A 115,343-nucleotide genomic window follows, 5' to 3' on the forward strand; every position below is an offset into this window, starting at 1 on the left:
GTGAGCCGTTACCCCACCAACTAGCTAATGCGCCGCAGGCCCATCTGACACCGACAGCTTGCGCCGTCTTTCCTCATCTCCTCATGCGAAGAAACGATGTATCCGGTATTAGCATCCGTTTCCGGAAGTTATCCCAGGTTGTCAGGCAGGTTGCCTACGTGTTACTCACCCGTCCGCCGCTAAGTATCCGAGAAGCAAGCTTCTCATCCACTCCGCTCGACTTGCATGTATTAGGCATGCCGCCAGCGTTCGTCCTGAGCCAGGATCAAACTCTCCATTAAGGTGGTGACCAAAGTCACCGTTTAAAAGAAAGCACCATGTGCTCGTTAAAACGTGGCGATTCTTGATTGCTCAAGAACCTTTATTCTCACGATGATCTGCATCATCTATTCTCACGATGATCTGCATCATCGCGACTCACTTACTGTTCAGTTTTCAAGGAACAAACTCGTAATTCTCGTTTCTGCCGTTTGTGTTTCTCTCGCAGCAGCAACTCTTATATATTAGCACGTTCGTTTTCGTTTTACAAGTCTTTTTTTGAAATCTTTTTGTCAGCTTCTTGCGAAGTTGAATTATCAATTTCATGTAAGACGTGCTTCCCGAACTCAAACGCCCGGTCAAGCCTCAACTCGACTGGACTTTTAGTATACCATCGCTCCGTTCACTTTTCAAGCCTATTGCCAATTCTTTTTACATCGGGCAACTTTCATGCCTTAAGGGAATAGATTTGCCACCCTGCTTCAACACAACAAAAAGGAGCGCCTGGCGCTCCTTCCCCCACGTGTAATTTTGGATACTCACAATACGAAGGTATTCTGCCTATACTGGCGTTTGCATGCACTTCCTTGTTTCTGCAAGCACTCTAGACTTCGGTCTCTCCCGACTCGTAGGGGTAACAGGAATACGAGCCGAGAATCCGGACCTGACAGCCGAGCGCTTCGATTTCTTCGACGGCTGCCTGAAACAGGATCGAATCTCCCGCCACCAGCACATCGATATAGAAGTAATAATTGCCAAGCTTCTTTTTGGTTGGACGGGATTCGATACGCGACAGGTTCAGCCTTCTCCAGGCAAAAGCCGACAGCACTTGATGCAGGGCGCCCGCGTAATCTTCCGGCAAAATGACCTGCACGCTTGTTTTTTCATGTTCACTTTCCTTGGACAAATGCAGCGGTGCCGGGCCGATCAGCACGAAGCGGGTATAGTTATTATTGTGATCGGTTACCCGCTGCGCCAAAAGATCCAGACCGTAACGTTCCGCACCGAGCCGGGTAGAAAAAGCCGCCCAGCCGCTGCCCGGATGAGCCGCTGCCTGGGCTGCTCCTTCCGCGGTACTGCTGGCATTCTCCAATTCGGCATGAGGCAGATACTCGGAGATGAATGCCCGGCACTGCGCAATGGCGACAGGGTGGGAAAGTACTTTGCGTATTTTCGAAAAATCGAGTTCCCCGTCTGCATCCGTAAATTCTTCCCGCCGTCCCACCAGATTCTGGATCGACGGGTATACCCATTCGGCCCGCATCGGAATATCGACTTCGTTAACGAGCCAATCCATGTGCAGACTGACGGAACCCTCGATTGTATTTTCGACCGGAATCACCGCGTAATCGGCTTCACCGTTCACCACGGCCATAAACACATCGGAAATGACTTTGTAATGAAGAAGTTGAACCGGTTCATTTGCCAGCAAATAATCGACCGCTTCGTGAGAGACCGAACCGGCAGGAAGAAGAGCAATACGTTTCATGATGAAAGATCTCCTTTGACCCTAGGCAAAAAGGATTCCGAAGAAATTCCGCTTTCGCAAACGGCACCTTCCAGATCGGGTTCAAGCCACAGGGTACGCGCCTCGATGCCGTTTTCCCGCATGACATTCTTCATAAAGGATTCAAGTTCGCTTTGACGTGTACTCTCACGGTCGACGAGCGCGAGCAAAGTGGGTCCCGCTCCGCTCAAAGCCGCTCCGAGTGCGCCGTTCAGTGAAGCTTCGGCCAATATCTTTTCCATTCCGGGAACCAAAGCGGCCCGGTAAGGCTGGTGGATCCGGTCGCGCATGGCGAATTCCAGCAAGTCGAGTCTTCCCGATGCCAAAGCGGCGGTAAGCAGCGAAGAGCGGCTGATGTTATAAACGGCATCCTGCAGGCTCAAGTGATCGGGAAGTACCGCGCGCGCCGCCGAAGTGGCCAATTCGAATTCCGGAATAAGCGCCAGCACCCGAAGGTTCCGCGGCGGCTCGATCCGGACATAATCCGCGTGCTCGCCATCCCACGCCGCCGCAATAATACCGCCGAACAGTGAAGCACCGACATTATCCGGATGACGCTCCAGTCCCGTAGCCAGGTCAAACAGACGGCTTTTGGAAAGAGGAGACTCCACGAGGGCATTCGCCGCTACCATTCCCGCAATAATTGCGGAAGCGCTGCTGCCCAAACCGCGCGTCAGCGGAATATCCGAACGCATTGCGATCGCAAGCTCCGGCACTTCTTCTCCCGCCGCTTCAAACACGAGACGGGCGACTTTGTAAATCAGGTTTTCTTTGTCGGTCGGAATCCCTTCGAATCCTTCTCCTTCAAAGCGGACGCTTGTTTGCTCCGCCCGGCTCATTTCGATCCAAATATACAGGGACAGCGACATTCCGAGCGTATCGAAACCGGGTCCCAGGTTAGCCGTACTGGCCGGCACTCTTACACGTACCGACCCGGCGCTTGCATTCTTCATCTTTCCGCTCCTTCCGACGACCGCGTGTTATCCTTCTACCCGATAGACGCTGACCACTCTGCGAACCACTTCAAGTTCTTCAAAGCGTCTCAACACTTTATCGATACTTTCCTTGCTCGCCTTATGCGTGACGATGACGATTTCCGCATTCGGGTTAAGCTCATTGGGCTGCTGCACCACGGACGCCAGACTAACCTCGTACTCGGTGAAAATCTGCGTAATCCGTGCCAAAACTCCCGCTTTATCGTCTACATGGAGCAAAATGAAGTTTTTGAACGAGATTTCCGTATCATTCTTGAGCCTTTTCGGTTTGTGCGGCGCAATATGCTTCAGTCCGTTGACGCCCAGCCGCAGATTTTTGATCACGGACACCAGGTCGGCGACAACCGAAGTGGCAGTCGGCATCTCGCCTGCGCCCGCTCCGTAGAACATCGTTTCCCCTACCGCTTCTCCATGCACATAAACCGCGTTGAAAACACCGTTGACGGATGCGATCGGATGCGAGGCTTTGACCATGGTCGGCTGGACGCTGATCGAGATCGCATCGTCTTCGCGGTCGGCAATGCCGAGCAGCTTGATGACGTAACCGAGATTTTTGGCATAAGCGATGTCCGATTGACTGACGCCCGTGATGCCTTTGACGCTCACATCGGCCAATTCCACGTTCGTACGGAAACCGAGTGTTCCAAGAATCGTCATCTTGCGGGCCGCGTCGAGTCCTTCGACATCGGATGTCGGATCGGACTCCGCATAGCCGAGCTGCTGCGCTTCAGTCAGCACATCCTCGTACGATACGCCTTCTTTGCTCATTTTGGTCAGCATGTAATTGGTCGTTCCGTTCACAATGCCCATAATCTTCGTGATCCGATCCGACGAGAATCCTTCGATCAGGGTACGGATAATCGGAATCCCGCCGGCTACACTTGCTTCATAAAAGACATCACATTTCATTTCCTGCGCTTTGGCCAGAATCTCCGTGCCGTACAGCGCCATCAAATCCTTATTCGCCGTTACGATATGTTTCCCGCGGGCCAACGCTTCGAGAATATAGGTACGGGTCTGCTCGACGCCGCCCATCACTTCCACAATCACGTCGATCTCCGGGTCGTGGATGACTTCCCAAGGATCGTCGGTCAATTTGGACGGATCGATTGGAATGTTGCGCACCTTTTCCCGGTCCTTGACCGAAATCTTTTCGATGATGATCGGCGAGCCCACTTGTCCGCTCAAGTCTTCCTGATGCATATCCACGATCCGGACGACACCTGTGCCTACCGTGCCGAGACCGAGCAGTCCTACCTTTATCGGTTTGTTACTCACGTACATTTTCCTCCCCGTCCCTGTGCAGTTTCTGATTCGGTTCCTGTTTCGCCGTATCTGCTGCCTGTTCCGATTTCCAAACGATTGCCTGCCGGCTTATCCCTGCCCGATCACGACGACCCGGCTGACGCCCGCCAACGATTCCAGCGATGCCGTCAGTCCGCTCAGTTCATCGTGGAGCCGGGACGTTTCTACCGATAATACCACATTTGCCGTTCCCTGCAGGGGAATGCTCTGATTGATGGTCAGTACGTTCCCTCCGCTTTCCGCAATCAATCCCAATACTTTGAACAATACGCCCGCCCGGTGTTCCAGCAGCAGAGACAAGGTTACCAGTCTTTCCCGATCCAGCTGATTGACCTGATGAATCCCGTCTTTGTATTTGTAAAAAGCGCTTCGGCTGATGCCTGCGATCGCTACCGCTTCGTTAACCGTCTTCGCCTGGCCTCCTGCAAGCAGCTCTTTGACATGCAGGGTTTTCAAAATCGCTTCGGGCAAAATGTCTTCTCTAGCCAAATAATAACGCTCTTTCATATAACGTCCTCTCCTTAAAGACTGATGTTTTCATATAGCGGACATTATATCGAAGAAACCAACTCAGCGTCAACCCTTTACAGCAAAAAAGTTACACGGCACGTTATCCTTGCAGAAAAACATCAGCCTTTTTCAATAAAAAAGCGGAAGCCAGTTCTCCGGGAGGGAGAAGGCTTCCGCTTTATTTTTTGTTTGTTTTTGATACATCCCGATCGCACAGCAGCCATATTGGGCTGCGCCTGCGATCTTCAGGTTTTCATCGCACAGCGGCCGAGTTAGTTGGGCCACGCCTGCGATCTTCCGAGGTTTTCATCGCATAGCGGCCGAGTTGGGCCGCGCCTGTGATCCCCTTACGCTCCCCCACCCTAACAGCTGTGGACAAAAAAAGCCGCCCGAATCTCTCCCCGAGCCGTATAGGAAGGCGAGGGAACTTCTTCCCTCTCCCCACCCCGGCGAGCGGTTTGCGATTGGAGCGACTTTTGGCTTTCCCCTTACTGCCGGACTGGATTAGAGTCCGCAGCGGAAAACAACCCGGAGCGACAAGCGCAAACCGCTCGCCTGCTCAATAGTAACTGCTGCCCTCAACGAACTCGAACTCGAAGTCCGCGATCCGAACGATCGTGCCGTCCTTTGCACCGCGCTTGCGCAGCTCTTCGTCCACGCCCATGTGGCGCAGGGTACGTGCCAATTTAAGAATCGCATCGTGCGTAGTCAACTGCATCCGCTTCATCATACGCTCGATTTGGACACTTTCCACGACGAACATTTCGTTCTCGCGTCGAACCGTGAAGCCTTCTTCTTTGGCCTCTTCGGCCCGGTAGACTTTGCGTTCGGTCTGATCGGTGGCTTCTTCAATAGCCGGAACATCCGAAATCGAATCCAGGACATCGACTGCGCGATACATCAATTCCTTCACGCCTTTACGGGTCAGCGAAGAGATCGACATGATCTCAAGATCCGGATTGATTTCCGCCACTTTTTCTTTGAAGATGCGCAGGTTTTCTTCCGAATCCGGCATATCCATTTTGTTGGCTGCGACAATCTGCGGACGCTTCACGAGTTCCGCATTGTACAGCTTGATTTCTTCGTTAATCTTCAGCCAGTCGTCAAACGGATCCCGTCCTTCGGAACCGGACATATCCACGACGTGGATAATGACGCGGGTCCGCTCGACATGGCGCAGGAACTCGTGCCCCAGGCCTACGCCTTCGTGAGCGCCTTCGATCAGACCCGGCAGATCGGCCATCACGAAACTCCGGCCTTCGTCGATCTCGACGACCCCGAGGTTTGGCGTAATAGTTGTAAAGTGGTAAGCGCCGATCTTCGGCGTTGCTGCCGATACGACGGACAGCAGGGTCGATTTGCCCACGCTCGGGAATCCGACCAGACCGACATCGGCCATGACTTTAAGCTCAAGCACGATATAGCGCTCTTTGCCTTCTTCACCGTTCTCCGCAAGTTCCGGAGCCGTATTGTTCTGCGTGGCCAATTTAACATTGCCGCGCCCTCCGCGTCCTCCGCGAGCGACGACGATTTCCTGACCGTTACGGGTCATATCCGCCAGAACTTCCTGGGTATCGTCATCGATAATCAGAGTACCGGGAGGAATCCGGACAACCAAATGTTCGGCGTTCGCTCCGTACTGATTCTTGTTGCGTCCTTTTTCTCCGCGCTTGGCTTTGAAATGGCGCTGGTACCGGAAGTCCATAAGGGTACGCAGACCTTCGTCAACGCGGAAGATAACGTCTCCGCCTCTACCCCCGTCGCCGCCGGCAGGTCCGCCGTTCGGCACATATTTCTCACGCCGGAACGCCACGACACCGTCTCCGCCGTCGCCGGCTTTTACATAAATCTTCGCTTTATCTACAAACATGAATGTCACCTCTTTTAAGTTTGAACAGGAAGCTTCCAACGGATCAGTGTGCCACCTTCGGCAGATACCGTCAGCAGCGAGTAGGACTCGAGTGCCTCCTGAACCGCACGATGCAGTACGGGCACAGCCTGCGGATCATTTTCCGGTTCGATGAACAAAGTCGCTTCCCCGCTCTCTTCGCCGAACACGATCCGCAGCGCCGGTTCCGAAGCTTTGGCTGCCAGCCCCGAATAACGGTAAGCCGACAACCCCGCGCGCACGGCGCGAATCAATCCTTCTTCCTCTTCCGGCGTCAGACTTCCGGCATAACACAGTTCTTCGTCCGCTTTGACATGCAGGGCCACTTCCCGATTCTCTCCCTTGACGGTCATCAAATAGAAAACAAACTCGGGCAGACCCAGCTTTGCAATCCGGCTTTCTTTATGCATTTCTCCGCTGACCCGCGTAATAATCTCTTCGATCCGGTCGGTTTTACCCATCCGGGAATAGCCAAAAATCAGTTGAAGATCATTCATCCAATCATGCCGCTGATGACTCAAAACATTCAGGAAAAAGTTCTGCAGCGATTGTCTTAAACGGTGAAGCTCGTTTTCCCTGCGGCGTTTCTCCTGTCTAGGCAGCAGGAAAAATACAGCAGCGAGCCAAAGCCCAAGCAGGACAAAGGTGAACGTTCCCGGAAAAACCCAAGCCAGAATCCAAGGAATTACAGCAGACAGCGGCATCAATACGGATAAGTCTCTCCACCTTCTCATCGGCTCTCTCCGTTTCTGATCGTAGTAAAAATGACTTTGGGCCCAGCGATTTCGGCGGAAACGGCTCAGTTTGAGTATACCCAGAATCCGAAAAAAAATCCAAGGTACCGGATCTTCGTTCCGTTCACCTCAAACCTGCGCCTCTTCTACCTTTGAACAAAAAAAGACCTTCGGTACGAATACCGAAGGCTTCTTGATTACCGGTTAGGTCTTAGGCCTCTACGGAAGCTGCTACTTCAGCAACTTGCACCGGGTAGACGCTGACTTTTTTGCGGTCGCGGCCGAGACGTTCGAATTTCACAACGCCGTCGATCAGAGCAAACAAAGTGTCGTCTTTGCCAATACCTACGTTCGTTCCTGGGTGAATCTTCGTTCCGCGCTGACGGAAGATGATTCCGCCGCCGCGTACGGCTTGACCGTCCGCACGTTTAGCGCCGAGGCGCTTCGAGTGGCTGTCCCGTCCGTTTTTCGTCGAACCTACACCTTTTTTGGAAGCGAATAACTGGAGATCCAATTTCAACATGATGGTCTACCTCCTTCTTTGCTTATTTTGTAACCTTATCGATCCGAATATATTCACTGTAAGAAGTCACGATTGTTTCCAGCATGACCACCATCGATTCGAGAATCAACTCGGCTTGGGCCTTGGGTTCGTCCGATTTGAACGGCGGAAGGGTTCCGCTGAGAAAACCGTTCTTCATCCGTGTCTTCATCACCGCTCCGGTAAGGACTTCGACTGCATTCACCGTACCGACCGTAATGGCCGAAATGGCGGAGCAGACGATGTCTTCGCCGCGATTGGCGTAACCCGCATGACCTTCGACTTTAAAACCAGTAATTTTCCCGTCCGGCGATCTTACAATTTGGACGATAACCAAGTTATCAACCTCAATTATGCTTGGATTTTTTCGATCGTTACTTTAGTATACGGTTGACGATGGCCTTGTTTCTTGTGGTAGTTCTTTTTAGGCTTGTACTTGTATACAACAACCTTTTGGCCTTTACCGTGCTTCTCGACTTTTGCCGTTACGGTTGCTCCCGATACAATCGGTGCGCCGATTGTCAGTCCGTTTTCTTGGGAAACGGCCAGAACACGGTCAAACGTCACGCTTTCGCCGTCTACGGCTTCAAGCTTCTCGATGAACAATACGTCGCCCTCTTGGACTTTGTACTGCTTACCGCCTGTTTCGATAATTGCGTACATCTTCTTGCACCTCCTCATGTCTCAGACTCGCCTGGTTCGGGTGGATCTTTCGCAAAGCGAAGATCGCTTTGACCCGGCCTGTGCGGTTACAGCATGTTGTGCAATGTGAAATACACCGGCACACATACCAACGTATCTTAGCATGCTTTACGATCGAAGTCAACGATTATCAGCGAATCATAATTCGCCCCGTTCCTTCGCAAGTCGAACAGGGTTCATAAAACAGCCCGGCCCCGCTTTCCCGTACCTTTTTGCGCGTCATTTCCAGCAGCCCCAGCTTGGTCCAGCCGACGATATGGGACTGGGTCCGGTCTTTCGACAGCTTTTCTTCGAGCCGGCCAAGTACGCGCTGACGGTTGCTCTCTTCCTGCATATCGATAAAATCGACGATCACGATGCCGCCGACATCCCGCAGGCGCAGCAGGCGCGCAATTTCTTCGGCCGCTTCCAAATTCGTATCGGTTACCGTCGTCTCCAAGCTGCCGTCCGCTCCCGTAAATTTCCCCGTGTTGACATCCACCACCGTAAGCGCTTCGGTCTGATCCCAGATAAGCGTACCGCCACCCGGCAGCCAGATCTTGCGGCCGAAGTCCCGGTGCAGCTGACGCTCGACCGGATAAGTCTCGAATAACGGCGTCGGATCGCGATGCAGCCGCACCCGCGGCTGCACGCCCGGCATCATCCGCTGCATATAGAGACCTGCGCGTTCGCGGGCCTCGGCATCGTCCAAGATCAATTCGTCCGCGTTCGGATTAAATACATCGCGGATCATCCGCTGCGCAAGATCCAGATCCCGGAACAGCTCATGCGGCGCTTCGGCCGACTCGGCCAAGCTGCGGATGGAGTCCCACTGACTCCGCAGTCTTTTCAGTTCCTCGCCCAGCCTGTCGTCGTTTCCGTCTCCCGCCGCCGTACGCAGGATCATGCCTTCGCCGGAACGGCGCAAATACTCGCCAAGCGACTTCAATCGAACGCGTTCCGGCTCGGGTTCGATCTTCCTGGAAACGGCCACGTAATCCGCTTCCGGCATATAGACGATATACCGTCCCGGCAGCGAATAATGCATAGTGACCCGTGCGCCTTTGCCTCCAAGCGGCTCTTTCGTGATCTGCACCAGCACCTGCTGGCCTTTGCGGGCAATTTGTTCGATCGAAGGCTTGGTATCGGACTGTTTGTCCAGATGCGCGGGCAGCATATCGTCGATATATAGAAAAGCGTTCTTTTTCAACCCGATATCCACAAAAGCGGCCTGCATGCCGGGCAGCACATTGACGATGCGTCCTTTGTAAAAACTGCCGGCCATGCCGTATTCCCGCACGCGTTCCGCCGCAAATTCGATCAGCCGTCCGTCTTCCAGCAGTGCCGTCTCGGTCCACTCCGCTTCGTTATGCACAACCAATTGTTTCATGCTTCACCTCTTGCCCGGCATGCCGCCGGTAATCGGCGCAGTACGCGTATTGCGTCCGCCTCTACAGCACTAGACGCGCTTCCTCGTCGAAAAGTTTCGCCTTTGCCCCTCAGATGTAAAAAAGACCCTCCGCTTGAAAGCGGAAGGTCTTGTTGGTTAAGCCGGTTCATTATCTGCCGACACCAAAAATTTTCTTGAACAAATTGAAACGCCCCTTCTTCTCGTCAAGCTGCATCAGGGGGACGGTGTCTCCCTGTATACGGCGGGCGATATTCCGGTAAGCGATCGAAGCTTTGGAATCGGGATTCATGACGGTCGGCTCGCCGGTATTGGCCGCCTTGATGACCATCTCGTCATCCGGCACAATCCCAAGCAGATCGATATTGAGTACCTGCAGCACTTCATCCACATCCAGCATCTCGCCGGCTCTGACCATATTCGGCCGAATCCGGTTAACGATGAGTTTGGGCGAACCGATATGCGAACTTTCCAGCAGACCGATAACCCGGTCGGCGTCGCGCACAGCCGCATTCTCCGGCGTGGTGACCACGATCGCCTGATCGGCGCCCGCAATGGCATTCTTGAAACCCTGCTCGATGCCGGCCGGGCAGTCGATCAGTACGTATTGAAATTCGTTCTTCAATTCGAGAATGATATCGCGGATCTGCTCCGGCGACACGGCGTTTTTGTCCTTGGTCTGCGCGGCCGGAAGCATGTAAAGCTCTTCGAAGCGTTTATCCTTAACCAGCGCTTGGTGCAAACGGCATCGGCCGTCGGCCACGTCGCAAATATCGTAAATGATCCGGTTCTCCAGCCCCATCACGACATCCAGGTTGCGCAGGCCGATATCCGTATCGACCAGACAAACCTTTTTGCCAAGCAGCGCCAGCGCCGTTCCGATATTGGCCGTGGTCGTCGTTTTGCCGACGCCGCCTTTTCCCGAAGTGACGACTATAGCCTCTCCCATTCTCTACACTCCTTTGAACACATTCAGATCCCGGCGCAGCCGGGCAATATTCGCCATCTTGTCGATCTGCATCTGCCCGTCCAGGAGATAGGCGAATTCCATCTGCGTCTCGTGCGGATGGGAACTCTCCTCTTCGCCGCTGTCGGGCGGACGGCTGATCACTTCCGCAATCCGCAGCTGTGTCGGCGCAAGGTAGGAAGCGCCGACAATCGCATGTTCGCTGCCTTCCGAACCGGCATGAGCCATTCCGCGCAGTGCTCCGAGAATATAGATATCTCCGGTACAGACGATCGATCCACCCGGATTGACATCGCCCAGAAACAGCAGATTGCCGTCGTGTGTGAGCACCTGCCCGGAACGAACCATGCCGCTGATGGTCGTTACGGGTGTACGAAGCGCCGCCGTCTCGCGGACTTCGACCGACTTGAAACCTTCAATCGAACGGACAAGCAGATTGCGTTTGGTTCGCAGTATATCCAAAATTTGCAGCTTTTGTTCGTCCGCAAGCTGGCGTCTGCCGAACTGTACATCGATCGCGACGAGCGGGCCGCTCAAGATCGCCTGATGGCTGTTCTCCAGCATGTCCTGCAGTTCAGCCAACAGTTCATCGAAATCGCACTGTTCGTCCAGACGGAATACGAGGCCGTCCTTGATTCCCTTGATTGTAATGAGACTGCGTTTGATGGACATCTCCCCCGCTCCCCCTTCGACTGAATCTTTTCGAGACGAAGGTCCCTTTCTCCTGCACGAATCGTATAAAAGTTGCCGCCGCGCCTATTTGTTGTCTTCTTTTTTGACCCGCAGCGGCATCTTGTCGAACTGCCGGCGGATCGGCACATAGACGATCAGCGCAAATACCAGTCGGAACAGCAGATCGGGAATAATGTACTGGATAAGCGCCCAATCGTACGTCTGCTCGTTGAAATCAAATACCGTATAAATACCGAACAGCATGCTGTCCAAAATGAAGCTGCCGAGCATGACTACGCTGAGCATTACCGGCAGTGGAGCTTTTGGAAGAGAAAAAACCAAGCCGAGCAAATAGGCGGTAAAGCCCATCGTAAACGCATAAGGTCCCAGCATGGCTCCGTAATACACGACATCGTGCAGCATCCCGAAGACGACACCGAGAGCCATCGCCGCATAGCGGTGACGGTATACGGTCACAAACAAGATACAGACGAACACCAGATTCGGCATAAGATGCGGAATCCAGGACTGCGGCATGAACCAGGGGAGGACGCTGCCTTCGATCAGAAACAGAACGAATAACAGCAAGGCGAGAATCTGCTTGCGCCAGGTCATGGCGTATCGTCTCCCTCCGCAGGCTCCGGTCCCGGAACAACGACGAACAGGTCTTTCCATTCTACAAAGCTTGCTGTAGGGAGGATTTTGGCCGTCTTCGTCAAACCAAACTCGCTCGATTCGATCGCTCTGACTTTACCCAGCACGATCCCGGCCGGGAATACGCCGCCGCTGCCCGAAGTCACGATGACATCGTTAACGTCAATGACCTTCTTCGGATCGTCGTTTTTGATACCGGTCATGACCAGACGTTTTTCTTTGACATCGTAACTTTCGACAATGCCGAATGTTCCGGGCTTGCCGGTTGCGGTGGCTGAAATGGCGTAGCTGTCGGGCGACGTTAAGCTTAGGGAAGTAATTAGCTGAATAGTCGACGTGTAATCGGTCGTAGTGCTGATAATGCCGACCATACCTTCGATGCTCGTTACCGCCATGCCCACAGCGACGCCGTCTTTGGCTCCGACATCAATATTGACGGTTGGATTGTTGACATCTTCGTTTACCGAGATGACTTGGGCAAACCGGTAATGCTTGCTCGAGTTCAATTTCTGCTTTTCGGTAAATTTAAGATCTTTCTTCAAACTTTCGTTAACTGTCTTTAAATTGTCATAATCGATCAGTGCCCGATCAAGCTCGGCTACCTTAATTCTCAATCTCTCATTCTCTTCGTAAACGCCGCCCAGTTCCGAAATATCTTCGAAGAATCCGGACAGCGCCGACGCCGGTTTGTTGACAAGTTTCTGCGTATAGCCAACCGTGTCCTTGACGAATTTCTCCGGCCAGGTCAAACCGATCCGATCGCCGAGCGTTACGCCCATCAGGGCGATAAACAGCACCAGCACGATCAGCAGGACAAACAATTTCCGACTTCCAAGCATTCTAAACAGTTCGAACACCTTCTAACATCCATGAATTGTCCGTAAGCATGGTTCGCCTCCGGGTTAGCCGCGCTTGGAGCGCGAGTTGCTCGTTCCGCGGGATTTGAACAGGTGAATATTGTCGAGTGCGCGGCCCGTGCCGATCGCGACGCAGTCCAGCGGATTCTCGGCCACGATGACCGGCATTCCGGTCTCGCCGGCCAGCAGCTTGTCCAGGTTGCGCAGCAGGGCACCGCCGCCTGTCAGGACGATACCGCGGTCCATAATGTCGGCCGCAAGTTCCGGCGGACATTTCTCCAGCGTGACTTTGACCGCTTCGACGATTGCGCTCACCGTATCGGCCAAAGCCTCGGTGATTTCGTGCGAGGTGATCGAGATAGTCTTCGGCAGGCCGCTGACCAGATCGCGTCCGCGGATTTCGATCGTTTCCGGCGTTTCCAGTTGAATAGCGGAACCGATTTCCATTTTGAGCATTTCCGATGTGCGTTCGCCGATCATCAGATTATACTGCCGCTTCACGTATTGAATAATGGACTCGTCCATTTCGTCGCCGGCTACGCGCACCGAACGTGCCGTTACGATCCCGCCGAGCGAGATTACAGCCACTTCCGTTGTGCCTCCGCCGATATCGACGACCATGCTGCCTGTCGGTTCCCAGACCGGAAGATCCGCTCCGATTGCCGCTGCAAAAGGTTCTTCGATCGTGTAAGCTTCACGCGCTCCCGCCTGTTTGGTCGCATCTTCGACCGCACGCTGTTCGACAGCCGTAATACCGGAAGGCACGCAGACCATAACGTTCGGATGGCGCTGGAAGAACGAACGTTTCTTCTGAGCTTGGTTGATGAAGTATTTGATCATCGTCGCCGTCGTATCGAAGTCGGCGATTACGCCGTCTTTCATCGGACGGATGGCGCGGATATTGCCGGGAGTACGGCCGATCATTTTCTTCGCGTCTTCGCCGACCGCTTCAATCGTTTTGGTGTCGGTGCGGATGGCCACCACGGAAGGTTCTCTGACCACAATTCCTTTTCCTCGTACATATACCAGCGTGTTTGCCGTTCCCAAATCGATACCCAGATCTTTATTGCCCATCATTCTCTTAAACTCCCTCTCTCGTTCATATTCGGATGTATTTTCAAACGTATTTCATTGGCGGACAGCCGATTTCGCGGAAGCCGCTTCTGTTTCAGGCGCATAAATAAAACCCGTCCGTATAGGGACGGAATGCTCACATCAAACCCTGCTCTTTCAAACTTACATAGGTTCCGTCTCCGACCACGATATGGTCCAGCACATCGATCCCGACAATGCGTCCCGCTTCCACCAGCCTCCGGGTCAGGGAAATATCTTCCGGACTCGGAGCGGGGTCGCCGCTCGGATGATTGTGCGCGCACACGATCGAAGCGCTGCTGCACTTGATCGCCGCACGAAAGACTTCCCGCGGATGCACGATCGAAGCATTCAAACTTCCGACCGACAGCGTTTCGGTGCCGATCACATGATTTTTCGTATTCAAAAACAGACAGACGAAATGTTCTTTGCGCAAATCGCGAAGTTCGTCGGCTACCGCTTCATAAGCGTCATGCGGACTGCGCACGACGACTTTATCGGCGGAACTTCTGCGCGACAAACGAAGACCAAGCTCGATTCCGGCCTTGATCTGCACTGCTTTCGCAGGTCCGACTCCCTTGATCTGCATCAATTCGGACAGGTTCAAATCAGCTAGGCCTTTGAGCGTGCCCGCTTCGTTCAGCACACGCTGGGCCAGATGCACCGCCGATTCTCCCTGTCTCCCGGTCCGAATCAAAATGGCCAGCAGTTCGGAATGGCTCAGCGCTCCCGCGCCGTACTGAAGCATACGCTCTCTCGGCCGTTCTTCGCCCGGCAGATCGCGCAGCAGATGGACAGCTTGCGAATCCATGACGTTCCTCTTTTCGCAGGTTTCCGAAACCGGGTCCCATGCGTGGTTCAAGCGGCGTTCCAATTATGTATGTCTACCGCAGGGCAGCCGAAAATACGGAACCTTATGGATTGGACGACAGCAGATCGATCCCGAAGCCTTCGAGCATTTCGCCCAGCAGAGACAGGGGAAGACCCACTACCGTAAAATAATCGCCTTCGATCGATTCGACGAGCAGCGCTCCAAGACCCTGTATCGCATAAGCGCCCGCCTTGTCCATCGGCTCTCCGCTTTTCACATAATCTTCTATTCGCTGTTCGGTTAAGTCTTTCATGCGCACGCGCGTAAAGCGGTGACGAACATCCCTTCGTCCGCTTGCCTGATGCAGACAGGCGACACCCGTATAAACGAGATGTTCGCGTCCCTGCAGCATGCCGAGCATCCGAATCGCGTCCTGTTCATCCTCCGGTTTGCCAAGCACCGAGCCGCCCAGTACGACGATCGTATCGCTGCCGACCACTACCCCTTCGCCGGGACACCTGTCCAGTACCGATTGGGCTTTGCGCAGTGCCAGTTCTTCGACGATCCGCTCCGGCGTCCAATCTGCCGGAACCTCCTCTGAAGCTTCACTGGGCTCGACAATAAAGTCTGCTCCAAGTGAAGCCAGCAGCTCCCGTCTCCGCGGAGAAGCGGAAGCCAGTATAATTTGACGGGCGTGTCTGTTGTACGAGTGATTGGTCAAAATGAAAAAAGCTCCTTTGAGCCGGCCGGTACGCTGCCGCAGCACTCCGCTTCGCGTTCAACCGGTACTTCCGGGACGGCTTGGACGTCCGCGCGACGAACCGTTGGCGGTCCGCTCCACAACCGGAATACAGCTGCGGCAAGCCTTCGGCACAGCCGAAGCGCAGCTCCGTTGATCTGTTCGGCGCCCTTAAGGGTTCAGAACAAACATTATTATACGTGCTATCGGGCGGCAATACAAACTTAAATCGCTTAAGCAGCGCGGCGGGAAACAAAACAGCCGTTCCGAAAACGCCTGAGGCGATCCCGGAACGGCTGCGGCCGTCAGGCTTGTCTATGGACACCCGGCCTTTTTGAAAGTCAGGCGTTCTTGCGATTCCAGTCTTCCGCGAACGCGTGCGAGACTTTCCAGATATCGCCGGCTCCCATCGTAATCACGAGGTCCCCGTCTCCGATACGGCCGGTCAGATCTTCCAGCACTTCTTCCTTCGTCGCCAGATAACGGGCATTCGGGTTGCTGTTCTGGCGGATCAACTCGGTCAGCGAAGAAGAATGCACGCCTTCGATCGGCTCTTCGCCGGCCGGGGAGTAGATATCGACGATAATCGCTTCGTCCGCGTCGGCAAAAGCACGGCTGAACGCGTCGAGCAGGAAAAAGGTCCGTGTATACCGCTGCGGCTGGAACACGGCAACAATCCGTTTGCCTGTAGATTTGGCGGCGCGCAGCGTCGCTTCAATCTCGGTCGGATGATGCGCGTAATCGTCTACGACCAGGGCACCGGCCGTATCGGCCAGCACCTGGAAACGCCGCTTGGCGCCGTTGAATTTGGACAGCCCTTCCGCCGCTTCCTCGAAAGGAATACCCGACTTGATGCAGGCGATCAGCGCGGCTGTCGCATTGTAGACGTTATACTTGCCCGGTACGAACAGGTTCACCCGGCCAAGTTCCCGGCCTTCGGTGCTCACCGTAAACGAAGAACGGCGATCGCCCAGCTCGATTTCCGAGATCCGGTAATCGGCATCTTCGCCCATCCCGTACGTGACGAGTTTGCAGCTGAGCTGCGGCATCAATTCGCGCAGGTTCTCGTCATCTCCGCAGACAATCGCGCAGCCTTCTTCGCGCGTCTGGTTCAGAAACTGGACGTAGGCTTCCTTGATTTTCTCGAAGCTGCCTTCGTAATTCTCCAGATGGTCGGCTTCGATATTGGTCACGATGCTGATGTACGGATGATACTGCAGGAATGTACCGTCGCTTTCGTCGGCTTCCGCCACGACGTATTCGCTTTTGCCGGCTTTGGCATTGGTGCCGAAACCTACAATCTCGCCGCCGATGATGTAAGTCGGATCGGTTCCGCATTCTTCCATCGCAAGCGCGGTCATCGACGATGTCGTCGTTTTGCCATGGGCTCCCGCCACCGCGATGCCTTTGCGTTCGTTGAGCAGGCGGGCCAGCATCTGGGAACGATGCAGGGTCGGAATACCGAGACGCTGCGCTTCGACCCGTTCCACATTGTCTTCCGGCAGTGCGGTCGAATAAACGACCGTATCGGCGCCCTGTACATATTCGGCTTGGTGGCCGTAATGGATTTCGGCGCCTCCATCAACCAGTTTTTTGGTGAGGCTTTGTTCCGCCACATCGGATCCCGTAATCTTGTATCCCATTTCCAGCAGTACCCGGGCGATCGCGCTCATACCGTAACCGCCGATGCCGATGAAATGGATGTGTTCTGTCTTTTTCATAATACGTTTCACCAACCTTTCTCAGAATCGGCCTGGTGCAGCAGCTGCGCACGCACGTCGGAGATCAAATACAGCGTTCCGGACACAACCCCGAGGTCTTCCGGTCCGATTGAAGCTTCGAACTGTGTTAAAGCCGTTTTCCATTCGGGCTGAACGACGATGCGAAGGTCCGGCTTGGCGTAATCCGCCCGCAGTCCCTCCGCAATCTCGGCCAGCGCCGAAGCCTTCATTTTTTTGCGAAAATCCGGTTCGGTCAAGATCAATTCGTCGACCAAAGGCAGGATTGATTTGAAATAGTCCTCGTGGCTTTTGGTGGACAGCATCCCCATCATCAGCACCAATCGGCCGTAGGTCCAGCCGCTCTGCAGACTTTGTGCCAGCGCCGCCGCCCCTTCGGGGTTGTGCGCGCCGTCCATCAGAATCCGAGGCTCCTTGCGAACCAGCTCCATACGTCCGGCCCAGAATGTCTCTTTGAATCCGGCCGCCGTTTTCTCGTCGTCCAATTGGAACGCCATGTATTGGCGGAGCATTTCGAGCGCCATGAAAGCGCCCGCCGCATTCTCCAACTGATATTCTCCCCGCAGGGAAAGGGACAGATCGAACTCCCGGAACGGTCCTTTGAAATGCAGGCTTTGCCCGTTTTCACCGCTCTGCGTTTGTTCGTAGGAGAACTGCTCGCCCGCCACGTAACAGCTGCTTCGGCGTTCATGGGCCGTCCGTTTGATGACTTCCAGCGCTTCAGGCTGGCTGACGCTTGTAACGACGGGGACGCCGGGCTTGATAATACCCGCTTTCTCCGTCGCAATCTTCTCCAAGGTGTCGCCAAGAATATCCATATGGTCGTGGCCCACATTCGTAATGATCGAGAGAACCGGATTGACCAGGTTCGTCACATCCATGCGGCCGCCGAGCCCCGTCTCCCAAATAACGACATCCGGGAAACACACTTCGGCGTAATACAAAATCGCAAGCGCCGTCGAGACTTCGAACATGGTCGGCGAACCGAGTTCGGTCTCCGCCAGGTTTTCCACGACGGGACGCAGCTTATTCGACAGCTTAAGCAGCACGTCGTCCGGAATATCCGCGCCGTTATATTGAAAACGGTTCGTGAACTTCGTGATATACGGCGATGTGAACGTGCCGACATCATAACCGTTGGCAATCAACGCACGGGTCAGAAAAGCGCAGGTCGATCCTTTGCCGTTCGTACCGGCGACATGAACGAACTTCAGGCGCCGGTGCGGATGCCCGAAATGTTCCATCAGCGCTTCGATCCGTTCAAGACCCGGACGGATCCCGAACGGGATAAGCCCATTGATCCAGTCTACCGCTTCCGCGTAGGAAGTCAGGGACGCCGAAGCGCCCCGGTCGTTGTTGTCCATGGCTGACCCACCTTACCCTTTCAATTCGGCAATACGGGCCAGTACCTTGTCGCGCTTGTCGGAATAATCGGCCTGCTTGGCGCGTTCTTCTTCGATGACATGCACCGGAGCTTTCGACGTGAAGCCCGGATTCGAGAGCTTCTTGTCGACGCGCTCCACTTCGGACGTCAGCGTTTTGACTTCTTTTTCAAGCCGGACAATCTCTTGGGCGATATCGATCAGGCCCGCAAGCGGCAGATACAGCTCGGCTCCCGTGATCACCGACGTCATCGCTTTGTCCGGCGCCTGCAGATCCAGCCCGCTGGCATATTCGGACGTGTTGCAGAAGCGGCGGATATACCCTTCGTTGGCGCTCAGGATATCCAGCATCTCCGGCGAAGTGGCTTTGATGTTCAGCTCGATCTTTTTGCTCATCGGCACGTTCACTTCGGCGCGGATGTTGCGGACCGAACGGATGACTTCCATCAGCAGTTCCATTTCGCGCGCGGACGCCGGATTCTCGAACGACTCGTCGTAATTCGGCCACTGGGCCAGCGTAATGGTCTCGCCTTCGTGCGGCAGATGCTGCCAGATTTCTTCGGAGATAAACGGCATGAACGGGTGGATCATGCGCATCGTGCGGTCGAGCACGTAAGCGAGCACGGACTGCGTTTTCTTCTTTGCCGCTTCGTCTTCGCCGTACAGCGACAGCTTGGCGAATTCGATGTACCAATCGCACAGATCGTCCCAGATAAAGTTATACAGCAGGCGCCCGGTTTCCCCGAATTCGTACGAATCGATCAGACGCGTAATATCGCGGGACGTCTCGTTCATCCGGTGCAGGATCCAGCGGTCGGCCGTCGTCAGGTCGCCGGTGATATCGATCTGGTCGTAGGTGAAGCCTTCGAGATTCATCAGCGCGAACCGCGAAGCGTTCCAGATCTTGTTCGCGAAATTGCGGATCTGTTCGACGCGTTCCCAGCGGAAGCGCAGATCCTGTCCCGGCGTGATGCCGGTGGACAGCATGAAGCGCATGGCGTCCGCGCCGTATTTCTCGATCACTTCGAGCGGATCGACGCCGTTGCCGAGCGATTTGGACATTTTGCGTCCTTCGCTGTCGCGCACCAAACCGTGGATGAGCGTATCTTTGAACGGCATTTTGCCGGTAAATTCATAGCCTTGGAAAATCATGCGCGATACCCAGAACGGAATGATGTCGTAACCCGTAACGAGGACATCCACCGGATAGTAGCGCTTGAAGTCCGCGCTGTCTTCGTCCGGCCAACCCATCGTCGAGAACGGCCAGAGCGCCGAGCTGAACCAGGTATCGAGGACATCGTTATCCTGCACCAGATCGTCGCGGCCGAGTTTCTCGCGCGCTTCTTCTTCGGTCTTGGCTACGACCATCTCGCCCGTTTCCTGCGAATACCAGGCCGGAATCCGGTGACCCCACCACAGCTGACGGGAGATACACCAATCGCGTACGTTTTCCATCCAGTGCAGATAGGTCCGCTCGAAGCGGTCCGGTACGAACTTCACGCCTTCGCCGGATTTCTGTGCGTTTACGACCGGTTCCGCGAGCGGCTGCATTTTGACAAACCACTGCGTGGACAAATAAGGCTCGACAACGGCGTCGGTACGCTCGCTGTGTCCCACCTGATGCAGATGGTCTTCGATCTTGATCAGGACGCCCTGTTCCTTGAGGTCGGCGACGATTTTCTTGCGGCAGTCCGCGCGGTCCATTCCTTCGTACGGACCGGCTTCGCCATTCATAATGCCGCCTTCGTCCATGACGATGATCTGCGGCAGGTCGTGGCGCTGGCCCACTTCAAAATCGTTCGGATCGTGCGCCGGCGTAATCTTGACCGCGCCGCTGCCGAAGTCTTTCTCGACATACTCATCGGCGATGACCGGAATCTCGCGGCCGATGATCGGCAGAACAAGCGTCTTCCCGATCATGCCCTGGTACCGCTCGTCTTCCGGGTGAACGGCCACGGCCGTATCGCCCAGCATCGTCTCCGGACGTGTCGTGGCGACCGTGATCGACCCACTGCCATCTTTGAGCGGATATGCCAGGTGATACAGATGGCCCTGCGTTTCCTTGTATTCCACTTCGATATCCGACAGCGCGGTACGTGCGGCCGGGTCCCAGTTGATAATGCGTTTGCCGCGGTAGATCAGGCCTTTGTCATACAGCTTGACGAATACTTCCTTGACCGCTTCGGACAATCCTTCGTCGAGCGTGAAGCGTTCGCGCGAATAGTCGAGCGACAGACCGATCTTCGCCCATTGGGCTTTGATGTTGGCGGCATAGGTCTCTTTCCATTCCCACGTCTGCTCCAGGAATTTCTCGCGGCCCAGATCGTGGCGGGTTACGCCCTGTTCGCGCAGTTTCTGTTCGACTTTGGCCTGCGTGGCGATACCGGCATGGTCGGAGCCCGGCAGCCAGAGCGCATCGTATCCCTGCATCCGCTTGGTGCGAACCAGGATATCCTGCAAAGTAAAGTCCAGCGCGTGGCCGATATGCAGCACGCCCGTTACGTTCGGCGGCGGAATAACGATCGTATACGGCTTCGCTTCCGGCACGCGGCCCGCTTTGAAGAAGTCATTCTCCATCCAATACGTGTACCATTTTTGCTCCGCGGACTTCGGATCGTAAGTCGTCGGCAGCGACGTTTGGTTTTCGTTACTTTGAATATCCGACATCGGACAGCCCTCCCGTTATTCGTTCATTGGATTTTGTCTGAAAAACGATTAAAAAACAATAAAAAAAGCCCTTCGTCGCAAAGGACGAAAGGACTTGCTTTCGCGGTACCACCTTTGTTCCGCAGCCCACCGTTTTTCGAAGAAAAATCGGTTACCGTAATAAGACACCTAACCGTTTCCCAAAAGGAAAAGGTGATCTTCCCGGATCTCTCCGAGAAGCAGGCATGCTTGTTTGGCATGTTGGCTGCGGCACTCGTACGGATAACGGCCGTAAACCGGTCTTTCCTAGCTTTTGGCAATCAAGCAATCGAAGGACAAAAGGTTCAGAAAAACGACTCCCGGGCGACTTCGGCCAGCTTCGGTCCTGCGGAATCTTCCAGCCTGATGGATTCCGCTCTCTGAAGGGTCTGCTGCCTACTCTTCCCGTTCCCCGTCTTTGATTTAAAAGTTCATGAATATCCTTTATCATACCGTGAGCTTCCCCGCTCGTCAATGATTCTTCGCGAAAGCTGTCACGTCATGACAGACGATCGAGCAGATCTTCCATATCGCCCGGCAGCGGAGCGGAAATTTCGATCTGTTCACCGCCAAAAGGATGTCTGAACCCCAACTTTTCCCCGTGCAGAGCCTGACGGTTCAGCCGGTCGGCGGGGCCGCCATACAGCGTGTCGCCGATCAGCGGATGGCCGGCATGGGCCATATGCACCCGAATCTGATGCGTCCGGCCGGTCTCCAGCACGAGCCGGACCAGGCTGGCGCGGCCGCCGGCCAGCGTCTCTACGCCTTCGACGCGAGTAAGCGCGTCCTGTCCGCCGGGAGAAATCCGCCGGCGGCTGTTATGATGGCGATCGCGGCCAATCGGCGCGTCGATTACCCGCAGGGACGGCGCGACCCTGCCCTGCACGATCGCCAGGTAGACGCGGCCGATTTCTTTGCCGCGCATCTGCTCGTCGAGCGCCTGCCGCGCGAGCTCGCCCTTGGCGTACAGCACCGGCCCGGACGTATGCTCGTCCAGCCGATGCACATGATGCACGGCGCAGGCTTCGCCGTGCATTTGGTAATGCGCGGCGACGGCGTTCGCCAGCGTCAGGCGCTGCGCGCCTCCGTCGGGATGCACCGGCATCCCGGCAGGCTTGTGGACGACGAGGCAGAAGTCGTCCTCATACAGCGCTTCGATCCCGTCTTCCGTCCAGACGGGCTCGAAGCCAAGGTCTTCGTCCGGGCGCAGCCGCAGCCGCACGCGGCCGCCCCGGACCTGCATTTCGCCCGCGTGCAGCAGCCGGCGGGCCAGCTTCTCCGGCACGCCCAGCGCAGCGGCGGCCGAGATTTCCAGGCCGGCAGCCGTTACCGCGCCCAGGTCTTCCGCTTCCCGTCTTCCTTCATCTTCTTCGCTCCGGGGAGTCTTGGCCGGCAGCGCCGTCTCGACCCACTCGCCGCGGCGCGTCCAGGAACGCGCCATCAGAGCGACCGCAGCGCGCTGCGGTGCGCGTCGATCGTGGCATCGATATCGGCGTCGCTGTGCACGCCCGATACGAACATGCCTTCAAACTGCGAAGGCGCCACGCTGACACCGCGGTCGATCATGGCGGCGAAATAACGGCGGAACAGGTCCAGATCGCTGGCTTTGGCCGTATCGTAATCGACGACGGGGCCTTCGTTAAAGAACGGGCAGACCATCGAACCGACCCGGTTGATCGTCACGGGGATGCCCGCTTCCCGGGCGTTGTTCTCGAAGCCCGCCTGCAGACGCGCCCCCGCTTCTTCGAGACGTTCGTAAACGGCCGGCGTCAGCAGGTTCAGCGTCGTATACCCCGCGGCCATCGCCAGCGGATTGCCGCTGAGCGTACCCGCCTGGTAGATCGGACCGCTCGGAGCGATCTGTTCCATGATCTCCCGCTTGCCGCCGTAAGCGCCGACCGGCAGGCCGCCGCCGATCACTTTGCCGAAGCAGGTCAGATCGGGCGTGACGCCGAAGCGCCCCTGCGCCGAATTCAAGCCGACGCGGAAGCCGGTCATCACTTCGTCAAAAATCAGCAGGCTGCCGTAACGCTCCGTCACTTCGCGCAGCCCTTCCAGGAAGCCCGCTTTTGGAGGAACGACGCCCATATTCCCGGCAACCGGTTCAACGATGACGCAGGCGATCTGTTCGCCGAACTTGTCAAAAGCCACCCGGAACGAATCCAGGTCGTTGTAAGGAACCGTAATCGTATTCGAAGCTACGGATTCCGGTACGCCCGGACTGTCCGGCAGTCCCAATGTGGCGACTCCGGAACCCGCTTTGATCAGCAGGCTGTCGCCGTGCCCGTGATAGGAACCTTCGAACTTCAGGATCTTGTCCCGCTTGGTGACTCCCCGCGCAAGGCGGATCGCGCTCATCGTCGCTTCGGTGCCGGAGTTGACCATACGCACAATATCGACCGACGGGACCCGTTCGGCGACAAGCTTGGCCATTTCGGTTTCGAGCAGCGTCGGCGCACCGAAGCTCGTGCCTTTGGCAGCCGTTTCCTGCAGCGCGCGTACAACCTCGGGATGCGCATGCCCCATAATCAGCGGTCCCCAGGAACCGACGTAATCGATAAAGGTATTGCCGTCGATATCGTAGACCCGGCAGCCTTCTCCGCGCTCGATATAAACCGGTGTCAGGCCGACCGATTTGAATGCCCGGACCGGACTGTTGACGCCGCCGGGAATATATTTTTTGGCTTCTTCAAAAGCGGCACTTGAACGGGTGTCGATGCGTTTGGATACGGATTCGCTCATGAAATCACTCCTTGGAAAATGGATCGTCCGGCAGCTTCGCGCCAGAATACGGCGAAAGGCCGGACGTTGAACCGATCCGTTCGGGAATCGGTGTGGAAACGCCGTTTGGCCTGGCTCAGTTCCGGGCTTCGCGCAGCCAGCGGGCCGCGTCTTTGGAATGATACGTGATAATGATATCGGCGCCGGCGCGTTTGAGGCCGGTCAGCAGCTCGAGTACGATCGCTTTTTCGCTAATCCAGCCGTTGGCCGAAGCCGCTTTGACCATCGAATACTCGCCGCTGACGTTGTAAGCGACCAGCGGCAGATCGAATTCGTTCTTGATGGTGCGGATAATATCCATGTAAGCCAAGGCCGGTTTGACCATCAGCATATCCGCGCCTTCCTGCACATCGCTCTCCGCTTCGCGGATCGCTTCCAAGGCATTGGCCGGGTCCATTTGATACGTTTTGCGGTCGCCGAACTGCGGTGCGGACTCGGCTGCTTCGCGAAACGGCCCGTAGAAAGCCGACGCATACTTGACGGAATAGGCCATAATCGGAATTTGGTCGTAACCCGCCTCGTCCAATCCTGTACGGATCGCCAGCACGTAACCGTCCATCATATTCGAAGGGGCGATGATGTCCGCTCCCGCTTCCGCCTGCGAGACGGCCGTCCGTACGAGCAGTTTGAGCGACTCGTCGTTCAGTACATCGCCGTGTACATGACCGTCCCGCTCGAAAGTATGCACCATTCCGCAGTGACCGTGATCCGTAAACTCGCACAAGCACGTATCGGCTACGACAAGCAGATCCGGATGCCACTCTTTGACTTTGCGCGTCGCCTGCTGGATAATGCCATCCTGCGCATAAGCTTCCGTTCCCAGGCTGTCTTTCGTTTCGGGAATCCCGAACAAGATGACCGCTTTGATGCCCAGTTCCGCAATTTCGTCCACTTCGCCGCGGAGCGTATCCAGCGAGAATTGGTACACGCCCGGCATCGATCCGATTTCTTTTTTTACGCCTTCGCCGTACGTGACGAAGATCGGCATGATAAAGTCGTCCGCGCTGATCGCCGTTTCGCGCACCATGCTGCGAAGTGCCGCAGTGCGGCGCAGACGGCGATGTCTGACTGTAGGAAATGCCATGATAAAAAACTCCTTTATTTATAAATTGAGCGAAGAATCCGCAGATCGAGGCCCAGTTCCGCTTCGATCCGGCTTCGCCTGATTTCGACCCTGTTTCTTATTTAACCGTTCCAAGCCGATTTATTCCCGCAGCAAACCGGCCGGATCTTCCCCAGGAGGAATCCGGCCTTCATGATCCGCTTCACAAATCCATTTTGTTCGTGCTTGCTTTCCAGACGCAAAGCGCGGTCAACAGTCCTTCGATGGTCGCTTCTTCCGCCAGCAGATCGACGTTCAATCCGGATTCCTTGGCCGTTTTGGCCGTTTGAGGGCCGATGCAGGCGATCGTAGAGCGATTCAGAAGAGCCGCCGGGTCCGTTTCCCCCATCCGTTTCAGTACCGCAATCAGATTGCGTACGGTGGACGAACTGGTGAACGTCACCGCGTGAACTTTGTCTTCCTGCAGCAGATCCAGCAGTTCTTCGTCGTCTTCTCCCGTCAGCACGGTCTCATACGTATCGAGTTCCGTCACGTTCAGTCCGCGTGCGCGCAGCGTCTCGGACATCCAGGTACGGGCCAGATCGCCGCGGGGCAGAAGCACGCACTGCCCCGGCAGCATCCGCTCTCCGTAAGAGGCGATCATGCCTTCGGCGTCGAACGTCTCCGGAGGAGCTTCGCAGCGAATACCGCGGCTGCGAAGCGCTTCGATCGTAGCTGGTCCAACGGCCGCAATCTTGGCCCGGTGGAACGCCCGGACATCCAGTCCTTCTCTGTCCAAATGCTCGAAGAAATACTCCACGCCGTTTACGCTGGTAAAAAAGACCCAGTCGTAACTCTCGGCTGCCGCAAACGCTTCGCGAATCGCCGCAAGCTTGTCTTCCCCTTCGGGCATGACGGTCTCGATCACGGGGAACTCATACGGCTCGCCGCCGAGTTCTTCGATCCGGTCGACCAATTCGCTGGCCTGGCTGCGCGATCGGGTGACGAGGATGCGGCGTCCGAACAGAGGCATCTGTTCCGCCCATTGGAGGCGATCCCGCTGTCCGACAACATCGCCTACTACGATAACCGCGGGAGGCCTGAATTCGCGTTCGGCTACCTTCTCCGCAATATCCGCAAGCGTGCCGACAAGCGTCTCCTGTTCGGCGCGGGTTCCCCAGCGGACCAGAGCGACCGGCGTCGAAGCCGGGCGGCCGTGTTTCAACAGCTGCGCCGTAATATGTCCGATCTGGGCTACGCCCATCATGAACACCAGCGTGCCGGTCGCATTCGTTACTTTGTCCCATTTGATCATCTTGTCGAGTTTCTCGGGATTCTCGTGTCCCGTGATGACCGAGAACGAAGAAGCCAGATTCCGGTGTGTAACCGGGATGCCGGCATAAGCGGGAACAGCGATCGAAGACGTAATCCCCGGTACGATCTCGTAGACAATATCGTGCTTGCGCAGTTCTTCCGCTTCTTCGCCCACCCGGCCGAACACGGTCGGATCGCCGCCTTTGAGACGCACGACGACAAGGCCTTCAAGCGCCAGATCGACCAGCAGCTTGTTGATATCTTCCTGCTTCATCGTATGGCGTTCCGTCCGTTTGCCGACATAGATCTTTCGGGCTCCCGGTTTCATCTGACGCAGCAATCTCGGACTGGCCAACCGGTCGTATACGACCGCATCGGCTTTTTTGATACATTCCAGTCCTTTGATCGTAATCAGTTTGGCATCGCCGGGGCCTGCACCGACCAGATATACTTTTCCCTTGCTCATCCGTTCAACCCCTCGCCTGTTCAAGAATCTCGTCCGCGCCTTTATCCGCCAGCATCCGGGCCACTTCGCGTCCCAATACTTCCGGATCGGTTCCCGACGCGGACTCTTTCAGCAGGATGCTGCCGTCAGGCCGGCCGACAAGACCCGTTAGATGCACCGTAGCGCCGTCTTCGCCCAATACCGCATACGCGCCGATCGGAACCTGGCAGCCGCCGTTCAGCGACAGCAGCAGCGAGCGTTCAGCCGATACCGTAAGCGCTGTATCGGCATCTTGATAACGCGCCAACAGTTCCCGCAGTTCCGCGTCGTTCTCCCGGCATTCGATGCCAAGCGCACCCTGGCCGACGGCCGGCAGGCAGATCTCTACAGGAATGTAGGAGGTAATGCGATCTTCCCATCCCATGCGCTTAAGACCGGCTGCCGCCAGCAGAATCGCATCGAATCCTTCGCTCTCCAGCTTGCGCAGACGCGAATCGATATTGCCGCGAATCCATTCCAGCTTCAGGTCCGGCCGGTAGGCCAGCAGCTGGCTGGAACGCCGCAAACTGCTCGTTCCTACTTTGGCTCCGTGAGGCAGGCCGTCGAGGTCGACTCCTTCTCGGGAGATCAGACAGTCCCGGGCATCCTGGCGCAGAGGTACGGCTCCGTTGACCAGTCTTTCCGGCAGCACCGCAGGCATATCCTTCATGCTGTGTACGGCCATATCGATTTCGCCGTCAAGCAGCGCCTGTTCGATTTCTTTGACGAACAATCCTTTGCCGCCAACTTTCGACAGGGTCACATCCAGGATCCGGTCGCCTTTGGTAATGATTTTTTTCACTTCAAAACCGACGGCGAGGCCCAGATCGCCGGCCAGGCGTTCCAATTCCCCGATCACCTGGTTCGTCTGCGTCAGCGCCAGCGCGCTTTGTCTCGTTCCCACTACGATTGTACGCATTTCCTTTATTCCTCCCGCTCTTTCGCTATCCATGCGGCGGCTGCGGCTTCGCTCCACGGCACGAATGTCTCTTTTCTGATCTGGTCCAGTATATCCTTTTCCGACAGTTTTCGCATCAGCCGATGCCGGATTTCGGGTTCTTTCACAAGCTCCCTGACCTGTCTGCGCATAAAAAAAAGAAACTCGGCATACGTTTCGTATTCATCGCCGAAACGTTCGTCGAGTTCCCGAATCAGCGCGGACGCCGCGGCCGGACCGGCACCGGACGTCGACGCCGCTACCACGAGCCTGCCCCGGCGCATGACCGCCGGATGGATAAAGTTCCCTGCCTCTGCGCGGCTGGATACATTGACAAGCACCCCGCAGCGGCGGGCCGCTTCGGCCAACCGTTCGTTGAACGCTTCATCGCCGCTGGCCGCATAAACCAAACGGAAGCCTTCAACGTCTTCTTCGGAAGCTTCACGGGCGACCCAGCGCAGCTTACCTGCCTTTTCCAGCTTCCGGATCTCTTCACCCGCTTCGGGACTGACTACGGTAATCACGGCGCCGGCCGCGGCCAGCTGCCCCGCTTTCCGGCCCGCTATTTTCCCGCCGCCGATCACCAGCACCTTCGTACCGCTTACGTCGAGCATAATCGGCATATATTCCGTCATGCGATCAGCCCCCGTTCCATTTGTGGTACTCGGAAAAAGCGTTGCTCAGCAGGTTGATAATCACCAGCGCATAGCCCACCAGCGTCCACTTGGCGATCGAAAAACCGGAGTATTTGCGTGTGCGCTTCAGCAGGAAATAGAGCCCGTATACCGCAAGCGCGGCAAAGGTCGTAATGCCTTTGACATCAAGCAGCATCTCCCAGCGCTTCTGGGCGACAATCAGCAGAAAAGCGACCAACAGCGAGACGATCAGCAGCGGCGTACCGGTCAGCACCGACAGATGCGCCCAGCGTTCCGTCTGCTCCAGGCTGGGCAGCCGGCGGATCGTATCGTTCCATTTCTTTTTTTTGAGCATGGCGTACAAAAACAGATACAAGATGCCGAACACGGCGGCGATCGTCAGCGCCACCAGGCTCAGATTCGCCAGCACCACATGCAGAATCAGCAGCAGCTGCTGGGTGTATCCGATATGATCCGCATGCTCGCCTACCGGGAACCAGAATTCGTTCAGCACGCTGGCCGTAAATCCGACGATGCCGAACAGCAGCACGACAAATTCGGCTTTTTGGGTCAAGGCCAATCCGAACCCTGTCAAAGTCAGTACAAAGATAAACAAAAACAAGAAATCGTATACGGAAAACAGCGGTACCCGGCCTTCGATGACAATGCGTACAACAATGACCGCAAACTGCAGCAGCGCCGTAATGCCAAGAAGCCCTGCGCCGATCCGCCGCGATCTCACGCTGCGGCTTACGCAATCGGAGAAATAGAACAGAAGGCTCAGGGCATAGATGTAAATCATAAGCTCGATCAAACTCGCAAGCAGCAGCATGCCGTTCACCTGCCTAGAAGACTGCCGGACGCAGGGTAAAAGCCGAACTGTCCGCAGTCGATTTAACCGATTGTCGTTCAACGGCCGGTTCGGCCTCTTCAAGTCTCGACTCCAAAGCAAAAATTTTCGTGAACATGTCGACCGCTTCGGCGCCGTTTTTGTCCGCCGCCATCTCTTTGACCCGATTGATCGGATCGTGCATCATCTGGTTCGCTACACTTTTCATCAGTCGGCCGATCACTTTGCGCTGGCGCTCGTCCAGTTCAGGCAGCTTGTTGAACAGACTTTCGAGCGTCTCTTGATGAATATCGGCCGCTTTGTCCTGCAGGGCGCGAATGACGGGACGAACGCCCAGCGTCTTCAGCCAGCCGTAGAAATTGTCCGATTCCTGCTCGATCATGCGCTGGATCTTGACGGCTTCCGCGCGGCGAAGTTCCATATTGCTCTCCACAATGCCTTCGAGGTCGTCAATATCGTACAGGAACACGCCCGGCAGTTCGGCGATCGTCGGGTCGATGTTGCGCGGTACCGCGATGTCGATCATGAACAGCGGCCGCGAACGGCGCGCTGCCGACAATTCCTTGACCTGCTCGCGGGTCAGCACATAATCCGACGAGCCGGTCGAACTGATCACGATGTCGACTTCCCCAAGCATGGCGACGCCTTCGTTCAGCGTGCAGGGCACGCCGTTAAACTTGCCGGCCAGCTCGCGTGCTTTCTCCAGTGTGCGGTTGGCTACGATGACCTGGGCTGCGCCGCTCGCATACAAATGTTTTACGGTCAGTTCGCTCATTTTGCCCGCACCGAGGATCAGCACTTTTTTGTCGGTAAACATCCCGAAAATGCGTTTGCCGAGTTCGATCGCCGCATAGCTGACCGAGACTGCGTTTTCGCCGATCGACGTTTCGGAATGGGCGCGTTTGCCAAGGGTAACCGCCTGTTTGAACAGCATGTTGAACCAGGTTCCGGTCGCTTTTTCCGTCTGGGCCATCAGAAAGGCCTGTTTGACCTGACCCAGAATCTGCGTCTCGCCGAGTACCATCGAATCAAGCCCGCAGACGACGTTCATCAAATGTTCGACGGCCCGTTCGTCTTCGTACATATACAGGTGCTGGGTGAATTCGGCTTTGGGAATCCCGAACCACTGCTCCATAAAATTATGAATATAAAAAGCGCACATATGCAACCGGTCCACCACGACGTACAGTTCGGTGCGGTTGCAGGTGCCTACGATTACGCCTTCCAGAACGCTTTTGGTTTCTTTCAGTCGATCGAGCGCCTCCGGAAGGTCTTGTTCCGCAATCGCGAACCGTTCTCTGATGTCGACTGGAGCCGTACGGTAATTCAATCCGACTACCATAATGTGCATAACAAGTTCACCGCCTGGTCTAAGAATTGGTGCCAACAAATCCGTACGAAACAAACTATATAAAGTATATCACAACGTTTTTGTTTATTAGGACAAATTAAATGAAATGTTTATGAATGTTTAGCGAAGCTGGTCCCTTGACAAGGGGCTCGGCGGCTTTTAGGCTTCCAACTGAAATAATCGCCGGGCGGCTTCGCGCAGCTCCCCGTCGATCCAGTCGATTTCCGCAACGTCAGTCGCAATCCGTCTTTTGTCGAGCAGCCGATCCGCCCGGGCCCGGATTCGTTCGATCTCTTGTTCAATATCGGTCGAAGCAAAGAGATATTCAAGCTCGGGCAGATGATCGCGATGTTCAAACACCAGACGGCTTGCACTGCCGGTCAGTTCGATGATTCGGCGCACCAGCCCGTCTGCATAGAAATCGATCATCACGAAGTCCGGATAGATCCGGCGGATCATCCCATCCCCCTTGAATGCGACAAACAATCTGCGGATAAGATGGGTCAGACGCGGATTGACGAGTCGAAACGAAAGTTCGCATACGAACAAGTTTCGATGACGGTCGAATGGAAGGCTGACTTCTTCTCCGCTTTCGTCCTCGAGAAGAATCTCCCGGCTTCCGCCGTCGAGCACCCTGACCCGGTATTGGACACGCGGATCTTGAAGGTGACGGATAAAGTTCGACATCTGGCTTTCCGGCAGCAGTAAACGGGCTTTCACGAATTCCGTAGCTAATCGCTGCGCCATAACGGATCTCCTCGATTCCTCAGTGGATGGGATATATCCTTATTATACCCGTTTTACACAAAAAAACGGTCCCCTTATAGGGACCGTCCGTTCGATTATTCTTCCGTTTCTTCTTCGCTTGGCAGCTCTTCGTGCTCGGCTTCCAAATCCAACTCCGCCTGGGCTTCCGCCGCGCGTTGATCGAGTGTTTTGAGCTCTCCGAGATAGCTTTCGACAATCGTCCACAGCTCTTCTTTGCCCATATCGTTCTCCGCGGAAAACAGAACGAACGGATCTTCCGGACGCATGCCGAGATCCTGCTTGATCACTTTGGCATGCTTTGGCCAGCGCGTCTTCGGAACTTTGTCCGCTTTGGTCGTCACGACGCAGATCGGCCGGTTATAATGGGTCAGCCACTCGTACATCATAATATCGTCTTTGCTCGGCGGATGACGCAAGTCGACGACCATGATTACGAGTTTCAATGTTTCGCGGCCCAGCATGTAGCGCTCGATCATCTGTCCCCATACTTCACGCTGCTGCTTCGATACTTTCGCGAAGCCGTAACCCGGGAAATCGACAAAAAAGAACGACTGGTTGATCAGATAATAGTTCATATGCTGCGTCTTGCCTGGGACAGAACTCGTCCGGGCCAGGTTCTTGCGGCGCAGCAGACGGTTGATCAGCGACGACTTGCCGACATTGGAGCGTCCGGCGAGCGCAATCTCCGGCAGGCCGTCCTCCGGATACTGATCGGGTCCGACCGCACTGATTTTGAATTCGGAACTTGTTACATTCATCGTTAAAAAATCCTCTCCGGAACCGGATCAACCGCTTGACCTGCAGGCGGCCGTCCTTGTTGTCCGTTACTTCTTCAAACAGGAGCGATTCTATTCAAAAGCGCTCTGCCCAATCAATGCGCCTGTGCACCTTCCGCAACCGGCGGCTGGACCGCTTTGGCCAGCAGCGCGTGCTCCAGGACCTGATCCATATGCGATACCGGGATGAAGCGAATCGCTTCTTTGACACTGTCCGGGATATCGCGCAGATCCCGCTCGTTATCGGCCGGCAGCAGAACTTTCGTATAGCCGGCCCGATGAGCCGCAAGCGACTTTTCTTTCAACCCGCCGATAGGCAGTACACGTCCGCGCAGCGTCACTTCGCCGGTCATCGCTACCTCTTTGGATACGGCACGGCCGGTCAGGGCCGAGATCAGCGCTGTCGCAAGCGTAATGCCCGCAGACGGACCGTCTTTGGGTACCGCGCCTTCGGGAATATGGATATGCACATCGTTTTTCTCATAAAACTGGCTGTCGATCCCAAGCTGATTCGCCCGCGAACGGGTATAGCTGAACGCGGCCTGCGCCGATTCTTTCATGACATCGCCAAGTTTGCCGGTCAGGGTCAGCTTGCCGCTGCCCGGCAGCACGCTGACTTCGATTGTCAGCGTCTCGCCGCCGACTTCGGTCCAGGCCAGCCCCGTAGCGCTCCCGACCTGGTCTTCGGCTTCCGCCAACCCGTAACGGAATTTCGCATTGCCGAGGTATTCCTTGAGGGAATCGGCAGTGACTTCGATCCGTTCTACGCTGCCCGAGACCAGCCGTTTGGCCGATTTGCGGCAGATAGCCGCAATCTGCTGTTCGAGGTTCCGCACACCGGATTCCCGGGTATACTCGCGAATGATCTGCAGCAGACCTTCCTGCGGAAGATCAAGCTGCTCTTCGGCGAGTCCGTGCTCCTTTTTTTGCTTGGGCAGCAGATAACGCTTGGCGATCTCAAGTTTCTCCAGCTCCGTGTATCCCGGAATATTCAGCACTTCCATACGGTCGAGCAGCGGACGGGGAATGCCCTGCAGCATATTGGCCGTCGTCACAAACATGACTTTGGACAAATCGTACGGAATCTCGACAAAATGATCGCTGAACGTATTGTTCTGTTCGGGGTCGAGCACTTCCAGCAGCGCCGAAGAAGGATCGCCGCGGAAATCCGAAGCCATCTTGTCGATCTCGTCGAGCAGGAATACGGGATTGGAGCTGCCCGCCGTACGCATCCCCTGCAGAATCCGGCCCGGCATGGCGCCTACATACGTCCGCCGGTGACCGCGGATTTCCGCTTCGTCGCGTACGCCGCCCAACGAGATCCGTACAAACTCGCGGCCTAGCGAGCGTGCGATCGAACGGGCCAGCGACGTCTTACCGACGCCGGGAGGTCCGACGAGACAAAGAATCGGCCCTTTCAGCTTTTTGACAAGCTGCTGTACGGCCAGATATTCGAGCACGCGCTCTTTCGGTTTCTCCAGTCCGTAGTGGTCTTCGTTCAGGATGTCTTCGGCGCGAACGATATCGAGGACATCTTCCGTTTCTTTGTTCCACGGCAGCGCCAGCAGCCAATCGACGTATCCGCGGATGATTCCGCCTTCCGCCGCACTGGTCGGCATACGTTCCAGACGGTCGATCTCTTTCTTGATCCGCTCGTGGACCTTTTCCGGAAAAGCCCCGTCTTCCAGCTGCTCGCGCAGTTCTTCGACCTCGCCGGCGCGTCCTTCTTTTTCCCCGAGCTCTTTTTGAATCGCCTTCATTTGTTCGCGCAGGTAATACTCCTTCTGCGTTTTTTCCATCTGCTTTTTGACGCGCTGGCCGATTTTGCGTTCCAGCTCCAGCACTTCCCGCTCGTTATTGAGCAGTTCAAGCAGCTTCTCCAGACGCAGACGAAAATCCACCGTTTCCAGGATCGCCTGTTTGTCTTTGATCTTGAGCGGAAGATGGCTCGTAATCACATCGGCCAAACGGCCGGGCTCATCGATATCCGATACGGCGGCAAGCGTTTCCGGCGTCACTTTTTTCGATAAGTTGATGTAACTTTCGAACTGCGTCAGTACCGTGCGCATAAGCGCATCCACTTCCGGATCTTCCGTTCCCGGTTCCGGCAGTTCCCGGGCATACACCTCGTAAAACTCCGTATTTTCTTCGATGTATTCGAGTACTTCCGCACGCTCCAGCCCTTCGACCAGCACGCGAATCGTGCCGTTCGGCAGCTTGAGCATTTGTCTGACTTTTGCAACCGTTCCGATTCGGAATATATCATCCTGCGCCGGTTCCTCGATATTCACCTCGGACTGCGAGCAGAGAAGAATCAAATGATCGTCGACCATTGCCTTTTCCAGTGCCTTGACCGAGCGTTCCCGTCCGACATCCAAATGGAGAACCATACTCGGATAGACGAGAAGTCCGCGCAAAGGCAGCAACGGAAAACGGCGGTTTTTCTGTTTGTTCAATCCCATCGTTTTCACACCCCTAAAAAGGCTTATCGCGCATGTGCAGCATGCGGCGCTTACGCGTGTGTTAAGTGTAGCATACCGCCGCTTCAACCCGCAAAAAAGAAAGGTTGTTTTCGGACAAAAAAGACGGCACGCCGGGTCTTCCGGCTGCCGTCCCTGCTGCTTGGGCCGCATCTGATTACTGCGAGGCCTATGCTTCGATCTTCGATGCTTTCGGCTGATGCCGCTCTTCGCGTCCCGGAATTTGTCCGGTGGCTTCGTAGGCGACTACAATCGCATCGATTTCTTTTTTCAGTTCTTGTACCATATCGGCTTCCGGGACTTTGCGGATCATTTTTCCGTAACGGAACAACAATCCTTCTCCCCGCGCGCCGGCAATCCCGATATCCGCTTCGCGAGCTTCTCCGGGGCCATTAACCGCACAGCCCAGCACCGACACTTTAATCGGTACCTTGATCTTCGAAATATACTCTTCGACTTCGTTGGCAATCGAGAACAGATCGATATCGAGGCGTCCGCAGGTCGGGCAGGAGACAAGAGTCGCCGCATTGGTGATCAAGCCGAATGTCTTGAGCAGTTCGCGCGCCACCTTGACTTCCTCCACCGGGTCCGCACTAAGAGAGATCCGTACCGTGGAGCCGATTCCCATAGCCAGCAGGGCACCGATTCCGGCCGAACTTTTAATGGTTCCCGCATGCAGCGTACCTGCTTCGGTAATCCCGAGATGCAGCGGATAAGGAATGACCTCCGCCGCTTTGCTGTAAGCTTCGATTGCCATCGGAACATCGGATGCTTTGAGCGACACGATAATATCGTGGAAATCCAGCTCTTCCAAAATACCGATATGGAACAGGGCGCTTTCGACCATGGCGTCTGCAGTCGGATAACCGTATTTCTCAAGCAGGTGATTCTCGAGCGAACCGGCGTTGACGCCAATCCGGATCGGAATTCCTTTTTCTTTGCAGGCTTTGACGACCGCCTCGACCTTTTCCCGTTTACCGATATTGCCCGGATTGATCCGGACTTTGTCGATGCCGTTCTCGATCGATTTCAGAGCCAGCTTGTAATTGAAATGGATATCGGCCACAAGCGGAATGTGGATCCGTTTTTTGATTTCTTTAATGGCATCGGCCGCTTCGTCGTTGTTGACCGTAACGCGTACGACCTGACAGCCGGCTTCTTCCAAACGGAGAATTTCGGCGACTGTCGCTTCGACATCGGCCGTTTTGGTGGTGCACATACTTTGAATGATGACTTCGTCGCTGCCACCAATCACCAAGTTACCGACCTTTACAGGCCGTGTTTGATGTCTTAAGTACATTTCGTTCGACCTCCATATCGGAACAAGCAAGATAGCGCCGCATAACGACGCAAAACTACAGTTTTCAGGGAATCCCGGCTTCTCATGGCAAACCGGCCAAACCCTCTAAGGTTGACCGGCTCGGCACGAGACTATTTGATGGAAGAAAGCGTCTTAGGCGCTTTCTTCCCGCTTTTTATCTTTACCTTCGCCAAGCTCGGGCACTGTCTTTTCCCGGACGACTTTCTCGGTAATGACGCATTCCGTCACATCGTCGCGCGAAGGCACTTCGTACATGACATCAAGCATCAAGCCTTCGATGATCGCTCTCAGACCGCGGGCACCCGTCTTGCGCTTGATCGCTTCTTCGGCGATTGCCACCAGAGCGGCATCTTCGAATACGAGATTAACGTTATCCATCTCAAGCAGTTTCTTGTACTGCTTGGTCAGGGCGTTTTTCGGCTCGGACAAGATGCGTACCAGTGTTTCTTCGTCCAGCGGAGCCAGAGTCGAAATAACCGGCAGACGTCCGACAAACTCCGGAATCAGACCAAACTTGAGCAGATCTTCCGGCAGCGCCATCATCAGGTATTCGCCGGCTTTCAATTCGCGTTGGCCTTCGCCGTCCGCATTGAAACCGATGACTTTTTTGCCGATACGGCGTTTGATCATCTGCTCGAGGCCGTCAAAGGCACCGCCGCAGATAAACAGGATGTTCGTCGTATCGATTTGAATGAACTCTTGATGCGGGTGCTTGCGTCCGCCCTGCGGAGGAACGGAGGCAACCGTACCTTCGAGGATTTTCAGCAGCGCCTGCTGTACGCCTTCGCCGGATACGTCGCGCGTAATCGAAGGATTCTCCGATTTGCGGGCCACTTTATCGATTTCATCGATATAGATAATGCCGCGTTCGGCTTTCTCTACATCGTAATCGGCAGCCTGGATCAGCTTGAGCAGAATGTTCTCGACATCTTCGCCGACATAACCGGCTTCCGTCAAGGATGTGGCATCCGCAATCGCGAACGGTACATTCAGAATACGGGCCATCGTCTGCGCAAGCAGCGTTTTACCCGAACCCGTAGGACCGATCAGCATGATGTTGCTCTTCTGGAGCTCCACATCTTCCGATTTGCTCTGCGCATTCACGCGTTTGTAGTGATTGTATACGGCTACGGACAGCGATTTCTTCGCTTGATCCTGGCCGATTACGTATTGATCGAGAATCGCACGGATTTCCTGTGGTTTCGGAATGTCTTTGAGATCGACTTCTTCTTCGTGTCCCAGTTCCTCTTCCACGATCTCTGTGCACAGTTCAATGCACTCGTCGCAAATATATACGCCGGGTCCGGCTACGAGCTTCCGTACCTGCTCCTGCGTTTTACCGCAGAAGGAGCACTTCAGCTGACCCTTTTCTTCGTTGAATTTAAACATCTAACCACCCCTTCGAGGATTAAGAATTAATCGGTCGCTCAAGAACTTTATCGATCAGTCCATAAGACTTGGCTTCTTCTGCACTCATGAAAAAGTCACGGTCTGTGTCCCGCTCGATTTTCTCAAGGGGCTGACCGGTCGTATCCACATAAATGTTATTCAGCTTGCGCTTCGTCTTAATGATCCAATCCGTATGAATCAGAATGTCCGAAGCTTGGCCGCTGACACCGCCAAGCGGCTGGTGAATCATGACTTCGCTGTTCGGCAGCGCAAAACGCTTGCCCGGCGCTCCGGCCGTCAGCAGAAGCGATCCCATACTCGCCGCCATCCCGACGCAAATCGTGGATACATCCGGCTTAATGTATTGCATTGTATCATATATACCCATGCCCGCAGTTACAGAACCACCGGGGGAATTAATGTACAAGTAGATGTCTTTCTCGGGATCTTCCGCTGCCAAAAACAGCAGCTGCGCAACAATCAGGTTCGCTACATGATCGTCGATCGCATCGCCAAGCAGAATGATCCGGTCTTTGAGAAGCCTCGAATAAATATCGTAGGAGCGCTCTCCGCGGCTTGTTTGTTCAATAACTGTAGGGACTAAACTCATACGATCAACCTCTCTTTCGTAAGGGAATATCTTAGGGAGCAAGCAGCCGAATCCGGCCGTTTGTTCAGCCTGTATTGTTAGTTTACCATTTTCAAATGCCGATGTCATTTTTCGATAAAAGAAATGCGGATCAAGGCCGAAAACCGGTCCATCTTCCTCCGCAAAACAAAAGGACAAGGCACGCATAGAATCATACGTGCCTTGCCCAGGCAAGTCAAACTATTCGATTGCCGTTCGAAGCAAAAGCTTACTCAGCCGACTCTTCGGCAGGAGCTGCGACTTCTTTGCTATTTTCCAGCAGGAATTCGATTGTCTTGCGCAGAGTGATCTCATCGTTCAGGCTGGCCAGCGAACCATTGGCGCCCAGGATGCCGCGAATCTCGTCCAGGCTGCGCTTGTACATGTCAGCCATCGTTTGCAGTTCTTTTTCGATATCCTCTTCGGATGCCGAAATGTTCTCCTGCTTCGCGATTGCTTCCAGCACGAGGTTGTTCATGACGCGCTTCTCGGCATCTGTTTTCATTTGCGTACGCAGGTCTTCAGCCGTTTGACCGGAGAAGCTTGTGTACATTTCCAGGTTCATTCCTTGTTGGCGCAGACGGTTGTCGAAATCGCGCATCATGTTCTCGACTTCGCTTTCCACCATGGCTTCCGGAATTTCGACTTCCGCAGCTGCGGCTACAGCTTCGACAACCGCGTTTTCACGGGCTGCGTTGCTTTCGCTTTTCTTGCGGTCTTCGATTTGTTTCTTCAGATCTTCCTTGTACTCGTCCAGCGTTTCGAATTCGCTAACGTCTTTGGCGAACTCGTCGTCCAGCTCAGGAAGCTGTTTGCGTTTGATTTCGTGCAGTTTCACTTTGAAGACGGCTTCTTTGCCGGCCAGTTCGGCTGCATGGTAAGCTTCCGGGAACGTTACGGTAACGTCTTTGGAATCGCCTGTCGACATGCCTACAACCTGCTCTTCAAAGCCCGGAATGAACGAACCCGATCCGAGTTCGAGCGAGTAGTTCTCGGCTTTGCCGCCTTCGAAAGCTTCGTCGCCTACGTATCCGTCGAAATCGATCGATACGGTGTCTCCGTCGGCTGCCGCTTCTTCGTCAACGACGATTAGCTCGGCATGACGGGTCTGCAGACGCTCAAGCTCGGATGCGATTTCTTCTTCCGTTACGCTGATTTCGGATACAGGCACTTCCACGCCTTTGTATTCGCCCAGTTTCACTTCAGGTTTTACGGTAACTTTCGCTTTGAACTTCAGCGTCTGGCCTTTGCCGAATTGTTCGATGTCGATTTCCGGACGGTCTACCGGGAAGATACCGGCTTCTTCGACCGCTTCGCCGTAGGCTTCAGGCAGCAGAATGTCGATCGCGTCGTTGTACAGGCTTTCGACGCCAAAACGGGCTTCGAAGATCGACCGCGGCACTTTGCCTTTGCGGAAACCTGGAACATTCGCTTTCTTCACGACTTTTTGGAAAGCTTTATCAAGCGCGGATTCAACGCGTTCCGCTGCAACTTCGACTTCAAGAACACCAAGGTTCTTCTCGGTTTTTTCCCAACTTGCTGTCATATTAAGTATTCCCCTCCAACAATTAGCTATCAATTAAGTTAATTTAGCATACTACATCCACGTTCGCAATAACCATTCTATCATAAACAAATTTCCGGCGGATTTCAAGCGCAAACGCCAACGCTGCGCCAAAACGCAGGGGTTTCGGCCTGAAAAGTAACCGTTTCCCCTTCCGCCTACCTTCTCAGACTTCCTTTGGCAAATGCACGGAGCGAGCGTTCGGCACGTTCGCAGCGAAAACGAAGTTCTCCCGTAATCCCGTAGGCATCGCGGATTTGTTCGCTTTTCCCGCCTCCTTCAAGCGTCTCCGACGTTTGCGCGTGCAGAGCGGCGGCCCAGGCATCGATCTCTTCTTCGCCTCCGCGGATCAGCCCTTCGTAATCGGCGGTTCCGTACGCCGCCATCACGAACTGCATCCACATCTCGCGCGCGAAATAGAACAGGGAAGGATCGCCGCTCTCCGTCTGGTTCGCCACCCTTGTCAGCACTTCGGCGACCGCAATCGGAAATTCATGCGGCAGCAGCGGCGTCCGTTCGATCTCCGGTTCGATCGTGATTCCGTCCCGGCCAAGACGGACGACTCCTGACGCGCCCCGCCGCTTCAGCGTCTGCAGGGTGCGGAACTGGAGCAGCGGATGAAGTTCTTCCGACTCCAGCCATCCGATCAGCTCGCGGTCCGTCTCCGGACCTTCCAGGTAAGCGAGCTGCTCCAGTGCGATCTGTCCCCGTTCCGTCAGCGGCTCCTGAGTCACGCGGCGAAGCAGTTCCCGCTCGTAGCCGGAATCTTCGCGCTGCTTCTCCAGCGTACGCCGTTTGAGCGCCTGCGCCGCGTCTTCCGGCTCTTCGCCTGCCAGCACCGCTTCATTGCCGTAGGCATCCTGCGCTCCCCCGGGAAAAGCGACCCGCAGCCATTCGAGCAGCGTGCTCCATTCCTGGCGCCGCTGTTCATCCTGGCCTTCGCAGCCCAACAGAAATTCCAGCGTCTCGATCGCTTCCCCGTAGCGTTCGCTCTCCAGCATCCGGGTCACTTGTTCCTGGTAATAGTCGAGCGTCTTGGGAAGCAGCACTACTCCCGCCTTGTCCGTTCTTCGTGTGGAATCGATAAGTCAACCCTCCTGCTTCCGTAAGCCGGCTTCCGCTCACGGCATCTTTGTGAGGCTACAGTATATCACAAGCCGCAAGCCCGCGTCTGCCGCGGCGATTGTCGAAACAGCCTTCCGACGGTTTCTCCGGATCCCTACTTCGACAAGAGCTAATAAGATGTAGGGAAAAATTAATCCGCTTCTTGTTCCGGTTTTTTTCACAATTCGGCTTGCGGGAATAATGCTTATATGGTATATTAATTTCTGTTCTGTTTTTCACTTGTCCCAGTAGCTCAGTTGGATAGAGCATGCGCCTTCTAAGCGCACGGTCGGGGGTTCGAATCCCTCCTGGGACGTACAAGTCAGGCCCCCTATATAGGGGGCCTTTTGTTATTTGTCAAAAACGATAGCTCAATTCTCCCCTTCTCTGAGGGATTCTCTTATATCTATTACCCTCGAATCAGTCTTTATACGTTTCTGAATCTTAGATACCGATCTCTACGAATCGCCCAGTGTCGTTGCTAGTCGGACAGCAATAGGACAGCCGAACAATAAAACAATAGACTACGTATTTTGAAGCCGTCTCCGAAATTGGAGGCGGCTTTTTTGCGTTTAACCACGTTCACATTTTGGACACAATCAGAAAATAAACTACCCTTTATCTATTGCGTTCATAGCAGCTATGTGTTGAATTAGCTGCTACAAAATAAGGTTCCCTGAAAGGATGATTTTCCAATGTTCAAATCGCCCAAAACTCTGTACACGATCCGTATCACACTCCTACCGTCAAATATTCTCTATAAAGAATACCAAACTCATAGACCTGACTTTTATTTGCTAAAACAACAACTCCAGCGCTTGAACAAAGGAAAGACTCTTAAAATCCAAGCCAAAATTTCTGGCACGATAGAAATCCTGGGCAAAGAATATGACATTGCGCAAAAACCCGGGGATAAGATGATCGCTTGTCTGCTGATGGAAGCCTCGTACAAGGCCTATACCAGTTTCTGTCGAACGTTCGAGAATTCTAAGCTACTGGATTCTTCCCCATTCGAGATGACGTTGGAGGGTGAGCTTTAACCGACATCAAGAAGCGCACCTTCACTCAAAGGTATCTCAAGATCAATTGTGCAATAAAAACCGGACTGTTAAAATCTGGATAAATTTGAGAGGAGGAACGAATATGCAGATCGCAGGTGTCATGCGAATGTCTGTATTTCTCGGTATTCCCGATACGACGCTCTACAGCATTATGAAAAGAAACGAAGATTTCCCAGCAAAAAAGACAGCTCAAGGGGAATGGTTGTTTGATACGCAGGCTGTTCAGAAGTGGTGGAACGATCAATACGGGGTTATGAACAAGCTTCGTCAAGGTGAAGCTTTAAGCGCTGCCAAGCTAGCACGCTTAGCTAAGGTGCGTAGCAGCCTCGTCACACGATGGGTCATTGAGGGCATGCCCCATGAGCGAACCCGTTCAAATATGCTTGCAATCGATCCACAATTGGCTGCCGATTGGCTCATCGCATCTGGAGATAAAAGAGAGCTATATGGAATGAAAATTTTAGAAAACCTCTCTTTTGAAAGTACCCCCTCTTGAGGAGAGCCCACAGAGCGACTCCCCCCAGCCTGTTGCCTGGTGACCTTAACTGACGGTAGAATATGCGGGCTGAATTTTAAAGGAGGTGATGCTCTATGTAGACATAAGAAAAAGGAGCAGTCTTTAACTGCTCCAGAAGGTCGATAGTCGGCTGCAACCGACTATCGACAAGTACCAAGGAGGCGATCCTTGACTTGAATGGGACGCCTCCATTTTATCAGTCGTCGTTTTTAGGCGCAATATTTGAAGGGAGGCTCCCCACGCATGTTTACTCAAAATGAAATCGACCTCGTTCGAGAACTTTTTATCCATAGAGATAATGCTTATTTTGAATTCAAATCCAGTTGGGCTCGCGCACAAAATCTAGACAAGACGGACAAGACGGTAAGTGATGATGTGTTGCGAAATCATCTCAAAGGGCAGTTCCGAATCGGCACCCTTCCTACTAAACCTGAACCCGATAACAACTGCAAGTTCATCGCAGCTGACTTTGATGATAACAAGCTTGCTCAAGAGCAAGCTTGGCAACTCCATGATTTCCTTAAACAGAGCGGGCTTCATCCTCTTGTCGAGCTTTCCCATTCAGGTAAAGGCTATCACGTGTGGCTGTTCTTTGAAGCCCCTGTACTCGCGTCAAAAGCTCGTACACTGATGTTGAACGCGCTGGTTGGAGCTGGCATCCCGATCTCAGGAGACACCGGTAAAGGCAAAAACACAAAACGAGCTTTGGATAGGCTATTCCCTGCGCAAGATGCAGTTGCTTCTACTGGATACGGAAACCAGATTGCTCTGCCACTCTACGGGAACAAATGCCAATTCGTTGATCGGTACAACAATCCTTTCTCAGACCAATGGGCCGTTCTCGAGGAAGCACTGGAAAAACGTACGCCAGCAACCCATCTGCTTCTTGAAGAAGAACGCAAAAAGGCAGAAGGAGTTCCGGCAATTCAAAACTTCTCTGCTCCGTCTCCGACCATACCAGGCGCTAATAACTGGTATCGGCAAATGAAGCTCCCAGACAATGTACAAAAGGTCGAACGTCTGCGAGGATGCGAAATGATTAAAGCGGGTATTCAAAATGCTAATCAGTTGGAGGAACCCGCATGGTACGCCGTGATGAGTAACCTTGCTGCTTACGGTGAAGCAGGACTTGAGCTAGCTCACGAGTTTAGCAAAGGCTACGATAAGACTGCTACAAAAGGCGACGCTTCTTATGTCTATGATCCTAAAGAAACTGAAAAGAAGTTTTATAGGGGCATAGATGCAATACAACGCGACATGATACCTGTCTCTTGTAAAAAGATAGCAGAGCACGGGTGGACCTGCCCTAACTTGGACTCCTGCGAGTACAAATTCATCGCTCACTACGGCCAACCACTTAGCACCACACTCTGGGATAAAGACAAAGCCAACCGTATTACTAACGAAGAACGCGATGCACTAATGGCCTGGGAGCAGAAAGTCGGCTATGATCAGTACCGGTCTTGGTTCCCAGAAACAGCCTCAAAAAGAATCAGCGACTACCGAATCGCGATGCACTTGCTTGGCAGAAAGCCTTTGACGATTACTTATCCAGGCGAGAAAAACCAAGTACGTTCTTTTCATCATACTTGGGAAAATGTGCTCTTAGCGGAAGCTTTTATTGATCACTTCGTTTTGAAAGGGTATCAAGGCGACCGTTCGGGCCATTCTACTTGGTTTCTACAAAATGAATACGATACTACTTGGGAGATAGCCACAGAATGGCGAGCACAAAAAGCCAAAGGCTTTTTTCCCGAAAGTACAAAAGAAGATTTTATATGGACTGTAGACTTTTCAGCATTAGACCATCCACAAGCACCCTATTACGGACTACTTATCATACCCAAAACTCTTTAGGAGGGATATAACAATGGCCAAAAATCCACTTGTAGATGATATCAAAGAAATCGTTAATGAAAAGCCTGAACTGACAGTAATTCACAACGCAAAAACAAAAGGTAACGCTTCTGTTATGACAAGCCCTATTATCGAAAAAGCAGATGAATATTACAGTGTCTCTGAAAAAAAAGGCGCCAAACAGGAAGAACGCTTGACCAACTTCGTATTTACTAATGTAAGAAAAGTTCGTTCGCTTGGAAAAGAAGAAGCGCTTTTGGTAGACATTATTGAAGGCAAGCAAAACAGAAAAAATGTGTTGCTCCCTGCCGAGATCGTATGTGAACGTCGAAAACTTCTTCCGTATCTGAAAAAAATAAATACTAATATTCAGATTTATGCGCAACACAACAAAGATATTGACTTGATCATGGAACATGTGGCGCAACAAACTCAAGATATACGTTCGGTAGTCGATTATACGGGGCTTTTCAAACACGAAAAAAGCAAACTCTACTACTATGTGGCTCTTGATCATAAAAACGAAGTTATTTATATTCAACAACAACATGCTAACGAGGATACCACTACTTACATTACAGGACCTCGTCATCTTAACACCCAAATGAGAATCACCAAAAGTAATAAAAAGACTTGGGAGGAGTCTGGAAGCGAAATGCTAGATCTCATTCCTAAAACTCTAAAAAACAACAAATCATTGATGATTCTCGCTTGGCATTTCGCATCGCTAATCAGCGACTGGATTCATAATGAACTGGGGCATCGATTGCCTATCTTGTTTGTCTACGGTGAAAAGGGCAGCGGGAAGTCAACTACACTGGATGTTGTATCCGCGTACTTTGGAAATAACGGTAAAACCCTAAGTATGGGTTCTACGCCACAACCTATCCGAGATGCTATGTCAGCAACAAACGCCTTCCCCATTCTGACTACTGAAACTGAGGATAAAGCACGAAATATGCAAACTATTGTTCCTATGCTAAAAGAACTATTTGACCGCTCCACAATATCAAAGGGGCATTTGGGAGGAAATGAAACTTTTCATCTACAAGCTCCATGGATTATGCAGGGAAATACTCAAGTAAGCAACGAAGCTGTACAAGACCGCATGTTGCAAATTCTTGTCCAAAAGTCGGATCGGAACGACTGTGCAGACGCTATCCGCAATAGTTGGCTGAACAAAAACCAAAACAAAGCATTTATCACAGGCTACTTGCAGCACCTGATTGATAATCAACACCAATGGCCTTTCTGGTTTGAACAAGCTAAAGCATATACTGGCAACGTACACGGCCGTCATCTGAGCATCCAAATTTCTATGCTTATTGGGATGATTATGATTCAAAACCTTCAGAAACATCTTGGAGTACAGCCATTCTCCGAAACAGAAATTCAAGGTTTTGTGAAAGCCATAGAGACGAGTCAGGCTCAAAACCAAAAACAAGAACAGCATATTCAATTCCTTGAGTTCTTGCAAGAATACCACACAGCAGACGAATATATAAAAAAGCAAATCCATCAAGAAGAAAAGGGCAGTCATAAATTCCATAAAAAACCTTGGGAAGATGAATTCGAAGAATACATGAAAAATAGTAAACAAGACATCAATATGAACATCATTATGCAAAGCTTGAAAGAAATCGGCAAAGACGGCTCGATTGAATTTGTAAAGTCTCTCAAGGTTTGTAGAAAAACAGTGAGTGGCATTCGAATCAACCCGGAAGCTCTTGAAAAAGCAACTGAAGGTTATATCAAAAAGGAAAATTGGAACAATACAATCAATTGGGACTAGCCCACTCTCTTAAACACTGGTCCGGCCTAGCAGAGGAATTTCTTTTGCTAGGCCGGTTTCTTTATATAAAAACACAAAACAACGGTAGGCAGAGGGAGTCCAGAGCGACTACCGTTTTTCGCCTTTTCTATAAAGCTATTATAAGATATCGGTAGTTGACGGTAGGCGAAGTCGTCTACCGCTGTGGGGATCGTGTACAAGAACCTTCTTTCACTTTTGCGTGTATATCGGTAGTTTTAAAAAAACAAAATACATAAAAAGCAATTCAGGGCGTCCATGTTTAAGTTTATTCTTGATGCAGCAGTGTTCGTGTTGTCTACCGTTTACCATCCCACTCGTCTCCTCGCTTCAAGCTCCTTATCCACGTTGCTCTTGACGGTAGACGACTTCGCCTACCGTCAACTACCGATACTCTCCCTACTTTTTTCGTAAAGGAGAACTGTATGTTTTTTTACCGCCTACCGTTGTTCTTCTGTAGTTTACAAGTGAGTTCCACAAATACTAACCTGCTTCTTTCGTCTTCTCTTGCCTTTGGAACCCCGGCAAGCTGTTAGCATATTCCCGAATTTCTCAAAGCCAAGGGAGATACCTTTCGTTGTCTCCCCGTGGCTTCTAACACCTCAAACAGTTCAAGCACAAAGCAAAGCCCGCCCTAGTTCTGTGGGCGGGCTTGTTTTTCGCTGTTGTTCAGGTCAACAGTGGCATGCCGTTTAGAACTTCGACGATGCCTTCCTCCATACGCGGGGTCACATGTGCGTAGGTTCCTAAAGTGACTTGGGTTGTAGAGTGACCTAACCGCGTCGAAACGGCTTTTACGTTTATGCCACTTTGTAGGAGCAGCGTAGCATGCGTGTGTCGCAGGTCTTGAAAACGGATCTTGGGTAGTCCGCTTTCTTTAAGCAGCTTCTTCCACTCTCGATCAAAGTTCCTTGGACCGACGAAGTTTCCTTCGTGTGTGTGAACAAGATAGTCGCTTGGTCTGTTGAAAGTCCGGGCGTCTTGTGGGTGTTGTTGATCCCTTAAAAGGGTTAAACTGTTTAAAAGTTTAGCTGGTACGGACATCTGTCGCATGCTTTGATCCGTTTTGGTTCTGCCCACTTCAAATCCCTTCCTAGCCTTGCTGATAGCTTGGACGATTGAGATCATGCCTCTTTCAAAGTCGATATCCTTCCATCTTAAAGCCAACACTTCTCCCCGCCTTGCTCCTGTATAGATCGCAACGAGAAACGCCACGTACCAGCGACTCTTTTTAGCTACTTTTAAGAAGATTTCGAGTTCATCAGCTGTCCAAGTTTCGTTGTGGCGCACCGGCTGCAATTTTGGTGCTTTTGCTTGGCTGATAGGATTGGTTAAGAGCTTTCCTCTCCGAGTCATTTCACCAAACGCCTTGGACATCATGTTGTGGATGTGCCGGATTGTTTGTGCCGAAAGTCCATTGTTTTGCAATACATAATAGAAGCTCTCCAAATGATCCACATCCAGATCGCCTACCTTTACTGCCCCGATTGCTGGTTTAACATGATTTTCAAGGTAACCTCTAAAATGATCAATTGAGCTGACGCTGTAGTCGTTTTGTGACTTATCGATCCAGGCTTGCAGGTAATCATAGACCAAAGTAGCACCCGTTTGTTTGGTAAGGTGTTGTCCTGTCACTCGCATGGCATCGATCAGCGCATCCTCAGCTTCTTTCTTTGTCGCAAAGCCACTGCCCGTCTTTCTTCTTTTCGTTCCGTTCAAGTTCTTGCCCAGCGGAAGAGAAAATTCCCACTTTCCGTTTTTGCGCTGCCTGACATGTCCTTTTATCTCCACCTGCTCAGCCCCTTTCCCGATTTGCGCATCGATTTTAACAGTGCGCTTTTAAGGGCACAAGATAGGGAAAGTCCACTTTTGGTAAAGCTGAAATCCGGTTCTAGCGTTGCTGTCCTACTAGAGAGATTTTCAGCATTGGAATGCAAGTGGCGGGCCAAAGAAAGAAGCTTTTAAACGAAAGTTTATTTCCTATAGGTAAACGAACATTATCTTAGTTCCGTGGGGATCTAGGTCAATTCGACTTCAAGTTCTCGAAGCTTCTTAACCTATTTTGAAATCTTCATTACCTAAAGTTGTTTCTGGTTCACTTCAAGCTATCTAGCCTACTAGCCTTTTCCGCAAACCATACTCCTTTCAAAAGCGATTCGCCTTTTCTCCAAGTTCAACTGACCCAACTTGCGATTTCCGGGGGTTCCCGCTGTAGGAATTCTTAAGCCATACAAACAAGCCATTCAAAAGTGAACGGCTTGTTGCTTACTTTGTGGTTTGCGACACAGAGATTCTCTGCTAACTTAGGTATCATATTTGTGTTGGGAGTGCCAGCGACGTGTTTCGGTAGGCTCTGCTTCTCCGCCTGCTTGCTTGCGCAAACGTTCCAGATCCAAAACGACGATCTTTCGGGCTTCTGTTCGGATCAAGCCTTCTTGACGAAGCTCAAGTAGCGCACGAGTTACTGCTTCTCTACCGGTTCCGATCATTTGCGAGAAATATTGATGCGTGATTCTCCATTCGATCTTGATGCCGTCTTCTACAGGGATGCCGAAGTTGGCTAAAAGATCCAAGAGCAAGTTAGAAACACGAACACGGGAGTCCAGAAACGCTAAGTACTCGATCTTACGATCTGCTTGGCTTAAGCGATCACTGACCACGTAGAACATGCGTCTCAACAAGACTGGATAAAGATCAAGCAGTTTGTCTAAGTCTTTCTGTTCGATCTTCCATAGCACCGTCTTTTCTAAAGCAGACACAGAAGCTAGTCTTTCTTTGTTTTCATGAACAGCTTCAAGCTCTCCGATCATCTGTCCCGGGAACTGATGTCCAAGCACAATGACTCTTCCTTCATCTTCTCGATAGATTTGCAGAGAACCGGACTTTACAATGTACATTTCGGCAGCAAGATCTCCTTGATCAAAAAGCACCTGCTCTTTACGAAGACGTTTCTCTTTAAACATAGGCAGCACAAAATCCTCGTTTACGTCTTTGATCCCCTCAAAGAAAGGCGTATCGAGTATACTTGAAAACATATGATTTCTCCTCACGGCTAGCTTTGGATACTTCTATTATAAGCGTGCAGAGAATCTCTATCAATTACTTTCTTTTGTTGGGTACTTGTGGAAAATGCATGGCTGGTGTTAAAATTTCGAAGTTTGAGAAAAAGATTAGACACGGGGCTGAAAGCCTCGTCACTTAAAAAGGAGAGGTGATCGCAATGAAGAAGAATAAAATCAAAATCTTGACCACGCTGATGTTGGCAGCTTCCCTTACAGTATCGGCGGTCGCCAGTGCAGCGACTTTCAAAGACGTTAAATCCACGCATTGGGCATATAGCGCAGTAGAATGGGGTACTAAGGACGGTATCGTGAAAGGTTACCCAGATGGTACGTACAAACCGGATAAGACAGTAACAGAGGAAGAGTTCCTCTCGATGCTTATCCGCTCGTATAACGATCTGCCGGACACGCAAAATCCACCGTACTGGTCTTACAAATACTACGCTAAGGCTAAAGCGCTGAACTACCCGCTGTCCAGCAATCGTGTGGCTCCAATCAACCGGACAAAGGTAGCTGAAATTGTTTCTGGTACCCAAGGCAAAAACTACACTGGAACAAATGCAATCAAGTACATGCTGGCAGAGGGTTTGGCCGCTGGTAAGACTGGCGACAAGAGCGTTTCTGGCTACCGTGGTACTGATGTCCTGACTCGTGCTGAGGCAGTAGCGTTCATCAAGAACGTCATCAACAACCGCGATAGTGATCAACTGTTGCCACGTCCTACTAAACCAAGCACTCCAGTAACCGGCGTACCTGATGGCGGTTCCACTACAGCCCCTAACAAAGGACTGGAAGTTATTGGTGCAGATAAAGCTGATTCGACTCTCATGAATCGGGGTAATGCTGTAAACAAGGCTTTGGCTGGTACTGGTCTTGTGACTACTATTAACACTGAACAAGGTGTTGTAGTCATTACCGATCCTAAGACGAACAACAACATCTTCGTATTCAAGGATGACTCGTACAAGGACCCTGCTTTTGGGGTAGTTATCAAGTACGATTACCTGGTAGATACCACTGCCAAAGAATGGCGCACTGATTACGTTAATGCCATGGCAAAAGCTATGACAGCTCTGGGCGTAAACAGTGGTTCTACTTTCGTGAACTCGTTTAAGGATCCTATCTATAAGGGTACTAATGCGACTTACAAAGTGGGCAGCAAGACATTCCACATTACTCCGGTTAACGTTGGACAAGGCGTCATTTCGGAATAATCTGAGCTCCTGGTCTCTTCAAAGAGGCTGGGAGTTCTTTATTTTCAAGAAAAGGAGGACGTTTTTATGTCTTGGTTCTGGCGCAGAAAGAAAATGACTATTGAGCAAATGCATAAAGATAATAGACTCAAAATGGTTTTTGCGAATCCCCCGAGTGCTGAGCAACTAAGAGAAGGTGTTCGGAGACAGGTAGAGGATTTCGAAAACCCCCATGTAAGAACTGCTAAACAACTTGAACGATTTACTGCTTGGGCAGAAAAAAGATCCTGAACCCTTTGGGGAAAGTCTTAAGCAATAGGATTGTGCGCTACGTATCGGTGTGAACAAAAGACTCACCTATAAGGTGAGTCTCTTTATCCCCCTATCCTATTGTAACAACGTCACAAGCCCCATTTCCTTCATTTATACTTAACTTCACTTCATCGAATATTCTTTTCCATAGCAAATCAGTTTTTATTCCGTTTTTTATTGGGGATTGTGTTGCATCATGCACTAACAAGTAGTTCTTTGGTGGTTTGCCAAACGCGCTCGCGGCTCCAAGTTTTCCAACCATCCGCTCCCAGTATGAAGCTGCCACTAAAAAAGCATCCCAGAAATGCTTTTCCCCATTGGTGACAGTTTGATATCCAGTAGTTGGTATTAGTGTGTGTGGGAGTTTATGTGCAGTCGGGAAGAACCCTTCAAAAAGAAGAATTTTATGTGGAGATTCCTTTTGATCACGCCATTCTTCAAGCTCGACAGTTCCTTCAATAGCGACGGCCTTGCTTGTTTTTGCTTTCAGATGAGAAAACAGTTCCAACCCTATGCTAAAAGCCATTGTATTTACAGATGCACCTGCAGAAGAATACCAAGGTGTTGTTTTTTCTAGTGTGAATCTTTCTACAAAAACATCAGAAGATTTCCTCGTTCTTGCCAAAATATCGTATTTATACGTCCACATAGGAGCCTCGAATCCGAGAGCCACTTTCTTGTTAGTAGGTTTTCCTTTAACATATAATTCTTCAAAAATTGCATCGGCTAAACTCTTCATATCCCGTCCACTCGTGTAATCTAGCGTAGCACTATTTCGGTTAGTAAAGGATATGTTGTCCAGGAATCGTTTGTCTGGTCTATTTAATATGTAACTGTCCAAGCTATGTTTTGTAGGATCTTCGTTTACTTTCACCCAAGCGGGAATATCTTTGCCTATATCAACCCCAAAAACGACTATTTCCTCACCAACTACTCCCATGCTCTCAACCAAGTAAATCATCTCCTTTTTATACAAAAATGTTACATATATTCCTCTTTGGTGTCTGTGTCGTAGAACACAAAACTTGAGTAGGCTATAGCACTGACTTCTCCCCTTCTCAAATAGTAAGCTTAGAATATTTGCTGTCATTCCCTATCGCTAAGCCGTTCCCACAAAGTTCACCCCAACATATAATTGTCAAAATATGGTATTATATGTTATAATAAAGAAGTAAACTCGAAAGGAGGCACAGAGGAGTGAACCGCAAAGAACTTGCTTCCTGGCTTGATATCTCTGGACGCACAGTCACTCGTTGGGTCAGTGAACGCGAACTCCCCCACTCCTTCGGACCGAACAAAGAATTAGTGTTTGAAGAAGAAGCAGTCAGAGAGTGGTTGGATCGCGGAGGATTACCCAAACCTAAAAACAGGAGGAAAATCACATGCAAAAAAAATTGATCTCGCTAGCTATTGCAGTCGCGCTCACTTCAACAACATCGGCGTTCGCAGCCGCAAAAAGCTTCACTGACGTTCCAGCCAACAGCTGGTCTTACAGTGTCATCAACTGGTCCACACAACAAGCTATCGCTAAAGGCTACCCTAATGGTACGTTCAAACCAGATAAGACCGTTTCCGAAGAGGAATTCCTCTCAATGCTCATCCGAGCTTACGGCGATGTTCCAGATACGACCAACCCGCCTTACTGGAGCAGCAAGTACTACACGAAAGCAAAGTCCCTCAATTATCCCGTTTCCACTCAGCGCACTGCCGTTATCACTCGTACCAAGGTGGCCGAGATCGTTGCAGGTACGCAAGGAAAGAACTACAGCGGCACGAACGCGATCAAGTACATGCTGGCAAACGGACTCGCTAGCGGAAAGTCCGGTTCTACTGTGGCTGGATACCAAGGAAGTGATTCGTTGACCCGCGCAGAAGCAGTTGCTTTCATTAAACGTGTAATCGACAACCGCGCCAGCGATGAGCTTCTGCCCCGTCCAAGTAAACCAAGTAGCGAAGAAGGCTTGGGATTGGTGCCAGAAGGAAACGCACCTAGCGGATTCAACAAAGATGTTTTAGTCATTAGCGATGGTGCCAAACCGGATGCAACTTTGGTGAAGCGTGGTAATGCCGTTAGCAAAGCACTCGCTGGTACGGGTCTGACTACGTTAGTGAACGTTGAACAGAATGCGCTCGGCATCAAAGACCCTAAGACGGGTAACGTCATCTTTGTCTTTGCTGATAACTCTTATAAAGATGCTGCCTATGGTGTGGTCATCAAGTACGATTATCTGGTAGATACCGGAGCAAAAGACATGCGCGCTGACTATGTGAGCGCTATGACAAAGGCTATGAAGGCACTGGGCATTGACGGTGGCACGACGTTCACTAAAACACTGGATGCGGCAGACTACGATGGCAAATCACGCACCTTCACTGCTGGAGGCAAGACGTACCATATCAATCCAGTAAACGCGGGGCAAGGCGTCATTTCCGAATAAAACAGTTAGGCCAAGCTTAATAAGGGAGGCTACTTAAGTGAAAAATTTCACCTTTAAAGTTTTAGCTATTGCCCTTCTTGCAGCTACTGTAAGCACGCCTGTTCCAAACAAAGCTGACGCTGAACCGCTTAGTTCCAGCACTGCCGCTTGCGCTTTACCCGTATTTGATAACGTTGCTGATGAAATGAATATTAATGGTATCTATGACAAGATTGCTATTGGTCCTCGGGGTTCTAGTGAGGAATACGCGCTTAATTTCCCCCTGTGGCAGTCAAAAGGTTTGGCTGTCTATGGCGGACCAAGCGATATCACGTCAGCGCAAGGACAGTCCAAAGATAGCAGCTCTGCTCAGTGGCGATATCTCGGTTTTGGCTCAGGCAAAAACCCGTACTTCAACATTGACTATCCACCAGACGCAGTAGAAACCAATAACGTAAGCACTCGAAAATGGGTAGCTTATCCCGAGGACAAATGGAAAGCTGGAGCCTTGAACTCCAGTCATGAAGCTAAGCAACCAACTTGGTATCTGGAATCCAAGCCTAGTGAACGTTCTGAGTGGCTCAAGAACATCGTAGACAAGTATCAAGGAACGGATGCTAATCCAGCAGGCAACTGGGCAAAGTTCACTTCCTCCTGGTACTCTACTATCGACAAGTACTTTGTCTGGGAGCAGAAGCCAGGGCAGTCTTATCCGGGTATGGTAACAGGCTGGCACACAGGCTCTAGTGGTAAGGATTGGTACGATACCTTCTCGATCTCCCCTCTTGGACAAGGCCCGAACAGCGGTGACTTTGGGATCGACCTGTTCGAGATGCAAACAGACCTGACCGCCAAGAAAGCGACTATTAACGTGTGGAGCTCCTTTGCGCAAGCAAGCTCGCAGACCCTCTCCTACAAGTTTGCAACGAATGCCGATGGCAGTGGACAGATCGGTGCCGTCCAGCAGTCTAACCAAAGTATTAAAGGCTATAAAACAAGCGGCGCGAGCGTCACACCCCCTGCATCCCGGGATGATGTTTTCAAAGATGCTACGCAGGCAGAGATCAGCGCCATGTGTAAAGACATTAAGCGCCTTAACCAGAACGTAGTCAACGAGTCCTCCGAGGGAGACTTGGCCAAGTTTGTAGAAGCAGCCACAAGACCCCTTTATATCGGGATGTTCGGCTCTTACGCCACGAACAAGGTTGCTTTAACGATCCCAGATGAGGTTGTTGCTAAAATGAACGCTGGCGAGAAAATGTACCTCATCGCCAACATCAATCCGAACAAGTCTACGGAAGAGATCCTTTGGAGTAACAACCGGGGAGCATGGGCTGTAGAGGGAGAAGAAGTTCCGTTCAAGACACCACCTATCAAACCGAAAGACATTACCAAAACAACGGCTACTGTTTACTGGCCGACCATCCCTGGTGATACACTCGAACACTTTGATGTCACCTGCTCTAATGACAATAAGACAGTAAACCGGTTCAAAAACCTGACTCAACCGTTGACAGGACTTACTCCAGCCACAAAATACAACTGTGAGTTAGAAGCTTTCAACAAGGATGGCGACAGCGGCGGCAAGACAACAACAGAGTTTACGACACTGCCCAACGAACCGGCTATTCCAAACACCGACCCGGAAAACGAAACTCCGGGTGCTCCGACTTCTCCGGGTGGTAACGGTGGTGGCTGGAAAGAGATTGGCTTGATCCGTGAAGTCAAAAGCGAGAAGCAGCAAAATATTCCGGTAGCTTATCCAAAGACCTCTGACCAATACAAAGCACTAAAAGATAACGGCGGTGCGACAGCTAATACCTACTCCCCTTACTTTGGCGAGAAACTTGGTGTGTACGCCATTCCGGAGATTGGTCAGTCTACGTACTCGTGGGACTTCACTTATCAAGAAGATGTTTGGGACGATACGCACCACAAAGACTCAAAAGGTAACTGGGTTGGTGATTGGGTGAGCGTTACGAAGGTTGGAACGGAAACTTGCGAAGTCGAATACCCTAAAGCAGGACCAGCTGGACTTTCCAGTACAACCAGCGATCCGAAAGGCAGATCTTCGGCTGTAACGTCCAAGTGGGGAAAGAACGGTACGATCAAAGTTACAGCTTCCAGAAAAGACGATTGTGTAGCAAGCGATCCCAAGAACCCAGCCAAAGGACAGGTGAAGTTCACCTACTACGTGCCGACGATGCTGGAGCTTTCGCCAAGCCTGTTGTTGGACAAAGGCTTCAAGTCCACAACACAAACAATCGATACGGCTAACAAGACGCAGTGGATTGAATTCAATGGAGAAAGTTATTCTCTGGGTTCGGATGCACGAACCCTTTCCAGCAATAAACTGAACAGCCGAATCGACTTCAAAATGTACTGGTCCAAATACGGCAACGTAAGCACAGGCGGATAAGAAAATTTCTCACTAAACCAAGGGGAGACTCAAACGAGTCTCCCCTTCTCGCTGTTCCTAGAAGCTTCTCGAACACTGAAAAGTATATGTTCGACGCCTTTTATAGAAGACTGGCTTGAAAGGAAAGGCATTTGGTGTTTAAAGGTGCCAGGGCTACTTTCCCAAAGCCTTCTGATTTCTTAAGCGATGGAGACCCACGTGTAAAGCGATACTTTACAAAATAAAAAGAGAATGAACAAGAACCGATTTGGTCACTTGTTGAATCTTGGTGTGTTGCTGGTAGTCGTTTGCGTGCGCTATGGTCCTTGAAGATGGTGTTTGTGGCTGCTAGCGAGTACATGTTACAGAGATCGTGCAAGGCCAAGGAAGTACGTATAGAAAATGCCTAAGAGGTTTTGGAGAATGGGTTGTCGCACGGTTAGGTTTTGAAGAATGGGTGGGTTGCTTAGGCGTTTGAGAATGGGTGGTGTAGTTGAGTTTAGCAGAATGGGTGAAGCGCGATGGATTATGTTTTGGGCCAGTGGCCAGATTGTTTTAGACTTAGATATTTGGAATGGGTAAGGATTACATGGTCAAGTAGTTCGACGCCAACGATATCGGCAGCTTGGTCAAGACGATGAGTAAAGAGAATATCAGCTTGGCTTGGCTGGAGAGAACCGCTTGGATGGTTGTGGGCACAGATGATGCTGGCCGCAGAATGTAGAATAGCTGGACGTAGGATGTCGCGTGGTTGAAGACTGATCGAATTTAAGGAACCTAGAGCAACACGTTCGCAGAGAATAAGTCGGCTGGCAGAGTTAAGATACAGGCAGTAAAATTGTTCGTTGTTGGAAAGAGCAAGTTTGGAACGGAGAATGTCGAAGACATGCTGCGGGCTTTGTACTAGAGAATGGGTTGCAGGTGAAAGACAGGTAAGCGACACGGCGCTGCGGAGCGACTTTACCTGAGCAAGTGTAAGGCCGGAAGCTGTGGCGAGTATGGACGGTTTGGCATGAAGAACGTCTTCGGCCGTTGGGAACGTGTCAAAGAGACGGTCTAACGGAGCAATGTCTAAGGAAAGGACTTGAGAAAGTTGTTGGACAAGTTTAGGTTGGCTGCGGAAGTTTAGCATGTTCACGACTCCTTTAAGAATGATCCACGGAGTCTAACACGTGTATTTTCAGCTCAACAAGACAACCAGACTAGAGCATAACGAAAAGGTAAAACAGACATAGTGAGGAGTAGAGTTTTGCGAAAAGAGAAGTACCTTCTAGCAGGAAAAGTTTAGAGGTGGCTGGAGATATCAGGACAGCAATAGGACAGCAGAAGAAACACCGAGCAACCCAGCTTATTTCTTCCGAGCATACCCCCTACTTCAACCAGCCATGTGCTAGGCTTTCGCAGCCCCCTACCCTATCTCAGATCCGAGACCCCCCTTTGAGCAACGTTGCGCCTTCTAAGCGCACGGTCGGGGGTTCGAATCCCTCCTGGGACGTCCAAAGCAAAAGCCCGAGTTCTCGCTACCCAGAGAATTCGGGCTTTTTTGATGCGCGGAGATCACCTCACCGAAGGCGGAGTCGGCGGCTTGGGAACCGTAGGACCGGAAGGTCCGGGCGGCGATACGGGAGGACGGGACGGACGGGTTGGGGAAGTCTGGGAATTCCCCGAGTCCGTATTTTTCGTCAGCATCACGCGGCCGCTGTTTTGATCCCAGACCAGGTCGGCATCGAACAGTTCGGCCGCTACGCGAACAGGGATCATCGTCTTGTTCTCGTAGGACAGCGGAGCGGCGGCAAGCGTAATCGACGTTCCATTGCGCCGGGCTTCGCGGCTGCCGAGTGTCAGCACGTAACGGTCTCCGCCGCTGCCTCCGGTGATCGTAATCGTCCGCCAGGTCTTGCTGTAGCGGAACGTATAATTGCCCAGGCCCTGCAGATCGGTCAGCGTCAGATACGTCAGGCCTTTACGCACAAGCACTTCGCCGGAAGCCAGTCTTCCGTTCACGTACACGGTCGCAGCGGCCGCCGAGGCGGTCTCCGCATACGGCAGCATAGACAGCGGCGCGATCAGCGCCGCCGCGGTTCCCGCCAGCAGAATCTTCTTCATTTTTCCCCCGAATCGTCTGTTCATGCTTCCGCCCCCTTTGATTGGATAATCCCTTTTAACCTCGCGTCCGGATCTTCAACCCCGGGTATGCAGTTTGCTGCGGTATTCGTGCGGCGAGATGCCTTCAAGTTCTTTGAATACGCGCGCAAACTGCTTGGCATTCTCCAACCCGACCGCTTCGCCGACTTCGGAAAGTTTCAGTTCCCGGCCCTCCAGCAGTTTTTTGGCCTGCTCGATTCGGACTTTTTTGAGATACACGACGAAACTTTCTCCCGTGTAGGCTTTGAACGCTTCGCTGAAATACGAATAATTGAGCGAGACATGGTTGCTGACCGTCGCCATATTGAGCGGACGGGCATAGTTCGCTTCGATAAAGGCGACCGCTTCTTTGAGATTTTCATTCTCCGTATAGGCCAGACGAACCTGCTTGATATAGTCGTTCAGACTGGATAGGAGATTCTCCAGGCTGCGGAAATAATCGTGAAAATACCGGAAGTTGTTCCAGTCTCCTACCCTGCGATACAGTTTCAGCACTTCCATCGAAGCTTCCCCGTAGCGCCGGAATACTTCGTCCAGCACCTTTTCGTTGATCAGGCGCACGGTCTGCTGAATATAGGCGATATCGATACGGGCCAACTGGTCGATCCGGAAAATGCGATACAGCCGCTCGTTCATCTCCTTCTGCCTGTCGGTTCCCAGCAAATTCCCCAGCATCCGGACCTCTTCTTCGGGCGGCGGGAACATCTCCCGTCCTCCTTCGACGACCCGGGCATCGACCAGATGGACACCGGGGTGCAAAAACGTATACTGCAAAGCGCGGCACGCGGAGCGGTAGCAGCGGGGCAGGTCGTCCAATCCGCTTCCGGCCAGGCCCAGACCGATCAGCAGTCCGCCCAATTCCCGCTTCTCCGCAAGCTGAGCCAATCTGACAACGCGTTCGGCCGACGAATCGATCAGCACCAAGCGCCCTTCGCGATCCCATAACGCCGCCTGGCAGCCGGACGCCAGCGGACCGTCCAGCCGTTCGATCAGCGCCGCGAGCTCTTCCCGGTCCATGCTGCCCCCCTGTTCATGCCGATAGGAAACGACCGCAAGCGAGAACGGCGTGCACAGCTCCGCCCCTTCCGCCGCAAGTTCGCCCCGCACGCGCTCAAGCTCCGCCCCTTCGGCTTCCAGAAGCTGTCCAAGGCCGGCGAGTCTCAGCCTTTTTTTATAATCCTGCACGGCATCGACCCGCTGGGCATCCGACGTACGGCTGTCCAATTCCTCCTGGGCGCGGGCAAGCGCTTCGAACAGATCTTCGCGGCGGATCGGTTTGAGCAAATAATCCCGGACCTGAAAACGGATCGCCGTCTTGGCATATTCGAATTCGTCATACCCGCTCAGCACGAGCACAATCGGACCTTCCGCCGCACGCTGTTCCAGCCGAAGCTGGGCCAGCATCTCCATTCCGTTCATGACGGGCATCCGAATATCGGTAATGACAATCTCAGCCGGCTGCAGCCGATGCATCTCCAGCGCTTCGCGCCCGTTTGCCGCCAGGCGAATCTCGCAGGCTCCTCCCCATTCCCGTTCAATCATGACTTTCAGTCCCAGACGGATGTTTTTCTCGTCGTCCACGATCAGAAGCTGTCTCATTCGTCCCATCCCCCTCCGGTAAGCAGCACTTTCGGAATCGTCAGTACAACGCGCGTATACACGCCTTTTTCGCTCTCCAGAAACAGTCCGTATTCCGCCCCGTAGAACAGCCGGATACGCTGATGTACGTTGCGCAGGCCGATCCCGCCGAGCTTGACCCCCGTATAGGCCGAACCGGGCCCGTCGTCTCCGGTCTTTCGAATCTCTTCGTTCAGTTGGGCCAGCCGCTGCGGGTCCAGCCCGTCCCCGTTGTCCGTCATCCGGATCTCGATCCTGGAAGCTTCCGCTTCATATGCTTCGATCCGAAACGTCCGCCGTTCGCCTTCTCCGAGTTCCTGCCAGGCATGCTTCACGGCATTCTCCACAATCGGCTGCAGCGACATTTTGAGAATCTCCAGTTCCATAAAAGGTTTGGGAATCTCGCAGCTCAGTTCGACCGGCTCGTCGAAACGGATATTGGTCACTTCGATATAATTTTCGATATGGCGCATCTCGTCTTTTAGCTTGACGTATTCCCCGGTCCATTTGAAGTTGTAGCGCATCATGCCTCCGAGCGAGGTCAGGGCGTCCGAAATTTTGCGTTGATCTTCGATTTCGGCCAGCATCTTGATATTTTCAAGCGTATTGTACAGGAAATGCGAATCGATCTGATTGTACAAGGTGCGCAGCTCGGCTTCTTTCATCAGGGCCTGCTTGCGCACCGCTTCGGCAATCAGCTCGTTGATCGTCTGGGTCATCTTGTTGAAATGATGCGCCAGTGCGCCGATCTCGCCTCCTCCCCGGATCGGAAGCGAAGGCTGAAGCTCTCCTTTTCGCACTTTTTTCATGGCGTCGGCCAGATGTTTGAGATTTTTGAGAATAAACGAGTTCATGATATAAGTCAGCAGCGCCAGCACAAGGACGAACCCGATATTGGCGTAGATCAGCATGCCCCGCGTGCGATTCACGTCTTTGAGCACCTTTTCCAGCGATACGGCGTTCAACAGATAGGCATCCATCCGCTCTACCGGCGTATAGATCATCAGATAGGATTTGCCCCCTTGTTCATAACGGAAAAATCCGTCGGCGATATTCGGGACTTCTCCGGGATCGCCGAGCGCACGCAGCCTGGACACCGAATCTTGGATGACCGGCGATTCCGGAGGCAGCGCTTCTTCGGATTCCCGGGTGTATACGCCGCTTCGAGTGACCAGCAGCATTTGCGATCCGTCTTCCTGCAGTTCCCCGAACGTTCTCGGGGAAAACTGGTCCAGCTGCATATCCACCTGCACGACGCCGATATGCTGGTCTTTGGGCAGATTGACTTCCCGCAGCAAAGACAGTTTCGGCGGATCTTCCTCCGTCGCGCTTACATCCTGCAGAGCTTCTTCCGATTGGAAATACCAGATCTGCCTTTCGCCAAGACCCTGTGTCAGTTTAAACCAGGGCTGCTTGCGGACACGGCTCTCCCGGAAAATAATCGGCCAAATCTCGTAATTGCGTTCATTGGCCGTATACAATCGAAGATGAAGCAGCGCGGGGTTGTTGATCTGGATCCGGGCCAGATTGGCGTAGGCCGTATTGTTGAAATCGACCAGTTCGGCCGCCGTCGGATCGACCTGCTCGGTGAGATAACGCCTCACGTCCTGGTCGGACAAAGGCAGCTGGGCCGCCCGTTCCATCGTTTCGATCTGGTTGACGATCACCTGCTTCTCGCTCTGCATCAAGTATTCGCTTTTGAGCCGGGCATCTTCGACATAACTCTCCTGGATATCTTCGTACAAATACGTCGACAGCAGCGTACTCGGAATCAAAATGAGCAGCGCGTAAGCAGTTACCAACCGGCTCTGCAGCGACCTCGTTTGCAGCCAGCGAAGAACCGCGGCGCCCGCGTCCCTGCCTTTTCGTCGCATCGGTTCCCCTCCCGCCTTGGTTCGCGCGGCATACGCCGCGGTCAAGCCTTTCTATCATATAAAGACGCGCAGCCAGCGACAAGACCCAAACCCGCAAAACGGACCTCAAGCCCCGGGATCTTGCTCCGGGGCTTGGGACCGTTTGAACTGCTGCGGCTGCGATCAGTCGCGGCCTTATTGAGGCGAATACCGGTTACTGGGTTCCGCCCAGCTTCTTGATATTTTTCTCGTATTCCGTTTGTTGGTACGCTTGAACTTCCGCAAGTCCCGTCGATTTGCGTTTTTCCTGATAATCGTTCCACAGCTGGTCGAACTCCGCTTCGGAAGAAGCGAGCAGCAGCTTAGGCAGGGTCTTGCCCCACAGCTGTCCAAGTTTCGTATTGGCGATGCCTTCCTTGGAGTTGCCCGTCGGGTTGATCTGATCGAATTCGGAAGCGCTGACCGTCTTGCCGCGCGTCCAGTCCATCATCTGTTTGAAAGGCTCGACCGGCGCCGGTGCCCACTGGTCAGTTACGTTGGTGTCCATCATCATCCAGTATTTGTGCGAAGCTCCGTATTTCGTATCGAATGCCGCACGGTCGGTATTGAGCATTTTCAGCACTTCCGGTTTGAATACCGGCTTGTCGCCTTCCATTTCGTACGATACGCCTTCTTCGCCCATATACAAGTCGCGCTGGCCTTCTTCGCTTGTCAGGTATTCCAGGAAGGAGATTGCGCGCGCTTTATCTTTGACGTCTTTGGAGATCAGGGTCAGCGTCCAACCGGAGATGCCGGGACCCGACAGCGTCGGTTCGTCGGAAGCCGCGTTCGAAGGACCTTCTACCGCCATGTACACGGAGTTCGGATCATTTGCAAACAGCGCGTTCTGCGGATTCGTAAAATCGCTGCGCTGATACATCATGGCGAAGTAGCGGCCCTGCGCGATTTTTTCTTCCATTTGAGCCCGTTTGTCGATGAAAATGTCTTTGGCAAGCAGTCCGTTCTCGTTCGCCTGACGGAATGTCTTGAGCCAGCGCACATATTCCGGGTCGGTCTGGCGGTCATACAGCTTGCCGTCTTTTTGCTGCGGAATCGCCAGGAAGTTCTGCAGATAACCTTCGAGCGAATAGTTGCCGTTGTCGGTGAACTCGTGCAGACCGATCGGGATCATCGGCTGCCCGTTGACGTCCGGGAACTTTTCTTTGGCAGCCTGGAGTCCGGCCAGAAAGCCTTCCGGCGTGCTCATGTCCGGTTTGCCGATCGCTTCGTACATGTCTTTGCGAACGACGAAGACCTGGTTGGACACATAGTTCTCGCCGTATTTCTCAAAGTCGGCCGGCGAAGACGAAGCGTTCGGATACCCGTACACATTGCCGTCTTCCTGGGTGTACCAGGACAGTTTGGCCGGATCGGCCACGTTCGAGACGAAAAACGGATCGTACTTGTCCGCCAGTTCGTTCAGCGGCAGTACCAGCTTGCCTTCGATCATTTTTTTGACCGCGTCGTCGCTCCAGGCGATCGTGACGAAGTCGGGCAGCTTGCCGGAAGCGATCATGGTGTTCATCTTCTCGGCTTCGTTGCCGGCCGGAACGATAAAGTTGATGTTGGCTCCGGTTTTTTTGGTCACATATTGGCTGGTCAGGTCTTTGCCCCAGTCCGTCCCCGTGTACCAGGCGAAGTTGATGTACCAATCGAACGTGATCGGCGACGTATCGTTTTTCCAGGCCGGCTGGCTCGGATCGACCGCGGCCTGGGCGGCTTCTTCTTTTTTCTCCGCTTCTTTGCTGCTTCCTCCGGACGAGCAGGCTGTGCTGAAGATCATCAGCATCGCCGCGAGCAGGATCGAGAACTTTTTCCCTCTTTTTTTCATGTGTGTACCCCTTTTCTGTGTGATGGAAGAACGATGTACCCCTGCTGCCCTGCGCCTTATGGCGGCTGTATGTCAAATGATACGTGAAACCTCTGCCGGTAAACCGAGGCGGACCGTCCAAACCTTTCGGCCGCAGGCCTCAGCCTTTGATCGAGCCGATCATCATGCCTTTGACAAAATATTTCTGCAGGAACGGATAAACGAATACGATCGGCGCGGTGGTGACGACCATCGTCGCCAGCTTGATCGACTGCGAAGTGACGGAACGCGTGACGCCTCCCGGTACCGCCGCCATCATCTGATTCGAACTGGATTCCGCCACGACCCGGTACAGATACGTCTGGATCGGCTGCAAATCCGTATTGTTGATATAGATCATGCCGGTAAAATAATCGTTCCATTGATAAACGCCGTGGAACAGCGCGATCGTCGCAAGTACCGGCATCGAGACCGGCAGCACGATTCGCAGGAAGATCGACCAGTCGTTCGCTCCGTCGATTCTCGCCGCCTCCTCGAGTCCTTCGGGAATTTCCCGGAAGAACGTCATGAAGATGATGAGGTCGAAGAAACTGAACAGTACGGGAATGATATAGACCAGGAAATTATCGAGCAGATGCAGATCCCGGATCAGCAGGTAGGTCGGAATGAGCCCGCCTCCGAAGAACAGCGTCACCGTGCCGATCAGGATATAAATCTTGCCGCCGATCAGCCCTCTGCGGGAGAAGGCGTACGCGACCATCGCGGTGAAAAAAACGTGGGCGACCGTGCCGACCAGCGTCTTCGCGACCGTCACGCCCATCGCCATCATAATGCCTTCACTGCGAAAAACGGCGGCGAAATTATCCAGACTGAACTGTCTCGGCCACCAGTAGATGCCGCCGCGCATCGCGTCCGTACCGTCGTTGAACGAATTGACCAGTACGTACCAGATCGGGTAGATCGTAACGAAGCAGATGAGCGCCATGCCCAAAGCATTCACAAAATCGAATATCGCTTCGCCTCTCGTTTTGCGTTTTAACATCAACATGCACAGGTTCCTCCTTCCATTTGGCTAGAAAAGCGAAGTATTGTTCAGTTTCTTGGTTACGCCGTTGGCAACCAGCAGCAGAACCAGCGCGATAACCGATTTGAGCAGGCCGACCGCCGTCGAATAGGAGAAGCGTCCCTGCTGAATCCCTGTTTGGTAGACATAAATATCGATCACGTTGCTGGCGCTCTCGTTCAGGGAGTTGCGCAGCACGAGAATCTGGTCGAAGTTGGAGTTCAGGACACCGCTGACCGCCAGAATGAACAGAATCGCGATCGTTGGGCGAATATTCGGCAGCGTGACGTAGAACATTTTCTGGAACCGTCCGGCTCCGTCCATGGTCGCCGCTTCGTACTGCTCCGGCGATACGCTCGCCATGGCCGCCAGGTAAATGATCGCCGACCAGCCGAGCTCTTTCCAGATATCCGAGGTGATGACGATCCCCCAGAAGTATTTCGGTTCCGCCAGATACGAGATCGGTTCGCTGATCAGCCCGAGGGCCATCAGTATATTGTTGATGATGCCGACATCCGCAAGCCAGGTTGCGAGTATGCCTCCGAGAATGACCCAGGACAGAAAGTGCGGCAGATACGAAATCGTCTGTACCGTTTTCTTGAAGCGGACCGAACGAAGTTCATTCAGAAACAAAGCGAACACGATCGGCAGCGGAAAACCGATCAACAGCTTGATGAAGCTGATTCCCAGCGTGTTGCGGATCACTCCGCCAAGTTCGTCGTCCTGCAAAAATTCCCTGAAATGATCCAGTCCGACCCAAGGCGAATTGGCAATGCTGTCGACGATGTTGTATTCCTTGAACGCAATGATGATGCCGTACATGGGAATATAATTGAAGATGAACATCCAGGCGACGCCAAGCAGTGCCATCGTCTGCAGATGCCGCTGCTGCAGCAATCTTCTCCACCATCTGCGCGATCTTCCTTCCCGGTCGGACGGCAGCTCCGAAGCGCCCGCCGCTATTTTTCTCTCCATCTTTCCGCCCCTTTCAACCCTGCGGTTCCTGTATTTGCAATCGCTTACATCTCTAAATTTATTATAGCTCCCCTTCTTCGTTCCGGTAAGGCTCCATATTTTGGATTAGAGTCTCAAATTTTCGGATAAGTACTAATCCGGAAATTTAAGACCCAGTCTCAAAGTTTCGGATAGCCGTTAATTCGAAACTTTGATACCCAGTCTCAAATTTTCGGATACCCCCAAACTTCATTCCTGGCTCTCTTTCTTGGTATAATCGAAAAGAGCCTTTCGCCTTCTTCCTGATACTCCAACTCTCAACAACCGGTTTTGCGAAGCCGGGAAAGGAAGTGCACGATGCCGGAACCTTTGATCTGGAAAAAAAGAATCCGGACGATTCGCGATTTCAACTACAGCGACATCATGCAGGCCGGCGTGCTGCGGGAACGCCTGCTGCACAGTTCCTACTCGCTGACGGAGTCGCGGATCATTCTGGAAATTTCGCGCCGAACCTCATTGACCGCCACGGACTTGAGCCGTGACCTGGGGCTGGATCCCGGTTATCTGAGCCGCCTGCTCGGCAGGCTGGAAACGGGAGGCGTCATTGAACGTCCGCGCAGCAAGAGGGACGGACGAAGACGCGTGCTGAAGCTCACCCCTGGCGGTAAACGGATTGCCGGGCTGCTGAACCGCAGAGTCGACGACGATATTGCCGAGTATCTGGCCGGACTGACTGAATGCGATCAGTCCCGATTGATGGACGCGATCCAGACCATCAACGAGATCAACGACTCGCGCGGGAGCCGCATCGCGGACAGCCGCTACTTTTTGCGGGAAGCCGAATCGTCCGACGCGGAACGGATTGCACACGGATATGAAGCGCTGTTCGAACAAACCTTCGGTTCGGCAGACGAATTCCGCCAAGCTTTGACCGATACGACCGCTCTTCTGTTCGAAATTACCGGTTCACGGCCTGCGCACTGCTGGATCGCGGAAATGAACGGGGAAAGCGCCGGTTCGATCGTGCTGGAACAGTTGGATCCAGACCGGCTTCATATCAAACTGCTTATGGTCGAACCCAAGCGAAGAGGGCTCAGCATCGGAAGCAGCCTGCTGGATCAAGCAATGCGCTTTGCCAGAGGGACGCCCAGCAAACAGATATTGATCTGGACGATTCGGGATCAACGCCGCCTGCAGGGGATGCTGGCCAAACGGGGCTTCAAGCAGACCGACCGCCCGACTGTTTCTTATTACGGCATGAGTTTTGAAGTCGAAAGCTGGACATTGGACCTGCGGGAATAAATGAGCCGCTCTGTTTATATTGGATATTTATACTTAAGATTGAATAATTATTCATATACGAGTTTGATTGTTTTAACTTATTGCGACTATTTTCGTATTGAGTCATATTATCTGACATTCATAAAGGTTTTTTATCGGTTTTACTGAATAAAAATAAACTGAAATTAAATAATTCACTCTGTTAAAGCGAGTTAAAAGACGATAATAAACGAATGAAGTCGAATAAAGCGTTTTATTCGCCAAATATCGACTTTGTTAAATAACATTACATGAACTTATATTTATAGACATCGGGAAGCAAGTTGGGTCATCTTTTCTTCCTTCCCACCATACGCCCACGAGGAGGAGTTCTATGTCCACGATGTCCACGATGTCCATGAAGGTTATGAAAGCCGTTCTTGCCCTTGGTGTTACCGCTGCAGCCGCAGCGCCGATCGTTCGCCTTCCCGGCGCCTCCGCGGCGGAAGTGACGGGCACGGTCATCTCCAGCACACCGGCTCCGGCGGGAGCAGCTGCCGCGCCGACCGCCAAAGCCCTGCCCAAAGTCGAAGTCATCGCCACGGGCGGCACGATTGCCGGCCAATCCGCAGATGCCACAAGCTTCGCCAATTATCGGGCCGGCACGCTGCTGATCGCGGACATGGTGGCCGAACTTCCCAACAAAGAGAAAATCGCGCAGGTCAGTACATACCAGTTCGGCAATTCGGGCTCCAGTGCCTACAGCATCGCCGACCTGTACGATTTGTCTCTGCGTGTCGATCAAGCGCTGAAGACGCAGGACGCGGTAGTCGTGACCAGCGGTACGGACACCATGGAAGAGATCGCCTATTTCCTCGATCTGACCGTGCGCAGTTCGAAGCCGGTCGTGGTCACCGGATCGATGCGTCCCTGGACCGTAATCGGCAGCGACGCGCAGGCGAACCTGTATAACGCCATCAAGCTGGCGGCAAGCGGCAAGACCAAATATTTCGGCACGGTACTGATGCTGAACGACGAATTCCACGCCGCACGCGAAGTCACCAAATCCAATGCCTACCGCACCGATACGTTCGTCACTCCCGAATTGGGCGCTCTCGGTTATATCGACGAAGCCGGCGTTCGTATCTACCGGGCACCGTCCCGCGCTCTGCTGGGCGCAGCGGATTGGAACACGCCGTTCGATCTGTCGAAGATCGCCAAGCCCAATCTTGCCAAAGTCGAAATTGCCTACTCATACCAGGATGCGGGCGCAGGTGCCATCGCGGCCTTTGTCGCCAACGGAGCGGACGGCATCGTAACGGCAGGAACCGGAGCGGGCGGCATTTCCCGGGCGATGGGCGCCGAACGTACAGCGGCCATCAAGGATCACGATACGATCTTCGTATCCACGACCCGCACGGGCTCGGGCAGCAGCTATTCCGGCGGCGAAAATATCATTGCCGGCGATAACCTGAACGCGGCTCACGCGCGGCTCATGCTGCTGCTCTCGCTCTCGTTCTCGGAAGATTTCGATACGATCAAAGGCTGGTTCGAAACCTACGGTTCCGCACAGGTCAGCGTACCCGAGAAATAAAGCCGGCTGCTTCTACCACAAGAAAAGCAGAATCGATTGCCAACAAACAGGTTCGGGACCACATGGTCCCGAACCTGTTTGTTTTCCGTCCCGAAAAGGCTTTTCCGTTCGTTGGCAATGCTCGTATTCTGCTGTGTAAGCAGGTCGGCGGAAGTCCCTTTTTCGTATAAAAAACCGATTTGTCAGCTTTATCTTACCAAAACTCGGGTAATAGTAAAAAGTAAAGCTTGGTTGTAAGCTGCCAAGCCCAAAATTCATAAAGCGGAAAGGAGAAGCCGTTTGTCCCTACTCCATCTCTTGACGCTGTCGCCGTTCCTGCTTGCCGCTTTGATCCCGCTGCTTGGGAAAGCGGTCCCCCGTCTGCACACAGGATGGTTTGCCGCGGCCCTCTCAGCGCTGTTGTTCGCGGCTTTGCTCGGCTATTTGCCCGAGGTACGCGCCGGTTTACCGATTACCGAATCTTTTGCCTGGATCCCGTCTCTCGGCATTTCGTTCACCTTGTATCTGGACGGATTGTCTCTGCTGTTCGCCCTCATGATTACCGGAATGGGTGCTTTGGTCGCCGTCTACTCCGTCGCCTATATGGATTCTTCCAAAGAATCGCTGACCTCGTTTTATGTCTGTCTTCTGACCTTTATGGGTGCCATGCTCGGCCTCGTATTGTCCGACAATCTACTGACCCTTTACGGATTCTGGGAACTCACCAGCATCACCTCGTTCCTGCTGATCGGTTACAGGCATGAAAATTACCGGGCACGCTACGGCGCGCTCAAATCGCTGCTGATTACGATGACGGGCGGACTGGGACTGCTCAGCGGATTCGTGCTGCTCTATGTGATGAGCGGCACATACCGGATTCGCGAACTGTTCGAAGTCGGCGCCCCGCTGGCTTCGCATCCGCTGTTCCTGCCGGCCATGATTCTGATTCTTGTCGGCGCGTTCACGAAATCGGCCCAGTATCCGTTCCATATCTGGCTGCCCGACGCGATGGAAGCTCCGACCCCGGTCAGCGCTTATCTGCATTCGGCTACCATGGTCAAAGCGGGCCTTTACCTGGTCGCCCGGCTCAGCCCCGTCTTTTCCGGCACGCCGGAATGGTTCTGGCTGGTGTCGCTCGGAGGTCTCGCCACCCTGCTGTACGGATCGGTTGCGGCGGTCAAACAAACCGATCTCAAAGGCATTCTTGCCTATTCGACGATCAGTCAGTTAGGCCTGATCATGTGCCTGCTCGGTCTGTCTTCGCTGTCGGGCATCTTCGACGGCGAAGAACAGCTGCTGTATGCCGCCGCCGGGACGGCCGCCTTGTTCCATCTGCTGAATCACGCCGTATTCAAAGGCGCTTTGTTTATGGTCGCCGGCATCGTCGATCATGAAACCGGCACACGCGATATCCGCAAACTCGGCGGTCTGGCCCAGGTTATGCCGATCGCCTTTACCATCTCGCTGTTCGGCGCTTTCTCAATGGCGGGTCTGCCTCCGTTCGGCGGTTTTCTCAGCAAGGAAATGTTTCTTGAAGCCGTTGTCGAGACGCTGCATGCGGGCGTGTTCGATCTGCACACCTGGGCCGCCTTGTTTCCGGTCGTTGCCTGGATCGCCAGCGTCTTCACCTTCATCTATTCCGCGTTATTTGTTACCCGAACCTTCCTGGGCCCGCGCAAGAAAGCGATGCACGGTCTAAAGGTCCACGATGCGCCGGCACTCATGACGATTCCTCCGGCACTGCTTGCCGCGTTGGCTCTTGTTCTGGGGTTGTTTCCCGGTCTGGTCGCTTATTCGCTGATCCAGCCCGCGGCGGAAGCCATGATGCCGATCGCCACGGCGGACGGCGGAAGAATCCCGGTCGAGATCAAATTCTGGCACGGCTGGACGCCTGCGCTGTGGATGACGATCGGCATCGTTGCCTTCGGGGCCCTTTTGGCCTGGAGCGCGCGGCGCTGGACCAAACTGTATACCTTTTTCCCGCGCAGACTGTCGATCAACCGTTTCTACGATGCCAGCCTTCGGTTCTTCGAACGGATTACCGTCTGGGTAACCGCGTTCTATATGAACGGATCGTCGCGCAGTTACGTCAAATACATTCTGGGCTTCATGATGCTCGTGCTCGGTTTTATTCTGTTCAATTCGACGGACGTCACGTTCCGCGTCGGCGCCTATGCGCAAATCGCTCCCTATGAGTGGGTTATTCTGCTGGGACTCGCTGCCGGCGGCATCGCCGTTCCGTTTGCGAAATCCCGCCCTGTCGCGATCATTCTGACGGGTACGGTCGGTTATATGATGACGCTGATGTTCGTCTTCCTGCGGGCGCCGGATCTTGCGCTGACGCAGATGGTCGTCGAATCGATCTCCGTCACGCTGTATCTGCTCTGCTTCTATCATCTGCCGAAGCTGCGGACCGAGCAGCGGGCCGTCCGCTTCCGTCTGCCTAATTTCCTGGTGGCCATTGCGGTAGGCGTGCTGATGACACTCGTTGCGCTTGCCGTACTGGGCACCAATCCGTTTGATCCGATCTCGGATTATTACGTTCGAGAAAGCTATGAATCGGCCGGCGGAAAAAACATCGTCAATGTAATTCTGGTCGATTTCCGGGGCTTCGATACGATGCTGGAAATCATGGTGCTTGCCGTCGCTTCGATTGGCATTTACAACATGATCAAGCTGCGCAGAAAAGCGACCGATGTCGGTTCCCGCCATGTTTCGCACGACGGTGACGAATCGGAAGAAGACGCCGCGGCGTTCCGGAATGCCCAATACGGACATGACGGCCCGATCGAAGAAGCTCCCGATGAACGGGGAAGCGCGGAAAATGAACAGCTCGAACCTCTCGAAACGGAAACTTCCGAATCCGAGGGAGGCAAGTTGTCCGAACTCGGAGAACCGGACGACCGGGACTCCGTTTCGCCCGAAACCGAAATTCCCCGCACGAAAGGAGGAGATTCGGATGCCTAAAGGCAGTGATATTTTCCTGCAAAACGTATCCAAAATCGTGGTCTTCCTGGTACTCGCCTTCGCTTTGTACCTGTTTTTCACCGGCCACAGCAGCCCCGGCGGCGGATTTATCGCCGGGCTGATGAGCGCCGGAGCCCTGCTTCTGCTGGCCCTCGCCTATGATATCGAAACGGTGCGCAAAGTCGTGCCGTTCGACTTTAAACTTATCACCGCGATCGGACTGCTGATTGCGCTGGGTACGGGAACGGGCGCCCTCTTGTTCGGGCAGCCGTTTCTGAAGCACGCTTTCGGCCATTTCGATCTTCCGCTGCTCGGCGATACCGAGCTGCATACCGCCCTGATCTTCGACCTGGGCGTTTACCTGGCAGTCGTGGGAGTTACCATGACGATTCTGCTGACGATCGGAGAGGACCGCTGATGGAAGTCATTGTAGCCGTCATCGTAGGCATTCTGTTCGCTGTCGGCATCTATCTTATCTTGACGCAGGATCTGCTGCGGATCGTGCTGGGCACCTCGCTGCTGACACATGCCGTGCATCTGCTGCTGATGACGATGGCGATGCTGAAGACCGGTTCGGCTCCGCTGCTGGGCCGGGGAGCCGAAGACATCGTCGACCCGCTGCCGCAGGCGTTGATCCTGACGTCGATCGTCATCAACTTCGGCATTACCGCTTTCTTCCTTGTCTTGTCTTACCGGGCTTATCAGAAACTCGATACGACGGATATGGAACGGATGCGAAGTGAATCTTCCAGACATAGGGGGCGCAGCCAATGAACAACTGGGTAGTCGCGCCCATGCTGATTCCGCTGTTTACGGCGGTTATCTTGATCTTCCTGCACAACAAGCTGAAGCTTCAGCGCTGGATCAGCCTGATAAGCGCTCTGCTGAACGTTTGTGCAGCCGTGTTTCTGCTGTATCAAGTCCAGCATAACGGGATCCAGACGCTCAACATGAGCGGCTGGGCCCCGCCGTACGGCATCGTGCTCGTTGCCGATATGTTCGCCGTTCTGCTGGTGCTGGCCGCTTCGATCGTCAGCTCCTGCTGCCTGCTGTATTCCTTCCGGGGCATCGACGAACAGCGGGAACGGCATTATTTTTACTCGCTGGTCCACTTCATGCTCGCCGGAGTCAGCGGCTCTTTCCTGACCGGCGACTTGTTCAACCTGTTCGTCTGCTTCGAACTGATGCTGATGTCTTCCTATGCCCTGATCGTTCTTGGAGGAACCAAGCGGCAGTTTCGGGAAACGCTTCATTACATTCTGATCAACGTGCTGTCCTCGACGCTGTTCGTCGCTTCGATCGCCTATCTCTACGGGGCGACCGGCACGCTAAATCTGGCGCATTTGTCTATGCGGATTGCCGAGAGCGGCCAGAGCGGACCGATTACGGCGGTCTCCGCCCTGCTGCTCGTCGTGTTCAGTGTCAAAGCGGGACTGTTCCTGTTCTTCTGGCTGCCCGGTTCTTACGGCGCGCCTCCGGCCGCAATCTCGGCCCTGTTCGGGGCTCTGCTGACCAAAGTCGGCATGTACGCCCTTATCCGGACCTTTACGCTGATCTTCTACCACCAAGCCGAAGTGACGCATATGCTGATCGGCACCATGGCTATTGCCACTATTGTGCTCGGCGGATTCGGCGCCGTTTCGCAGACGAACGTCAACCGGATTCTGGGTTATAACGTGATTGCCAGTATCGGCTTTATCTCGCTCGCGCTCGCCGTGTCCAACGAAGATGCTTTGACGGGCGCCGTCTTCTATCTGGTTCATGACATGATCGTCAAAGCCCTGCTGTTCCTGCTCGCCGGAATTCTTGTCGCCGAAACAGGGACGGAGCGCATCAACCGGATGGGAGGCGTACTGACCCATTCTCCGCTGCTCGGCTGGATGTTCCTGATCGCCTCGCTGGCCGTCGTCGGGATCCCGCCGCTGAGCGGATTCCCCGGCAAACTGCTGATTATTCAGGGCAGTCTCGAGAGCGGGCAGTATCTGATTGCGGCGGCAGGCGTTCTGCTGACCTTGATGCTGCTGTACTCGCTGATCAAGATTTTCATCCTCGCTTTCTGGGGCAAGCCCCGCCGACTGCGCGAATCGAAGTGGAAGCAGACGCCCAAGCTCCTGCTCAGTTCCGCTCCGCTGATGCTGATTATCGTGCTGCTCGGCGTGTTCGCCGAAGCGTTCATGCCCTATGTCGAGACTGCTTCGAGTGTATTGATCGATCCGACGATCTATATTCAAGCCGTATTTAAGGAGTAGATGCCCTTGGCTTTTCAACTGCTGCTCAATCTCGTGATCGCTTTTGTATGGATGCTGCTTATGCGGGATTTGACCGTATCCGGGTCTCTGGTCGGTCTGCTGATCGGCCTGCTGCTGATGACGCTGATGCGGCGATTTTTCCCCAAACCTTTTTATCCGAGAAAAGTTTGGGCCTGTGTCAAACTGTTTGCCTTGCTGCTAAAAGAACTGGTCGTGTCTTCGTTCTCGGTGATCGGCCAGATTATCAAGCCCAAGCTCACGTTTACCCCGGGCATATTCGCTTATGAAACGGAATTGAATTCCGGCTGGGAAGTGACCCTGCTGTGCGGGCTGCTCAATCTGACTCCGGGGACGCTGCTGCTCGAAGTCAGTCCCGACGAGAAGACGCTGTATATTCACGCCATGCATATCCAGGAAGCCCACGGCGTAGAGAAGCATATCCGCGAAACGTTCGAAAAAGCGATCATGGAGGTGACCCGAAGCTGATGCAAACCGTACTGCTGCTCTCGATGATTCTGTTGGCGCTTGCGATTGCAGGCTGCCTGTACCGGGTGCTCAAAGGCCCTTCGATTGCCGACCGGATCGCGGCGCTCGACACGATCGGGGTCAATGTAGCCGCCGAAGTCGCCGTTGCCGGTGCCTATACGCAGTCCACCGCCTATTTCGAACTGGTGCTGCTGATCGGCATTCTCGCTTTTCTCGGCACCGTGGCGCTCGCCCGTTATATGGAAAGGGGGAAGGTCCTCGATGCTCCAGACGATTCAACCGGTGATTGAATGGATCGCCGTGCTGCTGATCCTGTGCGGCGCGCTGCTCAGCGTATTGAGCGCTTTCGGTCTGATCCGGCTGCCCGATGTGTATCTGCGCTCGCACGCGGCCACCAAAAGCTCCACGCTGGGCGTTCTGTGCGTGCTGAGCGGCGTATTTCTGTATTTCGCTTCCGCCATGCAGACGGCCAGTATGAACATTCTGCTCGGTATCGTGTTCTTTTTTATCACGGCGCCGCTCGCGGGACATTTGAACGGCCGTGCGGCCTACCGAAGCGGCGTACCGCTGTGGAACGGCAGTATCCAGGACGAATTGGCCGATGCCGGACTCTCCGGTCCTTCTGTCTCTTTCGGAGCGGAGGAACGCCGGAACGATCGCGCCGAACCTCCGGGACCCGAAGAAAATTGATCTCCCGATACCTTTTGGATCCGCAAACGTCAAAAAGCGCTTTTCGGCGCGAAACGTTCTTTCTCCGGAAAGAAGGTCTCGTGATCGAAAAGCGCTTTTTTAAATAGGTGACTTGCAGCTAGCTGTAAAGCTAGAGGGATTCCACATAGTCCTTGGCGTCTTTGAGCGACATATTGTACATTTCGCGCGCTTCCTTGATTGCCTCGATCTTTCTTCCACGGGCCACAAGTTCGCGCAGCTTCTCTTCGCCTCCGGCTGCACCGCGGGGAGCGTGGGGCTCCGAATCCGTCATCCCCGAAGCCGGAGACCGGTGAAACCTCGGTCCCGCCGCGATCCGGTCGATTTCTTCCCGCAGCTGGCGTACATCGAAGCGCAGACGGATCACCATCAGCATCAGCGAAAATACGATAAGCGCCAAAACGGCGGTCGTGTAATTGAACTCCAACCACTCCGCCTCCTTTCCAGGATAATATGCAGTCTAACGCACACGGGCGCGCCGCTTATTTGGAAACGGGCCGCGCCATTTTTTCGCTCAAAATGTCGTGGAAGCTTTTTTCTTTCTCATCGTTTATGCCTTTTTGAGGAGATACCGCAGGCTGCGGTCTGAAATAGTGAGAGTTGAAAGCCATTAGATTATGTACGCTCAAGTTCATGTTCTTCATTCCCCTTCCTGTCCTGCCGATTATCGGTCGCTCGCTTCTTCATTAACGACTATATAACCCGGGGTACTCAAAAATAAACCTATTTTGAGCTTTTCAGGGATAAAGGTCCACGGTTTACGGGCAAAACGTAACTGAAGCCGCAGCTTCTGTGTCCCTGTGACTATACCGCTGTAAACCTATCTTTTTTTGTAAAAAAAGCTATATACAAGTGTAAAACAAGCCTATCGACTGTCCAAAATCAAAAAAAGCCCGGTCTATGGGATCAGTTTGTAAAAATACCCGCGGCTTGATCTTTTGAAACGTAAACTTCTGGTAAACACTCAAAGCAGCGTGTATAATCAGCATAGCCAATTCACACCGTGCGTTAGGTTATAGAAAGGAATGGAAACCCGTTTATGAAATCAACCGAGAAATGGGGCGCCTTCGTACTGAGTGCCGCCGTGCTGCTCAGCGCCCCCGGTTATGCAAATGCTGTCGGAACCCAGGCGGGAAGCACTCTCCCCCGGCCAAGCTGGACGTCCGCTTCCGTCTACGACACCTCGTCCGCTTCCGCGCACGAGATCCGTTTCGTCAAATCGCGGGGGCTCGTGTATGTCCACACCGTACAGAACGTCAAGAAGAATTCGTCGAAGACTTCGTACGATTGGCATCTGGAAACCGTGACCGCCTTCGATGCCGCGACCGGAGCCCAGAAATGGTCCCGTACGTTCCATGAGAAAGCCGGCCCTTACACGATTGCAAGTTCGATTCTGTATGCCGGGGACGGAACCGTTTATTTTACCGGAACCTTCTCCGACAAAACCCAGCAGGTCTACGCGCTGAAACCGGACGGCAAGTCGGCCTGGACCCGGTCCGTCGCTTACGGAAGCGACGTCTACCTGCTCGGCGACGAAAGCCTGCTGGTCGCTTCCCGGCAGGGGCCGGATAAAACGGGAGGAGTCAAAACTTCTCTCGTCCGTTTTGATGCCGCCGGAAAAACGCTCGCTTCCAAGAACCTTGCAGGCAGCGTCCTCACCGCCGAAGGCGGACGGATCGTGATCGACGCAAGCCGCCTCGTCAAACACGGCACAGCTTGGGACCGTTCTCCGAGCCCTTCCATCGAAGTCTATACCCCGGAACTCAAGCGGGTATACGGCTACAAGTTCCCGGCAAGCGTCAATCTGCTTGGAGACGGCGGCGGACCTTCGATTCTGGTACAAAAAGACAATACGGTCATTTTCCGCGGATCGGTGGCCGGTACGGTCAACAAACTGTTTGCTTTGTCTCCGCAGGGCAGACTGCTCTGGGGACGGACCATTCCGGCCGATTCCGTGATCGCTTCGACGGGCAGCGGATACGTTACGTATTCCAAACGCCAGCTGACCGCTTTCGATCTCGAAGGCAAACGGGCGGAATGTACGCTAAGCGACAAACCGGGTCAAATCGTGATCCTGGAACATTCCGACGACGGAGAGCTCCAGATCGATATGGCCGACACGCTGTATGTACTCGATCCGGACAAACTGGATATCCTGCAGGCGGTATCGAACCGCCCGCTGCACGCGGAATACGCGTTCTCCTACGCCGGTGGAATCCTCTATGCCGCCGAGAATGGATCATTGGTCAAATACGCGTTGAACGGATCGGACGCGACAACCGAATAACCCAGAATTCAGAAGACGGGTTCCTCGCTATTAATGAGGAAACCCGTTTTTTCTTAGGGTCCGATTCAGTCTTTATCTATGAAAAATCCCCTGAAAATACATTGAAAAATAATTGTAGCTAAGCTGTTTCAAAAATAAAATTTGCAACTTATTATTCAAATGCTTGCTAGAAGGTTAAGTTGTAGTTGAGCAAACAAAAACATAAGCGGAGGCGATACAAAATGGGTATCATTTGGTCGTTAATTATTGGCGGCATCATCGGTTGGTTGGCCGGACTCATCGTGGGCAGAGATATTCCTGGCGGGATTATCGGGAACATTATCGCCGGATTCATCGGTGGTTGGCTCGGTGGAGTAATCCTGGGTAAACTTGGTCCGGAAATCGGCGGATTCTACATTATCCCGGCATTGATCGGTGCGATCGTACTCGTTGCGGTTGTCAGCCTGATCATGCGTTCGATGGGTCGTAGAAACCGGGCTTAAGTCCTTGGTTTGACTCCGAGTCGGGTACGTCCCCGCGATTTGTCTCATTAGAAGATAAATGCATGCGTACCCATAAAAAAGAGCACATCCCGTTTTTACGGACATGTGCTCTTTTTTTGTTGTTCTTTTTTATCGAATCGGCTGCTGCTCACGGAAATGTTCAACCGCCTGCTTCACCGCACCGGTCAGTTCGCCCAGCCCGGTGATCGTCTCGGAAAGCTGCTGCATACTGGCCAGCTGTTCTTCGGCTGCGCCGCGTACAGTCGCGACTTCCTCCGAAGTGCTGGCGATCATCTCTTCGGCATGGCCGATCGTATCGCTCACCTGTTCGGTATGGGCCGCGATTTCTTCCACGGCAGCCGATACGTCCTGCATCTGCATATTGACTTCGTCGACCGCAGCCTGGATAAACTGGAACGACCGGCCGACTTCTTCAAGCGAACCGATGCCCTGTTTCATATCCTGGGCAACCTGCGAGGAAGTGCCGACGACTTCACCCGTATCCTGCTGAATACTGGCATTGATCGTCGATACCCGCTTGGCCGATTCCGAAGACTGTTCGGCCAGCTTGCGCACTTCCGAAGCGATGACGGAAAAGCCTTGTCCGTACTCGCCGGCGCGCGCCGCTTCGATCGCGGCATTCAGCGCAAGCAGATGGGTCTGGGACGCGATCTCGGTAATGATACTGACAAAATACTCGATTTCGCCCGACTTCTCGTCAAGACGGTGGACCTGCTGAAGCAGCGTCTGGATCGAAACGTCGGTTTTGCGAACCTCTCCCATCGCGCTCACCAGCTGTTTGTATCCCGTAGCGGCCTGCTCCGACGTAATCAGCGTCGCACTGGCCACTTCGTCCGTGCTTCCGGCAACCTGCTGTACGGCAGCGGACATTTCCCCCGCGGTACGGGCGATTTCTTTCATTTTCTCCGTTTGTTCTTCCGAACGCGAAGCCGCGCTGCGCGCAGACTCGGCGATCAGATCGGAGACGAGCAGCCCGACTTCGGCACTCGATTTGACCTGTTCGACGTTCTGATCGATATCCAGCAGATGGTTCTGCATCCGTTCCATCGCTTGATGCGAAGCATGGCCCGGCTCGTCGGACGCCGGATCGGCAGAAGCGCCTTGATGTCCGGTGTCGGCCAAATCGGATGCTGCAAAATGCTTGTTAATCTCGGCCGCCCTGCGGTCCGCTTCACGCAGAAGCAGCATAAGGCCGGCTGCAAAAGCACCGCCGCCGACAATGCCCGCCAGAATCAATCCGGGCACGAAGCTCCCCCAGCCTCGTCCGGGCATCATAAACAGAAAAGCAATAAGCATTTCCAATATGGCCGCGGTTCCTGCCCCGATAATCATCAAGCGTTTGTTCGTCTCTTTATTCATGGATTCTCCCACCTGTTGTTTGAAAGTCGGCACGGCACTCCGTCCCGCTTCGAACGTCCACTCCCAAGAACGTCCGCAAAAAAAGCCCGGCATGCCGGGCTCGCTCTATGTATCGAAACAGCAGCGCTGCGTACGCCATACGTCCGTACGCGGCTGCCGGTTCCGATCAGCTGTTCAGGTAAGCTTCCGCATCTTCGAGTTTTTCGAACGAAACGACGATATCGCCGAACATGCGCTTCATTTGCATTTTCGATACGGCAGAACCGGTGTAATAGGCCCACTTGGTCAGCCCTTTTGCGATAGATTCTTCTCCTGTAGGAGCCAGAGCTACCGCCACTTCCTGCGTGAACAGTTTGCCTTTGCTGAGATCGGTCAGACCGGTAAAGCCCGGTTTAACTTTCGTCATGGTTGCGGTGTACTCTTTGCGGTAGGCTTCCACTTCGTCCATCGTGATGCTCTCTACCGTACATACCACACGATTTTCGGCTGGAAAATACTCAATTTTAAACATAGAAAATCCCCCTCGATTCAATTATAGACCTTCTTATACAGTGTACTAAAAAATTTGTCGAATTTAAAGAAAAAAATTGCATATCTTCTTTAAAATTCATGATTTTCATCGGAATGGATATCCAAAAATCCGGTCTGCTTCGCGTAGCCGATCATCCGTTCAACCAGCGTGTCGTCCATTGCTCTCCAGGTAAATCCGAGCCGCTCCAGATAAGAAACGGTGCGATCGGAAGCGATCTCGAAGCGGGTCTGGATCTGTGCACTTTCGAGCCAGCCGTAATGCAGCATGATCTTGTCGATCTCCGCCCGCGACTCGCCTGACGAGAATTTTTCGGCCAGAGCGTCGACAAATTCTGCGAATTCAAGCGTCTCGACGGAATGGCCGAGTCTTTCTTTTGTCAAAATGCGGTGCATGCTTTCCAGGTTCGGATTAAGCAGATGGAAGATTTCATTCTGCAGGGCTTCCGGCTGCATCAACAGCAGGATCGCCCGGCTGACTCCGTCGACATAGGAGAAGTCCGTATCGGGTTCGAGTTCCGGCACCAGGCCAAGACGCGCGAACGACTGCATCAGGGTATAAAAAGCGTTGTCTCCGATATTTTGCTGGAATCTTCCCGTCTCCGAATGGAACACGACGTTGCCGAGCCGGTAGATACTGGTACGTATTCCACGCTCCCGGGCTTCCACCACTTTCCGTTCGGCTTCGAATTTGGTCTTGGCGTAATGCTTCCGGTATTCTGCATCACGAACATCGTATCGAACAGCGGACTGCGGCCGGCGATTCGCGGCACGTTAAGTTCGTTGACCAGCTCGCCCAGCTCATACTCCTGATGATCGAACGCGCCGAGCAGCTCGGCTTTGACTTCTCCCAGATAATCCGCAAAAGTCTTGGCTTTGTCCGGATACGTACGCAGCGGCAGCGTGTTGACGAACATGCCTATTACGCCGTGCAGCTCTTCTCGGCTCCGGTTGGCAACCGGCACGCCGACGATCACATCTTCCTGTCCGGCATAACGGCCGAGCAGGGTACCGTAGGCGGCCAGCATGACCATAAACAGCGTCGTTCCCGTACGGTCGGCCAACCGTTTGAGATCCGACTGCAGGCCCGCTCCGATCTCTCTATGCAGCGTGGCTCCGCGGAAGCTTTGTTTCTCGGGACGCGGTTGATCCGCCGGCAGCTGAAGCATCGGCAGCTCTCCGCTTAGACGCCCGCGCCAGTAACCGAGCTGCGAGTCGCGGATCGGAGCCGCGGCTTCGCGTTCATACCAGACGGAGAAGTCTTTGAACTGCACCGGCGGAGCGAGCTCTGCCGAATCATCTTGGTAAAAGGCCGACCATTCTTCGAAGAAGACATGCATCGATACGCCGTCCACCGCGATATGGTGGAAATCGAGCATCATGAAATGCAGCTCTTCCCCGCAGGAGACCAGCTCCGCGCGCATCAGCGGCGCTTGGCCCAGATCGAACGGACGAACGAAAGCGTCCATCCGTTCCCGGATTTCTTCTTCGCGGCCCTGCCGCACCGCCAGGCGCAGCCCGGCCTTTTCATGTACATGCTGCATGATCCGCTCGCCCAACAGTTCAAACGAAGTGCGCAGCGCCTCGTGTCTGTCCAGCATCCGAAGCAGCGAACGTTCCAGACGCCCGGCATCGACCGGTCCTTCGATCCGCAGCAGGGCAGGCGCATTGTAAGCCGTGCCGGCGCCTTCCATCTGCTCGATCAGGAACAGTCGGGCCTGCGCCGGATAAGCCGGGTAGCGCCCGGTCGGCGATTTCGGCGCGGTCGTGATCGAAAGTTCCCGCGCGGGAGCTCCGCCTGCGGTACGCTTGGCAATTTCTTCGGCCTGGGAGCGGACGGTCGTATATTCGAACAGCTCGCGAATCGAAAGCTTCGCCCCGAAGCGGCGTTCGATCCGGGCGCGCAGAACCGCAGCCTGCAGCGAGTGGCCGCCCACATCAAAGAAGCGGTCAAGAACGCCGAACCGGTCGTGTCCGAGAACACCGCTCCACAGCGAGTGCAGCCGTTCTTCCGTTTCGCCCAGCGGCATTTCCCGGTTCGTCTCTTCCAGAGACTCCGGCTGCGGCAGCGCGCGGCGATCGATCTTGCCGTTTGCATTGACCGGCAGTTTCTCCATCGCGACGAAGCGGGCCGGCACCATATAGTCGGGCAGGGTGCGCGCAAGCGCAGCGCTCCATTCGGCAGGTCCGCCGCTGCCCGACTCGACGTAGGCGCACAGATACGCATCGCCGGCCGCGTCCTGCAGAGGAACAACGATGCAGGTTCTCACGCCTTCGCATTCCAGAATCCGCTGCTCGATCTCGCCGATTTCGATCCGGAATCCGCGGATTTTGACCTGATGGTCGAGCCGGCCGAGGAACTCGATCGTACCGTCGCGCTTCCAGCGGGCCAGATCGCCTGTCCGGTACATGCGGACGCCTTCCCGGTAAGGATGGGGAACGAATTTTTCGTTCGTCAATTCCGGACGGTTCAGATACCCGCGCGCCAATCCGTCTCCGGCCACGCACAGTTCGCCGGCAACGCCGATCGGCTGCAGATGCCCGTAATCGTCGAGAATCAGAATCTGCGAACCCCGGATCGGCTTGCCGATCGGAATATTCGCTTCCAGCTCGGTCACCAGATGGGAAGTGGTCACGATCGTATTCTCGGTAGGACCGTAACAGTTGTGCAGCTCATAGGGGCGAGGGCGGAAAGTCTTGAGCTTGTCGCCGCCCGTCAGCAGCACACGCAGCGAATAGTTGTCGTATTCCATAAACTGCTCGCACAGCTGGGTCGGCAGGAACGCAACGGTGATCCCTTTTTCATTGAAATGATCGTTGAGTCCGGCAGGGTCGAGTCTGAGGTCTTCCGGAATCATATGGATAGATGCTCCCTGCAGCAGGTAAGGGAAAATCTCCCACACCGAAGCATCGAACCCGAATCCGGCATATTTGACGGTCCGGTCTTCCGGCGTAATGCGGAAATGATCGATATGCCACTGTGCGAGATTGATCAGCGAACGATGTTCGACGACTACGCCTTTGGGTGTGCCGGTCGAACCCGACGTATAGATGACGTAAGCGGGCGCTTCGGCGGAACCGGGGTTTAGATCGGCTTCCGCCGCTTCCCATTCCCGGGCGCTGTCGATATGCAGCGTAAGCCCGGCGTAGTCTTCCGGCGCCCGAAGCTGCGGGGTTAACAGCAGCAGCCCTGCCCCGCTGTCTTCCAGCATGAACCGGATCCGCTCCGCCGGATACTCGGGATCGATCGGCAGATATGCCGCACCGGTCTTCAGCACGGCCAGCACCGATACGATCATCTCGATCGACGGACGGGCCATAATGCCCGCGAGACCTCCGTCTCCGAGACCCGACCGGCGCAGTTCGGCTGCGAGGGCATTCGAACGGCGCTCCAATTCTCCGTAACTGAGCGAGCCGTCTTCGCAGACGACGGCTTCGCGGGACGGGAACAATGCCGCCTGCTTGGAGATCATCCGGTGGATCGGATCGGACGTTTCCACTTCTCCTGCCGCCCCGCTCCACAGATTCAGCAGGATCTCCCGCTCCTGCTCGCCGAGCAGATCGCTTTCGCCGATCCGGGCATCCGGAGACTGTTCCATACGCACGACGAGTCCGTGAAGGTGAATCAGCATCTCGCGGACGAAGCTTTCGCTGAAGACGTCTTCGCGGAATGCCGCACGGACGCGCAGACGGTCCGTACCCGTGAAGACGACAAACAGATCGCAGCCGGCAGCTTCAAGCGCTTGGACGGCCTGAACGTCCGGGCCGAATCCGATTCCCGTGTTATAAGGCCGCTCGGCAAGGCCCGAAGCGTACCAGTTCGCAAAGACCGAAGCTTCCTGTGCAAACTCGTTCGAGTCGCGCAGAAGGGCGGCCGCCGTTTCCGTACGCATGCGGAAGGTATCTTCCCGGCCGCCTCGAAACAGCAGCGGGGTCATGCCTTCCCGGGAAGAACGTTGAACCGCGAAAGCCAATTCTTCGGCGCGCAAATAGCGCTGCAGCAGAACCGACCAGGCCGCACACGCGTCTCCTTGGCGAAGCAGGGGATCGACCGCCAGAAACTCGCGTTCGACGACCCCGATCCCCGCCGCGACGGGCGGCGCCTCTCCTGTCAGCAGCGTCTTTTCTTCCACGGCCTCCAACTGCTTCAACCAATACGTTTCGATATCCGAAATTCGCTTCAACTCAGCCTTCATCGCTCTCGTTTTTCCCCTTCCGCTTCTTGTATCTTCTGGATTTTGGCCAAACAGGTTTCCTTCGCAGTCTTACGTTAGAGCAGCGCGCGAAATCTTGCGATCAGCTCGGGCACTTCAATAAATTGCACGTGGTCGGGCAGGCTTTCTTGGGGCTTCCGGCATACGGCCAGCGCATAACGTTCGGGAAACGGCGAATCGACTGCCAGTCTTGCAAGCGCCCACGATGTTCCTTCCGGTTTCCCGGGATCAATGACCCAACTTTCCCCGTCGAACCGCGGAGCGAACGTCTCGAGCGTATGCTTGTTGTTCAATCCGGTCCCTTCGGCTTTGAGCCAGCTCTCCAGCAGCGTCCAGCGCCCGTAGAAAAAATCGATCGTTTCGGTTTCCGTCATCCGCTTTGTCCGCTCGGCCGCTTCCGGTCCCAGCATCGTTTGAAGGGTAGCCCGGTCCAGCGGCTCGATCCGCTCCACATCGATGCCGACCTCGCTGTCTGCCGCGGCGCATACGACCACTCGCCCCGAGTGGGACAGATTGAAAGCGGGCGCCCCCGGCTGATCCAGATAAGGCTTCCCGTATCCGTTCCGGCGAAAAATAAGTTCTTCATAACGAAGCTGCAGCCGTTCGCCGAGCAGAGTGGAGACGAGCATATGCGACACGGCTCTGGAGAACCGGTCTTCTTCGCGTGCAAAACGCAAAATTCTGGCCTGTTCTTCCGAAAAAAAAGCGGGAAACCAACGGTTCCATTCCGCTGGGCCCGGCAGTGTTCGAAGAGCGGCGGCATACACTTGGATAGGATTAGCCCCCTTCCGGTTTGCCCAAATATGCGACGCAAGACACTTCAAATTCATTCTTCGTTCCCATGATACCAAAAATTCTCACCTAAAGAATATCGGAACATCCTCCGGAAAATCAAATATTTTTAAGAAAAAAGTATCATTTAATCCTTTAGACCCATTTTTTTGATCCCCACTTTTAGGTGACTTCCTTTCTTCCGTGCAAAGCGGAAAGCGGACACGTATAATGAGTTTAAAAAACCGAGGGGACGATCATGACGGATAAAATCGATCTGGACAGACAGCGGCTCAGTATTGAAGCGGCCCGCCTCTATTATCTGTCCGACTACAGCCAACAGGAAATCGCGACTCGACTGGGCGTCTCCCGTCCCACGGTATCGCGGCTTCTTCAACATGCCAAAGAAAACGGATTCGTCCGGATCAGTATCTCGGACCCGCTCGAAGATCTGGATGCGCTGGGTGCCGAAGTCGCGCGCCGATACGGCCTGCAAGGCGTACGCGTCTGCTACTCGCCCGAGAACGAATACCGCGAAATCCGCGGACGCGTCGCCACCGCAGCGGCGGAATATCTGGACGAGACGGTTCAGGACGGCGACATCATCGGGATCACCTGGGGCACTACCATGTATGCACTCGCACTCGGTCTGCGGCACAAACCCGTCAAAGGCGTGGAAATTGTCCAGCTCAAAGGCGGCGTCAGCCATTCCCAAGTGCCTACCTACGCGGCGGAGACGGCCAACTTGTTTGCGGAAGCGTTTGGTACCGTCGCCCGCTATCTGCCGCTGCCCGTTATTTTTGACAGTGTGGAACTCAAGGAAATGGTCGAGGAAGACCGGCATATCCAGCGGATCATCGAATTGGGACGCCAGGCCAATGTCGCTGTCTTTACGGTTGGCACGGTCGAAGAAGATGCCCTGCTGTTTCGCCTGGGCTACTTCGACGACCGGCAGCGCCAGATGCTTCGGGCATCGGGGGCCGGCGATATCTGCTCCCGTTTCTTCGACGATCGGGGCCAGATTTGCAGCGAAGAGATCAATGCCCGAACCGTGGGAATCGACCTGCCCGAACTGCGCCGCAAAGAAAAATCGATCCTGGTCGCGGGCGATCCGCGCCGCCCTTGCGGGGCGATATGCCAATATCCTCGTAACCGACCAATTTACGGCCCTGTCGCTGCTGGCGGATTGAATTTGTCCGCCAACCTGCCGATATAGATAGAACCTTGTCGACGCTATCGGTCAAGGGACTAGAACGCGAAGTCTTTTCGCGTATCGCTTGTCGATCTACGGACAACCTGAAAGGTGCGGAATCCCCATGAAGACTCATCCCATCATTTCCCGCTGCCTCGTTTTTTGTCTGCTGCTGGCCTGGTCTTCCGGTTTGACGGGAGCCGGCAGCGCCTATTCGCGCGAGCCGGGCGGATTCTCGACCTGGGTGTGGAACCCCTGGCTGCTGCGTTCTTCGTCCGACGATCTGCTGCGTTTCGCGGCGGCAAACGATATCGATACCTTGTATCTGCAGATCGACCCGGATATGGATCCCGCGGACTACGCGTCGTTTATCCGCCGCGCTTCGGCGCAGCAGGTCCGTGTATACGCACTGGACGGGGCGCCCCGCTGGGCACTTGAACGCCGTCTGCCGGAAGCTTTTATCGATTGGCTGTCCACGTATCAGTCCGGGGCTTCGGCCGAGGAACGGTTCGCCGGGATCCATGTCGATGTAGAGCCTTACCTGCTCCCGGAATGGACAAGCGGACAAGACGCTCTCCTGCGATCCTGGAAAGACAGTATCGGAACCTTATTGTCGGGCGCAGGCCGACTGGGTCTGAACGTCGAAGCCGATATTCCTTTTTGGTTCGACGAACATGCCATGCCCGGCGAGCCGGGCACGTTAAGCGCCTGGCTGATCGGACGGTTCGACGGCGTAACGATCATGGCTTATCGCGATTCCGCGGAGCGGATCGCCGATGCGGCGCGAAACGAACTGGCGGAAGCCGAAAAACTGGGCAAACCGGTACGGATCGCGGTGGAAACGAACCCTTCTTCGGAAACGCCCAAAGTCACTTTCTACGAAGAAGGATCCTCGTTGATGAACGCCCAGCTTGAAGAAGTCCGGACTCTTCTCGGCAAAAGTCCGGCGTTCGCCGGCTTTGCCGTGCACGATTACGAAGGCTGGAAGAAACTCCGGGAGAAGACGGCTGCGGCCGCCGCTTCCCGCAAATCCTCTTCGCTGACTGCCGGCGGTGCGGCTGCGTCAGCCTCCAAAGCCGTGCGGCCCGCCGCCCGAAAATCGATTCCTGCAAACAAATAACGTATTCGATCCATCGGTCCCGCTCGCTCCGCTTCTCTCTGTTCCCAGAGAAAAGCGGGGCGGGCGGTTTGCGTCTGCGGGTATGGATCTGCGTTTTCGCCGCTGCCGCATCCGTCTTGAATACTGCCTTTTAATTTTATTGAACAAAATTTCATGTAACCTTTTGCATTTGTTCACGAAGGTGGTATGATAAGAGTAAATCCGAATTCGAAGGAGAGATCCACGATGAATCTTGCATCCATGATCGACCATACGCTTCTGCGCGCCGACGCTGCGGAAACGGAAGTCGCCAAGCTGATCGAAGAAGCGAAGACTTACAAATTCGCTTCCGTCTGCGTTAATCCGACTTGGGTAGCCTACTCGGCCGAACGCCTGAACGGTACCGAAGTGAAAGTCTGCACCGTTATCGGCTTCCCGCTGGGAGCTTCCACGCCGGAGACCAAAGCGTTCGAGACCCGCGACGCGATCGAAAAAGGAGCCGGAGAAATCGATATGGTTCTCAACATCGGCGCCTTGAAAAGCGGCAACGCCGAATTGGCCGAGCGCGATATCCGCGCCGTTGTGGAAGCCGCTTCGGGCAAAGCGCTCGTCAAAGTCATCATTGAGACCTGCCTGCTGACCGACGAAGAAAAAGTCCTTGCCTGCGAAGTGTCCGTGCGCGCGGGAGCCGACTTCGTCAAAACGTCCACCGGCTTCTCCACGGGCGGAGCAACGCCTGAAGATGTCGCCTTGATGCGTAAAACCGTCGGTCCCGACATCGGCGTCAAAGCTTCGGGCGGCGTTCGCAGCCGCGAAGACATGGAAGCGATGATCCAAGCCGGCGCAACGCGCATCGGAGCAAGCTCCGGCGTGAAGATCATGCAGGGCGGCCAGTCCGACTCTTCGTATTGATCGAAGCGGATCGAAGCCGGACCCCGTCTATCGGGCGGGGTCGATGCTTCGAATTCGTTTTACGAACGAATGTAAGCGTTTCGTCCCTTATTTCGAATACTTGATCCCAGGAGGTCTTCCCAGATGAGCCATCCCATGAAAGACCGTCTTATCGAAGCCGCGATCGAAGCCCGGTCGTCCGCTTACGTCCCTTATTCCCACTTTGAAGTCGGCGCCGCGCTGCTCGCCGGCGATACCATTTACTCCGGCTGCAATATCGAGAACGCTTCGTTTGGCCTGACGAACTGCGCCGAACGCACCGCTATTTTCAAAGCCGCCTCCGAAGGCGTACGCCGTATCGAAGCGATCGCGGTCGTAGCGGATACGGAAGGCCCGGTCTCTCCGTGCGGCGCCTGCCGCCAGGTGATTGCGGAGTTTGCCGACGAGAATACGCGCATCTATCTGACGAATCTTCATGGCAATACCGAGGAATGGACGATGGATCGTCTGCTTCCGGGATACTTCCAGGCCAAAGATATGGACAAGACGAAATAGAACGGTTGACGGACGTTTCCGCTTCTGCCCGGCAGCGGAGGAAACGTCCAACCCTTTCGCTTTCGTTTCCTTCTTCTCTGTTTTTGTAACCGCTTCAATCATTTTCCGCCGTCGGCAGCCGCTCCCTTCTCATAAAGAAAGTCACGCCCGATGAGGCCCGACGCTTTTTGCTTTCGGAGTCCGGTGCCTGCCTGCTTATCCGTCAACACCGCTTTTTTTGCTTACCAAATAACTTCCGGGAGATATCCGCACATGCATATTCTTATCGCTTTGCTCGGTTTGGTTGTCGTATTCGCTCTGGCCTTCGTGGCCAGCAACGGGCGAAAAAAGATTCGTTACCGTCCATTAATCGTCATGATTGTGCTGCAGGCGCTGCTGGCGTTCCTGCTGCTCAACACCGTACTGGGTACCACGTTAATCAGCGCATTTTCCAATACGTTCGAGCATCTGCTCGGGTACGCCAAAGCCGGTATCGGCTTCGTATTTGGTGGTCTGACAAGGAATGAGACCCCGGATGGCCCGGCAACCGTCTTTTTCCTGGACGTCCTGATGCCGATCGTCTTCATCTCGGCGCTGATCGGTATTCTTCAATACCTGCGCATCCTGCCGTTCATCATCCGCTACATCGGACTCGTGCTGAGCAAGATCAACGGCATGGGCAAGCTCGAATCGTACAACGCCGTCGCATCGGCCATTCTTGGTCAATCCGAAGTATTCATTTCCGTCAAAAAACAGCTGGGGCTGCTGCCGAAGCATCGGCTGTACACCCTCTGCGCCTCGGCCATGTCCACGGTCTCCATGTCGATCGTTGGCGCTTATATGGGTCTGATTCCGCCGAAATACGTTGTTACTGCGCTCGTACTCAACCTGTTCGGCGGATTTATCATCGCTTCGATCATTAATCCTTATAAAGTGACGCCTGAAGAAGATATACTGGAAGTGCAGGAAGAAGAGAAGCAGTCGTTCTTCGAAATGCTCGGCGAATACATCATGGACGGCTTCAAGGTCGCGATCGTCGTGGCCGCCATGCTGATCGGTTTCGTCGCCCTGATCGCCATGCTGAACGGCATTTTCGCCGCGATTTTCGGCATCTCGTTCCAGGAAATGCTGGGCTACGTCTTCTCGCCATTCGCTTTTGTCATGGGTATTCCTTGGAACGAAGCCGTTACCGCCGGCAGCATCATGGCAACCAAATTGATGACCAACGAATTCACCGCCATGTTCGAATTGAAAGCCTTGATCGAAGCCGGAGGCCTGAGCGATCGGACGATCGGTATCGTATCCGTCTTCCTCGTCTCGTTCGCCAACTTCTCCTCGATCGGCATCATCGCCGGAGCGGTCAAAGGGCTGCACGAGAAACAGGGTAACGTTGTCGCAAGATTCGGACTCAAACTGCTGTACGGCGCGACGCTCGTCAGCATGCTCTCGGCCATCATCGTCGGATTGTTCATTTAACGCTTAAGGTGTAAAATAGGATTTTTCGAAAGGAGCATAAACCATGTCTACATTCAAACGTATTCACCTGATCGTCATGGACTCGGTCGGTATCGGCGAAGCGCCGGATGCCGCGGAGTTCGACGATTTCGGAGTCGACACTTTCGGCCATATTGCCCGCGAAATGGGCGGTCTGAACATGCCGAATATGGCCAAACTCGGCTTGTCCAACATCGAGGAAGTCCAGGGGGTAGCCAAAGCGGACCGCCCTCTCGCCTACCACACCAAAATGCAGGAAGCTTCCCGGGGCAAAGACACGATGACCGGACACTGGGAAATCATGGGCCTGTATATCGATACGCCGTTCCGCGTGTTTCCGGACGGCTTCCCGGACGAGCTGATCCAGCGGATCGAAGAGAAAACCGGACGCAAAGTGATCGGCAACAAACCGGCCAGCGGCACGGAAATTCTCGACGAACTCGGCGAAGAACACATGAAGACCGGCGCGCTGATCGTTTACACATCGGCCGACTCCGTTCTCCAGGTCGCTGCGCACGAAGATATCGTTCCGCTCAAGGAACTGTATGAAATTTGCGAGTTCTGCCGCGAAATCACGCTTGAAGATCCCTACATGCTCGGACGTATCATCGCCCGTCCGTTCGTCGGCGAACCGGGAGCATTCAAACGTACCTCCGGCCGTCACGACTACGCGCTGAAACCTTTTGGCCGCACAACCATGAACGAACTGCAAGATGGCGGCTTCGACGTCATCGCCCTCGGCAAAATCGCCGACATTTACGACGGCGAAGGCGTGACCAAATCCGTTCGCACCGTATCCAATATGGACGGCATGGACAAGCTGGTCGAAGAAATGGGCCAGCCGTTCCACGGCCTGAGCTTCCTGAACCTCGTCGATTTCGACGCCCTGTTCGGCCATCGCCGCGATCCCGCCGGCTACGGCCAAGCGCTCGAAGAATACGACGCCCGTCTGCCGGAAGTGTTCGAGAAAATGACCGGCGACGACCTGCTGCTGATCACCGCCGACCACGGCAACGACCCGACGTACCGCGGCACCGACCATACGCGCGAATACGTCCCGCTGCTCGCCTACTCACCGAGCTTCGCAAGCGGCGGCACCAAACTGCCCGTGCGCACCACTTTTGCCGACATTGCCGCTACCGTCGCCGAGAACTTCGGCGTCAAGATGCCGGAATACGGCACCAGCTTCCTGGGCGATTTGAAGTAGGACTGTGTCGGCTTCGGAAGTAAGCTGCGTTATGAGAGCGGATCTGTCGACCGCTTCAAGGCGACATCATTATTCGAATGGGGTTTCCCTATCCAATAGAAGGAGAATGCGAATTGGATTTGGGTCTGACGTTTCATCCTGTGCAGAGCCGAGCGGAGAATCGGCCGGAGCCGGAGAAACGAAGTGTTCGCATCTGTATGCCTATTTTCACCTTATAAAGCTTCAATCCAAAAAATAGGTAGGCAGCGGCGATCGAAGGCCCGTCCGATTCGCAGCGTCTCCAAACACCCACATATCCGAAAACGGAGGTTTTAACCCAATGAGTGTTCATATCGAAGCCAAAGTCGGCGACATCGCCGAAACGATCCTGCTCCCCGGCGATCCGCTGAGAGCCAAATTTATCGCCGACACGTATCTCGAAGACGTTGTCTGCTACAACCAGGTCCGCGGCATGCTCGGTTTTACCGGCACGTACAAAGGCCAGCGTATTTCTGTTCAAGGCTCCGGCATGGGTATTCCATCATTCGCGATCTACGCCAACGAGCTGATCAGCGAATACGGCGTGAAGAACCTGATCCGCGTCGGTACCTGCGGCGGCATGCAGGAAAGCGTCCGCGTCCGCGACGTTATCCTGGCACAGGCCGCGTGTACGGATTCCAGCATGAACCGCAATACGTTCCCGGGCTTCGACTTCGCTCCGATCGCAAGCTTCGGTCTGCTGAAAGAAGCGTACGAGCGCGCCGTGGACAAAGGACTGAACGTACATGTCGGCAACATTCTCAGCTCCGACATCTTCTACCGCGACGACAAGACGGTTACGACCAAACTGATGGAGTACGGCGTACTCGGCGTCGAAATGGAAACGACGGCGCTGTACTCGCTGGCGGCGAAATTCGGCGTCAACGCCCTAACGATCCTGACCGTAAGCGACCACCTGCTGACCGGCGAAGAAACAACGTCGGCCGAGCGTCAATCGACGTTCAACGACATGATGGAAGTGGCATTGGAAACGGCTCTGACCCTGTAATAGACATCGACCGGCCGGATTCGCCTACTGCGCGAAATACGGCCGGATCCATTTTACGAAAGCGAGGCAGACAAAGATGAGAATGGTAGACTTGATCGAGAAAAAACGGGACGGCAAAGAACTGACGACCGAGGAAATCAACTTCATCATCGAAGGCTACACCAAGGGAGATATTCCGGATTATCAAGTAAGCGCATTCGCCATGGCGGTCTTCTTCAAAGACATGACGCAGCGCGAACGGGCCGACCTGACGATGGCGATGGTCAACTCCGGCGACACGATCGACCTGTCGGCGATCGAAGGCGTCAAGGTCGACAAGCATTCCACGGGCGGCGTCGGCGATACCACGACGCTGGTGCTCGCTCCGCTCGTTGCGGCGCTTGACGTCCCGGTCGCCAAAATGTCCGGTCGCGGCCTCGGCCACACGGGCGGTACGGTCGACAAACTGGAAGCCGTAGCCGGCTTCCACGTCGAGATTACGAACGAAGAGTTCGTGAAGCTCGTCAACGAACACAAGATCGCGGTCATCGGCCAAAGCGGCAACCTGACGCCGGCCGACAAGAAGCTCTATGCGCTGCGCGACGTGACGGCAACGGTCGATTCGATCCCGATGATCGCAAGCTCGATCATGAGCAAGAAGATCGCAGCCGGCGCGGACGCGATCGTGCTTGACGTCAAGACGGGCGCAGGCGCATTCATGAAGACCGAGGCGGATGCACATAATCTCGCACACGCCATGGTGGGCATCGGCAACAACGTCGGCCGCAAGACGATGGCCGTCATCTCCGATATGAGCCAGCCGCTCGGCGCCGCAATCGGCAACGCCCTGGAAGTGCAGGAGGCAATCGATACGCTCAAAGGCCACGGGCCGAAAGACCTCGAAGACCTGTGCCTGGCACTCGGCAGCCAGATGGTCTTCCTCTCCGGCAAAGCCTCTTCGCTCGAAGATGCCGAACAGAAGCTGCGCGAAGTGATCGCAAACGGTAAAGCACTCGACAAGTTCCGCGATTTCCTCGCGAACCAAGGCGGCGACGCTTCGGTTGTGGATCATCCGGAACGTCTGCCGCAGGCCGCTTACAAGATTGAAGTTCCGGCTCCGCGCAGCGGTGTCGTCTCCCAGATCATTGCCGACGAAATCGGCGTAGCCGCCATGTGGCTGGGTGCGGGCCGTGCAACCAAAGAATCGGAGATCGATCTTGCCGTCGGTCTGATGCTGAACAAAAAAGTCGGCGAAGCCGTGCAGGAAGGCGAATCGCTCGTGACCATTCACGCGAACAGCGAAGACGTGGCCAACGTGAAAGAGAAAATCCTCGCAGCGATCTCTATCGCGGACAGTGCCCAAGCGCCTACGCTGATCTACGGTACGATTACGGAATAATCGACTACAATCGCCTATGAGCGGAAACGTCAAGGCGTCTCACCTATCAACGGATAGGCGGGACGCCTTTTTGCATGTCGAACATCCCGAAACGAAATTCGGATTTGGAAACGGAGACAAAGACGGCTAAAATGGAGACAAGACTTTTTTCAGTTATACATATAATAGGAGGTCAAACGATGCCGGATCACGAAGAGTACCGCTTCCAGGTCAACCTGAGCGGAATGATCGACATTTTATCGAACCACTTGTACAGCAGTCCTCGCGTCTTCCTGCGGGAGCTGCTGCAAAACGCCACCGACGCCATTACCGCACGGATAGATCTGGATCCGGCGCATCGCGGCGAAGTCTTTGTCGAACTGGCCGGATCCGGCGAAGATTCGACCCTGCTGATCCAAGATAACGGGATTGGACTGACCGAAGAAGACGTCCACGAATTCCTCGCCATGATCGGACATTCGTCCAATCGAAACGGGGCGGAGCTGCTTGGCGAAACCTCGTTTATCGGACGCTTCGGGATCGGACTGCTCTCCTGCTTCATGGTCAGCGACGAGATTGTGATGCTCACGCAGTCGGCCAAAGGAGGCCCTTCTATCGAATGGCGCGGCCGGCCCGACGGCACCTATACGATTCGCAAGCTGGAATCTTCGCTGATTCCCGGAACCAAAGTCTACCTGCGCTGCAAACCCGAGACCGATCTCTACTTCGAGGCCGAGACGGTAGAGATGGATCTGCTGCATTACGGCGCCCTGCTGCCTTATCCGATTCGCCTGTCCGAGAATGGGCGGGAACGCCGGATCAATCCGGAGCCGCCGGCCTGGATCGCCCGTCCGGAGCTGGCTTCCGACCATTGGGACGAAGTCCTGCGCTTCGGAGAAGAGATGCTCGGCGAACGTTTCCGAGATTTCATTCCGCTGCGGACGGCCAACGGGCGTACCGGCGGTATTGCCTACATTCTGCCGCATGCCGTCAATTTGAGCGCCAAACGTCTGCATAAAGTCTATCTGAAACGGATGCTGATCTCGGAGCAGGCGGATAATATTTTGCCGGAATGGGCTTTTTTCGTCAAATGCCTGGTCTGGACCGACGAGCTGCAGCCGACCGCTTCGCGTGAACATTTCTATGAGAACGAACAGCTTGAACGGGTACGCGGCGAGCTGGGACAGTCGATTCGGGCCGAATTGATCGCCATGGGCGATACGGACCAGCAGCGGCTGCGCCGGATTATCGATCTGCATGCCCTCTCCATGAAAAGCCTGGCCGTGGAAGACGAAGAATTTTACCGGATGATCTACCGCTGGCTCCCGTTCGAAAGTACATACGGATACAAGACCCTCGGCGAACTGCTCGACGAACGCCGCACCCTGCACTACACGGCTTCGCTGGATCATTACCGCCAGCTTCGCCACGTTGCCTCGGCCCAGTCGCTGCTCGTCGTCAACGGCGGTTACATCTACGAAGCCCAACTGCTGGAAGCGCTGCCCCATATCGTGCAGGGAGCCGATACGCGGCGGCTGCTGCCCGAAGATGTCTCGCTGTCTTTTACCGATCTGAATGCGGAGGAGCGCGCTTCGACACTGGAAGCCGCACGCGCCGCCGATCTGGCGCTTCAGCGGTTCCGCTGCCGTGTGATGCTGAAACGGTTCAAACCGGAGGAGCTGCCCGCTTTGTTCACGCTCCCGGAGGAAGCGGCCACGCTGCGTTCGATCGAACGGGCCGGCGAAGAAAGTCCGCAGGCGTTCGCTTCGGTGCTGGGCAGCCTTGGAAGTTCGATGCAGGGCAACACGCAGTCTATTCTGTATCTGAATTTGAACAACGCGGTTGTGGAACGGCTCTTCTCCGGTCCTCCGACCCGGCGCTTGAATACGCTGATCGAGATGCTGTACGCCAATGCGCTGATGATGGGCCATTACCCGATGAGCCGCCAGGAACTGGCCCTGCTCAACGGAGGCATTTTGTCCTTGATCAATTGGAGCCTAGAATCGGAAAAGGGGGAATAGAACGAGGTGGAAGACTTCACACTGGAATTTGAAGATTTGATGGAGCAGGCTTACGACCTGCCTTACAGCGCAACCAAAATCGCGCTGCTGGAACGGGCTGCTGAAATTGCCGACTTGGCGGGAGATATCGACTCCGGTTACGAAGCGCGCGAAGCGATCGTGGAGGCGGGCAGCTACGGCGGATTTCCAATGAAAGCGATCGTCGCCTACTCCTGGCAGCTCGGCCAGTACGATCGCAATCCGGACCGTTTCGACGCCCGGACGCTGTATTGGAATTACAAATGGGTCATCGACGATGTGCCTTCGTTCCCGGATGTACCGGCCGAACAGATCGAATCGCTGCTTCAGGACCTGCGCAGCCGCTATGAGTCGTACGGAGTCAGCGAGCGGACGTATTGGTATTATCGTTTCCGTCTGTCTATGTACATGGGCGATCTCGACCAAGCGGGCGAAGCACTCAAAGCGTTCCGCAAGCTCAAAAGAGACGAGATGAGCGACTGCTCTGCCTGCGAGCTGGACGAACAGGTCCGCTACCTGCTGCGGACCGGCAAGGACGAAGCCGCTGTCAAGAAAGCCAAACCGATCATCGAAGGACGCCAGCGCTGCGCGCATATTCCGCATGTCACGCTGCCTTATCTGCTGCTTCCTCTCTACCGTCTGGGACGCGGGGACGAAGCCAACGCCATGCGGGCGAATAGCTATCGGCTGATTCGGGACAATCTGAGCTTTGTACAGGAATTCGGCGAACATATCGGCTATCTGTCGGTGGTCGGTCCACATCGTGCCCTGCCGCTCCTGGAACGGCATCTGCCGCAGGTCGAATCGCATGAAGATCCGCTGAGCCGAATGATGTTCCTGCTCAATGCCGCCGCGCTGCTGCGCAAATTGAACCGGTCCGAAGAAGCGTTTGTACTGAATCTTCCGCCTTCCTCGAAGTTCTACGAGCTGGCGGACAAGCCGGAAGAACTGCGTACGAAGCTGGAGGAAGAAGCCTTCGCCACCGTTTCCGCTCTCGATACCCGCAACGGCAACGATTACTATCATAAGTTTGCCGAACAACTGTTAAAAGAGAGGGGCTGAATGCCCCTCTTTCAGGCTGTCGAGAAAGTCCTATTCGTTGTAGAAGCTCGTCGGCTGCGGGAGAAATTCGTTTCGGTCGCGTGTTGAAATCGGGAAAAACGATCGAATTTCAATGGAATTTTCTCGATTTCAAAGGCGAACACTATCGTTCCTACACTGAATTCCTCCCTCCGCCTCCTCGCTTCTCTCGGAATCAGACTTTCTCGACACGTTGAGAGAGGGGCTGAATGCCCCTCTCTTTTTTCGGGTTTTTATTTGAATTCGATTCCCAGAATCTCTTCTTTCTCTTCCAGCAGCGGCATCAGTTGGTCTGCGGTCATGCCTTTGGGCATCCGGACGACCATATCCAGAATCAGCTGCTTCTTTTCTTCGTCTTTGCCGCCCGCTTTGAAATCGATCACCGTCAGTCCCCGTTCTTCGATCCGTTTCTTGAATTGTTCGGAGGCTCCCTGTTCCTGCCGGACCGTGACGATCAGCCGGTGTGTGGAGGCGACGAAGCGGCCTTTGAAGCTGCCGTGCATCATGATCTGTGTCAGATAGATCAGCAGGGTCGCGATAATGCCCAGGATATACAGACCCGCGCCCATCGCCATGCCGACCCCCGCCGTGGCCCACATGCCGGCTGCCGTCGTCAGCCCGTTGATCGTATACTTGCGCATGAAGATCATGCCCGCGCCCAGGAATCCGATCCCGCTGACAATTTCCGAAGCGACTTTGGTCGGGTCGATCTGTACGCCGTCCCGCCCCTCGAGATCCATAAATCCGTATTTGGAGATGACCATAATCAGTGCCGAACCGACCGCGACGATAAAATGGGTCCGCGTTCCGGCTTCTTTGCGTCTGCTTTTTCGTTCGTATCCGATCAAAGCTCCGCACATGCCGGCGATCAGAATACGGAGCAGATGCTCCAATTCCATCGGCAGATCGATCATATCGAAATATCCCATTGCTTCGACTCCTCTCCGATTCAAACCGTACATAAGTCCTTCTGATCGGCATTTCCCGAAGGCCTGCTATTTTTTACCCCGAGTTTACGCAGCTGCTCCGCTTTTTTTACAATTCACGCAACATTAGTTCCGCTTCGCTCGTCTGGAAGGCATCGATGAGAAATTAGAGGAGGGAATACCCGGTGAAAAAGAAGCTTACAAGAAACAAACTGGCTTTTTCGGCCGCTGCGGCTGTCTTGTTTGCAGCCCTGGCCGGCGGACAGGCGTACGCGGCTGCGCCTTTTGGAGACCTGCAGGGAATTCCGGAAGCTTCGCAGATCGTGACTCTGCGCGAAGCCGGACTGCTGAACGGTTCGCCGGACGGCAGGTTCAATCCGCACGATCCTTTGACCAACGCGCAGGCGATCCGCCTTGCCGTTGACACATTCAAATTGAATATGGACGATATTCAATTTATCCGTAAACCCGAAGCATCCGATTATTTCTCTAAAGCAAGCGACAAAGCATGGTATGCCGATACGCTGATCATTGCGGCATACAATGATCTCGATCTGCCGAAAGATCTGGATCCGAATGCCCCGGCTACCCGTTCCTCGTTTGCGTCCCTGTTGATTCTGGCAGGTCACCAGCAAGCCGCTCTGCCGGTATTCCGTCTAAGCCCGGTAGAGATCAAAGACGAATCCGCCATCCCGGAAGGCCGCAGCGGTCTGATGCAGCAGGCGCTCGTTTTCGATATGCTGGACCTTGATGCCGATGGACGCATCCGCCCCAACGAACCGCTGACCCGCGCCGCCGCCGCGGATATTCTGTACGGAGCGGCGCTCTCGGCGAGCCTGATCGAAGCCGAATAATCGTTCGCAGCCGCCATACCAAAAAGCGTCTCCTCGAGGGAGACGCTCAGGCTGTCGAGAAAGTCCTATTCGTAGGAGAAGCTTGTCAACTATGGGAAAAATTCGTTCCGGTCGCGTGTTGAAATCGAGAAAAGTGATTAAATTTTAGCAGAATTTTCTCGATTTCAAAGGCGAACACTATCGTTCCTACACTGAATTTCTCCCTTCGCCTCCTCGCTTCACTTGGATTCAGACTTTCTCGACACGTTGAGCGTCTCCTCCAGGGAGACGCTTTTTGGCATCTGCTTCGCCAGATCAAACGGATAAGACGGAACGCTGTCGACCGCACAGGCGAACAGAGCGCTTATGCCGCTTCGCGCACCGGCCGGCGGAACGGCTTGGCGGACCTTCTCCCGTACGTGCCGAGCCGCCACAGGTATTCGCACGGTCCCATGGTGAACCGGCGCAGCCAGAGTGTACTGAGCAGAGCCTGTGCGGCCAACAATACAACCGCAGCTGCGATCAACAGCGGCAGTCCGATCGTACCTTCCCAATCGAGCAGCGCGGACAGCAAGACGATGACCGCCGTCTGCATCAGATAGTTCGTCAGCGCCATCCGCCCCATATTCCCAAGCGCTCCCAAACGGCGGCGAACGGAAGGCGAGCCGCACAGCAGCAGGATCGTCGTTACATAGAAGACGCTGAGCGGCAGTCCGCCGATCGCGCTGGCCGTATCGTAGAGTCCGGTCGAATCCATCACGGTGCGTTGAAGCAGCGCACACGGATAGATCAGCAGCAGCGAAATCAGCTGCGCTGCGAACAATCCTCCCCTGTACGCGCCGGGCTCGAACAGTCCGATCCGTGCCGCCCCATATCCGAGTAGAAACATGCCGTAGGTCATAAAGATCGAGCCCAGATACACGCCCAGTCCGGTCATGACGAGACCGGCGGCAAGCAGCACCCATGCGTTCGCCCGCCGAAACGGCAGCAGCAGAAACCCGAATATCGCGTAATAGACCAGTACTTCACCCGGTTGGAATAGATGATGCACAATACCAATCGCCAGCAAAATAAGCAGTCGGCGTGCAAAAAGCAGCGAAGCCTTCTCCCCTTTTTCTTCTGCATTTTTCATAAACAAATAAAATCCCGCTCCGAACAAAAACGAAAAAATAACAAAAAAACGATGGCTGATTCCATATTCGAACCCATTGAAAAGGATCCGGTCTGCCACTCTTGCTTCGATATCGGTAACGGGAAGCAGCATCTGCTGCATATTGATGAACAAAATGCCCAGCAGCGCAAAGCCTCTCAGTATGTCGATCGATTCGATTCTTTTCATAATTTCTCCTCCGTCCAAGCTTATACCCGGGTATCGTTTCGATATCGGTATTTTTCTCAGAGTAAGTCTTCTTCATGAATCGGACCATCGATTTGTCTTAACGCCTGCTTACGGCATGCGTAAGGCGATGTTCGCTCTCCATCGCCTACCGTTCGCGGCAAATGGCAAAAAGGGAGGTTCCGCAGCTGCGGAACCTCCCTTTGCCCTGCCGAATCCGATTCCCGGAATCGCAATCCGTTCAAACTGTTATTTTTTGTCGACCAGAACGATGCGCGATACTTTCTCATTCGTCAATTTGACGCTTTTCGCTGTATTCTCGTTCATCCGGTACAGACGTCCTCCGTCCGCCGCGTTTACATAGAAGATGCCTGCTACGCCGTCTTCATACCGGCACAGCTCCCATTCGACACCGGTCATTTTCTTGAGCGCAAGTGTCGCCGGGTTCAGCACATAGGCGCCGCTCTGGGCGAATATGACTGTCGAGCGTACGACGCCCTGATTCGTCAGATTGCGGATATGGCCGACGCTGCTTACGGCGAGTTTTTTGGTTTGGGTTACTTTTCCGTTCACGATCGTCGCGGCGTAAGCCATGCCTGTGGCATCATTGAACGCCAGACTGCCGCTTCCGACATTGGCAATCTCGTGTACGCTGCCGGTGTGCAGCTTGATCGTTTTGCCCGTCGTGCCGCTGATCACGTAACCCTGCCCTTTGGCATAGTCGAAATCTCCGTCTGCGCCTAGGCGAATCCCTTTGTTAAAACCGTAATAGCCGTTTGCCCAGGCTCCCGAGTATACCGCATTCGCGTCAAGCGGCGATTTGGCATTCAGCGCTTTGGCCGCTCCGCCCTGCAGGGGCAGCGAGTACAGCACCATGCAGTCGGTCGAATACTTCGATTCACGCGGATCGGTGTTGATCATCAGATAGAGGCGTTTGCTGTCGGTCCGGGCATAGTAGGCATTGTCCAGAGCGCCTTTGGCGATCCACTGCACGCTGCCCGTACCGTCCGTTTTTCGGGAAGCGACCCAGGTTGTTCGGCCCTCTTTGAGCGCGTTATAGTAGATCCGGTCTCCGACCACTTGGAAAGCCGGAAAATCCGGATCGGCCGTTTCCGTAATTCGGATACCGCCAGTCAATGTATCAGCATCGGCAGACGCCGCGTACAGCACCCCTTGATCGTCCATCGCGTAGACCGTACTGCCTTCGGTATCGAAGCGGACCACGCGCTTGTCCCTGCTGAAAACCGAAGGTTTGGCAGCGGAATCTGTCAGCGGCAGACGAAGCAGCGTCGTCGACGTCTCGTCGTACAAATAATACATATAGTCCCCGGCCGGCTTAAGCTCGGTCCCGTCGAAGTTCCGGCTCAGCTGCTGCGAAACGCCGCTGTCCGTCGCGAAGCGGTACAAATCTCCGTCCGATACGTAATACACGTCCGCCTGCCGCGCAGCTGCGGCGTCTGCCGAAACTCCGGCTGTGCCGGCTGCGATCAGTACCGCGGCCATTCCCGACCGTGTCAATCTTTTCATCCACTTCCATCCGATTCGCATGTTCGTTTCCCTTCTCTCGTCTGCTGATAAACCGGGAATATGCGAACGGCACACGCCCCATTTTCTCCGATACCCGTCTATCGACATAGGCTCTAATAGGCTACCATAACGCTCTTTCAAAAAGAACAGGAAATAGATAGGGAATTCTGAAAATGCGGCGGTCTGTTCGGCCCTGCGAGCGCAGCAAAAAAAGAAGCGGGCTGCCCCGCTTCTTCAGACGTTCCCGATCACTCAGTTGTCGTCGTCATCGCTATCGTTATCATCGTCGTCATTGTCGCGATCGTTGTCATCGTTATCGTTATCGTTATCGTTATCGTTATCGTCGCTGTCGATATCGCTCGACAGCACTTTGCCCGTTTGGGCATCCACGGTTACGTCGGCTTCGCCCGTCGCGGTCCGAATATCGATCTCGTACACATAACGGCCGTCCTCTTCATCCAGATCGTTGTCCGTCACCTTGCCTCCGCCGACATGCTTCACGGCCGTGGAAGCGGCCTGTTCCGCCGTATATTTGACATCTGCGGCAGCGGCTCCCGTATTCGAAGCACCGCTTGTACGGTCGTCGTCGTTATCGTTTAGATCGTCGTCTTCCACGACTTTGAGTACCGAGCCGCTGTAAGCGTCGACCCAAACATCTACATCTCCCGATGTGCGGTCGATATCGACTTCATAGTACGTTTTGCCTCCGCGCGTCTCAAGTTCAATATCGTCTACCGTTCCTTTTTGCGCTTTGAGCGCGATTTCTTTCGCTTGGGTTTTGGAGATCATCGCCTTGGAAGTCGATACAGCTGCCGCGCCTGTCTGCGTGGAAGCCGCTCCCGTTCCTGCTCCGCTTGCCAGCGCCGCCGTTCCTCCGAGTGTCAATGCCGCCGCTACCGCGCCGATCATCATTTTACGTTTTACCATATTAATCTCCTCCTCTTTCTCTTCTGTGAATTGCAGGAATTGCTTCTGTTCCCTGCCGCACTCTTAGATTAACGCTCCTGTCTGAGAAGGAGGGGAGAGCTTCATTAGAATTCGATGAGAAAAAAGACCGTTCCCGAAGTCTCGCCGGAAACGGTCTTGGATGGATACTGCCAAACGTTCTTGGGCCTGTTACGTATCCTCGTCGCTGCTCTCGTCTTGATCCGAGTCCTCGTCCGGATTCGGAGAATCTTCCTGCCCGGAAGACGGCGGGTCGGAGTCGCTGTCCTCCTCTTCGTCCCAGGTAATCGTCTGCATCGCTCCGGATACGGCATTGATCTGCACCTCGGCTTGGCGGCCGGTCTTCAATTCGACGTCGACCAGATAATACGCCTGTCCGTCTTCTTCGCTGCGCAGTTCGGCGTCGCTGTCTTCCACGGCACCGGATTCGACGCCAAGCGCAGACGCGGCCGCCGCTTTGGCCTGCCGCTCGCTCAGCAGCCGGGCATTTGCGCCGCCGGGATCGTCAGGCGAAGCCGGGGTTCCCCCGGAAGACGGAACGTCCTCGCCGGGATCCTGCGGCGGCGGATCTTCGTCCGGCTCCTGTCCGCCTGCGGATACGCCGCTGCCGGCCAGCGGCGTATCCGTCAGCGTATCTCCGGTATACGCGTCGATCGTAAGTCTGCGGCGTTCGCCCGAAGCTTCGGTGAGTTCCGCCGCATACAGACGCGATTCCCCGCTGCTCTTGTCCAGTTCAAGCCGCTCGACCCTTACACCTGCCTGCCGCTCAAGCCGGGCTTTGATCTCGCTCCGGCTTATGATTTCGCGCGGCGGAGCCGCCGCCGCTTCAAGCCGCCGGATCGACTCGACCCGACCGTCCGCCGCATACAGCTTGACCGTATACAGCCCCGCTTCGGTCCGAAGCTGCATTTCGTACAAATCTCCGGTCTGGCGGGCCGACTCGATCTGTCCCGAGTACAGTTTGAGCAGCTTCTTCTCGGCCTCTGTCGGCGTAAGCGAAGGCTCTGCCGAACTCCAGGGGCTCCAGACCAGCAGCCCGCCGGCGGCAGCGGCAGCCAATAGTAACGCTGCCGCCCATGCCGTTCTTCGTTTCATGGCGATTCTCCTCCTTCCTCGCTTCTGGACCACCGCCCGCGTGCCGGAAGAATATCGCGCCTAAAGCGCTCCCCTCCCCGGTCTGCGGTCTCTGCGGGCGGAAAATGCAGCGTAACCGCCGTGCCTTCCCCGACCTCGCTCTTCATCACGATGCGGATTCCGAGAGCCTGGGCCAGATCCTGGGCCAAAGACAGTCCGAGACCCGAACCTCCGGCGCCGGTACTGCGGGTTCGGGAAGTATCCACCCGATAGAAACGGTCGAACACTTTCGGCAGCTCTTCTTCGGAAATCCCGATTCCCCGGTCGACCACTTGCAATTCGGCGGGCTTGTCCCCGCCTCCGGTCACGGTCAGCGTAATCCGGTCTTCGCTGTATTTTCGCGCGTTATCCAGCAGGATGAAGAGCAGCTGCCGCACCTTGGCCGCATCGGTCCGGACGAAGACCGGCCGGAGCGCTTCGACTTCGATCTCCCGTCCGTAAGCGCGCATGAACGCCCGCGCGGACTCTCCGGCCGATTCCGACAGATCGGTATCGACGATCTCTAGCCGGTCCGCTTCCGGGCTTCGGGCCAGCTGCAGCAGACGCTCGGTCAGCTCTCGCATCCGCACGGACTCGGACAAGATGGCATCGACCGCTTCGTCGAACACTTCGGGTCTGTCTTTGCCTCTGCGTTTCAACAGGCTGGCGTAGCTCTCGATAATGGTCAGCGGCGTCTTCAGCTCATGCGAAGCATCGGAGACAAAACGCTCCTGCCGCGCAAAGTTCCCTTCCAGCAGTCCGATCATTTCATTGAAGGTCCGTCCCATCTCCGCCAGTTCGTCGCCGGGGCGCTGCCCCGTCTCGATCTGCTGAAACCGGCCGCTGCGCCGAATATCGCCCATTGTGCCGGTCAGTGCGGCAATCGGCCTGACAATCCGGTTCGCCAGCACGGTGCTGGCCAGTACCGCCGGAATCAGGGCCAGCAGCGCCACAATGACCAGTACGGTCTTCAATACGTCGAAACGGTCTTCGATATCGGCAATACTGCGGCTGACCTGGACGCTCAGCACTTCGCCGTCGGGCCAGATCACCGGCACGGAGACCCGGATATACCCTTTGCCGCCGCTGCTCAGGCGCTCGGCCGCATGCGAAGCCGTATAGGCATAAGGTTCGCTGCTGAGGCGCTCGCTAAGCTGCGTATCTTCGCTTGCCGTCACGGGACGGGCCAGACTGGTCCCGTCCGGCTGGACGACCCTCAGCATGCCGTCGGCCGGCGCATAGGCGCGCAGCAGATCGTCCGGCGCGGTACGCGAAGCCGATTCGCTGATTCGCTCGGCGGTCAGCTCCGCCTCTATCTCGAAGCGCAGGCTTTCCGCATCCAGCGACATTTTCTCGAACAGCAGGTAGATCGAGATGCAGGCCGCCGCCAGCAGCGCCGCAAACAGCACCGACGAATAGAGGTAGATTTTACTTTTGAGCCTCATGGGGATTCCTTCAGCACATAACCGACGCCGCGAACCGTATGGATCAGCTCGGGAAGTCCCTCTTCATCGATTTTTTTGCGCACATAACGGATATAGACATCGACGACGTTCGTATCGCCGGCGTAATCGTAGCCCCACACCTCGCGGATCATCTGCTCCCGGCTTAAGACTTGGCGCTGGTTGCGCAGCAGGAAGACGAGCAGGTCGAATTCGCGGGGAGTCAGTTCGATCCGCCGTTCGCCGCGGAAGACTTCTCTCGTCTGTTCGTTTAATCTGAGGCTGCCCGCCGTAAGGGACTCTTCCGGCTGCGCCGATCCTTCGCGCCCCGAACCGGCGGCCGCACTGGCTCGCAGGGCCGAACGGATGCGCGCCAGCAGTTCCTCGATCTGGAACGGCTTGGTCACATAGTCGCTTGCCCCGAGATCGAGTCCCGACACTTTGTCTTCTACCGAATCTTTTGCGGTCAGGAGAATAACGGGAGTCAGCGAATCGGCCGACCGAATCCGCCGCAGCACTTCGATCCCGCTGAAACCCGGCAGCATCACATCCAGCAGGATCAGATCCCAGCCGCCTTCCCGGTATTTGTCCAATCCTTCCGAACCCGACCCGGCACGGCCTGTCCGATATCCTTCATAACCGAGCTCCAGTTCCAGCAGCCGGGCGATTTTCTCTTCGTCTTCAATAATCAGTATTGTTCCGGTCACAGCCGGTCCTCCTTCTTCCGTCGCTTCGCATCCCGCCGATCTCTACAATCCGCGGCCGCCCGCTCCGGCTTTCGTTTCTCTTCGGGCGGCGCTTCCGGCCTGCGACTGGAAACGCCTTGTCCCATAGTTTAAGCCAAATCGGATCCGTCCGCCAGAAGAGTCAGAATCTATGCAATATCTCTAGGACTTTGGTTGCATTTTACTTAAAAAAGACATCTAACAGTTTACTCTTTGTGTCAACTTTTTTTATACTTAAGCGATATTCGGCAGTTTCCATTCAACCGTTTACAAAAAGGAGGGTTCTTTCATGCAGCAGAAAATCAGAATCGGTATCACGGGTTATGGCAACTTGGGCCGCGGCGTACGCAGTGCCATCGCACAAAATCCGGACATGGAGCTTGTCGCCGTATTCAGCCGGCGCGATCCCAAGTCGCTGGAGCAGCGGGGAGAATCGGTCCGTTTCGTACATATGGCGGACGTTGAACGTTATAAGGAAGAGATCGACGTCATGATCCTGTGCGGCGGGTCCGCTACGGATCTGCCGGAGCAGACGCCGCAGCTGGCCGCGCTGTTCCATACGGTAGACAGTTTCGATACCCATGCCAAAATTCCGGAATTCTACGACCGGGTCAATACGGCGGCTCTGCTGAGCGGCAAGCTCAGCGTCATCTCGACCGGCTGGGACCCGGGCTTGTTCTCCATGAACCGCCTGCTGGCCCAGTCCATCCTGCCGGAAGGCGAAGAGTATACGTTCTGGGGCAAAGGCGTCAGCCAGGGACATTCCGACGCGATCCGCCGGGTTCCGGGCGTACGCGCCGGCGTTCAGTACACGGTCCCTGTCCAAACGGCGATCGACCTGATCCGTTCGGGCGAAACGCCGGACCTCAAGACGCGCGACAAACACATGCGCGATTGTTATGTGGTGGCGGAAGAAGGCGCGGACGAAAATGCTATCCGTGAAGCGATCGTGTCCATGCCGAACTATTTTGCCGACTATAATACCAGCGTCACGTTCATCACGATGGACGAATTGGAGCGCGAGCACTCCGGTATGCCGCACGGTGGCTTCGTCATGCGCAGCGGCGTGACCGGAAGCGGAACGAAGCAGCGGATCGAATTCGGACTGGAACTCGAAAGCAACCCGGAATTCACCGCCAGCGTCCTCGTCGCTTATGCCCGCGCCGCTTACCGTCTGGCTGCCGAAGGCCAGAGCGGCGCCCGCACCGTATTCGATATCCCGCTCGGCCACCTGTCCCCGAAATCCGCAGCTCAACTGCGAAGTGAATTGTTGTAGTCCAATTCACTTTGCAGAACTGCGAAGTGAATGGCTGTAGTCCAATTCACTTTGCGGAAACTGCGAAGTGAATGGCTGTCGTTCGTTCTCCCGCCCGTCATCCGGCTCTTCAGCCGTTTGACGGTGCTTTTCACCTAGGTTCTTTATTCGATTAACGCTTGTCCTTGGTGTACCGAAGAAGCAAATCTTACTGTCCGATCGCTGCCGATATCGATTTCGGATCGGAGCGACCTCTCATTCGAAAAGGAGCGTGCTTTTTATGATCGAAACTTATAACGAAACCGCCTACACGGAAGCGAAAGCTTACGTTGAACACGTATTTGATACTGTCGTCCGGCGCAACCCTTACGAAGACGAGTTTCATCAGGCCGTGCGCGAAATTTTCGACTCGCTTGTTCCCGTATTCGCCAAGCATCCCCGTTATCGCGAACACGGACTGCTGGAGCGCCTGTCCGAACCCGAGCGGCTTATTTCGTTCCGGGTACCCTGGGTCGACGATTCCGGGCGCGTACAGGTCAACCGCGGTTTCCGGGTCCAGTTCAACAGTGCGATCGGTCCGTACAAAGGCGGTCTGCGGTTCCACCCTTCGGTCAACGCGAGTATCATCAAGTTCCTCGGCTTCGAGCAGGTACTCAAAAACTCGCTGACCGGGCAGCCGATCGGCGGAGGCAAAGGCGGTTCCGACTTCGACCCCAAAGGTAAATCCGATATGGAAGTCATGCGTTTCACCCAAAGCTTCATGACCGAACTGTACCGCCATATCGGTCCCGACACCGATGTGCCGGCCGGCGATATCGGAGTGGGAGCACGCGAAATCGGCTATATGTACGGCCAGTACAAACGGATTCGCGGAGCCAGCGAAGCGGGCGTGCTGACCGGCAAGAATCCGCTGTACGGCGGCAGTCTGGCCCGCACCGAAGCGACCGGTTACGGCTGCGTTTACTTCGTGCAGGAAATGCTGCAGAGCGCCGGACTCGACTTTGACGGCAGCCGCGTGGTGGTATCGGGCTCCGGGAACGTGTCCATCTATGCTATCGAAAAAGCGCAGGCGCTCGGAGCTACCGTGATCGCGTGCAGCGACTCTTCCGGCTATATCCATGATCCCGAAGGCCTCGACCTGGACGCGGTCAAACGGATCAAGGAAGCCGGACGCGGACGTATCTCCGAATACATCTCGGAGCACCCGCATGCCGTCTACACGGAAGGATGCGAAGGCATCTGGAGCCTGCCGTGCGAGATTGCCCTGCCGTGCGCCACGCAAAATGAAATCGATGCCGCGGCAGCCGAGCTGCTGATTCAAGGCGGCGTCAAAGCGGTCGGAGAAGGCGCCAATATGCCTTCGACGCTTGCGGCTATCGAGCGCTTCCTCGAAGCCGGTGTGCTGTTCGGTCCGGCCAAAGCGGCCAATGCCGGCGGCGTCGCCGTATCGGCGCTGGAAATGGCGCAGAACAGCGCCCGGGTCTCGTGGAGCTTCGAAGAAGTCGATACCCAGCTGCAGCGGATCATGAAACGTATCCATGCCGACTGTCGGCAGGAAGCCGAAGAATACGGCCATCCGGGCAATCTCGTCGTCGGCGCCAATATTGCCGGCTTCCTGAAAGTCGCCGATGCCATGATTGCGCAGGGCGTCGTTTAATCCATCGTTTCTTCCAGCCGGGAATCCGAATCGGCCGTTCAGGTTGGACAAACGCCTTCCCTAATCAAAAAGAGCGGAACCGAAAGTAATCGGTTCCGCTTAACGTGTCGAGAAAGTCGTATTCCAAACAAAGTGAGGAGGCGGAGGGAGAAATTCAGTGAAGGAACGATAGTGTTCGCCTTTGAAATCGAGAAAATTCCGCTGAAATTTAATCTTTTTCTCGATTTCAACACGCGACCGGAACGAATTTCTCCCGCAGCCGACGAGCTTCTCCTACGAATAGGACTTTCTCGACAACCTGAGCGGAACCGAAAGTAATCGGTTCCGCTCTTTTGACTTTCGTCGCCTCTTGCATCCCAAATAGAGTGCGGCTACAGCCGCCGCGCGTCGGATCAGATCCGCATCGTATCCGGCCGGAACTCTTTGATCGCGGAGCGGATCCGCTTAGCGTCCCAGTTCTCTTCGGCCGCGCGCGAACACAGCGACGGAAACTCTTTGTCGCCCGCGTTGCGCAGAGCGATGATCTGCGCCATGCTCAAGCGCCGGTCGATTTCGCGTCCCGTCAGGCGGTAATAGCGGAATCCTTCTTCGACGCGAACGATACGATCCTGCGTCTTGGTCGCATAGACGCGAATCCGGGTCGCCGCGAAGATCAGGCACAGCGCAATTCCCGTCAAGATCCAGGCCGGTAGGGCCGCTCCGTCCTCATCCCATGCCCGAACCAGATTTACGATCGAAGCGGTGAACACTGCAAGAGCAAGCGGAAGCGTCACGAAATGGTAAGGCCAATCGAAACGCAGGCTGAATTTTTTGGTTCGTTCCATCTTTTCCCCTCTTTTCTCCAGGCTTACCGGCCGGAACTTTTGCCCGGCCGCTAAGTTCTATTACACGTCCGGCGCCATTCGCAACCATAGGTGAACCTTGCGAAGCCCCGAGTCCCGAAGAAAGACCTATTTGCGCTTACCGTCCGGCAGGCTGATCGGGAAAAGCCGCCCCGCGCCGATATTGATTCGGCGATACGCCGATTACCTTTTTGAAGGCGGTACTGAAATAATGCTGGCTGTCGTACCCGCTGCGTTCCGCAATCTCGTAGATCGGCAGATCGGTCGAATTCAGCAGCTCGATCGCTTTGCGCATACGGGCATGGGTCAGCAGCGCCACGAACGAATCGCCCAGCTCTTTTTTGAGAATACGGCTCAGGTAGACGGGCGATACCTGGAGCGTCCGGGCAAACGATTCGAGCGTAAGTTCGGGATCGCCGTAATACTCGCCCAGATATTCCCGCGCGCGCCGGACAAGCGGCGACAGCTGCGCGTCTTTGTACACGGCGGACCGGCAGCGCAGATACGCATCCGGCAGCGACAAGACGCCTCCCGCCACCGGTTCCAGATGCGCGTTCACCGAGATTTTGAGGAAGCGTCTGACGCTGCGTTCGATGATGGCCGCAAGATCCGCTTCGGCCGCATCCCACAGAAACAGCAGGAGAAGCCCCGCCGTATCCTGCATCAGCATATTCCGTCTGCTGCCGGCCAGCTCCGAGACGATATTCTCCGTTGCGAACGTATACAGCTGGCGATCGCTTTCCCGCAGGACCGGCTGCGTGGATTCCCGTTCGCCCCAGCGAATCACGCACAGCTGCACCGGGCTGGAAGGCGGAAGTCCCAGAAAATCGAGCCGTTCTTCGATCTCGTCTTCGCCAAGCAGCCCTTCCGCCCATTCCTGGCCGAAACGCGCTTGGAGCAGCGGAATATTGCGGCGAATCTGCTCGGAAGCAAGCTTCAGGTACCCTGCCTGCTTGGCCAGATTGTCCAGATTTTCTTTGACCCGAAGCAGGACTCCCTGCAGCAGTTCGGGATTGACGGGCTTGAGCATATAGTCTTCGACCCCGAGGCGGATCCCTTCACGGGCGTAATCGAATTCGTCGTGTCCCGTGATAATGACGAAACGGCAGTCCGGCAGCTGTTCCCGCAGCTTGCGCATCAGCGCGATCCCGTTCAGAAACGGCATGTTCATGTCCACGAGGACCAGATGCACATTCAGACTCAGGGCAAGTTCAAGCGCTTCTTCGCCGTCTTCCGCTTCGCCGACCACTTCCATGTCGAGTCCCGCTCCGTTCACCGCTTTCCGCAATCCTTCACGGATAATCGGTTCGTCGTCCGCAATCAATACCCGATAAGGCGTTTCTCTCATTTCTTCTCCTCCTCGTCGCTTCCGATCGCCGGCGGTTCAAGCAGCAGCGGATGGCGAACCGTCACGACGGTTCCTTCGCCGGGCCTGCTGTCGATCTTGAGCCCGTAAGCTTCTCCAAAAGCAAGATTCAATCTCGCCTGAACGTTCAGCATGCCGTAGCTGCGGCCGCTGCGTTCACGCTCGGAAGACTGGCGCTCGAGCGCTTCCAGCGGCCGCCGCAGCTTCTGCCGCAGCTCCGCGAGACGCTCCGGCTCCATCCCCGCTCCGTCGTCCGCCACTTCCAGCAGCAGCTCATCTGGCCCCGCCGCAATTCGGATCCGGATCACGCCGGGTCCCCGGCGCGCTTTGATCCCGTGATAGATCGCATTTTCGACCAGCGGCTGAAGCAGCAGCTTCAAGACGAAAGCCGGATCCGACCGGGGGTCGGCTTCGATCTCGACCGCAAGCCGTCCTGTATACCGCGTCTGCTGGATCAGCAGATAGCTGCGGATATGCTCGATTTCGTCTGCGAGGGGAATGATATCGCTGCCTTTGCTGAGTCCGATCCGGAACAGCTTGGACAGCGACTCCACCATCTCGGACACTTCGCCGGCGTCTTTTTTGCGGGCCATCCAGTGGATCGTGTCCAGCGTGTTATACAGAAAATGCGGCTTGATATTGTCCTGCAGACTGCGCAGTTCCGCTTCCCGCTTCTGCCGTTCCTTGCGCTCGACCAGCTTGATCTGACTGCGCAGTTCGACCAGCATGTGGTTGAAACTGTGTCCCAGCATTCCGATCTCGTCGCCGCGAATTTCGGTATACGGCACGGACAGATCTCCCGATTCGGCGCGGCGCATAGAGGCCATCAGACCGCCGATCGGATCGGAGATCGATTTCGATAAACGCAGGGACGCCGTCAATCCGAGCAGACAGACGAAGAACAGGAAGCAGATCACATAGAAATGGATCTGTCCGACCTCGTACACCGATTCCTTCGTCAGAAACACACCGACCGTTCGCCAGCCGGTGAACGCCGACTCGGCGTAGATCAGCTGCAGCTCCTGGCCGTCTACGGTGCGCGTGACCGCCCCGGTCTCTCCGCCTTCGAACCACTCGGCAGGCAGACGGTCGGCATAAGGCTGCTCGGGTGCGTAAATCTGTCCGCCTTCCCGGTCCACCACCGTCAAATATCCGGTTCTGCCAAGCTTGATATCGCGCGCCGCTTTCGATATGGTCCACAGCTTCAGATCAATCAATACGACCCCGACCGCCTGCTCGGTATCGGGGTCCATGACCGCGCGTACGACCGTAACCACCTCGTCGCCCCGATAATTGACATGCGAGGTCAAATTCCGCTCCGAAGGCTGTCCGAGAACTGTAAACAGCCCTTCCCGTTCAAGCGCTTCGCGGTACCAGGGTTCCTCCGTCAAATTCGCAGGCGTGCGGGCGTACAGTTCGTTGCTGACATAATCCCCGTTCCTGCCGACGACAAGCAGTCCCGCGATCTCCGGATACAAGGTCGTATAACGCTGCAAATACTGCTTAAGCCGATAAGTATCGTCGTCGGACGCTTCGCCGCCGTTCATGAACGCACGGACGCCTTCGTCGAATCCGATCAGGTAGGTCATGTTCTGCAAACTTTCCATATCGCTGTCCAGCGTCTGGTTGACTTTCCCGATCAGCTGCAGCGTATGCTCGACGGCCTGTTTCTCCAAGACCCGGCTTACGGTCCAGTTCACGAGATAACCGAGTCCGATCGAGGGCAGCAGACTGACCAGCAGAAACAGAATCATCAGCTGATAGCGCAGACGCAGATCGTGCAGGTGCAGCGGCTTCAGGCGCGCAAAAGTTCGACCCGCTCTACGTTCCGCCGGTGTTCGCCGTTCATTTGGCATAATAATCGTCCACATTGTCCGGCGTTACGATCGAAATTCCCGTATCGACGCCGACCGGCAGAGGCGACACATCGCCGGAAGCCGCCGGAGACGGAATCGTCAGATCGTGATGCAGGTGAAACAGATACTGCAGCGACCAATAGCCCATATTCCAGGTCCCCTGGGCAATCGTGGCCGAGATGCTGCCTTCGCGGATCATATCGAGCGTGTCCTTGTCGGTATCGAACGCGATGACCCGCAGTTTCGTATCCCGTACAAGCTCGGCTGCGGCTTCACCGGCTCCTTTGCCTCCGGCCGCTTCGGTCACGAATACGCCGGCCAGATCCGGATGTTTGCGCAGCAGGGACTGGGTCAGATTCTTGGCCACCATCGCGTCGCCTTTGTCGTCTTCCGTCGCAACGACCTTCATGCCCGGATACGACCGCTCGATCGCTTCGCGGAAGCCCCGTGTGCGTTCTTCGTGATTCTGCTGGAAAGGGAGCGTAATCACCGCCACTTCCCCTTGTCCGCCGAGCAGATCGGCCATCCGCTCCGCCGCCGCGGCTCCTGCCGCATAATTGTCCGTACCGAGAAACGAGTAGGCTTTGCTGCCTTCCGCCCCGGAATCGAACAGGACGACGGGAATCCCCGCGTCCACCGCTTTGTCGATCACACCGGTCAGCGAATGGGTATCGATAGCGGAAATCGCGATTCCCGCAGGTTTTTTGGCAATAATCTGTTCCAGCACCGTGATTTGTTCCCGGGCATCGTACTGCGTCGCGCCGCGGTATTCGATCGACACATTCAGCGCGCCGGCCGCATCTTCGAACCCTTTCAGGCAGCTTTTCCAATATTCGATTCCCGACAAAAAGGTAACCATCACATAATTTTCGCCGAGTTCTCCCCGCAGCTGCTGCGAACGGAACGATCGCTCGTCGGCTTTGTTCGTATAAATATGCTGGGCGGCATAAGCCAGAAAAGCCGCAATCAGCACCATGTAGAGCAGAGCCATTTTCTTCACGTACCGCCTGCCTCCTTCCTTCTGCACCTGCGGCTTGCGCCGCCTCAATCTCTTCAGGCTTAAGTGTATCCAAATCGGATCGCGAAAAAAAGAGAATTCCGACGAATACGGCGCCAAACCGCGGCGAAGCCGTATCCAAACCGGCAGCCTAAGCGGCAGGGTTGGATACGGCTGTCAGCCGAAAAGCGGGCGTATACCCGGGCGCTTCGGATTAAGCGGCTCTTTTGTTTTTGTTATAGATATCGAACGCGACCGCAAGCAGCAGCACCAGACCTTTGATACCCTGCTGCCAGTCGATCCCGAGCCCGATCAGCGACATGCCGTTGTTCAGCACGCCCATGACAAGTCCGCCGATGATCGCGCCGAACACGGTCCCGATCCCGCCGGCAGCCGATGCGCCTCCGATAAAGCAGGCGGCGATCGCATCAAGTTCGAAGTTGGTACCGGCTCTCGGCGTTGCCGCGTCCAGACGGGCCGCGAAGATCAGGCCGCTGACCGCAGCCAGTACGCCCATGTTGACGAATACCCAAAACGTGACTTTTTTTGTTTTGATACCCGACAGTCCCGCCGCTTTCTCGTTGCCGCCCAAGGCGTAAATATGGCGTCCCATGACCGTCTTGTTCATCATGAACGAGTAAGCGAGAATAAGCACGAACAGCAGCACCAGAATGTTCGGAATCCCCGCATAGCTGGCCAGCATAAACGTAAACGCGTTGATGACAATCGCGATCACCGCGAGTTTGAGCACGAACAATCCAGTCGACGTCACTTCAAAATTGTATCGGGCCTGTTCGCGGCGGCCGCGCAGCTCGTTCAGGATGTAGAGCACCGTGAACGCGACGCCGGCGAGAATCGCGACCAGATTGGTTGCCGTATCGGCCAGATTCGGCACGAAGCCGGAACTGATCTTCGTGAATCCGTCCGGGAACGGGGAGATCGATTGGCCTTCCAGCACGATCATGGTCAAGCCCCGGAACAGCAGCATCCCGGCCAGCGTCACGATAAAAGCGGGAATCTTGACGTAAGCGACCCAGAATCCCTGCCAGGCGCCGATCAGCGCTCCGGCTGCCAACGACGCGATAACCGCGATCCAGGCCGGCAGTCCCCAGTCTACCATCATGATCGCCGACAGGGCGCCCACGAACGCGGCGACCGATCCGACGGACAGATCGATATGGCCAGTGATGATGACGAGCACCATGCCGATCGCCAGCACGAGGATATAGCTGTTTTGCAGAATCAGGTTGGTGATATTGATCGGTTTGACGAGCAGTCCTCCCGTCAGCACCGTAAACAGAATCATGATGACGACCAGGGCAATAATCATGCCGTACTGCCGGACGTTGTTTTTAAACAGTTTGGTGATCGCTTCCACGCTTAACGCCTCCTGTATGGGTCATATATTTCATCAACGTCTCCTGGGACGCCTGCTCGCGGCTGACTTCGCCCGTGATCCGGCCGGCGTTCATGACATAAATGCGGTCGCTGAGTCCGATCACCTCCGGCAGTTCCGACGAAATGACGAGAACGGCTTTGCCCTGCGCGGCCAGCTGTTGAATGATCGTATAGATTTCGTATTTGGCGCCGACGTCGATCCCCCGGGTCGGTTCATCCAGAATCAGAATATCCGGTTCCGAGAAGATCCATTTGCCGAGTACGACTTTCTGCTGATTGCCTCCGCTCAGATTGCCGGTCTTCTGCAAGATGCTCGGCGTCTTGATATTCATCCGTTTGCGCATGTCTTCGGCGACCAGCACTTCTTCGCGTTCGTTGACGACCGCCCGCTTGGTCAGCTTGCCGATGCCCGTCAGCGAAATATTGCGCTTGATATCGTCCATCAGAATCAATCCGTATTCCTTGCGGTCTTCCGTTACGTAGGCGAAGCCGTTGGCGATCGCCTGGCTGACCGAATCGTTGCGGATTTCCTTGCCGTCTTTGACAAGCTGTCCGCTGATGTTCCGGCCGTAGGATTTGCCGAAGATGCTCATCGCAAGCTCCGTCCGCCCCGCCCCCATCAATCCCGCGATACCGACGATTTCGCCGTGGCGCAGCGTCAGATTGATATCGTCCAGCGCTTTGCGGTCCGGATGATGTTCGTGATAGACGGTCCAGCCGCGGACTTCGAGCGCCACTTCGCCGATCTCCGGCGTCCGCTCGGGGTATCGGTGCGTCATGTCGCGCCCGACCATGCCGCTGATGATCCGGTCTTCCGTGACCCCGTCTTCCTGCATACTCATCGTTTCGATCGTATGGCCGTCGCGCAGAATAGTGATCGAATCCGAGACCCGGGTCACTTCGTTCAGCTTGTGGGAGATCAAAATGCAGGTGATGCCTTCGCGTTTGAATTCCAGCATCAGCCGCATCAGATTCTCGCTGTCATGCTCGTTCAGGGCTGCGGTCGGCTCGTCGAGAATGAGCAGCTTGACCTTTTTGGACAGCGCTTTGGCAATCTCCACCAACTGCTGTTTGCCGACGCCGATATTGCCGACGAGCGTATTGGGATTTTCGCTCAAGCCGACTTTTTTGAGCAGTTCGCCGGTCCGCATAATCGTCTCGTTCCAATCGATGACGCCTTTTTTCGAACGTTCGTTGCCGAGGAAAATGTTCTCCGCAATCGACAGATACGGGATAAGCGCCAGCTCCTGGTGAATGATGACGATGCCTTTTTCCTCGCTCTGCTTGATATCCTTGAATTCGCACGTCTGGCCTTCGAACAGAATATCGCCTTCGTAGCTGCC

97 protein-coding genes, 1 tRNA gene, 1 rRNA gene, 1 pseudogene and 1 other annotated feature (1 of these 101 running past the window's edge) are annotated in these 115,343 nt (G+C 54.5%); of the genes and pseudogenes, 34 read left to right on the top strand and 66 right to left on the bottom strand.

What is annotated here, in order from left to right:
• The 37 genes from HRQ60_RS07870 to HRQ60_RS08050 all read right to left on the bottom strand — a co-directional run.
• Positions 1–281 (bottom strand): 16S ribosomal RNA (locus HRQ60_RS07870); the annotation flags it as partial.
• Between the two features lie 581 nt (positions 282–862).
• Entirely contained in the window at positions 863–1,747 is an 885-nt protein-coding gene (pheA, locus tag HRQ60_RS07875; RefSeq protein ID WP_172195117.1) for a prephenate dehydratase, read from the bottom strand.
• On the bottom strand, positions 1,744–2,718 hold the full coding sequence (gene thrB, locus HRQ60_RS07880) for a homoserine kinase (RefSeq protein WP_172195119.1): 975 nt from the start codon (positions 2,716–2,718) through the stop codon (positions 1,744–1,746). Before thrB ends, pheA begins: the two co-directional genes overlap by 4 nt.
• Positions 2,719–2,745: 27 nt before the next feature.
• Complete coding sequence (locus HRQ60_RS07885) at positions 2,746–4,038, bottom strand: homoserine dehydrogenase (protein WP_343044635.1); 1,293 nt, start codon at positions 4,036–4,038, stop codon at positions 2,746–2,748.
• A gap of 96 nt (positions 4,039–4,134) precedes the next feature.
• Positions 4,135–4,572 carry an ACT domain-containing protein gene (locus tag HRQ60_RS07890; RefSeq protein ID WP_172195123.1) on the bottom strand — a complete coding sequence of 146 codons (438 nt, stop codon included), beginning with the start codon at positions 4,570–4,572 and terminating at the stop codon, positions 4,135–4,137.
• A gap of 562 nt (positions 4,573–5,134) precedes the next feature.
• Positions 5,135–6,445 carry a GTPase ObgE gene (gene obgE, locus HRQ60_RS07895; RefSeq protein WP_172195125.1) on the bottom strand — a complete coding sequence of 437 codons (1,311 nt, stop codon included), beginning with the start codon at positions 6,443–6,445 and terminating at the stop codon, positions 5,135–5,137.
• Positions 6,446–6,459: 14 nt separating this feature from the next.
• Positions 6,460–7,197, bottom strand: coding sequence for a Spo0B domain-containing protein (locus HRQ60_RS07900; RefSeq protein WP_343044636.1), 738 nt, complete (start codon positions 7,195–7,197; stop codon positions 6,460–6,462).
• Positions 7,198–7,408: 211 nt separating this feature from the next.
• The gene (gene rpmA / locus HRQ60_RS07905; RefSeq protein WP_172195128.1) at positions 7,409–7,720 is read right to left on the bottom strand and encodes a 50S ribosomal protein L27; all 312 of its coding nucleotides are present in this window, start codon (positions 7,718–7,720) and stop codon (positions 7,409–7,411) included.
• A 22-nt stretch (positions 7,721–7,742) separates the two neighbouring features.
• Positions 7,743–8,075, bottom strand: a complete 333-nt coding sequence (locus HRQ60_RS07910) for a ribosomal-processing cysteine protease Prp (protein ID WP_172195130.1) — start codon at positions 8,073–8,075, stop codon at positions 7,743–7,745.
• A gap of 14 nt (positions 8,076–8,089) precedes the next feature.
• Positions 8,090–8,401, bottom strand: coding sequence for a 50S ribosomal protein L21 (gene rplU, locus HRQ60_RS07915; protein WP_172195132.1), 312 nt, complete (start codon positions 8,399–8,401; stop codon positions 8,090–8,092).
• Positions 8,402–8,414: 13 nt separating this feature from the next.
• Positions 8,415–8,499, bottom strand: a sequence feature (ribosomal protein L21 leader region).
• A 71-nt stretch (positions 8,500–8,570) separates the two neighbouring features.
• Complete coding sequence (locus tag HRQ60_RS07920) at positions 8,571–9,809, bottom strand: Rne/Rng family ribonuclease (RefSeq protein ID WP_172195134.1); 1,239 nt, start codon at positions 9,807–9,809, stop codon at positions 8,571–8,573.
• A gap of 169 nt (positions 9,810–9,978) precedes the next feature.
• On the bottom strand, positions 9,979–10,776 hold the full coding sequence (gene minD / locus HRQ60_RS07925; RefSeq protein WP_172195136.1) for a septum site-determining protein MinD: 798 nt from the start codon (positions 10,774–10,776) through the stop codon (positions 9,979–9,981).
• Positions 10,777–10,779: 3 nt separating this feature from the next.
• Entirely contained in the window at positions 10,780–11,466 is a 687-nt protein-coding gene (locus HRQ60_RS07930; RefSeq protein ID WP_172195137.1) for a septum site-determining protein MinC, read from the bottom strand.
• Positions 11,467–11,550: 84 nt separating this feature from the next.
• Entirely contained in the window at positions 11,551–12,081 is a 531-nt protein-coding gene (gene mreD, locus HRQ60_RS07935) for a rod shape-determining protein MreD (protein ID WP_172195139.1), read from the bottom strand.
• On the bottom strand, positions 12,078–12,977 hold the full coding sequence (gene mreC, locus HRQ60_RS07940; RefSeq protein WP_172195141.1) for a rod shape-determining protein MreC: 900 nt from the start codon (positions 12,975–12,977) through the stop codon (positions 12,078–12,080). Before mreC ends, mreD begins: the two co-directional genes overlap by 4 nt.
• Positions 12,978–13,022: 45 nt before the next feature.
• A complete protein-coding gene (locus HRQ60_RS07945) occupies positions 13,023–14,054 on the bottom strand; it encodes a rod shape-determining protein (protein ID WP_172195143.1) in 1,032 nt (343 codons plus the stop codon).
• 133 nt (positions 14,055–14,187) lie between these two features.
• On the bottom strand, positions 14,188–14,880 hold the full coding sequence (gene radC / locus HRQ60_RS07950) for a RadC family protein (protein WP_172195145.1): 693 nt from the start codon (positions 14,878–14,880) through the stop codon (positions 14,188–14,190).
• Between the two features lie 103 nt (positions 14,881–14,983).
• Complete coding sequence (locus HRQ60_RS07955; RefSeq protein WP_172195147.1) at positions 14,984–15,601, bottom strand: Maf family protein; 618 nt, start codon at positions 15,599–15,601, stop codon at positions 14,984–14,986.
• A 359-nt stretch (positions 15,602–15,960) separates the two neighbouring features.
• Positions 15,961–17,340, bottom strand: a complete 1,380-nt coding sequence (murC, locus tag HRQ60_RS07960) for a UDP-N-acetylmuramate--L-alanine ligase (protein ID WP_172195149.1) — start codon at positions 17,338–17,340, stop codon at positions 15,961–15,963.
• An 8-nt stretch (positions 17,341–17,348) separates the two neighbouring features.
• Complete coding sequence (locus tag HRQ60_RS07965) at positions 17,349–18,722, bottom strand: bifunctional folylpolyglutamate synthase/dihydrofolate synthase (protein WP_172195150.1); 1,374 nt, start codon at positions 18,720–18,722, stop codon at positions 17,349–17,351.
• A gap of 12 nt (positions 18,723–18,734) precedes the next feature.
• Positions 18,735–21,407 (bottom strand): valine--tRNA ligase, encoded by a 2,673-nt coding sequence (locus tag HRQ60_RS07970; RefSeq protein ID WP_172195152.1) that lies wholly within the window; start codon positions 21,405–21,407, stop codon positions 18,735–18,737.
• A gap of 517 nt (positions 21,408–21,924) precedes the next feature.
• Complete coding sequence (locus tag HRQ60_RS07975) at positions 21,925–22,866, bottom strand: RluA family pseudouridine synthase (RefSeq protein ID WP_172195154.1); 942 nt, start codon at positions 22,864–22,866, stop codon at positions 21,925–21,927.
• Entirely contained in the window at positions 22,866–24,167 is a 1,302-nt protein-coding gene (gene hemL / locus HRQ60_RS07980; RefSeq protein WP_172195156.1) for a glutamate-1-semialdehyde 2,1-aminomutase, read from the bottom strand. The genes HRQ60_RS07975 and hemL overlap by 1 nt, the downstream gene beginning before the upstream one ends.
• A gap of 115 nt (positions 24,168–24,282) precedes the next feature.
• A complete protein-coding gene (hemB, locus tag HRQ60_RS07985) occupies positions 24,283–25,290 on the bottom strand; it encodes a porphobilinogen synthase (RefSeq protein ID WP_172195158.1) in 1,008 nt (335 codons plus the stop codon).
• Between the two features lie 181 nt (positions 25,291–25,471).
• Positions 25,472–27,028, bottom strand: a complete 1,557-nt coding sequence (gene cobA / locus HRQ60_RS07990; RefSeq protein WP_172195160.1) for a uroporphyrinogen-III C-methyltransferase — start codon at positions 27,026–27,028, stop codon at positions 25,472–25,474.
• 4 nt (positions 27,029–27,032) lie between these two features.
• A complete protein-coding gene (gene hemC, locus HRQ60_RS07995) occupies positions 27,033–27,965 on the bottom strand; it encodes a hydroxymethylbilane synthase (protein ID WP_172195162.1) in 933 nt (310 codons plus the stop codon).
• Between the two features lie 5 nt (positions 27,966–27,970).
• Entirely contained in the window at positions 27,971–28,618 is a 648-nt protein-coding gene (locus HRQ60_RS08000; protein ID WP_172195164.1) for a precorrin-2 dehydrogenase/sirohydrochlorin ferrochelatase family protein, read from the bottom strand.
• A 4-nt stretch (positions 28,619–28,622) separates the two neighbouring features.
• Positions 28,623–29,450 (bottom strand): cytochrome c biogenesis protein CcsA, encoded by an 828-nt coding sequence (gene ccsA / locus HRQ60_RS08005; RefSeq protein ID WP_172195166.1) that lies wholly within the window; start codon positions 29,448–29,450, stop codon positions 28,623–28,625.
• A gap of 13 nt (positions 29,451–29,463) precedes the next feature.
• Positions 29,464–30,819, bottom strand: a complete 1,356-nt coding sequence (hemA, locus tag HRQ60_RS08010) for a glutamyl-tRNA reductase (protein WP_172195167.1) — start codon at positions 30,817–30,819, stop codon at positions 29,464–29,466.
• A 159-nt stretch (positions 30,820–30,978) separates the two neighbouring features.
• On the bottom strand, positions 30,979–31,566 hold the full coding sequence (locus tag HRQ60_RS08015) for a non-ribosomal peptide synthetase module (protein WP_172195169.1): 588 nt from the start codon (positions 31,564–31,566) through the stop codon (positions 30,979–30,981).
• Between the two features lie 95 nt (positions 31,567–31,661).
• Positions 31,662–32,345, bottom strand: coding sequence for a ribosome biogenesis GTP-binding protein YihA/YsxC (gene yihA / locus HRQ60_RS08020; protein ID WP_172195171.1), 684 nt, complete (start codon positions 32,343–32,345; stop codon positions 31,662–31,664).
• A 113-nt stretch (positions 32,346–32,458) separates the two neighbouring features.
• A complete protein-coding gene (gene lon, locus HRQ60_RS08025) occupies positions 32,459–34,825 on the bottom strand; it encodes an endopeptidase La (RefSeq protein WP_172195173.1) in 2,367 nt (788 codons plus the stop codon).
• Between the two features lie 187 nt (positions 34,826–35,012).
• Positions 35,013–36,143 carry a flavodoxin-dependent (E)-4-hydroxy-3-methylbut-2-enyl-diphosphate synthase gene (gene ispG / locus HRQ60_RS08030; RefSeq protein WP_172195175.1) on the bottom strand — a complete coding sequence of 377 codons (1,131 nt, stop codon included), beginning with the start codon at positions 36,141–36,143 and terminating at the stop codon, positions 35,013–35,015.
• Between the two features lie 153 nt (positions 36,144–36,296).
• Complete coding sequence (clpX, locus tag HRQ60_RS08035; RefSeq protein ID WP_172195177.1) at positions 36,297–37,553, bottom strand: ATP-dependent protease ATP-binding subunit ClpX; 1,257 nt, start codon at positions 37,551–37,553, stop codon at positions 36,297–36,299.
• 19 nt (positions 37,554–37,572) lie between these two features.
• Positions 37,573–38,163: an ATP-dependent Clp endopeptidase proteolytic subunit ClpP gene (gene clpP / locus HRQ60_RS08040; RefSeq protein WP_172195410.1), complete on the bottom strand. Its 591-nt coding sequence runs from the start codon at positions 38,161–38,163 to the stop codon at positions 37,573–37,575.
• Between the two features lie 247 nt (positions 38,164–38,410).
• Positions 38,411–39,727, bottom strand: coding sequence for a trigger factor (gene tig, locus HRQ60_RS08045; protein ID WP_172195179.1), 1,317 nt, complete (start codon positions 39,725–39,727; stop codon positions 38,411–38,413).
• A 176-nt stretch (positions 39,728–39,903) separates the two neighbouring features.
• Positions 39,904–40,794: a hypothetical protein gene (locus tag HRQ60_RS08050; protein WP_343044638.1), complete on the bottom strand. Its 891-nt coding sequence runs from the start codon at positions 40,792–40,794 to the stop codon at positions 39,904–39,906.
• 297 nt (positions 40,795–41,091) lie between these two features.
• Here HRQ60_RS08050 and HRQ60_RS08055 point away from each other — a divergent pair.
• The 5 genes from HRQ60_RS08055 (at position 41,092) to HRQ60_RS08075 (ending at position 46,076) form a co-directional block, all read left to right on the top strand.
• A tRNA-Arg gene (locus HRQ60_RS08055) sits at positions 41,092–41,165 on the top strand.
• Between the two features lie 379 nt (positions 41,166–41,544).
• On the top strand, positions 41,545–41,889 hold the full coding sequence (locus HRQ60_RS08060) for a hypothetical protein (RefSeq protein ID WP_172195181.1): 345 nt from the start codon (positions 41,545–41,547) through the stop codon (positions 41,887–41,889).
• A 103-nt stretch (positions 41,890–41,992) separates the two neighbouring features.
• Positions 41,993–42,406 (top strand): hypothetical protein, encoded by a 414-nt coding sequence (locus HRQ60_RS08065; protein WP_172195183.1) that lies wholly within the window; start codon positions 41,993–41,995, stop codon positions 42,404–42,406.
• Positions 42,407–42,670: 264 nt separating this feature from the next.
• Positions 42,671–44,284 (top strand): TOTE conflict system archaeo-eukaryotic primase domain-containing protein, encoded by a 1,614-nt coding sequence (locus HRQ60_RS08070; RefSeq protein ID WP_172195184.1) that lies wholly within the window; start codon positions 42,671–42,673, stop codon positions 44,282–44,284.
• Between the two features lie 13 nt (positions 44,285–44,297).
• Positions 44,298–46,076 carry a hypothetical protein gene (locus tag HRQ60_RS08075; RefSeq protein WP_172195186.1) on the top strand — a complete coding sequence of 593 codons (1,779 nt, stop codon included), beginning with the start codon at positions 44,298–44,300 and terminating at the stop codon, positions 46,074–46,076.
• A gap of 687 nt (positions 46,077–46,763) precedes the next feature.
• Here the strand turns inward: HRQ60_RS08075 and HRQ60_RS08080 are convergent.
• Positions 46,764–47,885, bottom strand: coding sequence for a tyrosine-type recombinase/integrase (locus tag HRQ60_RS08080; RefSeq protein ID WP_172195188.1), 1,122 nt, complete (start codon positions 47,883–47,885; stop codon positions 46,764–46,766).
• 512 nt (positions 47,886–48,397) lie between these two features.
• Complete coding sequence (locus HRQ60_RS08085) at positions 48,398–49,129, bottom strand: Crp/Fnr family transcriptional regulator (RefSeq protein ID WP_172195190.1); 732 nt, start codon at positions 49,127–49,129, stop codon at positions 48,398–48,400.
• A 185-nt stretch (positions 49,130–49,314) separates the two neighbouring features.
• Between HRQ60_RS08085 and HRQ60_RS08090 the strand changes: the two genes are divergently transcribed.
• Entirely contained in the window at positions 49,315–50,370 is a 1,056-nt protein-coding gene (locus tag HRQ60_RS08090) for an S-layer homology domain-containing protein (protein ID WP_172195192.1), read from the top strand.
• A gap of 66 nt (positions 50,371–50,436) precedes the next feature.
• Complete coding sequence (locus HRQ60_RS08095) at positions 50,437–50,640, top strand: hypothetical protein (protein ID WP_172195194.1); 204 nt, start codon at positions 50,437–50,439, stop codon at positions 50,638–50,640.
• Positions 50,641–50,731: 91 nt separating this feature from the next.
• On the opposite strand, the gene HRQ60_RS08100 is transcribed toward HRQ60_RS08095, so the two are convergent.
• On the bottom strand, positions 50,732–51,613 hold the full coding sequence (locus HRQ60_RS08100; protein ID WP_172195196.1) for a hypothetical protein: 882 nt from the start codon (positions 51,611–51,613) through the stop codon (positions 50,732–50,734).
• A 245-nt stretch (positions 51,614–51,858) separates the two neighbouring features.
• Between HRQ60_RS08100 and HRQ60_RS08105 the strand changes: the two genes are divergently transcribed.
• The 3 genes from HRQ60_RS08105 to HRQ60_RS23995 are packed head-to-tail and all read left to right on the top strand — an operon-like array spanning position 51,859 to position 55,497.
• Complete coding sequence (locus HRQ60_RS08105) at positions 51,859–52,059, top strand: helix-turn-helix domain-containing protein (protein ID WP_172195198.1); 201 nt, start codon at positions 51,859–51,861, stop codon at positions 52,057–52,059.
• Positions 52,044–53,099 carry an S-layer homology domain-containing protein gene (locus tag HRQ60_RS08110; protein WP_172195200.1) on the top strand — a complete coding sequence of 352 codons (1,056 nt, stop codon included), beginning with the start codon at positions 52,044–52,046 and terminating at the stop codon, positions 53,097–53,099. Before HRQ60_RS08105 ends, HRQ60_RS08110 begins: the two co-directional genes overlap by 16 nt.
• Before the next feature lie 37 nt (positions 53,100–53,136).
• Positions 53,137–55,497, top strand: coding sequence for an Athe_2463 domain-containing protein (locus HRQ60_RS23995; RefSeq protein WP_172195202.1), 2,361 nt, complete (start codon positions 53,137–53,139; stop codon positions 55,495–55,497).
• Between the two features lie 505 nt (positions 55,498–56,002).
• Here HRQ60_RS23995 and HRQ60_RS08120 read toward each other — a convergent pair.
• The 7 genes from HRQ60_RS08120 to HRQ60_RS08150 form a co-directional block, all read right to left on the bottom strand.
• Positions 56,003–56,608, bottom strand: a complete 606-nt coding sequence (locus HRQ60_RS08120; protein ID WP_172195204.1) for a JAB domain-containing protein — start codon at positions 56,606–56,608, stop codon at positions 56,003–56,005.
• A gap of 425 nt (positions 56,609–57,033) precedes the next feature.
• Complete coding sequence (locus HRQ60_RS08125) at positions 57,034–57,606, bottom strand: copper amine oxidase N-terminal domain-containing protein (protein ID WP_172195206.1); 573 nt, start codon at positions 57,604–57,606, stop codon at positions 57,034–57,036.
• A gap of 51 nt (positions 57,607–57,657) precedes the next feature.
• Complete coding sequence (locus HRQ60_RS08130; RefSeq protein ID WP_172195208.1) at positions 57,658–59,220, bottom strand: response regulator; 1,563 nt, start codon at positions 59,218–59,220, stop codon at positions 57,658–57,660.
• Positions 59,217–61,112 carry a cache domain-containing sensor histidine kinase gene (locus HRQ60_RS08135; protein WP_246281226.1) on the bottom strand — a complete coding sequence of 632 codons (1,896 nt, stop codon included), beginning with the start codon at positions 61,110–61,112 and terminating at the stop codon, positions 59,217–59,219. Before HRQ60_RS08135 ends, HRQ60_RS08130 begins: the two co-directional genes overlap by 4 nt.
• Before the next feature lie 193 nt (positions 61,113–61,305).
• Positions 61,306–62,961 (bottom strand): extracellular solute-binding protein, encoded by a 1,656-nt coding sequence (locus HRQ60_RS08140; protein WP_172195210.1) that lies wholly within the window; start codon positions 62,959–62,961, stop codon positions 61,306–61,308.
• A 139-nt stretch (positions 62,962–63,100) separates the two neighbouring features.
• Positions 63,101–63,988 (bottom strand): carbohydrate ABC transporter permease, encoded by an 888-nt coding sequence (locus tag HRQ60_RS08145; RefSeq protein ID WP_172195211.1) that lies wholly within the window; start codon positions 63,986–63,988, stop codon positions 63,101–63,103.
• A 24-nt stretch (positions 63,989–64,012) separates the two neighbouring features.
• Positions 64,013–64,978, bottom strand: a complete 966-nt coding sequence (locus tag HRQ60_RS08150; protein ID WP_172195213.1) for an ABC transporter permease — start codon at positions 64,976–64,978, stop codon at positions 64,013–64,015.
• 336 nt (positions 64,979–65,314) lie between these two features.
• Here HRQ60_RS08150 and HRQ60_RS08155 point away from each other — a divergent pair, with 336 nt between their 5' ends.
• The 9 genes from HRQ60_RS08155 (at position 65,315) to mnhG (ending at position 74,182) form a co-directional block, all read left to right on the top strand.
• Positions 65,315–66,259, top strand: a complete 945-nt coding sequence (locus HRQ60_RS08155; protein ID WP_172195215.1) for a bifunctional helix-turn-helix transcriptional regulator/GNAT family N-acetyltransferase — start codon at positions 65,315–65,317, stop codon at positions 66,257–66,259.
• Between the two features lie 361 nt (positions 66,260–66,620).
• Positions 66,621–67,811 carry an asparaginase gene (locus HRQ60_RS08160; RefSeq protein WP_172195413.1) on the top strand — a complete coding sequence of 397 codons (1,191 nt, stop codon included), beginning with the start codon at positions 66,621–66,623 and terminating at the stop codon, positions 67,809–67,811.
• 279 nt (positions 67,812–68,090) lie between these two features.
• Positions 68,091–70,757, top strand: a complete 2,667-nt coding sequence (locus tag HRQ60_RS08165; protein ID WP_172195218.1) for a Na+/H+ antiporter subunit A — start codon at positions 68,091–68,093, stop codon at positions 70,755–70,757.
• On the top strand, positions 70,744–71,175 hold the full coding sequence (locus tag HRQ60_RS08170) for a Na(+)/H(+) antiporter subunit B (protein ID WP_172195415.1): 432 nt from the start codon (positions 70,744–70,746) through the stop codon (positions 71,173–71,175). Before HRQ60_RS08165 ends, HRQ60_RS08170 begins: the two co-directional genes overlap by 14 nt.
• Positions 71,175–71,531, top strand: a complete 357-nt coding sequence (locus tag HRQ60_RS08175; protein ID WP_172195220.1) for a Na(+)/H(+) antiporter subunit C — start codon at positions 71,175–71,177, stop codon at positions 71,529–71,531. Before HRQ60_RS08170 ends, HRQ60_RS08175 begins: the two co-directional genes overlap by 1 nt.
• Positions 71,528–73,006, top strand: a complete 1,479-nt coding sequence (locus HRQ60_RS08180) for a Na+/H+ antiporter subunit D (RefSeq protein ID WP_172195222.1) — start codon at positions 71,528–71,530, stop codon at positions 73,004–73,006. The genes HRQ60_RS08175 and HRQ60_RS08180 overlap by 4 nt, the downstream gene beginning before the upstream one ends.
• Positions 73,007–73,012: 6 nt before the next feature.
• Positions 73,013–73,492, top strand: a complete 480-nt coding sequence (locus HRQ60_RS08185) for a Na+/H+ antiporter subunit E (RefSeq protein ID WP_172195224.1) — start codon at positions 73,013–73,015, stop codon at positions 73,490–73,492.
• Positions 73,492–73,782: a Na(+)/H(+) antiporter subunit F1 gene (locus tag HRQ60_RS08190; protein WP_172195226.1), complete on the top strand. Its 291-nt coding sequence runs from the start codon at positions 73,492–73,494 to the stop codon at positions 73,780–73,782. Before HRQ60_RS08185 ends, HRQ60_RS08190 begins: the two co-directional genes overlap by 1 nt.
• Complete coding sequence (mnhG, locus tag HRQ60_RS08195) at positions 73,754–74,182, top strand: monovalent cation/H(+) antiporter subunit G (protein WP_172195228.1); 429 nt, start codon at positions 73,754–73,756, stop codon at positions 74,180–74,182. Before HRQ60_RS08190 ends, mnhG begins: the two co-directional genes overlap by 29 nt.
• A gap of 130 nt (positions 74,183–74,312) precedes the next feature.
• Here mnhG and HRQ60_RS08200 read toward each other — a convergent pair whose 3' ends face one another.
• A complete protein-coding gene (locus HRQ60_RS08200; protein ID WP_172195230.1) occupies positions 74,313–74,627 on the bottom strand; it encodes a ribosomal L7/L12 family protein in 315 nt (104 codons plus the stop codon).
• 612 nt (positions 74,628–75,239) lie between these two features.
• On the opposite strand from HRQ60_RS08200, the gene HRQ60_RS08205 reads away from it, so the two are divergent.
• Complete coding sequence (locus HRQ60_RS08205; RefSeq protein ID WP_172195232.1) at positions 75,240–76,487, top strand: outer membrane protein assembly factor BamB family protein; 1,248 nt, start codon at positions 75,240–75,242, stop codon at positions 76,485–76,487.
• Positions 76,488–76,708: 221 nt separating this feature from the next.
• Positions 76,709–76,969 carry a GlsB/YeaQ/YmgE family stress response membrane protein gene (locus HRQ60_RS08210; RefSeq protein ID WP_172195234.1) on the top strand — a complete coding sequence of 87 codons (261 nt, stop codon included), beginning with the start codon at positions 76,709–76,711 and terminating at the stop codon, positions 76,967–76,969.
• Positions 76,970–77,098: 129 nt separating this feature from the next.
• On the opposite strand, the gene HRQ60_RS08215 is transcribed toward HRQ60_RS08210, so the two are convergent.
• From HRQ60_RS08215 to HRQ60_RS08235, 5 genes are all read right to left on the bottom strand, one after another.
• A complete protein-coding gene (locus HRQ60_RS08215; protein WP_172195236.1) occupies positions 77,099–78,349 on the bottom strand; it encodes a methyl-accepting chemotaxis protein in 1,251 nt (416 codons plus the stop codon).
• Between the two features lie 166 nt (positions 78,350–78,515).
• Entirely contained in the window at positions 78,516–78,860 is a 345-nt protein-coding gene (locus HRQ60_RS08220) for a hypothetical protein (RefSeq protein WP_172195238.1), read from the bottom strand.
• Between the two features lie 89 nt (positions 78,861–78,949).
• The gene (locus HRQ60_RS08225; protein ID WP_343044646.1) at positions 78,950–79,546 is read right to left on the bottom strand and encodes an SDR family oxidoreductase; all 597 of its coding nucleotides are present in this window, start codon (positions 79,544–79,546) and stop codon (positions 78,950–78,952) included.
• A complete protein-coding gene (locus HRQ60_RS08230; RefSeq protein WP_172195242.1) occupies positions 79,429–83,073 on the bottom strand; it encodes a non-ribosomal peptide synthetase in 3,645 nt (1,214 codons plus the stop codon). Before HRQ60_RS08230 ends, HRQ60_RS08225 begins: the two co-directional genes overlap by 118 nt.
• A gap of 74 nt (positions 83,074–83,147) precedes the next feature.
• On the bottom strand, positions 83,148–83,921 hold the full coding sequence (locus tag HRQ60_RS08235; RefSeq protein ID WP_425501631.1) for a 4'-phosphopantetheinyl transferase family protein: 774 nt from the start codon (positions 83,919–83,921) through the stop codon (positions 83,148–83,150).
• A 212-nt stretch (positions 83,922–84,133) separates the two neighbouring features.
• Between HRQ60_RS08235 and deoR the strand changes: the two are divergent.
• From deoR to HRQ60_RS08285, 10 genes and pseudogenes are all read left to right on the top strand, one after another.
• Positions 84,134–85,052 (top strand): annotated as a pseudogene (gene deoR, locus HRQ60_RS08240) (DNA-binding transcriptional repressor DeoR).
• A gap of 126 nt (positions 85,053–85,178) precedes the next feature.
• The gene (locus HRQ60_RS08245; RefSeq protein ID WP_216671517.1) at positions 85,179–86,174 is read left to right on the top strand and encodes a hypothetical protein; all 996 of its coding nucleotides are present in this window, start codon (positions 85,179–85,181) and stop codon (positions 86,172–86,174) included.
• Between the two features lie 225 nt (positions 86,175–86,399).
• Positions 86,400–87,065, top strand: a complete 666-nt coding sequence (gene deoC, locus HRQ60_RS08250) for a deoxyribose-phosphate aldolase (RefSeq protein ID WP_172195246.1) — start codon at positions 86,400–86,402, stop codon at positions 87,063–87,065.
• Positions 87,066–87,200: 135 nt separating this feature from the next.
• Complete coding sequence (locus HRQ60_RS08255; protein WP_172195417.1) at positions 87,201–87,599, top strand: cytidine deaminase; 399 nt, start codon at positions 87,201–87,203, stop codon at positions 87,597–87,599.
• Between the two features lie 252 nt (positions 87,600–87,851).
• The gene (locus tag HRQ60_RS08260) at positions 87,852–89,054 is read left to right on the top strand and encodes a NupC/NupG family nucleoside CNT transporter (RefSeq protein ID WP_172195248.1); all 1,203 of its coding nucleotides are present in this window, start codon (positions 87,852–87,854) and stop codon (positions 89,052–89,054) included.
• Positions 89,055–89,097: 43 nt separating this feature from the next.
• On the top strand, positions 89,098–90,279 hold the full coding sequence (deoB, locus tag HRQ60_RS08265) for a phosphopentomutase (RefSeq protein WP_172195250.1): 1,182 nt from the start codon (positions 89,098–89,100) through the stop codon (positions 90,277–90,279).
• 319 nt (positions 90,280–90,598) lie between these two features.
• Entirely contained in the window at positions 90,599–91,306 is a 708-nt protein-coding gene (deoD, locus tag HRQ60_RS08270) for a purine-nucleoside phosphorylase (RefSeq protein ID WP_172195252.1), read from the top strand.
• A gap of 76 nt (positions 91,307–91,382) precedes the next feature.
• The gene (locus tag HRQ60_RS08275; protein ID WP_172195254.1) at positions 91,383–92,684 is read left to right on the top strand and encodes a pyrimidine-nucleoside phosphorylase; all 1,302 of its coding nucleotides are present in this window, start codon (positions 91,383–91,385) and stop codon (positions 92,682–92,684) included.
• Between the two features lie 179 nt (positions 92,685–92,863).
• Positions 92,864–94,684, top strand: a complete 1,821-nt coding sequence (locus HRQ60_RS08280; RefSeq protein WP_172195256.1) for an HSP90 family protein — start codon at positions 92,864–92,866, stop codon at positions 94,682–94,684.
• A 6-nt stretch (positions 94,685–94,690) separates the two neighbouring features.
• Complete coding sequence (locus tag HRQ60_RS08285) at positions 94,691–95,764, top strand: hypothetical protein (protein ID WP_172195258.1); 1,074 nt, start codon at positions 94,691–94,693, stop codon at positions 95,762–95,764.
• Positions 95,765–96,015: 251 nt separating this feature from the next.
• Here the strand turns inward: HRQ60_RS08285 and HRQ60_RS08290 are convergent, their stop codons facing one another.
• On the bottom strand, positions 96,016–96,711 hold the full coding sequence (locus HRQ60_RS08290) for an MgtC/SapB family protein (protein ID WP_246281227.1): 696 nt from the start codon (positions 96,709–96,711) through the stop codon (positions 96,016–96,018).
• 182 nt (positions 96,712–96,893) lie between these two features.
• On the opposite strand from HRQ60_RS08290, the gene HRQ60_RS08295 reads away from it, so the two are divergent.
• Positions 96,894–97,562, top strand: a complete 669-nt coding sequence (locus HRQ60_RS08295) for an S-layer homology domain-containing protein (RefSeq protein ID WP_172195260.1) — start codon at positions 96,894–96,896, stop codon at positions 97,560–97,562.
• Positions 97,563–97,905: 343 nt separating this feature from the next.
• Here HRQ60_RS08295 and HRQ60_RS08300 read toward each other — a convergent pair whose 3' ends face one another.
• From HRQ60_RS08300 to HRQ60_RS08325, 6 genes are all read right to left on the bottom strand, one after another.
• Entirely contained in the window at positions 97,906–98,880 is a 975-nt protein-coding gene (locus tag HRQ60_RS08300; protein WP_172195262.1) for a DUF418 domain-containing protein, read from the bottom strand.
• Between the two features lie 246 nt (positions 98,881–99,126).
• Positions 99,127–100,425 carry a DUF5050 domain-containing protein gene (locus tag HRQ60_RS08305; protein WP_246281228.1) on the bottom strand — a complete coding sequence of 433 codons (1,299 nt, stop codon included), beginning with the start codon at positions 100,423–100,425 and terminating at the stop codon, positions 99,127–99,129.
• A gap of 231 nt (positions 100,426–100,656) precedes the next feature.
• Complete coding sequence (locus HRQ60_RS08310) at positions 100,657–101,331, bottom strand: PepSY domain-containing protein (protein ID WP_172195266.1); 675 nt, start codon at positions 101,329–101,331, stop codon at positions 100,657–100,659.
• A 189-nt stretch (positions 101,332–101,520) separates the two neighbouring features.
• On the bottom strand, positions 101,521–102,444 hold the full coding sequence (locus HRQ60_RS08315; protein ID WP_172195268.1) for a PepSY domain-containing protein: 924 nt from the start codon (positions 102,442–102,444) through the stop codon (positions 101,521–101,523).
• Positions 102,441–103,907: a sensor histidine kinase gene (locus HRQ60_RS08320; protein ID WP_172195270.1), complete on the bottom strand. Its 1,467-nt coding sequence runs from the start codon at positions 103,905–103,907 to the stop codon at positions 102,441–102,443. The genes HRQ60_RS08315 and HRQ60_RS08320 overlap by 4 nt, the downstream gene beginning before the upstream one ends.
• Positions 103,904–104,611, bottom strand: a complete 708-nt coding sequence (locus HRQ60_RS08325) for a winged helix-turn-helix domain-containing protein (protein WP_172195272.1) — start codon at positions 104,609–104,611, stop codon at positions 103,904–103,906. Before HRQ60_RS08325 ends, HRQ60_RS08320 begins: the two co-directional genes overlap by 4 nt.
• A gap of 307 nt (positions 104,612–104,918) precedes the next feature.
• On the opposite strand from HRQ60_RS08325, the gene HRQ60_RS08330 reads away from it, so the two are divergent.
• Positions 104,919–105,905, top strand: coding sequence for a diaminopimelate dehydrogenase (locus HRQ60_RS08330; RefSeq protein ID WP_172195274.1), 987 nt, complete (start codon positions 104,919–104,921; stop codon positions 105,903–105,905).
• Positions 105,906–106,164: 259 nt separating this feature from the next.
• On the top strand, positions 106,165–107,541 hold the full coding sequence (gdhA, locus tag HRQ60_RS08335; protein WP_172195276.1) for an NADP-specific glutamate dehydrogenase: 1,377 nt from the start codon (positions 106,165–106,167) through the stop codon (positions 107,539–107,541).
• A 392-nt stretch (positions 107,542–107,933) separates the two neighbouring features.
• On the opposite strand, the gene HRQ60_RS08340 is transcribed toward gdhA, so the two are convergent.
• The 6 genes from HRQ60_RS08340 to mmsA form a co-directional block, all read right to left on the bottom strand.
• Positions 107,934–108,365, bottom strand: coding sequence for a DUF6526 family protein (locus HRQ60_RS08340; RefSeq protein ID WP_172195278.1), 432 nt, complete (start codon positions 108,363–108,365; stop codon positions 107,934–107,936).
• 136 nt (positions 108,366–108,501) lie between these two features.
• Positions 108,502–109,731 carry a response regulator gene (locus HRQ60_RS08345; protein WP_172195280.1) on the bottom strand — a complete coding sequence of 410 codons (1,230 nt, stop codon included), beginning with the start codon at positions 109,729–109,731 and terminating at the stop codon, positions 108,502–108,504.
• Positions 109,728–111,605, bottom strand: a complete 1,878-nt coding sequence (locus tag HRQ60_RS08350; RefSeq protein WP_172195282.1) for a cache domain-containing sensor histidine kinase — start codon at positions 111,603–111,605, stop codon at positions 109,728–109,730. The genes HRQ60_RS08345 and HRQ60_RS08350 overlap by 4 nt, the downstream gene beginning before the upstream one ends.
• Positions 111,595–112,605 carry a substrate-binding domain-containing protein gene (locus HRQ60_RS08355; RefSeq protein WP_172195284.1) on the bottom strand — a complete coding sequence of 337 codons (1,011 nt, stop codon included), beginning with the start codon at positions 112,603–112,605 and terminating at the stop codon, positions 111,595–111,597. Before HRQ60_RS08355 ends, HRQ60_RS08350 begins: the two co-directional genes overlap by 11 nt.
• A gap of 211 nt (positions 112,606–112,816) precedes the next feature.
• A complete protein-coding gene (gene mmsB / locus HRQ60_RS08360; protein WP_172195286.1) occupies positions 112,817–113,980 on the bottom strand; it encodes a multiple monosaccharide ABC transporter permease in 1,164 nt (387 codons plus the stop codon).
• Positions 113,955–115,343: the 3' portion of a multiple monosaccharide ABC transporter ATP-binding protein gene (gene mmsA, locus HRQ60_RS08365; protein WP_172195288.1), read on the bottom strand. The gene runs 171 nt beyond the window's last position; 1,389 of the gene's 1,560 nt are visible here — the last part of the coding sequence; the start codon falls outside the window, past its right edge — the gene reads right to left on this strand; its stop codon occupies positions 113,955–113,957. The genes mmsB and mmsA overlap by 26 nt, the downstream gene beginning before the upstream one ends.

It is taken from the genome of Saccharibacillus qingshengii (assembly GCF_013185195.1).
Classification (GTDB): domain Bacteria; phylum Bacillota; class Bacilli; order Paenibacillales; family Paenibacillaceae; genus Saccharibacillus; species Saccharibacillus qingshengii.

Excerpts from the sequence above, each read along its gene's own strand:
- HRQ60_RS08340 (WP_172195278.1), bottom strand. The coding sequence starts at position 108,365 with ATGGAACGAACCAAAAAATTCAGCCTGCGTTTCGATTGGCCTTACCAT.
- HRQ60_RS08180 (WP_172195222.1), top strand. The coding sequence starts at position 71,528 with ATGAACAACTGGGTAGTCGCGCCCATGCTGATTCCGCTGTTTACGGCG.
- HRQ60_RS08085 (WP_172195190.1), bottom strand. The coding sequence starts at position 49,129 with ATGTTTTCAAGTATACTCGATACGCCTTTCTTTGAGGGGATCAAAGAC.
- HRQ60_RS08255 (WP_172195417.1), top strand. The coding sequence starts at position 87,201 with ATGAAAGACCGTCTTATCGAAGCCGCGATCGAAGCCCGGTCGTCCGCT.
- HRQ60_RS08310 (WP_172195266.1), bottom strand. The coding sequence starts at position 101,331 with ATGGTAAAACGTAAAATGATGATCGGCGCGGTAGCGGCGGCATTGACA.
- ispG (WP_172195175.1), bottom strand. The coding sequence starts at position 36,143 with ATGTACTTAAGACATCAAACACGGCCTGTAAAGGTCGGTAACTTGGTG.
- hemA (WP_172195167.1), bottom strand. The coding sequence starts at position 30,819 with ATGCACATTATGGTAGTCGGATTGAATTACCGTACGGCTCCAGTCGAC.
- HRQ60_RS08110 (WP_172195200.1), top strand. The coding sequence starts at position 52,044 with ATGCAAAAAAAATTGATCTCGCTAGCTATTGCAGTCGCGCTCACTTCA.
- rpmA (WP_172195128.1), bottom strand. The coding sequence starts at position 7,720 with ATGTTGAAATTGGATCTCCAGTTATTCGCTTCCAAAAAAGGTGTAGGT.
- HRQ60_RS08260 (WP_172195248.1), top strand. The coding sequence starts at position 87,852 with ATGCATATTCTTATCGCTTTGCTCGGTTTGGTTGTCGTATTCGCTCTG.
- hemC (WP_172195162.1), bottom strand. The coding sequence starts at position 27,965 with ATGCGTACAATCGTAGTGGGAACGAGACAAAGCGCGCTGGCGCTGACG.
- HRQ60_RS08145 (WP_172195211.1), bottom strand. The coding sequence starts at position 63,988 with ATGTTGATGTTAAAACGCAAAACGAGAGGCGAAGCGATATTCGATTTT.
- cobA (WP_172195160.1), bottom strand. The coding sequence starts at position 27,028 with ATGAGCAAGGGAAAAGTATATCTGGTCGGTGCAGGCCCCGGCGATGCC.
- hemL (WP_172195156.1), bottom strand. The coding sequence starts at position 24,167 with ATGAGCGAATCCGTATCCAAACGCATCGACACCCGTTCAAGTGCCGCT.
- HRQ60_RS08345 (WP_172195280.1), bottom strand. The coding sequence starts at position 109,731 with ATGAGAGAAACGCCTTATCGGGTATTGATTGCGGACGACGAACCGATT.
- HRQ60_RS08175 (WP_172195220.1), top strand. The coding sequence starts at position 71,175 with ATGGAAGTCATTGTAGCCGTCATCGTAGGCATTCTGTTCGCTGTCGGC.
- obgE (WP_172195125.1), bottom strand. The coding sequence starts at position 6,445 with ATGTTTGTAGATAAAGCGAAGATTTATGTAAAAGCCGGCGACGGCGGA.
- HRQ60_RS08130 (WP_172195208.1), bottom strand. The coding sequence starts at position 59,220 with ATGAGACAGCTTCTGATCGTGGACGACGAGAAAAACATCCGTCTGGGA.
- HRQ60_RS08350 (WP_172195282.1), bottom strand. The coding sequence starts at position 111,605 with ATGCCAAATGAACGGCGAACACCGGCGGAACGTAGAGCGGGTCGAACT.
- HRQ60_RS08320 (WP_172195270.1), bottom strand. The coding sequence starts at position 103,907 with ATGAGGCTCAAAAGTAAAATCTACCTCTATTCGTCGGTGCTGTTTGCG.
- HRQ60_RS08230 (WP_172195242.1), bottom strand. The coding sequence starts at position 83,073 with ATGAAGGCTGAGTTGAAGCGAATTTCGGATATCGAAACGTATTGGTTG.
- HRQ60_RS08015 (WP_172195169.1), bottom strand. The coding sequence starts at position 31,566 with ATGGCGCAGCGATTAGCTACGGAATTCGTGAAAGCCCGTTTACTGCTG.
- HRQ60_RS08125 (WP_172195206.1), bottom strand. The coding sequence starts at position 57,606 with ATGAACAGACGATTCGGGGGAAAAATGAAGAAGATTCTGCTGGCGGGA.
- HRQ60_RS08150 (WP_172195213.1), bottom strand. The coding sequence starts at position 64,978 with ATGGAGAGAAAAATAGCGGCGGGCGCTTCGGAGCTGCCGTCCGACCGG.
- lon (WP_172195173.1), bottom strand. The coding sequence starts at position 34,825 with ATGGGATTGAACAAACAGAAAAACCGCCGTTTTCCGTTGCTGCCTTTG.
- HRQ60_RS08000 (WP_172195164.1), bottom strand. The coding sequence starts at position 28,618 with ATGACGGAATATATGCCGATTATGCTCGACGTAAGCGGTACGAAGGTG.
- murC (WP_172195149.1), bottom strand. The coding sequence starts at position 17,340 with ATGAAAAAGACAGAACACATCCATTTCATCGGCATCGGCGGTTACGGT.
- HRQ60_RS08075 (WP_172195186.1), top strand. The coding sequence starts at position 44,298 with ATGGCCAAAAATCCACTTGTAGATGATATCAAAGAAATCGTTAATGAA.
- rplU (WP_172195132.1), bottom strand. The coding sequence starts at position 8,401 with ATGTACGCAATTATCGAAACAGGCGGTAAGCAGTACAAAGTCCAAGAG.
- deoD (WP_172195252.1), top strand. The coding sequence starts at position 90,599 with ATGAGTGTTCATATCGAAGCCAAAGTCGGCGACATCGCCGAAACGATC.
- HRQ60_RS08060 (WP_172195181.1), top strand. The coding sequence starts at position 41,545 with ATGTTCAAATCGCCCAAAACTCTGTACACGATCCGTATCACACTCCTA.
- HRQ60_RS08155 (WP_172195215.1), top strand. The coding sequence starts at position 65,315 with ATGCCGGAACCTTTGATCTGGAAAAAAAGAATCCGGACGATTCGCGAT.
- HRQ60_RS08235 (WP_425501631.1), bottom strand. The coding sequence starts at position 83,921 with ATGAATTTGAAGTGTCTTGCGTCGCATATTTGGGCAAACCGGAAGGGG.
- HRQ60_RS08220 (WP_172195238.1), bottom strand. The coding sequence starts at position 78,860 with ATGTTTAAAATTGAGTATTTTCCAGCCGAAAATCGTGTGGTATGTACG.
- HRQ60_RS08120 (WP_172195204.1), bottom strand. The coding sequence starts at position 56,608 with ATGCTAAACTTCCGCAGCCAACCTAAACTTGTCCAACAACTTTCTCAA.
- HRQ60_RS08305 (WP_246281228.1), bottom strand. The coding sequence starts at position 100,425 with ATGCGAATCGGATGGAAGTGGATGAAAAGATTGACACGGTCGGGAATG.
- HRQ60_RS07965 (WP_172195150.1), bottom strand. The coding sequence starts at position 18,722 with ATGGACAACAACGACCGGGGCGCTTCGGCGTCCCTGACTTCCTACGCG.
- tig (WP_172195179.1), bottom strand. The coding sequence starts at position 39,727 with ATGACAGCAAGTTGGGAAAAAACCGAGAAGAACCTTGGTGTTCTTGAA.
- gdhA (WP_172195276.1), top strand. The coding sequence starts at position 106,165 with ATGATCGAAACTTATAACGAAACCGCCTACACGGAAGCGAAAGCTTAC.
- pheA (WP_172195117.1), bottom strand. The coding sequence starts at position 1,747 with ATGAAACGTATTGCTCTTCTTCCTGCCGGTTCGGTCTCTCACGAAGCG.
- HRQ60_RS08245 (WP_216671517.1), top strand. The coding sequence starts at position 85,179 with ATGAAGACTCATCCCATCATTTCCCGCTGCCTCGTTTTTTGTCTGCTG.
- HRQ60_RS08090 (WP_172195192.1), top strand. The coding sequence starts at position 49,315 with ATGAAGAAGAATAAAATCAAAATCTTGACCACGCTGATGTTGGCAGCT.
- HRQ60_RS08140 (WP_172195210.1), bottom strand. The coding sequence starts at position 62,961 with ATGAAAAAAAGAGGGAAAAAGTTCTCGATCCTGCTCGCGGCGATGCTG.
- HRQ60_RS07970 (WP_172195152.1), bottom strand. The coding sequence starts at position 21,407 with ATGTCGGATATTCAAAGTAACGAAAACCAAACGTCGCTGCCGACGACT.
- HRQ60_RS07900 (WP_343044636.1), bottom strand. The coding sequence starts at position 7,197 with ATGAGAAGGTGGAGAGACTTATCCGTATTGATGCCGCTGTCTGCTGTA.
- HRQ60_RS07890 (WP_172195123.1), bottom strand. The coding sequence starts at position 4,572 with ATGAAAGAGCGTTATTATTTGGCTAGAGAAGACATTTTGCCCGAAGCG.
- minD (WP_172195136.1), bottom strand. The coding sequence starts at position 10,776 with ATGGGAGAGGCTATAGTCGTCACTTCGGGAAAAGGCGGCGTCGGCAAA.
- HRQ60_RS08290 (WP_246281227.1), bottom strand. The coding sequence starts at position 96,711 with ATGGGATATTTCGATATGATCGATCTGCCGATGGAATTGGAGCATCTG.
- ccsA (WP_172195166.1), bottom strand. The coding sequence starts at position 29,450 with ATGCTGCTGCTTGCGAGTTTGATCGAGCTTATGATTTACATCTATGCC.
- yihA (WP_172195171.1), bottom strand. The coding sequence starts at position 32,345 with ATGAATGTAACAAGTTCCGAATTCAAAATCAGTGCGGTCGGACCCGAT.
- HRQ60_RS08205 (WP_172195232.1), top strand. The coding sequence starts at position 75,240 with ATGAAATCAACCGAGAAATGGGGCGCCTTCGTACTGAGTGCCGCCGTG.
- HRQ60_RS08065 (WP_172195183.1), top strand. The coding sequence starts at position 41,993 with ATGCAGATCGCAGGTGTCATGCGAATGTCTGTATTTCTCGGTATTCCC.
- HRQ60_RS08330 (WP_172195274.1), top strand. The coding sequence starts at position 104,919 with ATGCAGCAGAAAATCAGAATCGGTATCACGGGTTATGGCAACTTGGGC.
- HRQ60_RS08275 (WP_172195254.1), top strand. The coding sequence starts at position 91,383 with ATGAGAATGGTAGACTTGATCGAGAAAAAACGGGACGGCAAAGAACTG.
- HRQ60_RS08280 (WP_172195256.1), top strand. The coding sequence starts at position 92,864 with ATGCCGGATCACGAAGAGTACCGCTTCCAGGTCAACCTGAGCGGAATG.
- HRQ60_RS08190 (WP_172195226.1), top strand. The coding sequence starts at position 73,492 with ATGCAAACCGTACTGCTGCTCTCGATGATTCTGTTGGCGCTTGCGATT.
- radC (WP_172195145.1), bottom strand. The coding sequence starts at position 14,880 with ATGGATTCGCAAGCTGTCCATCTGCTGCGCGATCTGCCGGGCGAAGAA.
- HRQ60_RS08070 (WP_172195184.1), top strand. The coding sequence starts at position 42,671 with ATGTTTACTCAAAATGAAATCGACCTCGTTCGAGAACTTTTTATCCAT.
- mnhG (WP_172195228.1), top strand. The coding sequence starts at position 73,754 with ATGCTCCAGACGATTCAACCGGTGATTGAATGGATCGCCGTGCTGCTG.
- mreD (WP_172195139.1), bottom strand. The coding sequence starts at position 12,081 with ATGACCTGGCGCAAGCAGATTCTCGCCTTGCTGTTATTCGTTCTGTTT.
- thrB (WP_172195119.1), bottom strand. The coding sequence starts at position 2,718 with ATGAAGAATGCAAGCGCCGGGTCGGTACGTGTAAGAGTGCCGGCCAGT.
- HRQ60_RS07920 (WP_172195134.1), bottom strand. The coding sequence starts at position 9,809 with ATGAAACAATTGGTTGTGCATAACGAAGCGGAGTGGACCGAGACGGCA.
- HRQ60_RS08300 (WP_172195262.1), bottom strand. The coding sequence starts at position 98,880 with ATGAAAAGAATCGAATCGATCGACATACTGAGAGGCTTTGCGCTGCTG.
- clpX (WP_172195177.1), bottom strand. The coding sequence starts at position 37,553 with ATGTTTAAATTCAACGAAGAAAAGGGTCAGCTGAAGTGCTCCTTCTGC.
- HRQ60_RS08135 (WP_246281226.1), bottom strand. The coding sequence starts at position 61,112 with ATGCGACGAAAAGGCAGGGACGCGGGCGCCGCGGTTCTTCGCTGGCTG.
- HRQ60_RS08095 (WP_172195194.1), top strand. The coding sequence starts at position 50,437 with ATGTCTTGGTTCTGGCGCAGAAAGAAAATGACTATTGAGCAAATGCAT.
- HRQ60_RS07930 (WP_172195137.1), bottom strand. The coding sequence starts at position 11,466 with ATGTCCATCAAACGCAGTCTCATTACAATCAAGGGAATCAAGGACGGC.
- HRQ60_RS07945 (WP_172195143.1), bottom strand. The coding sequence starts at position 14,054 with ATGATGGGCAATAAAGATCTGGGTATCGATTTGGGAACGGCAAACACG.
- clpP (WP_172195410.1), bottom strand. The coding sequence starts at position 38,163 with ATGAGTTTAGTCCCTACAGTTATTGAACAAACAAGCCGCGGAGAGCGC.
- HRQ60_RS08215 (WP_172195236.1), bottom strand. The coding sequence starts at position 78,349 with ATGAATAAAGAGACGAACAAACGCTTGATGATTATCGGGGCAGGAACC.
- deoC (WP_172195246.1), top strand. The coding sequence starts at position 86,400 with ATGAATCTTGCATCCATGATCGACCATACGCTTCTGCGCGCCGACGCT.
- HRQ60_RS07975 (WP_172195154.1), bottom strand. The coding sequence starts at position 22,866 with ATGGCGCGTTCCTGGACGCGCCGCGGCGAGTGGGTCGAGACGGCGCTG.
- HRQ60_RS08160 (WP_172195413.1), top strand. The coding sequence starts at position 66,621 with ATGTCCACGATGTCCATGAAGGTTATGAAAGCCGTTCTTGCCCTTGGT.
- HRQ60_RS08315 (WP_172195268.1), bottom strand. The coding sequence starts at position 102,444 with ATGAAACGAAGAACGGCATGGGCGGCAGCGTTACTATTGGCTGCCGCT.
- HRQ60_RS08210 (WP_172195234.1), top strand. The coding sequence starts at position 76,709 with ATGGGTATCATTTGGTCGTTAATTATTGGCGGCATCATCGGTTGGTTG.
- deoB (WP_172195250.1), top strand. The coding sequence starts at position 89,098 with ATGTCTACATTCAAACGTATTCACCTGATCGTCATGGACTCGGTCGGT.
- hemB (WP_172195158.1), bottom strand. The coding sequence starts at position 25,290 with ATGGCATTTCCTACAGTCAGACATCGCCGTCTGCGCCGCACTGCGGCA.